This window comes from Psychrobacter sp. UBA2769 (genome assembly GCF_002352555.1).
Taxonomy (GTDB): domain Bacteria; phylum Pseudomonadota; class Gammaproteobacteria; order Pseudomonadales; family Moraxellaceae; genus Psychrobacter; species Psychrobacter maritimus.
Map to the genome: position 1 here is coordinate 1 of NZ_DEIR01000010.1, position 115343 is coordinate 115343.

The following is a 115343-nucleotide window of genomic DNA, read 5'->3' on the forward strand; positions in this document are numbered from 1 at the left end:
TATTAGAGCAATCTGATCACGTTAAGCAGTAAGAAAAAAACCACCCTTGTAAGAGGGTTGCTTTTTTTGTGGGTGTAGAATAAGTGATTAAATATGAATGGTTGAAGAGTAGGGCTGAATAAGAAGATATTCCCATTTTAACTGTATTTATAAAAATTCGTTTTTAAACCTGCTTGCTATCTATTGTAATTCTTGACTGAGCTTGCTATATTAACGCTGCAGCTTATCAGCACCTTTTATGCTAAATGTTTAAGATTATTATGCATATAAAGTGTGTAGATAATAAGGTTTCAGAATAGCAACATTAAGGCGATAGAAGAATTTTATTCCTAAATGCTTGCATTCTATGCCAAATATTGTATAATGCTGTCCTTTACACCCATAGGCGATTGGCTCAATTGGTAGAGCATCGGTCTCCAAAACCGAGGGTTGTAGGTTCGAGTCCTACATCGCCTGCCATCTTCTTATCACATCTTTGTCATACCCCACCATCTCCGAAGTGAGTTCTTTATGAGCAATAATCAAGATAACCTCGAGACTAAGTTATCTGATGCCAAGGCAGTTGCTGGTGGAATGCTGTCCAAAGATAAGCACGTTTCAGCTGGCAATCAATCGACTGCTGTTGAAGTTGCTAAAACTGGTTCAGTAAAAGATGTGATTTTGTGGCTATTAGCCGCAGCGATTTTAATTGGTGCAACGTTAGTTAATCAATACTTACCTGGCTATTGGCAACCTGCCAATGATGTTTGGGTGCGTATTGGTATTATCGCGGCGCTGGTTATCATTGCTTTCGTGTGCTTGGCATTAACAAATCAAGGTCGCGCTTTTAAAATATTATTAAAAGATGCGGCCGTTGAGCTGCGCCGAGTCACATGGCCAGGCAAAGATGAAACCTTCCAATACACATGGCAAGTGCTTGTCATGATTGCGATTGTTGGCTTCCTTGTTTGGTTATTAGATAACTTTTTTAATTGGTTCGTTGGTATCTTTATTGGTTAATGACGCGTATTAGTGTCCTTTAAGCCAAAATTTACTTATAACGACTTAACTGTAATGATCAGGAGCGTGATATGCGTTGGTATATTGTCCAAGCGTTTTCAGGATATGAAAAGCAAGTACAACGTTCATTAACTGATCGTATTAATCGTAGTGACTTTGCTGATTCGTTCGGTGATGTGTTGGTTCCTACTGAAGAAGTCGTCGAAATGAAAGACGGCAAAAAGCGTAAAAGCGAGCGTAAGTTCTTTCCGGGTTATGTATTAATCCAAATGGAGATGAACGACAACACTTGGCACATCGTTAAAGATTGCCCACGTATTATGGGCTTTATCGGTGGCACGCCAGAGACGCCTGCGCCTATTACGCAAGTAGAAGCAGATCGCATCTTGAACCGTCTGAACCAGACTGAAGCTGACCCGCGTCCTAAGACTCTATTTGAGCCGGGCGAAGAGTTGTTGGTTATCGATGGTCCATTTACTGACTTTAAAGGGTTGGTTGAAAAAGTGGATTATGAGAAGTCTAAGCTACATTTAACGGTAAACGTATTTAACCGACCGACTCAGGTCGAGCTTGAGTTTAGTAAAGTTGAAAAGCTAGACTAAACCTGCCACAAATTCATCAACCGGGGAGCTGTTAGTCAATAAGGGTTATACCACGTTGATTTGGCGCTATTACCCATAAAGGAGAGTATCTCATGGCTAAGAAGATTGATGGTTACATCAAACTACAAGTGCCTGCAGGCAAAGCAAATCCTTCACCACCGATTGGTCCAGCATTGGGTCAAAAAGGCGTGAACATCATGGCGTTCTGTAAAGAATTTAACGCTGCGACCTCAAACCAAGAGCCGGGTCTACCGATTCCTACTGAGATCACGGTATACAGCGATAAGTCTTTTACCTTCATCATGAAGTCGCCACCAGCTGCATACTTACTACGTAAGGCTGCTGGTATCGCTAAAGGTTCTGGTACACCAAACACCGCTAAAGTCGGTAAAGTGGACCGTGCTCAGTTAGAAGAGATCGTTAAGACTAAAGATGCAGATTTAACTGCTGCTGGTCTTGATGCTGCTGTCCGTACCATCGCTGGTACTGCACGTTCAATGGGTATTACCGTGGAGGGTGTGTAAATGAGCAAACTTACTAAGCGTCAAAAGTTAATCGCTGAGCGTGTAGAAAACGAAAAATTATACACTCTTGAAGAAGCGGTTCAAATCTTAAACGATTTGCCAGCTCTTAAATTCAAAGAGTCTATCGACATCGCAGTAAACTTGGGCGTTGACCCACGTAAATCTGACCAAGTCGTTCGTGGTGCTACTAACCTACCTGCTGGTACTGGTAAAACCAAACGCGTTGCTGTATTTGCTCAAGGCGCTGCTGCTGAAGCCGCCAAAGAAGCTGGTGCTGACATCGTTGGTTTTGAAGACCTAGCAGAACAAATCAAAGCCGGTAACATGGACTTTGACGTCGTTATTGCTGCTCCTGATGCGATGCGTGTTGTTGGTCAATTAGGTACTATCCTAGGTCCACGTGGCCTGATGCCTAACCCAAAAGTTGGTACAGTAACGCCTAACGTTGCTGAAGCTGTAACTAACGCTAAAGCGGGTCAAGCACAGTATCGTGTTGATAAAGCGGGTATTATCCATACCACTATCGGTCAAGTTGGTTTCACTGCTGAGCAAGTTATCCAAAACGCTCAAGCACTAATCACAGATCTAAAGCGTGCTAAACCTGCTACTTCTAAAGGTACTTTCATTAAGAAAATTACCTTGTCTAGCACTATGGGTCCAGGTATCACTATTGATCCTGTTCCATATCGCACAGCGAAATAATTAAACATCTGCCTTTATTTGACGATTTCAAATAAAGGCCGCAAAAATATTTTAAAGAATTAGGTCAGCGTAGCAAACGCTATGCTGTCTAAGACCGTAGGTAGAAAGCGGTTTTGCGTTATTATTAATGATTTTCGGATTGCTGATAATAACAACGAGCTGCTTTTGTTAATCGACGACAGATGAAAATCTTAGTTGTCCTACGCAGACGGTGACCCACCCAGTTGTTGATAAGAGCCGATAGGCTAGTACCTGTATTAAAAATTAATATAAGCGCTAGGCTATCACTTGATGTCATTCTGATAACGGTGCCGTAATCAGTCGTTATGAGTGAATTCTTCATGGAATTTATAAATAACGTATCGTATCAAGTCAGTCTTAGTATGAATTAGATTGATTAGATTAAAGGAGTCAACTTATGGCATTAACGCTAGAGCAAAAACAACAAGTTGTGGCTGAAGTGTCTGAAGTTGCTGCTAATGCTCACTCAGCAGTAGCTGCCGAATATCATGGTATTGGTGTTGCAAAGCTTACTAAGCTACGCGAACAAGCCCGTGAGAAAGGCGTCGTTTTGAAAGTGGTAAAAAACACCCTAGCAAAACGCGCGTTTGAAGGCACTAAGTTTGAGAGCATGTCAGACCGTATGACTGGTCCACTACTTTTGGCTTTCTCTATGGAAGATTTGGGATCTGCTGCTCGAGTTGTTTTCGAGTTCAGTAAAGATAACAAAGCTTTAGAGACCAAATTGGTATCAGTCGGTGGTGAAGTTTATGGTCCAGAAGAGCTAGAGCGCGTATCGAAGCTACCAACTCGCGACGAAGCAATCTCTATCCTAATGGCTACTATGAACGCACCAGTTACCAAGCTTGTTCAAACTATGAACGCTGTTCCTAGTAAGCTTGTTCGCACGGTAGCAGCAATCAAAGACGCAAAAGAAGCTGCTTAATTGCTTGTTTTAACGTAACTTTGACATCGCCGATTGCACTTTATTGCCAACACTATTTGAAAATTTGGCAAGCAATCCAAGCGATATTAAAACCAACTAAATTTTATCAGATAACGGAGAGTTCTCATGGCACTATCTAAAGATGATGTGTTAAACGCAATCGCTGAAATGTCAGTAATGGATATCGTTGAGTTAATCAGCGCTATGGAAGAAAAATTCGGCGTAACAGCTGCTGTTGCTGCTGCTGCACCTGCTGCTGCTGGTCCTGCTGCTGCTGCTGAAGAAAAAGACGAGTTTGACGTAGTTCTTGCCAGCTTTGGCGAGAAGAAAGTTGGCGTAATTAAAGCCGTACGTGAAGCTACTGGTCTTGGCTTGAAAGAAGCGAAAGATTTGGTTGAAAGCGCTCCAGCTCCAATCAAAGAAGGCGTAAACAAAGCTGAAGCTGAAGAGTTGAAAAAGAAACTTGAAGAAGCTGGTGCAACTGTTGAGCTAAAATAAGCTGAGCTTATCTTAGTGTTGTACAAAAAAAGCTGGTAATGCCTTGCATTGCCAGCTTTTTTTTATTATAATTCGTAGCTTGACCTTTTGTGTCTGCCAACATACGCATGCAACATCACGGTGGATACCCATCAAAAGGACAGACGATATACATGCAAGTACACTTAGTAGTTATTGAAATCAGTTAATATAAGCTAAACGTCGATCGATGTTTGGCATTTTTTTGTGTCTGCATGCTTTCCCATTAACGCTATAGTTTATACTGATTCTAAAAGTCATTGTTTCTAAAAGTTATAGTTACCCCAGTTACCATTAATTCCGAAAAGTTATAAATATTCGATTATCCATTTAGCATGGTTTTACTGTCAGTAAGTAGGCTCGTAGACGGTAGATATCAGCGACGATATTACTTATGATTGTAGCTGGTGAGTCGTTTGCTGTGTAGTATTAAAAAGCACCATTAAATAGCATGAAATTGAACTTAATACGCAACACCCTTGTTTTAGATATCGACAACGCTTTAAAGGTATCAATAACACTTTAAGTGAATTTATAAAGAGAATCAATAGTATTTAAAGACCAGTGCTTGGCCTTAAGTACTATAGAGTGTAGGGCATTGAAATTTGCAATGTCAGCACCCATGTAGGCATGTTTAGATGCCGATTTTACGCTTAAATAAGCTGGCTTAATCATGCACTATACGCGTGAATTAATCATCAGTCATTAAATGAGCATGAATAACCGTTTTATATTATCGTTTACGTCGCTAAGTTTGCATAGTATTAATATCAACTAATATAGATGCACGCTGGCCACGCTTTCAATTTGTTTCCACGTTTACTGTAAGGACTCTCGATGGCATATTCTTATACTGAAAAAAAGCGTATTCGCAAAAGTTTTGCTGAATTGCCTACTGTGATGGACATTCCCTATTTGTTGTCTATCCAAGTAGATTCTTATGAGCAATTTTTGCAAGAGCATAAAAAGCCAAAAGCTCGTGAGAATACTGGTTTGCAAGCTGCGTATTCCTCTATTTTCCCAATTGAGAGTCACTCTGGTAATGCTGAGTTACAATTCGTTGAATATTATTTAGGTACGCCTGAATTTGATGAGCGTGAGTGTATCTTACGCGGCTCGACCTTTGCTGCGCCGATGCGTGTCAAAATTCGCCTAATCATCAAAGACAAAGACAGCAAAGATAAAGACAGCAAAGCTGCAATCAAAGATATCCGTGAGCAAAGCGTCTATATGGGCGAGATGCCATTGATGACTGCTAACGGTACTTTTATTATCAATGGTACTGAACGTGTAATCGTATCACAGCTGCATCGTTCGCCGGGCGTATTCTTTGACCATGATAAAGGTAAGTCGCATTCAAGTGGTAAGGTGCTTTATAACGCCCGTATCATTCCTTACCGTGGTTCATGGTTAGACTTTGAATTTGATGCCAAAGATTTGGTTTTTGCTCGTATTGACCGTCGTCGTAAGCTGCTTGCTTCTATCATCCTACGCGCTTTAGGTTTAAGCACGTCTGAGATCTTAGATTTGTTCTTTGATAAAGTCGCGGTTTATAAAGGTGAAGAGCAGTTTGAGATTGATCTGGTAGCTGACCGCTTACGTGGCGAGATGGCGCAGTTTGATATCGTGACGCCTGAAGGCGAAGTGGTTGTCGAGCAGGGCAAACGTATTAATGCCCGCCGTATCCGTCAGCTTGAAGAAGCGGGTATGACTAAAATCTCTATCCCTGATGAATACTTATACGAGCGTATTTTAGCGGAAGACATCGTCGTTAATGACGAAGTTATCGCTAAAGCCAATACGCTGATTGACCATGAATTGTTGGTTAAATTAAGTGCGTTTGAAGCCAGTGAGTCTATCAAAGAATTCAGCATTCTGTTCACCAACGATATCGACCAAGGCAGTTATATTGCCGATACGCTACGTGCAGATAGCACCTCAAGCCGTGAAGAAGCCTTGATTGAGATTTATAAAGTCATGCGCCCAGGTGAGCCACCAACGGTTGAAACTGCTGAGAAGCTGTTTGAAAGCATGTTCTTTAACCCTGATCGTTATGACTTATCGAATGTCGGTCGTATGAAGTTTAACCGTCGTTTGGGTCTAGAATTTGAAGATACTGATGACGCTGATATTCAACGCGGTCGTAGCGTCTTGACCAATGATGATATCGTTAACGTCCTAAAAGAATTGATTGAGATTCGTAATGGTCGCGGCGAAGTCGATGATATTGACCATTTAGGTAACCGCCGTATTCGTTCGGTAGGCGAGATGGCTGAAAACCAATTCCGTGTTGGCCTAGTACGTGTTGAGCGTGCGGTTAAAGAGCGTTTAAGCTCAGCGGAATCTGATAACTTGTCACCACAAGATTTAATTAACTCAAAGCCAGTAGCGGCTGCGGTTAAAGAATTCTTTGGTTCAAGCCAGTTATCACAGTTTATGGATCAGAACAATCCATTGTCAGAAGTGACGCATAAACGCCGTGTATCAGCATTAGGACCCGGTGGTCTGACCCGTGAACGTGCAGGCTTTGAAGTACGTGACGTACATGATACCCATTATGGCCGTGTATGTCCGATTGAAACTCCTGAAGGTCCAAACATTGGTTTGATTAACTCACTAGCAACCTTTGCTAAAACCAACAGCTTTGGCTTCTTAGAAACGCCATATCGCCGTGTGGTTGACGGTAAAGTAACAGACGTTATTGAGTATCTATCAGCGATTGAAGAAGTTGGTACTGTTATTGCACAGGCTGATTCACCAGTAACCGCAGAAGGCGCGTTATCTGATGAGATGGTCAGTGTGCGTAGCTATGGTGAATTCGTGCGTATGCCGCCAGAAAAAGTGACGCATATGGATGTGTCACCAAGTCAGGTGGTATCGGTAGCTGCTGGTTTGATTCCATTCCTTGAGCATGATGATGCTAACCGTGCCTTGATGGGTTCGAACATGCAACGTCAGGCCGTTCCTACGCTACGTGCTGATAAGCCGTTAGTAGGTACAGGTATGGAGCGTCACGTTGCGCGTGACTCTGGTGTTTGTGTTATCGCTAAGCGTGGCGGTGTAATCGAAGACGTTGATGCCTCACGTGTTGTGGTCCGTGTTAATGAAGATGAGATGGTCGCTGGTGAAGCGGGTATTGATATCTATAACTTGGTTAAATATACGCGTTCTAACCAAAATACTTGTATCAACCAACGTATTATTGTTAACCAAGGCGACGAGATTGCTGTAGGTGATATCTTGGCTGATGGTCCTTCAACGGATCTTGGTGAGCTTGCACTGGGTCAGAATATTCGCATCGCATTTATGCCTTGGAATGGTTACAACTTCGAAGATTCGATTTTGCTATCTGAAAAAGTGGTGAAAGAAGATCGTTTCACAACTATTCATATTCAAGAATTGACGTGTGTGGCACGTGATACCAAGCTTGGAACAGAAGAAATTACTGCTGATATTCCAAACGTTGGTGAAGCGGCGCTATCAAGCCTTGATGAAGCAGGTATCGTTTATATCGGTGCTGAAGTAGATGCGGGCGATATCTTAGTTGGTAAAGTCACGCCAAAAGGTGAGACGCAACTAACGCCAGAAGAGAAACTACTACGGGCTATCTTTGGTGAAAAGGCTGCTGATGTTAAAGATACGTCGCTACGTGTTCCAACATCAAGCAAAGGTACGGTTATTGACGTGCAAGTCTTTACCCGTGACGGCGTTGAAAAAGATGCGCGTGCAAAAGCGATTGAAAAATCACAGCTTGATAGCTACCGTAAAGATTTAAAAGAAGAGCTACGCATCTTTGAAGAAGCAGCTCGTGGTCGTATCGCAAGCTTGCTCGATGGTCAAAAAGTCAGTGGCGGTTCTGGTCTAAAAGCCGGTACAGTGATGGCATTGGCTGATATGAAAGACATGAGCCTTGAGACCTTGCTTGATATCCAACCGGTTGAAGAAGAAATCTCTGAGCGTCTAACGCAAATCGCTGATTACTTGGTCGATAAGCAAAAAGACATCGATGTTAAATTTGCCGAGAAAAAACGCAAATTGACCGCTGGTGATGACTTACAACATGGCGTACAAAAAATCGTTAAGGTTTATCTAGCGGTTAAGCGTCGTATTCAGCCTGGTGATAAAATGGCTGGTCGTCATGGTAACAAAGGTGTGGTATCGCGCATTATGCCGGTTGAAGACATGCCTTATGACGAACATGGTAATACCGTTGATATCGTCTTGAACCCACTCGGTGTACCATCGCGTATGAACATCGGTCAGGTTCTAGAGACTCACTTAGGTATGGCAGCAAAAGGCTTGGGCGAAAAGATTGATGGTATGCTCAAAGCACAAGCAGCGATTAAAGATTTGCGTGATTTCTTAGACCAAATCTATAACAAAGTGGGCGGCGAGCAAGTGGATCTTGATAGCTTAAGTGATGATGACATCATGGCGCTAGCAGACAACTTACGCGGCGGTGTACCGATGGGCACAGCAGTATTTGATGGTGCTCATGAGCATCAAGTCAAAGACTTGCTAGAGCTTGCTGGTATGGCGCGTGATGGTCAGCAGACCTTGTATGACGGTCGTACTGGTCAGAAGTTTGACCGCCAAGTAACCGTTGGTTATATGTATATGCTAAAACTTAACCACTTGGTTGATGACAAAATGCATGCGCGTTCTACTGGTTCTTACTCACTAGTAACGCAGCAGCCGCTCGGTGGTAAAGCACAGTTTGGTGGTCAGCGCTTCGGTGAGATGGAAGTCTGGGCACTAGAAGCATATGGCGCGACTTATACCTTGCAAGAGATGCTGACGGTGAAGTCGGATGACGTTGAAGGCCGTACCCGTATGTACAAAAACATCGTCGATGGTGAGCAATATATGGATCCAGGTATGCCTGAATCGTTTAACGTGTTGACCAAAGAAATCAAATCACTGGGTATCAATATTGAGTTAAAGCAAACCCATTAAGCACGGCTGACTGAAGCTACCTTTAACATAGCTTTAGTTAATTATTATCCTTAGTGGTCAATCTAGAAGCAGTACGCGCATAGCTGCTGCTTTTAGTGATTTGTCTCAACCCTATTCATTGCCTTCATTCATCTTAGCCGCGCTCCTAGCACGCTGTCAGATGATTATAAAGATAACGGAGAAGCAACTTGAAAGATTTACTCGATATCATGCAAAGCCCTACCGGCAACGGTAACCAAGAGTTTGATAGTATTCAAATTACCTTAGCCTCACCTGACGTGATCAAATCATGGTCACATGGTGAAGTTAAAAAACCAGAAACGATTAACTATCGTACGTTTAAGCCTGAGCGTGATGGTCTGTTCTGTGCCAAAATCTTTGGTCCAGTAAAAGACTTTGAGTGTTTATGTGGTAAGTACAAGCGCCGTAAGTTCCAAGGCGTTATTTGTGAGAAATGTGGCGTTGAAGTCACAACTGCTAAAGTACGTCGCGATCGCATGGGTCATATTGATCTTGCGAGCCCTGTTGCGCATATTTGGTTCTTAAAATCATTACCAAGCCGCATCGGTCTATTGCTAGACATGACGCTTCGTGATATCGAACGCGTCCTATATTTTGAAAGCTATATCGTCACAGAACCTGGTCTGACTTCTTTAGAGAAGTATCAGCTGCTTGATGATGAAGATTATTATAAAGCGCTTGAAGAGTTTGGCGATGAGTTCACTGCCAAAATGGGTGCTGAAGCGGTTCAAGACCTATTAAAAGACATCGATTTAGATATCGAGATTGATGAGCTGCGTGAAGCAATTCCGCAAACCGGTTCTGAAACCAAGCTTAAAAAGATGTCTAAGCGTCTTAAGTTATTAGAAGCCTTCCGTGATTCTCATAACAAGCCTGAGTGGATGGTAATGAATATCTTACCAGTACTACCACCAGATTTGCGTCCGCTAGTACCACTAGAAGGCGGCCGTTTTGCGACCTCAGATCTAAACGATTTATATCGCCGCGTGATTAACCGTAACAACCGTCTAAAGCGTCTATTAGAGCTAAGCGCCCCTGATATCATCGTACGTAACGAAAAACGTATGTTGCAAGAATCAGTCGATGCCTTACTTGATAACGGTCGTCGCGGTCGTGCTATCACTGGTAGTAACAAGCGTCCATTGAAATCTTTGGCAGATATGATCAAAGGTAAGCAAGGTCGTTTCCGTCAAAACTTACTTGGTAAGCGTGTTGACTACTCTGGTCGTTCGGTGATTGTTGTTGGTCCTACGCTACGTCTACATCAGTGTGGTCTACCGAAGAAAATGGCACTTGAATTGTTCAAGCCATTTACTTATAACAAATTATTGTCTCATGGTTTAGCAACGACGATTAAAGCGGCCAAAAAGATGGTAGAGCGTGAAGAGCCACAAGTGTGGGATATGCTGGCCATGGTTATCCGTGAGCATCCAGTACTCTTGAACCGTGCGCCAACGCTTCACCGTTTGGGTCTACAAGCATTTGAGCCAGTATTGATTGAAGGTAAAGCTATCCAGCTGCATCCTCTAGTCTGTACCGCGTTCAACGCCGACTTTGATGGTGACCAAATGGCCGTTCACGTGCCATTGACCCTAGAAGCGCAGCTTGAATCACGTGCATTGATGATGTCGACCAACAATATCTTGTCGCCTGCTAACGGTGATCCAATCATCGTACCATCACAAGACGTTGTATTGGGTCTGTACTACATCAGCCGTTCGTCAATCAATTCTAAAGGCGAGGGCATGATTTTTGCCACCGTTAATGAAGCATTGCGTGCGATTGGTTCAAACGATTTGCATGTAAACGCCAAAATTAAAGTACGTGTGACTGAAACTCATGTCGACGAAGAAGGTAATGAGACTAAAGAAGTCAAGTTACAAGATACCGTCGCTGGTCGTCTACTTATCTGGAACATCATGCCTAAAGGTATGTCGTTCGATGAGTGTAATGAAGAGATGACGAAGAAAAATATCTCTAAATTGATCAACTCTTGCTACCGTAAAGTTGGCGTGAAAGAAAGTGTTATGTTTGCTGACCAATTGATGTACCTTGGTTTTGCTCAAGCAACACTGTCTGGCGTGTCTATCGGTATCGATGATATGGTCATTCCGCCAAGCAAAGTACAAATCATTGAAACCGCAGAAGCGGAAGTTCGCGAGATTGAAGACCAATTCGAGCAAGGTTTCGTGACTGCGGGTGAGCGTTATAACAAAGTTGTCGATATCTGGTCACGTACCAATGATAAAGTCGCCAAAGCGATGATGGACAACTTAGCGACTGATAAAATCATGAATGCTAAAGGTGAAGAAGAAGAGCAGAAATCCTTTAACTCTATCTTTATCATGTCAGATTCTGGTGCTCGTGGTAGTGCGGCACAGATTCGTCAGTTGGCAGGTATGCGTGGTTTGATGGCAAAACCGGATGGCTCAATCATTGAGACGCCGATTAAAGCCAACTTCCGTGAAGGTTTGACCGTACTTCAGTACTTTATCTCAACGCATGGTGCCCGTAAAGGTCTTGCGGATACCGCACTGAAAACCGCTAACTCGGGTTACTTAACGCGTCGTTTGGTTGACGTGGCACAAGATTTGGTTATTACCAGTGAAGATTGTGGTACTGAGCAAGGCTTGCTCATGAAGCCGCATATTCAAGGTGGTGAGATCATTGAGAAGCTCGGTGAGCTAGTACTTGGTCGTGTGACCGCTCGTGATGTAACGTATAACGATGATGCTGATAAAGTATTGATTCCAGCGGGTACCTTGATCGATGAGCATTGGGTAAATGTGCTTGATAATAACGCGATTGATGATATCTGGGTACGTTCGGTTATTACTTGTGATATCGAACATGGCGTTTGTTCACAGTGTTATGGTCGTGACCTTGCCCGTGGTCATAAAGTCAATATCGGCGAGTCAGTCGGTGTTATGGCAGCGCAGTCTATCGGTGAACCTGGTACTCAGTTAACGATGCGTACTTTCCACGTTGGTGGGGCAGCAAGTTCTGCTTCTGTGGACAACAGCATCTCAGCACGTAATGCTGGTCAAGTGCACTTTGAGAACATGAAAACAGTGCAACATACCGATGGTCATTTGGTTATCGTGTCGCGTTCAGCTGAACTGGCATTGACTGATGAGCTTGGCCGTGAGCGTGAGCGCTATAAAGTTCCTTATGGTTCAAGCGTGCTTGTGAAAAACGAAGAGCAGGTCGAAGGCGGTCAGACTATCGCTAAATGGGATCCGCACACGCACCCAATTATCACAGAATTTGCTGGTACTGCACGCTTCAGTGACATCACTGATGGTATGACAGCGACGGTAAAAGTTGATGATGCGACTGGTATGAGCTCGTTTGAGATTCTAGCGACTCGTGACCGTTCAAGCTCAGCCAAAGACTTACGTCCGGCGATTATCTTGAACACTGACGAAGGTAAAGAAGTGGTTTACTTCTTACCAGCTGAAACCATCATTCGCGTTAGCGACGGTGAAAAAGTAGCAGCCGGTTCGATCCTAGGTCGTGTACCACAAGCATCATCAGGTACTAAAGATATTACCGGTGGTCTACCACGTGTTGCTGATTTATTTGAAGCACGTCGTCCGAAAGATCATGCCATCATGGCAGAGATGTCGGGTGTGGTCAGCTTCGGTAAAGAAACCAAAGGTAAAAACCGCTTCATTATCACCAATGAAGATGGTGAGATTCATGAAGAGCTGATCCCGAAATGGCGTCAAATCAACGTCTTCGAAAACGAGACGGTTGCTCGTGGTGAGGTTATCGCTGATGGTCCACAAAACCCGCACGATATCCTACGTCTGAAAGGACAAACCGCGCTTGCTGACTATATCGTTAACGAAGTACAGGACGTATACCGCTTGCAGGGTGTAAAAATCAACGATAAGCACATCGAAGTTATCATTCGTCAGATGCTGCGTAAAGTTGAAGTAACGGATGGCGGCGATTCAAGCCACTTTAAAGGCGATCAGGTCGAATACGCTGATATCAAAGCCTTGAATGCTAAACTCGAAGCGGAAGATAAATTCCCAGTACAGTATGAGCGTCAATTACTTGGTATTACCAAAGCAAGTCTGGCAACAGAAAGCTTTATCTCAGCGGCGTCGTTCCAGGAAACCACTCGTGTTCTAACTGCGGCTGCCGTAACTGGTAAAGTGGATGAGCTACGTGGTCTGAAAGAAAACGTCGTTGTTGGTCGCTTGATTCCTGCCGGTACTGGTCTTGCTTATCATAAAGCCCGTAAAGAAAAAGCGGAGCAAAAACTGCAAGATAAAGACTTGAATGCAGCGTTTGATATGACAGCCAGCACTGATAGCAAAGACTTTGCAAGCTTTGATGAAGCGTTTGCCCAAGAGCTTAACCAAGGCAATCACTAATCTAAATAACGCTTAGTTATTTTCTCAATAAAAAAGCCAGCCTAAGTTGCTGGCTTTTTTGTGGCTTAAAGAAAATAAATCAGGTAAATTATTTGTTTAGAATGTGACTTCAGAAAATAGTACACTGCTATATAGATGGTTTTTTAAATATTTCTAAATAAATATTTAAAAATATATGTTTCTAAATATATGTCTTAATCACAAAACAAAGCTTATTAAGTAATTTTACTTATTCACGTAAAAGCTGTTTAAAAGACCTATTATTATAATCGTAATACCTATTAAACAAATCATTCACTAAATAACAAGGATAGGCGCATGGCAGGTAAGACTCGCGTTGCCAAATACCAAGCTGACCGTACCAATCAAAAGCTGTATTTTTGTCGTTTGGCTTGTCAGGCGGCAGCTACTACTAACGATAAACAGCTCTATCAAGCCCATTGTGAAACGGCCATTTTTCACCTATATGGGACATATCTTGCTTTTGTACAAGAACTTGGGCATTTTTATGGTTTAAGTATGACAGCGCCAACCTTGGCAGATATTGAAGAAGCACTAAGCGCCCGTACCCAAGTTTCGCCTGAAGTGCAGCGCTTACAACAATTACAGCAACAAGGTTTTTTAGCCAATATAGAGCATGCTTATCAGCGCTGTTTATATGCGGTATTGCCTGATAATGTTATCGATGAGAAGACGGGTAGTGAGATAAAAGAAGCACCTGATTTGATTGTAAATGTCGTGACGTTATCGAATCAGTGGTTGCCAGACGAAGCAACCATACGTGAATGGCGTCAGCAGTTTGCGGAGCTGATTGAGCAGCTACGCGCTGGTATGGTAGAGTTTTAATATCATCAGCCGCTTTTCAAATCAATTCCCTTTAAGCTTATAAATTCGCCTTAACTTCAAATACAGGCTCTAAAAGCGCAAAAAAAAGGTCTTGCGCAGGAGACTGAGCAAGACCTTTTTTATGAAACTATTAACCAGAATAGTGGTTTATTTATTCTGGCATCGGCGGCATACGCGCAACAGGCGTTGCTGATAAAGGTTTGTTTTGAGGATTGCTGTCATCAGTACGACTTGGCTTCGGTTTCTCAGGAGCTGGTCGATTTTGAATTTGCTCTTCAATTGGTTCAGGAGCAGGGGGCTTACGTTGCTGGGTGGTGGTCTTAACGGGTTTTGCTGATTTACCCTCATCGGCTGTATCGTCTTCAAGCTCGGCAGCACCTTCATCCATCATTTCTATAATGCTCTGCTTTTGCTTTTTTGATTTGGCACGGTTATTAATAGAAACCCATTGATGAGGGGTGTCTTTTAGTTGGGCTTTCATAAAGTCCATCCAAACCGGCAGCGCTGCTACGCCGCCATACTCGCGGCGACCTAGCGTTGATGGCTGATCAAAGCCCATCCATACAACCGTGGCATTGGTAGGATGAAACCCTGCAAACCAGGCATCTTTCGCTTCATTCGTCGTTCCGGTCTTACCGCCAATATCATCACGTCCTAACGCTCTTGCTTTCACAGCCGTACCGCGCTGGACAACATCGCGTAAGATATCGGCCATCTCAAAAGCAACTCTAGGTTTTAAAATACGCGGTGCTTGTTCAGCACGTACATACTGTACTACTGGTGCTTTTAGGCGATCTGAATATGGGCTTGCATCATAAATATCTAAATCAAGCACTTTATCATCTTTTGCTATCTTGTCGTTATTTTCTGCTTTTAGCTCAGCGTCTTTTTTATCTGTCGCATTGTCTTTAGCGCTAACGTTTTCATCTTTAGCAGCAGCTGCTTTATTCTCTGCTTCTATTTTTGCTTCATAATCTTTGATAAGCTTTTTATTGACAGCGTCAAGCTGCTCATTAAAGCATAAGGCGCAAGCTTGCTGCGGGTTGGCTTGAAACAGCAGCTTATTATCATAGTTATAAATTTGTTCGATAAAATAAGGCTGGATACGATGTCCGCCATTAGCAAAGGTGGCATAAGCCGTCGCCATTTGTAATGGCGTGGCCTGACCAGCGCCCAAAGCTAATGACAAAGTTGTAGGCAGCTTTTCTTTATCAAGGCCAAATTCGTCTAACAAATTGCGCGCATCAGAGATACCAATTGCTTGCAGCAAACGGATAGAGACTAAGTTACGAGATAGATAAAGCCCACGGCGTAAGGTGATATCGCCTAAAAAACGTTGGTCGGAATTCTTAGGTTTCCAGTCACCTACTTGAATAGGACGGTCCGAGACAATACTGTCTGGACGATAGCCTTTTTCTAAAGCAGTGGTATAAACCAGTGGCTTAATCGTCGAACCTGGTTGACGCCAGCCTTGTAGCGCGCGGTTGAATTTACTATGGTTAAAGTCAAATCCACCTACCAAGGCTCGAACGGCACCCGTTTCAGGATTTAGAGAAACCAAGCTGCCCTGTACTTCAGGTATTTGTCCCAATTGCCAATTGCCATTGGTCGTCGGTATCAGGCGCACGATATCATTTTTGCTGACAATCTGACTGGCATTACTCGGAAAGTAGCCGATGCGATCGGCAGAGATATATTTGCGCGCCCAGCTCATACCAGACCAGTTAACTGTTACATTCTCACCAGAGGGCATCGTTGCTTCAAAACTGCGAGAATTGACCTTGGTCACTTTGGCCGGAGACATATTGCTATAACGACGGAATTTTTCCAGCGGTTCGCCATTTGCTTCAGCGCCGCGCCAGCCATGACGGTGCTCATAAGCCACCAAACCTGTTAGTATCGCTGATTCTGCTGCTTTTTGTGCTTCGCTATCAACAGTCAAACGCACGCGCCAGCCACCATGCATCACTTGCTCACCATAGCGGTTGACCAAGGCAGAACGCGTCATCTCTGCCAAATACGGCATATTGACGTCAAGTTTTTCTTGATAAAGATTGATACCAATTGGGGCGTTAATGGCTTCGTCGTGCTGAGCCTTATTAATATAGCCAAGCTCATGCATGCGTCCAATAATCCAGTTGCGGCGGGTGAGGGCGCGACTTGGATTGGCAACTGGGTTATATTTAGAAGGAGCTTTTGGCAGGCCTGCCAACATGGCCATTTCGGCAACGGTGAGGTTTTCTAGAGATTTACTATAATATTTTTTGGCAGCGGCGCGAATACCATAAGCGCCTTCGCCTAAATAAATTTTATTGACATATAAGGTAAGAATGTCATTTTTGCTCAGCTCGTCTTCGATTTTACGGGCTAAAAACAGCTCTGTCAGCTTGCGATTTAGAGTGCGCTCTGAGCTTAAGAAATAGTTTTTGGCAACCTGCATCGTAATAGTAGAGCCACCCGTTTGACTCTCATCATCGGTGACCACTTCGGTCACAGCGCGACCAAGACCTTTAATACTAATCCCGCTATGCTGAAAAAATGACGCATCTTCCGCCGCTAAAAAAGCCTGCGTTAAGCCTTTAGGAATCTCTTCAAACGTAACCGGTAGCGATAAACGATTGCCATACTGACCAATCAGTTTGTCGTCACTACTATATATCTGTAACGGCATCTCTAGGTTGGCCGTTTTAATCTCTTGAATGCTTGGCAAGGTTGGCGATAAATACATTGCCATACCGTAAAAGCCAATAGGTACGGCAAGCGCTAAGATTAGCGCTAACGCTAAACAGGCAATGAAAAGCCCCACCAAAAAGTGAATGAGACGAGCGGTAGCATTTTTTTTGGTCATAAGAAGACTTATCAATTAAAGTTTCAATAGATAGGGCATTATACCTTGAACAAAATAGGCAAGTAATAATAAATGTGTAAGTGTTGCTTAATAAGTAATTTAAATGCTTGAATCTATCTGTTAAGTAAAGTATTGTACTAAATTATTACAAATAACTATCAGATTGTACACTTAACATAAGGTATAGAGTTTGTGAGGCTATTTACTTCTAAGAGTCGACATTTGATTGGCGTGGATATTTGCACCACCTCAGTGAAGTTGGTTGACATACAGCGTCAACAGGGCATATTTCACCTAAAATCTTACGGCATAGAAAGGTTGCCGGAAGGCGTAGTCGTCGACAAACTCATTGTAGACACTGAAGCGGTGGGTAACACAATAGCAAGCTTGGCGCGACGTTGCCAAGCTGCCGGTAGCAACGCCGCTACTTCAGTTTCAGGCTCAGCCGTGATTACCAAAATCATCGATATGGATATGGTGCTTAACGACGTTGAGCGTGAAGCGCAAATCCGCTTGGATGCTGATCAATACGTACCTTATCCATTAGAAGATGTTAATTTGGATTTTGAGGTATTGGGTCCCTCTTTGGTTAATGACAATATGGTGCAGGTACTATTGGCAGCCTCACGGTCGGAAAATGTCGACCAAAGAGTGGATGCGCTGACCTTTGGTGGCTTGCAAACCAAAGTGATGGATATCGAATCGCATGCGATTGAGCGTGCCTTTGGTTTGATGGCAGATAGCCTGCCAAACGTACCAGATTTGGTGGCTGTCGTCGATATTGGTCATAATCAAACCACATTATATATTGCTAAAAATGGCGAGTTTATATATAGTCGTGAACAATTATTTGGTGGTGTGCAGCTTACTGAAGCGATACAAAATCGATACGGATTGTCCGCTGAAGAAGCGACGATTAGTAAACGCGAACGTACTTTGCCGGACGATTACTATCCTGATGTGTTGACCCCATTTATAGAAAATACCATTCAACAGATTACTCGATCATTGCAATTCTATTTCTCATCCAGTCAATATACCAGTATTGATCATGTGGTGCTTGCAGGCGGCAGTAGTTCTATTGCAGGACTCGCCGGTATGGCACAGCAAAGATTGGGCGTACCTGTGAGTATGGCAAATCCGTTCATTAATATGACCATTGCTCCACATATCGATAATGAGCAATTGGCGCTTGATGCACCCAGCTTAATGGCCGCTTGCGGTCTTGCGTTAAGGAGCTTCGACTAATGGCTCGTATTAACTTATTGCCCTGGCGGCAAGAAGAGCGCGAACGCCGCAATAAAGAATTTATCACTTTGGTGGTGGCCGTTACTTTGCTAGCTCTATTGGCGGCATTCGCTTCATGGAGTTATTTTAACAATGAACTCGATGAGCAGTTAGATGCCAATGCACTGATTGAACAAGAAAATGCGCGCCTAGATAAAGCCTTGGTAGAGATTGATAGCTTAGAGCAGCGCCGTGATGACATCGTCTCACGCATGCAGGTTATCCAAGATTTGCAAGGTCGACGTCCGGTTCCTGTACGGTTATGGGATGATCTTGCCAAGGCGATGCCGCCAGCGCTTTATTTAAATAACTTAAAACGCGAAGGTGATGTGCTTACTTTAACCGGTCTTGCTGACAATCCAAATATCGTCTCTAGCTTGATTCGTAACCTTGATAATAGCAAATGGATGGGTAATTCAGCAGTGAGTAATATTCAGCAAAATATCACTGCTTATGAATCTGCTCCAGCGCTTAATAATACGGTCACTGCTGGTGAACAGCCGCGTCCTATTTATCCTGAAGACAGTTATGTTCAGTTTGTCGTAACGACCAAAGTACAGTCAGAAACGATTGAAGCTACTGATGCGGATGGTAATGCTGTGCTTGGAGGTGAGTTATGAAACTGAGCCGTAAAAAAAGCCTCATTAAAACCAAAAAGACGGCGGTTAGTACTAAAAAGCCGTTCGATTTGAATGAATTCCGCCGCAGCTTTGAGTCGTTGGATGCTGAGAACTATGGCAGTTGGCCGCTCCCTGTCAAAGTCACCGTGATTGGATTTATTATTGCTTTAATCGCTGCGCTGTCATGGGCATTGCCGATTAGCAGTAAAATTGATGAGATCACTGCTGCGGAAAGTCAACAGCAAACCTTACTGGATAGCTACCGTGAAAAAGAATCGCGGGCGCGCCATCTAAAGGCCTATCAAGCGCAAGTGATTCAAATGGAAGCGGAGTTCAATACCTTACTTGATCAGCTACCAAAAGATACCCGTGTATCAGAATTGGTCGAAGGTATCAATATGACGGGCGTTGGCAGTAATATCCGTTTCCAAGATATTTCAGTAGAGCCTGAGATTGAAAATGAGTTCTTTATTGAGCAGCCTATTCGTATTGCCGCTTTAGGTGAATACCATCAGTTTGGTAGCTTTATCAGCGGGCTTGCTGCTTTGCCGCGTATTATTACGATGCATGATTTTGAAGTCAGTAATCCGCAGCCAACTTTGGATGTTTTGCCTGAGCTCAATCTGGTGCTACAAACCAAAACGTATCGCTCAAAAGAAGCGGCTCCTGAAGGTGATGAAGCTGTCGCGCCTGATGCTGCTACCACTGATGCTGCAGGAGGCAACTAATGAATATCCAAAAACTGCCCATGCTGCTTATTTTAAGCGCCACTGTTTTGTCGATAACGGGTTGTACTGACCGTATCGGCATGGCAGAGCAGGCGATGGCTGATATTCGTAACCAGCCAGCGCAGCCGATTGAACCGCCGCCCAAGGCTGAGCTGGTAGAAGATTTTGTCTATAGTGCCAGTGCGCAGCGTAGTCCATTTTTGCCACCAAGCTTAGTGAACGTTCAAGGCCCTGCTACCTCTATCGATGGCGTGCGCCCTGATATCACCCGAGTAAAAGAACCGCTTGAGCAATATGAGCTATCGCAACTCGTCTTTCGCGGTGTCGTTATTTCCCCTGAAGGTCAGCAATATGCCTTAGTACAGCGCCCCGATGGTTCAGTTGCGAGCGTTAGAGTCGGTAATTATCTTGGATTAAATGACGGCCGTATTGTTGAAATCACGCCGACCCAGATTAACTTGATTGAAATTGTGCCAGACAGCCGCGCTGGGTTTGTAGAAAAACCCCAGTCGCTGGTCTCCCCTATAAGCTAAGTCGGCAGATTTTTTGAGGAATACATAATGACAGTACGCAATAACAAGGTAATGACGATGAACAACCGCGTATCTTCTACGTTTGCCATCTCTGCATTGGCAATGAGTATGGTAGCAGTTAGTAGCAGTGCTCATGCTGAGCAGCGCATCAATAACGTCTCTGTGGTACAGACCGCACCGGCCGTTACCCAAATGCGTTTGGGCTTTGCCGGCAAACCAGTATTACCTGCAGCCTACCAGCTTGATAATCCGAGCCGTTTGGTATTGGATTTTGAAAAGGTACAAAACGGACTTGCCAGTCGTTTTAATGAATATAACGTCGGTATGATCAATGATGTCACTACCCTAAATAGCGACAATACCACCCGTCTGATTGTTGGGCTCAAACAAGCGGGCAATTATACCACCGCTATTGAGGGCAATGATTTGTTGTTAACGATTAGCGACCCTAGTCGTCCAGTGGTTAATCAAGTAGTTACCAATGACCCTGTGCAAGACGTGCTTAATGGCAATGCGGGTATCACTACCACTGCTGTTGTTACACCGATAGTTGAGACCAGTAGCGTAGCAGCGGCGCCTATTCGTACCACAGCTACTAGCTCTACAGTAAACAAAACCCAAGTACCTGCTGATACCATGGTGGTGCGCGTCAATCCGTTGCTAAGCCCACAGCTTGCGGCCTCACAAGTGAGTAAGCAGTATAGTTATGACGGTTTAACGGCGGTTAATTTTACCGCAGGCAATGATGGTGGCGGTAACGTCAGTATTGCGCTTGCCAACGAAGCCATTCCAGTTGACGTCCAGCGTCAAGGTAATAAGTTGGTTGTACGTTTAACCGGCAGTACCGTGCCGAGAAATTTATTACGTCGCTTGAACGTGAATAGTGGTCTGGTTGATAGTATTGATACTAAAAACCAAGGTCAAAATGGTGTGATTACCATCAATGTTAAAGAAGATTATGAGTATCAAGCTTATCAATCGGGTAACCAGTTAAATATCAATATCCGCAAGCCTGAGCTACTTCGTGAGCCAACGCTTGAAGAGAAAGTATATAGCGGTGAAGCGCTATCTATGGAATTCCAAGACGTCGAAATCCGTAGTGTGTTAGATATCTTGGCACAGTTTACTGATATGAATATCGTGGCTAGTGATTCGGTCGCGGGTAATATTACCTTGCGCCTGATTAATGTACCTTGGGATCAAGCGCTAGATATTATTCTAAAGAGTAAAAATCTTGGTAAGCGTGAAAATGGCAACGTGATTTTGGTTGCGCCCTCGACTGAGCTTGCTGAACAAGAAGCTCGTGAGCTTGAAGCGCAGCAAGCGGTTGAGTCGTATGCGCCGCTACGCACGGAATACATTCGCTTAAGCTATGCTAAAGCGGCTGATGTCTTGACCCTTATCTCTCAGGGTAGTGGCTCATCAGGTGGCAGCGGTACTGGCAACACAAATTCTACTGATAACAATACCTTGTTGTCTAACCGTGGTACGGTAACGGTTGATGAGCGTACCAATACCTTGATTATCAAAGATGTCGCTGAAAGCATTGAAAATATTCATAAGCTGATTGGTAAAATTGATATTCCAGTCCGTCAAGTAATGATTGAAGCACGTATTGTTAGCGCTACTGATAGCTTTAGTAAAGAGATCGGCGTGCGTTGGGGTATCTTGTCAAACGGCGCTGCCAATAACCGTAACTTGTTGGTCGGTGGTAGTAATCAGACGCTATGGGATTTAAAAGATTTTGACGTAGAAACAACGACAGTGAATGGTCAAACGGTTTCTTATCCTAAATATGACATCAGCCGTCCTGATAACTTAAACGTTGACTTAGGTGTTGCTAATCCAGCGGGTAGTATCGCTTTTGGGCTACTTAGCATGTCAGATGTGATGCTTGATCTTGAGCTATCAGCCCTACAAGCCGATAACCGCGGTGAAGTGATTTCGACACCAAAGATTTTGACGGCTGATAAACAAACGGCAAAAGTATCTTCTGGTACACAAATTCCTTATCAAGAAGCCTCGGCCAGTGGCGCGACCACCACCAGCTTTAAAGAAGCGGCATTGAGTCTAGAAGCGACGCCAAACATTACGCCTGATGGTAAAATTGGTTTGCAACTTGTTATTACCAATGGCACGCCAACGATTATTAATAATCAGGTAGCGATTGCTGAAGATTCAATCTCGACCAACGTCATTGTTGAAGACGGTCAAACCATTGTTCTAGGCGGCGTCTTTAAAAATCGTAGCAGTAATGGTGTCGATAAAGTACCTTTCTTAGGTGACTTGCCTTATATCGGTCGTGCCTTCCGCCGTGATGTCCGTAATAACTCTAAAGAAGAGTTATTGATATTTGTCACGCCAAAATTGATTAATGATGGCATCAGCCGTTTAAATTAATCAGCGTTTAATGTCTTTATAACTAAAAAAAGCAAGCATCAGCGCTTGCTTTTTTTATGGCCAATTTTTGCGTGTGCTTGGATTTTACTCACAATAATCAACGCGCATTACTAGCCAGAATATCAATGACGTTGTATCATACCTAATTTAGCTGAGTGCGTATTATGGTTGAGGAATTACCGTCGGTATTTCTAGTGGGGCCGATGGGAGCGGGCAAGACCACCATTGGCAGGTTACTGGCTAAGCAGTTAGGGCGCTCGTTTGTAGACAGTGATTGGTATATTGAGTCACAAACCGGCGCAGATATTGCTTGGATATTCGCTAAAGAAGGCGAAGCGGGCTTTCGCGAACGGGAGACGCGTGCCATCGATGAGCTGACGCAGCAATCACAAATCGTCTTAGCGACCGGCGGCGGCGCAGTAATGGCGGCCGAAAACCGTGCCTTTCTTAAAGAGCGCGGCATCGTCGTCTATCTCAATGCTCCGGTAGACGTGCAAATGGCGCGTACTGCCAAAGATAAGTCGCGACCATTATTACAACAACCGAATCCTAGAAAAATATTGCAAGATTTATACAGCGCCCGCGACCCCTTATATCGGCAAGTGGCGCATATTATCATGCCGACCGGTCATACCTATCCTCGCCATATGGTCAATCAGTTATTGCAGCAACTAGACGCATTTTGTGCCTCAACTTCTATCAGCTCAGCACATCAAGAAGATGAATAAGAAAAAGTTTAATAAACAACGCCGCTCAATTTAATTCAATCCTCATATTTAAGGAGATTTTCATGGCAACGCCACTGTTTCATGCCACCCTAACAGTACAGACGCAAAGTCATGATTATCCTATCGTCATTACTGAAAACAGTAATGCAAGCAACCCTAAAAACATTGTTAGTAATACTGCTGAAAACACTACTAATAATAGCGCTGAAAATGGCGCTAAAAAAAGTAGCATGGCAAGCCAAATTGCTCCTTATATTACAGGTCGTCAAGTCCTTATTGTCACCAATGAGACGGTTGCGCCTTTATATTTAAAGGCTTTACAAGAGGAGCTTGAAGCGCAGTTTACCGTCAAGGTTTGTGTGCTCCCAGATGGTGAACAATATAAAAACCAGACCAGTATCAATCAGATTTATGATGCGCTGATGGCCGAGCACTTTAACCGTGATGTGACCCTAATCGCACTTGGTGGCGGTGTGGTCGGTGATATGACAGGCTTTGCCGCCGCAAGTTTTATGCGCGGGGTCAATTTTATTCAAATCCCAACGACTTTGCTATCACAAGTGGATTCAAGCGTTGGCGGCAAGACCGGCATCAACCACCCCCAAGGTAAAAACATGATTGGCGCATTTTGGCAGCCGCAAATGGTGCTTGCTGATATGAGCACGCTTAAAACCTTGCCTGCACGTGAGCTATCAGCAGGATTGGCAGAGGTCATTAAGTACGCGCTGATTATGGATGCAGAGTTTTTGACTTGGCTTGAGCACAATCTACCAGCGATGATGGCGTTGGATTTAGCCGTACTTGGCGAAGCGGTGAAGCGCTGCTGCCAGTACAAAGCTGATATCGTCGCACAAGACGAAAGAGAGTCCGGTGTGCGCGCCTTATTAAACTTTGGTCATACCTTTGGTCATGTGATTGAAACCCATGAAGGCTATGGTAATTGGCTACATGGTGAGGCGGTCGCGGCTGGTATGGTGCAAGCAGCTGAGCTGTCGCAAAAGCTTGGTTGGTTAACGAGTGCTGACGTTGCCCGTATTAAGCGCATATTGCTATTGGCAAATTTACCTATCACGCCACCCGCTATTGACGTACAAACAGCGTTAGGTTTGATGGGTCATGATAAAAAAGTCAAACACGGACAAATCCGCCTTATTTTGTTAAAATCATTAGGTGAGGCAGTATTGACCAATGAATTTGATGCTGGGCTGTTAACAGAAGTATTGTCACAACATCACTCATAAAGGTGGCTAAAGGTTAGTAAAAGCGTCAATACTGTTAATAAAGGCGTCAATACTGTTAATAATAGAGTCAATACTATTCATCATAGCGTTAAGATTTTAATTTATGGCCTTATCATTAAGTGACAATTTTTTAACTGCATCTTTATAAGTATTGCGTTATAAATGGCTTTTTATCAGACTATCTTTATAAGTACTTTTCCCCAAGGACATCTCCATGGCAGCATCACGCTCGACGACTCGCACAGCTGGGCAGAAATATCGCCGTCAAGCATTGATTTGGCTGATAGCGACACTGCTATTGGGCGTGTTTACCGCCTTAGTTTGGATGTTTAGTCAAACGCCAGCGATGGGCGCAAAAATCGAGAATGAGCCAATATCAGCGCCACAAGCCTCAACTGATGAGCTTGAGCAGCCGTTAAAGATAGAATCCTTGCATGAGCTTGATACCGATGTGCAGCCGATTAGTTTTGATGCCACCGTCCGTGATTTGCGCAGCTACCCCGATGAGTTTAAAGATAAGCGTTATCTGCTGGCTAATAAAGGCAAGTGGACGGTGCAGGTGATGAATGTCGCTGAAAATGATGTCATTGTCAGCTATCTAGAAAGCCGTGAAGATCGCGAGAAGTTTGCTTATTTTCGCTACCTAGATGAAAACAATCAAGTACGTTATATGCTGACTTATGGGCTGATGAGTAGTCCACAAGAAACGGTCGGCGCGGCTAAGCTGATAGACTTTAAGCTGCCTGCTAATGTGCGTGTGTTGCCAGAAGAGATCAATCGCTACGTCAGTATTATTGATAATTATGAGCGTCCTGACCCCGTCAAGGACTTAAGCACCAAACGCACGCGCGCTGTCAATTTGCGCCCAACCAAACGCGAAGTGCCGGTGCGTCAGAAAGCACCAGCTAACGATAGTGCCAACGAGCAAGCAGCAAGTAATGCCAATCGCGGCGCGCAGGAAGGGACGAATAATAGCACTGCTGAAAGTATTCGTCAGTCAGTCGATACCTCTGAGACCTTATCTGTCAATGAAGAGCGTACGGTCGGTATCGAAGAGCAGACAACGACTGCACCAACACCAAAAAATACGGATAATAGCCGAAAATCTGAAGCAAATAACAATAATGAACCGAAAAAACCACCCGTGGTTGAAGCGCCTAAACCGCCGAGTGCTAATCCCAATGCGGCTAATAAGAACGCCAATTCCAATGCGGCTAATAAAAATGCCAACGCTAATGCTGGTGCTAATAACAATGCCTCAAAAAATAACGCCTCAAAGAACAACAATGACAGCATAAAAGAGCTTATTGAAGAAAAAAGCAATTAATTTCAATGAGCGTTTATTAAGAAAGCCTACCAGATATCCTGTTTGGTAGGCTTTTTTGCGGCTGTGATTTTGATAAGTAAGATTGCATTTGAATGTATGCAGTGGTTATTAGGTTTTAATATTAAGGTTCATAGGCATGGAAAACTATCTAAAAACGCATATATAAACGGCTTAAACTGGGTCTCAGTCGAGAAAGTTAGTAATGGCATCATCATTGATAATATAATTTTTTACAAAATCGAGAACATAAAGACATAGAAAAGACTAGATTTTTTGTCAATCATTAACTAAGATAACTATGGGCGACGTTCTGTATAGTTATCGTAAATCGTTATTTAACATCGCAGCATTTAGTAAGTAGGCTTGCTATAAATACAAGCGCTTACGCTCATGTTGTTGTCTCAAGCGCTGCTACTTGCCATCTCTATTAAGCTTATTGCAAGTGGCACAATCTCTCGTTATTACCCTAATTGGGGTCATTAAGGCGCTTGAGTACAGAGCGTCTGATATTCAAATTTGACGGTTTAGGCTAGTGATAGTAGCTACTTTACCCATCATTTTCTTATCATTTACTTGGCGCATTATCTATCGAAGTGGTTAACGCATATCAGCATTTACCAAGGTTTATGCGACTCACATTGGGCGCCTTAACCGCTGAAAGAAAAGCGCAAGCCTGTAAAGACCGATAGTGAATGATGTATAAGGGCTTTAAGGATAAAAGGATAGATAGGGTGATGATCATTTATCTCATCTCCTGAATGCAGTCCTTTTAGTAGCCAACCCTAAAGTAAAGGTTGCAATTACTGTATAGTAATTAGAAGAGTAAAGAGAATCGTGGTAAGTATTTTTATCACCTTTAGAATCTTTACTCTATTTGCACTGCCTGCGTTTTATTAATCCGCTTATGTGAATATATACCCGTTCTGCCTGCGGAGTTTGGTTTGTACATCATCTGAGATGTATATGCTGTCTGCTTACTTAAAAGGACAAGCTATGTCAATGATTTCCTCCTCTACGCATTTGGCGACGCCAGATGACTTCTCTGATAATTGTGGCTTTGGTTTGATTGCTCATATTGAGGGCCAAGCCAGCCATGATTTGGTAAAAACAGCCATTTACAGCTTAAGTTGTATGACCCATCGCGGCGGTGTCGCTGCGGATGGTAAGACAGGTGATGGTTGCGGTTTATTATTGGCGACGCCAAGCGTGTTTTTTAGCAATATTGCGGCTGAGCAAGGGTTTACGCTGACGGCCAATTTTGCAGTAGGTATGGTCTTTGTTAATTTGGACGAGACAAAAGCGCAGTATAGCCGACAGGTGCTCAATGAAGAGCTTAGCGCCCAAGGCTTAGAAGTAGCTGGTTGGCGTGATGTGCCGCTTGATTTGAGTATCGTTGGTGAGATTGGTCGTGAGACCTTACCCGGTTTTCAGCAAGTATTTGTCAATGCAGCAGATGAGCTAGCCGCCGATGATTTTAATCGCAAGTTATTTGTCGCGCGTAAAAAAGCGGAACAGCGTTTGGTTGATGACGAGCTATTTTATGTATGTTCATTAAACTGTCAGACGATTATTTATAAAGGTTTGGTCATGCCATCAGACCTGCCAGCTTTCTTTTTAGACCTGCAAGATACGCGTTTGGCCTCGCATATTGTGGTCTTCCATCAGCGTTTTTCGACCAATACGCTGCCACGTTGGCCACTGGCACAGCCGTTTCGCTATTTGGCGCATAACGGTGAGCTGAATACCATCACCGGCAACCGTAGCTGGTCTGAAGCCCGTACGCCAAAATTAAAATCTGATAAATTGCCCAATTTAAACGAATTGACGCCACTGGTTAATAGCACCGGCTCAGACTCATCAAGCTTAGATAATATGTTAGAAGTACTGATGTCTGGCGGTATGAGTTTATTCCATTCGATGTCGATTCTGGTGCCACCCGCTTGGCAAAATGTCGACAGCATGGATATGGACTTGCGGGCGTTTTATGAATTTTACTCGCAGCATATGGAGGCGTGGGATGGCCCAGCAGGACTAGTGATTCAAGACGGTCGCTATGCGGTATGTATGCTCGACCGTAATGGTCTGCGTCCGTCGCGTTGGGTCACCACCAAAAATGGCTATATCACGGTGGCCTCAGAAGTCGGCGTTTGGGATTATGCGCCAAAAGATGTGCTTGCTAAAGGGCGCGTTGGGCCCGGTCAGATGTTAGTTATCGATACCATGACCGGTCAAATCATGGATACTAAAGCGATTGCGACGTTACTCAAAAAAGCGCATCCATATCGTAAATGGCTGCGCGAAGAAGCAACCCGCATCCGCGATGATGAGCGCTTAGAAGAAGAGTTAGCCGCACAAGCCTGCCGCGGCGAGCCGCTAAAAGCATTGCAAAAAATGTATCACATCACCAATGAAGAGCGCACCGAAATCATCCGCCCTAATGCCGAAAATGGTCAAGAGCCAGTCGGTTCGATGGGCGATGATACGCCTATGGCAGTGCTGTCGCAGCAAATTCGCCATGTCGGCGACTTTTTCCGCCAGCAGTTCGCACAGGTGACCAATCCACCGATTGATCCATTGCGCGAGTCAATCGTGATGTCGCTACAGACTTGCTTAGGGGCTGAGACCAATGTGTTTGCGCCATCAGCACGCGACGCCCATCGTATTATCTTATCGTCGCCAGTTTTATCAGCCAGTAAAATGCAGCAGCTCGAAACTTTGGCTGATCCAGCGTTCCAAATGGCGCGTATCGATTTAAACTACGATGCTAATCTTGAGTTATCAGCCGCCATCAAAGCTATCTGTGAGCAAGTGGCAAACAGCATCCGTGCGGGTTTTACTTTGATTGTCTTGTCTGATAAAAACATTACTGCCGATAAAGTACCGGCCAATGCCATTATGGTCACCGGTGCGGTACATCATTATCTGATAGCACAAGATATTCGTACCGATGCCAATTTAATTATCGAGACAGGCTTGGCGCGCGATTCGCATCAAGTAGCGGTATTGATTGGCTTTGGCGCGACCTGTATTTATCCATATTTAGCTTATGATGTCATCGATGATTTGGTAGCGACTGGCGAACTGCTTGGCGATCCGATTCAAGCGCGGGTAAATTTCCGTAAAGGCTTGGATAAAGGGTTGCTAAAAATCTTATCAAAAATGGGTATCTCAACCATTGTCTCTTATCGCGGCGCGCAATTATTTGAAGCGGTTGGGCTCTCTGAAGAAGTGGTAAGCTTATGCTTTAAAGGTGTGCAAAGCCGTATTAAGGGCGCAACTTTTGCCGATTTAGCTGCCGATCAAGCACAATTGGCTGCTAATGCCTTTAAACGTCGTGCGCCCCTCGATCAAGGTGGCCTGCTGAAGTTTGTCTTTAATAAAGAATACCATGCCTTTAATCCTGACGTCATTAATAGCCTACATACCGCTGTACGGACAGGCAATTATGATAATTATCGTCATTATGCCGATTTGGTTAATAGCCGTCCCGTTGCAACCTTGCGAGATTTGCTGCAATTAAGAACCGATAACTCTATCGATGTTAATGAGGTCGAAGATATCTCGGCAATCTTGACGCGCTTTGATTCAGCAGGGATGTCGCTAGGGGCGCTATCACCCGAAGCCCATGAAGCGATTGCCATGGCGATGAATACCATTGGCGGGCGCTCAAACTCTGGTGAGGGCGGGGAAGATCCAGTACGTTATGGCACGTTGCGTAATTCAAAAATCAAGCAAATCGCCTCTGGTCGATTTGGGGTGACACCGGCCTATCTGCGTTCAGCAGAAGTGATGCAGATTAAGGTCGCTCAAGGCGCAAAACCCGGTGAAGGTGGTCAGCTGCCGGGTGGTAAGGTCAATGCGTTAATCGCCCGTCTGCGTTATTCTGTACCCGGGGTAACCCTCATATCACCGCCGCCGCATCATGATATTTATTCGATTGAAGATTTGGCGCAGCTGATTTTTGATTTAAAACAAGTCAATCCAGATGCTTTAGTTTCGGTAAAATTGGTCTCGCGTCCCGGTGTTGGTACGATTGCAACGGGCGTGGCAAAAGCCTACGCCGATTTGATTACCATCTCAGGCTATGATGGCGGCACAGCAGCGTCGCCACTATCCTCTATCCATCATGCAGGCTCGCCATGGGAGCTAGGGCTTGCTGAAACCCATCAATCGCTACGTGTTAATGGCTTGCGTGATAAAGTCCGTATCCAAACCGATGGTGGTCTAAAAACCGGTCTTGATGTGGTCAAAGCCGCTATTCTCGGTGCTGAAAGCTTTGGCTTTGGTACCACGCCGATGATTGCGGTTGGTTGTAAATATTTGCGCATTTGCCATCTTAATAACTGTCCGACCGGCGTTGCCACCCAAAAAGCCCAGCTCCGCGATGAGCACTTCATTGGCGAAGCAGAAATGCTCATTAACTTCTTTAAATTTGTCGCGACTGAAACGCGTGAATGGCTTGCGGCATTAGGCGTACGCAGTATGGAAGAGCTGGTCGGACGTACTGACTTGCTTGAAGTATTAGAAGGTAATACCGATAAGCAGCGTCATTTGGATTTAACGCCGTTATTATTTAGCCATCCAGCCAGTAGCGGCAAAGCGCAAACCTGTCAGGTTGCGCGTAATGAGCCATTTGATAAAGGTTTGCTTGCTGAGCAAATGATTAATGATATGCTGCTGAGTATCCGTCAGGGTAGCGGCGGCGATTATAGCTACGCCGTCGGCAACTGTGATCGCTCTATCGGTGCGCGTATTTCAGGTGAGATTGCACAGGTATGGGGCAATATTGGCATGAGTGATATGCCCATTAAGCTGCATTTAAACGGAACCGCAGGGCAAAGTCTCGGTGTTTGGAATGCGGGCGGCTTGCATATTGAGCTTGAAGGTGATGCCAATGACTATGTCGGTAAAGGCATGGCGGGCGGTGAGATTGTGATTTATCCACCGAAAGACTCAAGCTTTCATGCGCAAGAAACTGCTATCATCGGTAATACCTGTTTGTATGGTGCAACAGGCGGTAAGCTATATGCTGCTGGCACGGCGGGCGAGCGTTTTGGCGTACGTAACTCTGGCGCGCATGCGGTCATCGAAGGTACAGGCGATCATTGCTGCGAGTATATGACCGGCGGTATCATTACCATCCTTGGTCGTACGGGTCTGAATTTTGGCGCCGGTATGACGGGCGGATTTGCGTATGTGCTCGATATGGATGGTGACTTTTTTGACCGCTGTAATCATGAGCTGATTGATTTAAACCGTATCTCGAGTGAGCAAATGGAAGGTCATCGTATTTACTTGCAACACGTTATTGAAACCCATGTCGATAAAACCGGTAGTGCGTGGGGGCAGACCATCTTAGCGGACTTTGAGCATTATGCGCGTAAGTTCTATTTGGTGAAGCCCAAAGCGGCAAACGTTGCGACCTTGCTTAAGACCACGACGGCTGATCCACAATAAATGGAATGAGTTAGCAAGAGGTTTACGAGCAGTTTTAACTCATAGCTTTAATGCACATTTTAAGCAGGTAAATGACAGCCCGTATCCGTAAATTTGCCTTATTGAGGCTGCAGATATTGGCTGTCGTTAGCCACTATAAAATACCTCTATATAAAAGAGACAATACCATGGCAAAACGCTTAGAGAATAGTTTTCAGTTTTTAGATGTACCACGCCTTGAGCCCACCAAAAAAGACATCGCCACCCGTTCAACCGAGTTCGTCGAAATTTATCATCCATTTGAAAGTGAATCAGTAGCGCAGCAATCGCATCGCTGCCTTGAATGCGGTAACCCGTACTGTGAGTGGAAATGTCCGGTACATAACTACATTCCCAATTGGCTTAAATTGGCGAGTGAAGGTCAGATATTTCAAGCGGCAGAATTGTGCCACCGTACCAATACTTTGCCTGAGGTTTGTGGACGTGTCTGCCCGCAAGACCGCTTATGTGAAGGCGCTTGTACCTTAAACGACGGCTTTGGCGCGGTGACTATTGGCAATGTTGAGAAGTATATCAACGACACCGCTTTTGCCCTTGGCTGGCGTCCTGATATGTCCGATGTGATTTGGACGGACAAAAAAGTCGCTATTATTGGGGCTGGACCCGCAGGTTTAGGCTGTGCAGATATCTTAGTCAGAAATGGCGTGACGCCTGTTATTTTTGATAAACGCCCAGAAATTGGTGGCTTATTAACCTTTGGTATTCCAGAGTTTAAAATGGAAAAAGACGTCATGCGCAACCGCCGTGTCATCTTTGAAGGCATGGGCATGGAGTTTCGTTTAGAGACCGAAATCGGTACCGATGTCAGTATTGATGAGCTGTTAGGCGAGTATGATGCGGTATTTATGGGCATGGGTACTTACACCTATATGCGCGGCGGCTTTGCAGGTGAAGAGCTAGAGGGCGTCTATGATGCGCTAGATTACCTGATTGCAAACGTCAATCGCTGTAACGACTGGGAGAAAAATCCAGAAGAATATATCGATTTAAAAGGTAAAAAAGTGGTGGTGCTAGGCGGCGGTGATACGGCGATGGACTGTAACCGTACCAGTATCCGTCAAGGGGCGCAGCAAGTGGTTTGTGCTTATCGCCGCGATGAAGAAAATATGCCCGGCTCCCGCCGCGAAGTGGTCAATGCGCGCGAAGAGGGTGTTGAGTTTTTATTCAATCGTCAACCGACAGAAATTATTGGTTTAAATGGTAAAGTGAACGCGGTCAAAGTGATTACCACTCATCTAGGCGCACCTGACAACCGTGGTCGCCAGCGCCCCGAGCCCATTCCCAATTCAGAAGAAATTATCCCCTGCGATGCGGTTATTTTGGCCTTTGGTTTCCGTCCTAGCCCTGCTGATTGGTTTGCAGGGCAGCAAATCACGATGGACAGCTCGGGTCGGGTCGTAGCCGCCGAAAAACAAACCTTTAAATTTCAAACCAGTAACCCCAAAATCTTTGCTGGTGGTGATATGGTACGCGGCTCTGATTTGGTCGTGACAGCGATTTGGGAAGGTCGTGAAGCGGCAGAAGGTATTCTAGATTTCTTAGAGGTGTAGCATTTGGCTCTAGCAATAGATAGTGCTTAGCCAGATATTCTCAGCTAAGCACTATCTTGGCGTGCTTTTTTGTTGTTATGTGCTAGCATGTTTTGACCTTTAACGTCTTTTATCTTTTAATAGATGAAAGGCGTTATTTTTTGACCATTGCTTTATTATCGCTTTATCAATAGTTAAGCTAGCAGTTATTATTTAACTGCATTTTTATTCATTTATTATAAGAGATACCCTGCGTGAAACCGACTTTTTGGCAACGATTTACCGCCCCATTTGTAGAGCCTTATGCCCGTTATCAGCATGCAGATGTTTTGCATGCCATACGTTTGGGTCTGGCTGTACTTATTGCGCTCTTGTTAAATGAGTTTACGCACTTGCCGCATGGTGAGTGGACGACCATTACCGTGTTCGTGATTTTGGGTTTGTTGCAATATCAAGGGGCGATTTATACCAAGGCTAAAGAGCGGATATTGGGTACTTTGCTTGGGGTAGTGGTTGGGCTTAGCTTCTTATGGCTGATTAAAGATATCGGTGGCTGGCTGTGGTTGTATTATGGGCTGATTGGCATTATCAGTGGCATCATCGGTTATGTGGCAGTCAAGCAATTGGGCTATATCGGTCTGCTGACAGGTATTACCATGCTGATGATTGTGTCGAGTCCTGACCATAGCAATATTACTCAAGATGGCTTATATCGCGCGTTCAATATTTTGCTTGGTGCAGGAGTAGCAGTGGCCGCGACGTTAATTTTACCGTTGAAGTCAACGTTGATGTGGCGGTTTTTATTGGCAAGCAATCTTGAAACCTGCAGTAATTTGTACGCTGGGGTTGGCAATCATATTGATGCGGAAGTTTTGGTACCTAAGCCATTTAAATATAGTAAGGCGACCAGTTCAGCCAGTATTATTTATCCAAAGAGCAGCTCTGTACCAGATACACCCGTTAATAAATCTTTGGTCAAAGCCCTACAAAAAATCAATAAGCGCTTGCTTGCCGTGCGTCCGCATATCGCCGCGACAGCCAGTGAATCAGGCATTGAAAAAGAAACGCTAGAGACCATTCAGCGTACCCATCGTAATATTATTGGTACGATTGATTTATTATTAAGTGCCGCGCCGCGCTTGGCGAATATTGAGATTGACGATGAAAACCATATTTTGCTTATCCATTATCAGCATGAATTAACGCAAGCGATGCAGCATATGGCGGCGGTATTACGTAGCCCAAACGATGAGGTATTTCGTCCTATTACGCGCATTGCGGTATCAGAATATCCAAGTGTAGAAAACTTAGGCTTTGAGTGGCAAGGTTATTTTTGGTTAACTCAAACCTTACAACTACAACTGCAGCGGCTCAGTGATTTGCTACAAACCACCAAGCCGCAATGGTTTGCCGCCTCGGGTCTGCGTTATCAGCGCCGCGAGCAGCGCCGTATTGAGCATAAAGGCAGCGAAACTGATTTGCATTTATAAATAGAAAAATAAATAAAAGACAAATAAAAAACGCTGACTCTATAAGGTCAGCGTTTTTTTATAGCCATATTTATTAAAAACAGCTAATAATCACCCACCATTAAGAATCATATTTTAACAAACAATGATTAACGACCGGTTTTTAGCTTATCCCAATACTGCTGATAGACTTGCAAGGCTTCATCACCGACATCTTCTTGGAATTCAGCTTTTGCTAGGACATCTTTGCTTGGATAAATGGTTGGATTGTTTCTAACCTCTTCTGGCATCATCTCACGTGCAGCGATGTTAGGCGAGGCATAACCAATCTCTTCGCTGACGATTTTAGAGTTCTCAGGACGCAGTAAGTAGTCAATAAACTTGTGTGCTGCATCGACCTGTTTGGCGTTTTTTGGAATCACAAAGTTATCCATCCATAAGATAGCGCCCTCAGTTGGGTATTTATACACCAAGCTGGTCAAGCCTTCGTTATTGGCGATGATAGCTTCGCCATTCCAACTCATACCAACCGTGGTTTCGCCTTCCATATACGGCATGCGCGAGGCGTCCGAGTTGAAGGTTTTTACATTTGGCATCAAGGTCGTCAGCTTCTCATAAGCAGCTTTGATTTCGTCAGGGTTTTTACTATTACCTGAATAGCCAAGGGTCAATAGCGCCATACCAAATACTTCGCGCATATCATTCATCAGCATCACTTGACCTTTATACTCAGGACGCCATAAGTCATTCCAGCTATTTACGGTCGCAGGATCAACCGCTTCGCCATTGATGGCAAGACCGGTGCTGCCCCACATGTAAGGAATCGAATATTTGTTTTCTGGGTCAACTTTGGTATTGGTGAATGAGGTGTCAAGGTTCTTAAAGTTGCTTAATTTGGATTTATCCAGCTCTTGTAGCAGCCCTTCTTTGGCCATTTTTTCGACATAATACGTCGATGGAATCGCTAAATCATATTGGCTAGAATCATCAAGCAATTTAAGCTTGGCGTACATGGCTTCGTTAGAGTCAAAGGTGGTGTAATTGACCCGAATGCCCGTCTCTTCGGTAAAGCCATCGAGAATTTCCTGCGGCATATACTCAGACCAGTTATACAAATTAAGCGTTTCTGTACTGGCAGTTGTGCCGTCAGTTGCCGCATTGTCAGAGTTGCTACAGCTGGCAAGTGCAAGTCCGACTGTCACCGCTAAAAGCGCTTTTGGCAGTATACGAGCGGCAGGGTGGGATGATGATAAATGGGTCAAAATATCTCTCCTAAATAAGAATGATGCAAATGAGTAAAAGTTAGATGGTAGATAGTTAATGCTAAGTGCTAAGTGCTAAGTGTTGAATACTAAATATAAGCTATCGAGCCAAATGTAAAACTATTATGGCTATGATTGTGAATAATTTAAAGGGTAAGGATGCAACCGATATTCATACCACTATTAACGCTCATGCTGATAACTGGTTAAAAATTATTTACAAGTAATAGTATGAGGTTTTCCGCTAAACTTTTGTAAGATAGTAAGCGCAAATAATCATGTTATGATGGGCGCTGGTTTATTTTTCAGCCATCACTTAACAACATAGTTTATATAAAACAAATAGATTAACCATAACACAATAATAAAGGATGCAACATCATGACTCAGAGTAACCCACTGATTCCAGCGCTGCTCACGGATAAAGTCGCTATTGTCACTGGCGCTAGTCGCGGACTTGGCGCTCAGATTGCTGAGCAAATGGCAGCAGCAGGCGCACGCGTTTGCGTCAATTACCTTAGTAGTAAAGGCGCTGCCGACCAAGTGGTTGCCGATATCATTGCCGCAGGTGGTCAAGCATTTGCTTATCAAGCTGATGTTAGCGATTTAGCACAAATGCAAGCGCTAGCAGCTGAAGTGGTTGCGCGTTATGGTCGCATTGATATATTGGTCAATAACGCCTTGCCAAGTTATCAGTTTAATCCCAGTGCCGACTATACCAGTATCGAAACCGTCAAATGGGCGCATTTTTCGCAGCAGCTTGACGGTATTGTCAAAGGTGCGGTCAATAGCGTGCAAGCGGTACTACCACAAATGAAAACGCAAAAAATGGGCAAGATTATCAATATCTCAACCAATCTTGTTTATAATCCGGTGGTCACTTATTACGACTATACCACTGCCAAATCCGCATTGATTGGGCTGACGCGTAACTTGGCTGCGGAGCTTGGACAATACGGCATCCGCGTTAACTTGCTGGCAGGTGGATTGCTACAAACCACGGATGCGAGCCGTTTAACGACTGAAGAAGTCTTTGATTATATCGCCACCACCACGCCATTACGACAAGCAACCTCGGTGGCTGACTTTGCCAATTCGGTGCTATTAATGGCGTCTGATTTGAGCTTGGCCATCACCGGACAGTCTATCGCTGTCGATGGTGGTTTGACGATGCCTTAAGGCTTTGAGGTCATGATGCTTTGATATCTAAACGTTGATAAAAATAGCAAGATAAAATAAAAAACAAGCGCAGTTCTAACCACATTGATTAACTAAGAGATAGAGGAATAAGATGAATAACCGTAAACGAGCTGGAATCATCGCGGCAATAATTGGGATGGTCGCTTTTATGATGATGTTCCATGCTGGCTCACCGACGCCTATCTTAAACTGGCCGGGGGAGACTTATATGGGCTTGGCATTTACCATTGGTTGGCTGAGTAGTGTGCCCAATTGGCTGGCCTATGTACTGGCAGCGCTGGTGCTTATCCTGATGGTCGTCGGCTTTTATAAAATTGGTGGCTGGGTTTATAGTCTGATGACAAGGAAGCGTTAAGTTCTTTTTTACTCTATATTTAATTATTCAGATAGTTATATGCGGCATTATTCTTGCGACCAGCTGTGAGTTATCAACCAAAAATTAGCAATGACTAGAAAAACAAAAACCCTTGTCAGCGATTGGCAAGGGGTTTTTTTTGGTTATAAAGATAAACGCTATGACTACTTTATCTTAAGATTCTTATACTTATGATGCTATCTTAAATTGTTCAAGCACTGCTTGTATTCCGTACTCTTCAATCGTGCCAGTGACGAAGTCTGCGCGCTCAATCAACGCGGGCTGAGCATCGCCCATCGCTACTGCATAGCCGACCAAATCAAACATCTCTAAATCATTCATGCCATCGCCGAACGCCATACATTCACGTGCATCTACGCCATAATACTGACAGACGTCTTTGATACCGCGTGCTTTAGAGGCGTTTGCTGGCAGAATATCTGCGCCAATATGATGCCAATGTACCAGCTTTAAATCGTCCTCTGCAAAGTCGATATCTTGCATCTTCTCTTCTGGATTGTTAAAAAATACTGAGCATTGATAAACCGTATTTGCCTTATGATAATCTGGGTCAAGAATAGAGTTTGGCGTTATGGCGTTGTATTCACGCAAGCGGGCGTTTTCACCTGACCATGCGATATGCGTCGCCGAGTCAAACTTATGAATCAGCTCGCTTGTTTCACATAACTGGACGATTTTGTCCGTCTGCTCAGCAGATAAAGGGTAATGACTGATGACACCCTTATTATCAAAGCTATATTGCCCATTCATACAAATAATCGCATCTAAGACATCAGCTTCAAACAAAGCTAAAATATCTGCTGGCAATATCGCTTTAGAGCGTCCCGTCGAAATCACCAATTTAATATCAGTTTTGGCAAGCGCTTCAAGGGTCGCTTGGTTGTGCGTAGCGATGATGCCATTACGGCTGAGCGTGTCATCAATGTCAAAAAATATCACTTTTGGCACAGGCAATGTATGCTTCATACTAGCTGGCGCCGCCTTATCTACAATAAACATGAGTATCCTTTATATTTGAAAAACGACTATTTAGGTAATTAGAGCAGGTATAAAAATTCGTTGAGATTTGCTTAATAATTTTAAGTATTATTGCTAATAATAATGTAGTTTGTATTTATCAATAAGTACTCAATTTTATATGACTAAAAATACAGCAATAGGGTGGTTATGACTCATTTATGTAGCGCTTTTATAACGATAAATACCTTTCATATTTAGAAGGCGCTGGCCAGTAAACGGTTGATTTTATACTTTTTGACTTTATATAAGCTCTAAATAAAAATAGCATTTCGTTTAGTATTCTTAATAAATATATAAAATGCAAACTTGCCCGATAAGGACAGCATAATGAGCTTATCTACCGAAAATAATATGAGTCAAAAAGCCTTAGACGATGATTTATTTACTTTGTCGCCGCGTCATCCTGACAGTCGGCTTGAGACGGATTGGTTGTTCTTATTCAACAAGCTACCGCCAGATCAATGGTTTAGCGCAGATTATGCTTACAAAACATCGGGCTGGCTAAAAGTACATACTAACATACGCAAGCGTCAGCGTATCTTGACACAGATAAGTGAGGTTTATCAATCTGGCGAGTACGACTGGGCAGCGTATCGCTCGCAGATGCTTAAGCGTATCAATATGCATATCCTTAAATTGCATCAACATCATGGCGTCGAGGATGAGGGGTTTTTCCCTGAGTTTATTCGGATGTATCCGCAGCTACAGGCAGGGTTTGAGATATTGGGTCGCGACCATGTGCGCTTGGATGCGCTACTCGATAAGCTGCAAGTGCAAAACGATACGTTGGCGAGAAGTGAGGTTGAGGATAAAATGCTGGCAGAGCAGTTGCATCAGACTTTGGTGGAGGCGACCGAACTACTCTCGCAGCATTTGACCGATGAAGAGGATTTAGTCATTCCGATTTTGGGGTTAAGGCAGGGTTAGGAGTTGAGTATTGGGCCTTAAATTGTTCTATTCATTAATGAAACAACGTTGCAGCTTGTAAAATACTAAAACTACTCCTAAAATTCTGGGAGGTGTCTTCAACGGAATTGATATTGTGATGAACGATAAAGAACAAGCTCGTACTGATGCGATCGTAGAAGTGCTACATCATGGAGCGGGTTTAAATGATAGCAGTATCAAGGGTACGTTCAGAATTATTGGCAAAAAAATTGCGGGTGAAATTCCACTAGGTGCAGAGTCTCCCACGTTCGCTACTCGAAAGCGTATGATATTGTTCAGCTTGCAGTTTAGTCGAATAAGAAATTTCTTACAGTTTTTTCTCGCGCTATTAATGTTATTCATAGTCATCCTGATGGTATGGGCGACATACCCCAGCGTGATATGGTGGCTGTTTCTTATGAGCGCAGTCTTAGCCTATTGGGCGTACTCGTCAATAAGTAGCTTTGTCAGGAAAGGAAGATTAATCTCTGTTATCAAAGCGCAGCAACAACTTTATCCAGACCCTGTCATTAAAGCACAGACGCAACGTGTATATGATGTACAAAAACATGCCAAGCAATTTGCTCAGTCTCGTTTAGCCAGTCGTTTTATTGCCCTATTTATTATGCTGATGAGTGCTTATACGATGAATTTGTATACTGCTGATATGCCAACACAACTAAAGCACTTTTGCTTTTTAGCACCGTTTACGTTTATGCTCGCTGTTGGGATCATGTTTTATCCCATTAGCAAAGCTGAAAGCCTGCATCTATACGGTGTTACCCAAATACCCTTTAAATATATGCCCTTTGGCATGAAGCTGTGTTTATTTATTGGTGCATTGTTGAGTGTGACCATGTTTGTTGTAGATGCTTTTGGCATCAATGTGTTTAGTTAGTTCCAACGTCAGAGTAAGGTATACAGTGAGCTGAAGTTGGAGCAGATTCTAATAAAGCTTTTCTCACCTTGTTTTGGAAATTTTTAGAAGAAAGGGTTTATCCGTCTAGTTGAAGTGGCGCGGATATTGATAGGATTATGACTAACTCTAATGATTCGAGTATTGGTTTTTTTAGCATGGTTTGCTGAGCTAAAAGCCCAGCCTACGCTAGTTAAATCCTTCAAGTATTAGTTTGAAATTTCAGCTCAAGCCAAGTAAATTTACAATAACTTAAATTTCTAACCATTTTTGGAGATATTTTTTTAAGGACTAGTATTAGAAGAGGAATAACAAAGCTTCTTTTTACATTAGGATTGCTACTACTAATACTACATGTGATACTTTATTTTATTATGCAGGTCTATGTTTTTAATCCATACTGGATTATGCTTATAGTATGTTTGGTTTACTTAATAATAATTTATAAAAACCCGAAGGATAAATTGCGTTTAAGGTTCTTTATTTATTTCATAGCACTTGCGAATATTTTTACTATTTATGGCTTTGGTGTATTTTGTCATGGAGATTATAATTTCAATATAATTGGTCAGTCCTTTTGCCTAAATTTAAGCCCAATCCTAAGCAAGGATCTTAATTCTAATCAGTTGGCTTTATATTTATCAGGTGTTGTCAGTTTACTGATTATAGAAATATCGTATTGGCTGAGGTAAACAGTAAGCCAGACTTTTAGCCCAGCTTACTCAAACTTAAAAACTTAAACTACCCAACCTCAACACTCGTCACATTCTGAAAGCCTCTTGGCAACTGCCCACCACGATTACCACGAGTGCCCGTATAATTGGCTAAATCATTAGGCTTTAGCGTCACATGACGTTTGCCAGCGGTAATGATTAGGCTGTCTTGCTGACTGAGTGGCGTGATGGCAAGCACCTCTTCACCGTCTTTTAATTTAATCAGCTTATTACCTTTACCACGAGCCTGTTCAGGCAAATCATCAAGAGCAAATATCAATAGATATCCCGCATTGGTCACGACAGCAACATGGTCAGGCATCGCGCTTGCGCTGCTATTTTCCCCTTCGGCATTTTCGTTATTAGCATTGGCAGTCATATCCGCTGGCGCATCGATACGCGCAACAGGAAGCAAGCGACTATCAGCTGCTAGGTTGATAATGTTTTTACCCGCTTTTTGATTGCTATCGAGATTGCCAATAGTATTAATAAAACCATAACCTGCTGAGCTGGCTAGGATGATACGCTGATCATCCGCACCCGTTAATAGCTGCTCAAAGCTAGCACCTGCTGGCGGTTTGAGTACGCTGGTCAGCGGATCGCCTTGACCACGGGCGGATGCGAGGCTATGCGCATCGATACTATAACTGCGTCCAGTGCTATCGAGCACGTAGACTCTCTCATTGGATTTAGCGCGCACGTGGGCTTGATAGCTATCACCTGAACGATAGGTCATGCCAGAAGCATCGACGTCATGCCCTTTAGCTGCGCGAATCCAGCCTGCTTTCGATAGAATGGCGGTGACAGGCTCACTCGGTACGAGGTCAGACTCTTTTAACGCTTGCGCTTCCTCGCGTTCCGCCAATTGTGATACGCGCTCGTTGCCGTGTTCTTTCATATCGGCGGTAAGCTCATCAATCATCAGATTGGTCAGGCTGTCTGGATTGTCCAAGTATTCTTGAATGATAGCGCGTTCAGCAGCTAGCTCATCTTGCTCGCGGCGCAGCTCAATCTCTTCTAGTTTAGCGAGCTGGCGCAGACGAATGTCCAAGATAGCATTGGCTTGTATCTCAGTCAGGTCATAGTCTTGCATCAATGATAATTTTGGATCGTCTTCTTCACGAATAATACGAATGACTTCATCGATATTCAGATAAGCAATCAGCAAACCTGCAAGGATATGCAAGCGCTTATCGATCTTATCGAGGCGATATTGCAAACGGCGCGTGACCACTGAGCGGCGACAGACGAGCCATTCTTCAAGGATTTCTTTGAGGTTTTTGACTTGTGGCTTACCATTTAGGCCAATCATATTCATATTGACGCGGTAATTGCTCTCTAAATCAGTACTGGCAAACAAATGACTCATGACGCGCTGCACATCGACGCGGGTAGATTTTAGCTCTAAGACGATACGGCAAGCGTTTTCATGGTCTGATTCATCGTGAATATCAGTAATCCAAGGCAGCTTTTTATCCGTCATGAGCTTAGCGATTTGCTCTTGAATCTTATTGCCTGACACTTGGTAAGGAAGCGCATCGATGATGACGAGATTTTTTTCTTTTGGGTCAATATGAAAGGTGGCGCGCATTTTATAGCTGCCGCGACCAGTCTCATACATCGCCTGCAAGTCTTTTTTACTGGTAATAATTTCAGCTGGCGTTGGCAAATCAGGTGCTGGTATTGATTGGGTTAATTGCTTAACCGATAGCTCAGGATTTTTTAGCAAACGAATAGCGGCGCGTACCACTTCATTAAGGTTATGCGGCGGGATATCGGTTGCCATACCGACGGCAATACCGGTCGTACCATTCAATAAAATATTTGGCAGGCGGGCAGGCAGGGTGGTTGGCTCTTGCATGGTGCCATCGAAGTTATCTTGCCAATCAACGGTGCCTTGTCCGAGTTCTGCAAGCAAGGTATTAGCATAAGCCGACATTTTGGCTTCGGTATAGCGCATCGCGGCAAAGGACTTAGGGTCATCGGGGCTACCCCAGTTACCTTGACCCGTGATCAGCGGATAGCGATAACTAAACGGCTGTGCCATCAGAACCATCGCCTCATAACAGGCGCTATCACCATGCGGATGATATTTACCCAGCACGTCACCGACGGTACGCGCAGACTTTTTCGCTTTCGCTGTCGATTTTAGCCCAAGCTCGCTCATCGCATAGACGATACGGCGCTGGACAGGTTTCAGGCCATCAGCGATATTGGGCAGCGCCCGATCCATGATGACGTACATGGCATAGTTGAGATAAGCTTGCTCGGTAAACTCCGCGACTGAGCGGGTATCCATTGGTTCATTTGGGATAATGGGTGTAATGGTATTATCAATAACATCGGACATAAAATAGGGTTCACTTATCAGTTTTAATAGGTATAAATAATTGGTGCAAGCATGCAAATAGGATAGTGCTATCGTAAAGGATATTGGCAAAATTAAAAAGGCATAAGTCAGAATAGACGACAGGTCGTGACGTGCTAGATAGACGTGCTGATTGCGTTTTGGCTGATAGCTTTTACAAAATAAGAGAAGTATAGTGAATCAGACGCATATGGTTTGTCTTTTTACTAAGCGCCTGTTTCATAAGGCACTATGCAATAGTGCTCAGCAATAATTATTATAAAGGCTGTAACACGGAACTGTTATCATCGAACTGTCTATCCAAGCCGTCTATCTATCCAAGCCGTCTATCATATGGAGTAGCTATTATGTCATCGTCATCTATATCACCTGCCTATTTATCACGAACGCGTGCTCAGCATCTAACCAAAAATGCGCTATTAGTCAGTGCTGTCGCCAGTATGATGGGATTGACGGCGTGTAGCTCATCGCCAGTGAGCCAGCCGATGGCTGAGCAAACCCGTAGCACTATCGGTCAAAATGCTATAAAGCAATCAGATAATAAAAAATCTATGCCGCCTATTGTAGCAGTCGCCGAGTCGGAGGTGGCGATGCCACGTGTTGTCTTAGCTGACAGTGCTATGAGCGCTACCAATAACACCATGAGCAATAGCATGGGCAGCATGACACGTTCCGCGCCGCAATGGAGTGTGCGGCCGTTATCTGGCATCAGCGTACAGCCACCAGTACGTGATAATTACCAAAAAAACGACGCCAATCCGGTACACCGCACCACTGAGATGGCGGTTGCCACTCTATCCATCGATACCGATACTGGTAGCTACGCCAATGTGCGCCGCTATCTTAATGAGGGGCAGCTGCCACCTGTCGATGCCGTGCGCGTAGAGGAGTTGATTAACTATTTTAATTATCAATTTGATGATGGCAAGCGCATTGCCAACGCACCTTTTGTGGTCGCAACAGAAGTGGTTGATTCGCCGTGGGACAAGGCCGATCAGGATAATAAAATCGTCAAAGTTGGGATTAAAGCGGTTGAGAATAGCTGGTCTAATAAAACTGCCAATCAAGTTATGCCGCCCGCCAACTTGGTATTTTTGGTCGATGTGTCAGGCTCCATGTCATCACGCGATAAGCTACCACTGGCGCAATCGTCATTGAAGTTACTCACCGAACAGATGCGTGCTCAAGACAGTATTAGCATTGTTACGTATTCGGGCACTACCAGTGTGGCACTGCCTGCGACCAGTGGTGACCAAAAAGCAAAAATACTCGCGGCGATAGAGAGCTTAACTGCCGCTGGCTCGACCAATGGTGAAGACGCCTTAAAGCTGGCTTATAGACAAGCAGCACAAGGCATGAAAAAGAACGGTATCAATCGCATTATGATGCTGACCGATGGCGATTTTAATGTCGGTATCAGTGATGTCGATGAGATGCTAGAGTTGGTCAAAGCCAATCGTGATCGCGGTATCTCCTTGTCGACCGTCGGTTTTGGTCGTGGCAATCTCAATGACCACATGATGGAGCAAATGGCAGACAACGGCAATGGTAACTATAGCTATATCGACAGTTTGACTGAGGCCAAAAAAGTCTTTAGCGATGAGTTGGCAGCGACCTTTAACACCGTCGCCAAAGACGTCAAGGTGCAAGTCGAATTTAATCCAAATGTGGTCAGCGAATGGCGTTTAATCGGTTATGAAAACCGCGTCCTTAATGAGGAAGATTTTAATAATGATAAAGTCGATGCCGGCGAGCTTGGAGCAGGTAAGGCAGTCATTGCACTGTTTGAGGTAACGCCAACGGGTGCAAAAGGATTGTTTAGCGAGCGCCGTTATAATGAGAATGAATCAAAGAAGACGGCTCGCGGCAAAAAAACAAACGAGCTTGGTTATCTAAATATTCGTTATAAAGCGCCAAAAGGTGGTAGCTCCAAACTTATAAACCAGCCGATTATTAATACCAGCCGCCCTTTAAATAAAGCCAATATCGATACCCAGTTTGCCATCGCCGTAGCAGGGTTTGGTCAACGCTTAAGCCAAAGCGATTATATCAATGACTGGCAATATAGCCATAGCACCAAACTTGCGACCAGTACTCTGGCTCAAAAACCAGATAGCGATAAGGATGGCACGCGGCGTAACTTTGTGACCCTAACCGAGCTTGCTGCTGCCCTTGATAGTAAACGTTAAGAAAAGCGTAAGGTACGGTTATTTCTATTAATAATAGAACAATGTTTGGCAATAAATAATTGGTAACAATCCGTGGTATGGCCGGTCATTTAATGGTTAAGTATTTGATAGTAATATAATTAACGGCCGTCAAGTACGTTTAAGAACTCAGGTAGCAATCTTTTATATTGAGTAGTTTGTATAAAGTGTGTATGTTAATCAACAAAGGGCTATTTATCGCTATATTGTTGACTCATTGCCAGACGCTTATATCGTCAGCCGCCCGCCATCATGGTTATATGGATGGTTAGCTTGAACGATGAGGTTTGGTATGTTTATCACTCTGTGATAGAGATGGGTTAATAGCAGCACACTATTACTAGGAGCAGTAAGATTATGGAAAATCAAGGTAACCTAATTCGTCGTAATGACAAAGCGTGGCTCAAAACTTACGAAAAGCTTGGCATACAGTACGAGATTAATATGCCGCCCGCCAATACCTCTTTAATCGATATTCTTGAGCAGAATTTTGTTACTCATGCTGGTCGTACCGCCTTTGTGTGCATGGATGTAAAGCTCTCGTATGAAGATTTAGACCGTTATAGCAAACAGATTGCCGCATATTTACAGTCGCTTGGCCTAAAAAAAGGCGATAAAGTCGGCGTTATGATGCCCAATATCTTGCAGTTACCGGTTGCCGTATTAGGTGTCCTACGTGCTGGCATGACCTTGGTTAACGTCAATCCACTTTATACCACTAAAGAGCTTCAGCATCAGTTAGAAGATTCTGAGACTAAAGTGCTGTTTATCCTAGAAAACTTTGCCAAGACTTATGAAGATATCGGTAAAGATTTGGTCGATCATGTGGTGGTGACGTCGATGGGCGATTTAATGAGCCCGTTAAAAGGTTTTATCGTCAATGCCGTCGTGCGTCATGTGAAAAAACTGGTGCCTCATTACACGCTTAAAAAGAGCGTAAACTTTAAAAAAGCACTCAATCAATTGTCTGCGAAAAAGTACAACCGCCCCACCAATATCGGGCTTGATGATGTCGCCGTATTGCAGTACACCGGTGGTACGACAGGTGTGGCAAAAGGCGCGATGCTAACGCACGGTAACTTGGTCGCCAACTTAATTCAGTGTGATACCTATCTTGGCGATGCGTTTGATAAGTTTGAAGCGCGTAATGAGCAGCCTGTTATTATGACAGCCTTGCCGTTATATCATATCTTCTCATTTACCGTTTGTGGTATGTACGGTCTATATCGTGGCTGTATCGGTCTGCTGGTACCGAATCCACGTGATGGCGCAAGTTTAATCAAAGCCTATAAAGATTATCCACCGGCGTTTTTCCCAGCGGTAAACACGCTATTTAATGCGCTCGCTAATAGTGACGCATTTAAAGCCTTAGACCATAGTAAGCTTGAGATGTCTATGGGCGGTGGTATGGCAGTATTAAAAGATACTGCGGCTAAATGGGAAAAAATAACCGGCAACATCATTGTGCAAGGTTATGGTCTGTCGGAAACCTCTCCTGTTGCTTCAGCAAACCCGCAAGGTACAGGCGAGTTCTCAGGTAATATCGGTCTACCGATGCCTGGAACAGACATGGCCATCTTGGATGAAGAAGGCAATGAAGTGCCACTTGGTGAGCGCGGTGAAATTTGCGTTCGTGGTCCGCAGGTCATGAAAGGCTACTGGAAACGTGATGATGCCACCGCTGAGGTCATGACGTCTGACGGTTATTTCCGTACCGGTGATATCGGCGTGATGGACGAAGAGGGTTACTTTAAGATTGTCGATCGCAAAAAGAATATGATTTTGGTATCAGGCTTTAACGTCTATCCAAACGAAGTGGAAGATGTGATGTCAGGTCATCCAAAGATTTTAGAATGCGGCGTTATCGGTGTCGATGATGAAAAGAGCGGCGAAGTACCGAAGATTTATGTCGTGCGCAGTGATGACAGCTTGACTAAAGAAGACGTGCTCGCTTATAGCAAAGAAAATCTAACCGGTTATAAGCGTCCTCGTTATGTTGAATTTATCGATGAGTTACCGAAATCAAACGTCGGTAAGATTTTACATAAAGACTTGCGCGCTTTAGAAGAGAAGAATCACGGTTAAGTAATTTAGCACCGAATATCATATTTTTTACCCACATTTATCACGCTTAATACATGATAAATAGGATCAAAAATAGCCGGATATTCGCTGGTGTCATACTGAAAGATGATAAGGTCGTTTGTATAAGACCTTATCATTTTTTTTATTTTTCTATGATGATTTGGCAGTACGCATAGAGAATGGCGAGCAAAACTGCTATAGTTCCTGCCGATTATATTTTTGTATTTCACGATAAAAGTGCATGCTTAAGTGCTTAATACCGTTATAAAAGCATCGACAATGCTGGCTATTTGAATAATAGCTTTTTGCGTTAATGCGTTTGCAACTGGTGATACAATAGCTTTTATGCATTTGCATCATAGTGAGAGTAAACTTAGGCATGCGGCTTATATGCCTAAAGATTTTTGATGTAAAAAGTTTGTGAATAACAATTGCGCTCAGAGCTTAGGTGTTGAGCAGTTATTTATTCACAAACTTTTGATTTTATCAATACGTGGTTGGCGACCACGGTAAGGGCAGCACATATACTCTATATTTTAACAGTAACATTTAGGGACGATTATGACGGACAGTATCAATAAAGAAACCACCAACCATAACGCTGCGGGCAACGCTCAATCAATGGTTGAAAATGCATTTCCTACCATGCCGACGATAGATAGCGACAGTCCGTGGCTGAGTGCTTATGAGCGCTATGGCATCGATGCGACCATCGATATGCCAGATGACAGTACGTCTTTACTTGAAGTGTTCGAGCGTAACTTTAGTCGTTATGGGCAAAAACCTGCGTATATTTGCATGGGTGCGTCCATTACTTTTAAGCAATTAGACTTATACAGTCGCCAAATTGCCAGCTATTTACAGTCGTTAGGATTGGTAAAGGGCGATAAAGTTGGGGTAATGATGCCCAATATTTTGCAGTATCCAGTGGTGGCTTTGGGTATTATCCGTGCAGGTATGGTACTGGTTAATGTCAATCCTTTGTATACCAGCCGTGAGCTATCGCATCAGTTGCATGATAGTGGCGCTAAAGCGTTGTTTATCGTTGAAAACTTTGCAAAAACCTATCAAGATGCCGAAGATAAAGGGCAAGTGAAGCATGTCATCGTCTGTAAGCTTGGTGATATGCTTGGCTTGGTCAAAGGGGCAGTGGTCAACCTGGTCGCGCGCCATGTTAAAAAAATGATTCCCGCTTATCGTCTGCCAGAGAGCACCAGCTTTAAGCATGCGTTAAATGCGGTCTCAGCCAGCAAGTATAAGCGTCCTGATTTGAACTTAAGCGATGTGGCCTTGTTGCAATATACCGGCGGTACGACGGGTGTTGCTAAAGGCGCGATGCTGTCGCACGGTAACTTGGTCGCTAATATGCTACAGATTAGTGTCCTGATGAACAGCGCCTTTGATGACGATGTCGATGCCAATGATGTGATTTTAACCGCGCTCCCGTTATACCATGTGTTCTCATTTATGGTTTGCGGCATGTATGGCATGTACCAAGGTTATGCCGGTCTATTAATTCCAAACCCGCGTGATTTGGATGGTTTGATTAAAGAGATGGGCAAATACAAGCCATCGTTTATCCCTGCCGTAAACACCTTGTTTAATGGCTTAGTACACAAAGAAGGCTTTGCAGATTTAGATTTCTCTAACTTAAAAGCCTCGATTGGCGGCGGTATGTCGGTATTGCCAAGTGTGGCAAAAGAGTGGCATAAAATCACTGGTCTGCCTATCGTTGAAGGTTATGGTTTGTCTGAAACCTCGCCAGTGGTCGCCTTTAACCCAATGACTATTTCTGAATTTACCGGAAAAATTGGTATTCCTGCTTCTAGCACTGATATTATTTTAATCGATGACGATGAAAATGAAGTGGCATTAGGTGATCGCGGTGAGATTTGTGTCAAAGGTCCACAGGTGATGATTGGCTATCAAAATCGTCCACAAGAAACGGCTGAAACCTTTACCGCTAGTGGATTCTTAAAAACGGGCGATATCGGCATCATGGACGAAAAAGGCTTTATCAAAATCGTTGACCGCAAAAAAGACATGATTTTGGTTTCGGGCTTTAACGTTTATCCAAATGAGATCGAAGAAGCCATGAGTGAGCATCCTGCTGTGGTAGAATGCGGCGCTATTGGTATTCCAAATGATGACCGCGGTGAAGATCCAAAGCTATTTGTGGTCAAAAAAGGCAATGTCACCGAGCAAGAGCTGCTTGATTTTGGTAAAAAGCAATTGACCGGCTACAAACGTCCGCGTCATATCCAATTCGTTGATGAATTACCAAAATCAAACGTCGGTAAAATCCTACGTAAAGAATTGCGTAAGATGGAAGGTTTAGAATAAAGTTAACGCTAAATCTTGCTAAAGCAGCGGCGTAATAGCTTGAGAGAATCTTGCTATTGCGCCGCTGCCACGTTAGGATATCGTCATATTTACGTCTGCGATCATATCCGTTGATGTAACGACGAACTTGTTATTGTATAACTTTATATAACCATCACTCTGCTTTTACAACATCGTACTAGGAAATTTTATGCGTATTGACAACCGTGAGCTTAACCAACTTCGCTCAATCAGCTTTGAGCGCCATTACACTAAGCATGCCGAAGGGTCAGTATTGGTCAGCTTTGGCGACACTAAAGTATTATGTACTGCGAGCGTTGAGTCGGGCGTACCGCGCTGGCTTAAAGGTAAAGGCAAAGGCTGGATTACCGCAGAATACGGTATGTTGCCACGTGCGACCAATACCCGTAATCAGCGCGAAGCAGCACGCGGTAAGCAATCAGGTCGTACGCAAGAAATCCAGCGTTTAATCGGTCGTAGTTTACGGGCGATGATTGATTTAAGTAAGCTTGGCGAAAATACCATTTATCTTGATTGCGATGTATTGCAAGCAGATGGCGGCACGCGTACCGCTAGTGTGACGGGTGCAGCTATTGCCCTTATCGATGCGCTAGAAAGCCTACAAAAAACCAAAAAGCTCAAAGCTGATCCATTGATTGGTTTGGTCGCTGCGGTGTCAGTTGGTATGAAAGATGGCGAAGCCTATCTTGATTTAAATTACGAAGAAGATGCTAGCTGCGATACAGATTTGAACGTGGTGATGACGCAAAAAGGTGAGTTTATCGAGCTGCAAGGGACGGCAGAAGAAAAGCCATTTACCCGCGCGCAAGCAGACGATATGCTGATTCTGGCGGAAAAAGGTATCGCAGAGCTGATTGCTATGCAAAAAACAGCACTAGGTTGGTAAATCTCTAAACGTTCTTTTATGACTTTTTATTTAAACTTTTAACCATTCACTGCTTTTGAACAGGTAATCGCGCATGCTAAAGCTGACTGATGACGGCGCCAAAATCACCTTACAAGGTCAGTCGCCAGCGGCTGACAATGGGCTATTTTGGTTTGGCTCCGCATTACTGGTTGGGGCAGTGGCGGTTGCTTTAGCCATGAGTCTGTTGCCTGAGCGCTTGGCTATTGGCGCTTTGGCCTTATTGATTATTGGTAGTTTTATTTTTAATCGGCAACGCCTGAAACATAAACAAGCCATGAGCGGTATTATTAGTAGCGGCGTATTGTGGGTACGTGATGGCGAGTTGGTGCATGATAATCAAGGCAAACGTGAGCATATTCACCTGACTGATGGCGATAAAATTACTCTGATTGGTGAACAGCTACAGATTGTCGATTGTGATGACATACGTAAATATCTGATTGGCGGTTTTGACAATATCCAAGAAGCTAACGCGGCCACAGCCATTTTACAAGGGCAGACGCTGAGCAAACGCCATGCCAATATTAAGATGAGCAACGATTAGATTATTGATTGGTTTTAATGTTCTAATCTGTTCATTCTGTGAGTTATATTTAACATAGCTTATAGCTGATTCAATTTAGAAAAAAAATTTAGTGCTGCTGGAAAATTTTCTGCGAAGCCTCTGGAGTGTAAAGCACACAGCAAGCGAGCAAAACTTGTTCCAGCAGAACGCTATGTTGAATATACCTTTTTGATATTGAACTGATGATGTTATCTTTCCTAAATCTCTGCCTTCATTTCTAAAACTCCTATCTCGTTTTACCGTTTATCCTCAATTTCATACCTTTTATCGCTTATCTCCTAGCAATAAGACTTGCAGATTCCTGTGCAAATGGTTTATAAATAGGATTGAAAAATCTTATCTTACTTATCGTTAATACGCTTATTGATACTGAGCATTGATAGCCGTTTATTAATATTAAATTGAGTCGGCTAATCAATAATATGTTGACAAGGAGTTAGTCATGTCGCGTTTGTCCCTTTGGTCAATCACAACGTCGTGCAGTGCCTTATTATTTACCTTTGCTGCGGCCGGTCAGGTTCATGCCGATAGTATGAGCGCCTTGATTGCGCAAAAATCTGTCCAACCTGATTATAGCGCCCGTTATACCCCAACGTATTCGGCGGTTCCTTCGGCCAAAATTAGCACACGCTCTACCATTCAACGTGCTGGCAATGCCACTAGCTATCGCTCGAATTCGAGCAACGGCCAACCAAGCTATTCTAGTAATAGCTCTTCTAATAACAGCTACTCTAATAACTCCTATTCTAACCAAAATGCTTACATCGGTAATGCCCAAAGCAATTACCGTTATCCTGAAGTACAACGTCAAGCACCATCTGTTCTGCCCGCATTTTTATCTGGCAATTATGATAACGTCGATAGCGAGTATTTGCCGCTGCTAAGCAATGCTGAAACCCAGAGTAGTCGGGCGGTGCGCGAAGTGATTAGCACTGCGCGCAAGATGGCATTAAATGAGCGGACGATTATTAAAGGTGGCTGCTGGGACTATCTCAATGCGGTGTTTAATCGAGCAGGGGTGAGCCGCGATACCATTCATAAAGGCACTTATGGTCAAGGCCCTTATGCCAATAGCAACGAGATAGAAGTCGGCGATTGGCTGTATTATATCAATCATGGTTACAATGGCGTCGAGCATAGCGGACTGTTTGTTGGCTGGGTCGATGAGCGCGCCAAGCAAGCCTTGATACTGAGCTATGCCGGTGAAAATCGCCGTGAACCTGCGCGCTACCGTGTCTATGATTTAAGCAATGTCTATCAAATCATGCGACCAAACGTTTAATTTTTAAGGGTGTTTATTCAGCTTACTTGAGACATAAAAAAAGCGTCCGTCACTTATTAGAGTAACGGACGCTTTTTTGTGGATTTTAGACTCAAGATAAAAATACTTTTAAGGTAAATAAGCTTTATTGTTAGCTGTTTTTAAAAGGGCTTTACCACCGCTAAAATTACGATAAAGATTAACGCAAATACTGGAATTTCATTAAACCAGCGCCAAAATTTATGCGATTTATAATGCGGATTATCAATGAGCTTTTTACGATAAAATCCGCAAGCCCCATGATAACCAGAAAGTAGCACCACCAATAATAATTTTACGTGTAGCCAGCCCTGAGTTTTATAAACATCCCAGCCCATGCCCAACATCCATAAACCAAACAACCAGGTGGCTATCATCGATGGTGTCATGATACCGCGATAGAGCTTGCGCTCCATAATGGCAAAGCGCTCGTGGCTGATGCTATCGTCGCTCATCGCATGATAAACGAATAGGCGCGGCAAATAAAATATCGCCGCAAACCAGCACACCATAGAGATAATGTGTGCCGCTTTAATCCAATTGAAATAATCTGCCATCATATTCTCTCTTAAGATTTGATATCTTATGCACAATTTCTTGATTCATAACGTCGGCAAGCTTAGCGCAGATTACGCGATAATGGTAGCGGCACGCAAGGCATTTACTCTGCTAAGACAACTTGCGACTGATGACCACTCATGGCGTCAAGCACCGGTACTTGCTTTGGTGCTCGTGGTGCGGCAAATTGCTTGATTAACCCAAGCTCGCGCATCAGTCTATCGTCACCCGACTGGCTGGCATTGCCCGTGGTCAGTAGCTTATCACCATAAAAGAATGAATTTGCCCCTGCCATAAATGCCAATGCTTGCTCAGAGTCAGATAAGCTTTCGCGTCCAGCAGATAAGCGTACGTAGCTGCTTGGACAGCAAATACGTGTCACGGCAATCGTCCGTATCCATTCAAGGACTGGCAGCTGACCTTCTGCTAAAACTTTATCGCCGATAGGCGTACCTTGAATAGGCACCAGCAGATTGACCGGAATAGATTCAGGAGCTTTGGGCATTTTTAGCAGCTCATGGACCCAATCGATGCGGTCATCACGGCTTTCACCCATACCAACGATATTACCGCTACAAACGTTAATACCTGAATTTCGTACGTTTGCAATGGTATCTAAGCGCTCATCATAGCTGCGGGTACTGACCACTTGCTCGTAGTAACTTCTTGAGGTATCGAGATTATGATTGTAATAATCAAGACCTGCATCTGCCAATTGCGCCGCTTGTTGGGTATCAAGCATGCCGAGGGTCATACAGGTCTCAAGTCCCAATGCTTTGACTTCTTTGACCAGCTCGACCACATAAGGCATGTCTTTGGCGCTTGGGTGTTTCCACGCTGCACCCATACAAAAACGCGATGAGCCTGTGGCTTTGGCGCGTTTGGCGGCGGCAATGACCTTATCGACCTCGATACGTTTTTCCGCTTGTAGCTTAGTGGTATCGCGGTGGTGACCAGACTGGGAGCAATAACCGCAATCTTCTGGACAGTTACCGGTCTTGATAGATAGCAAGGTGCTGATTTGTACTTCATTGGCGGTAAAGTGTTGGCGGTGTATCGTCTGTGCTTGCAGTAATAAATCCATCAAAGGCAAGTCAAACAATTGAGTAATCTGTTCACGGCTGTGCTTACTGGCTGCTTGTTGCTTGGTATTAGTTGCGTCTGTTGCCAATGTCGCTAAAAAATCATGGGACGCGTTTTTATTATTAAGTGTCGTATCAGTGTGGTTATGGTTATGATTATTGGCATTCGGTTCTGAGATATTAAGCAATCCTGCCATGAGATAAATCCTTTTATAACAGTATTTAGAAGTGTTAGATAACCTTTAATATTTTTTCCTTTGATAAAATTAAGACTATAAAATCTAGGCAATAAAAAAGGTTGCCGTATAGTATACCGCAACCTTTTTAGAAAATCAGAATAGTACTAAGTAGTGAATCGTATCTGGATTCTTTATACGCTAGATAGCTGCTATCTGCTTATTTTCATTCGTTACATTATTTATTCGATTGAGTTACTATTTACCCAATTTATGCTTAGCAACACCTAGCCAATGATTGGCAAACTTTTGCGCTTTATAGGCATAAGGTTTGGCTTGCTGGATATAAGGTTTGCATTGTTCTGGAACGGCTGGCACGATATGTTTGGCAAGCTTATTGAACCACATCATTAGGCTATAGTCGCCCTCGATGCTCAAGTTACCTTCTTGCACAGCGGTCATAAAGGCAGGAAGACTGCCTTTGGTCAATAGTTTAACGCCTGTCATTGAGTCTTTAAAATTAATCGTCAAATCCGCTTCTTTGGCATGACCACTATGTTGACTAAATTTACCGTTATCAAAGCTATAATAGCGCGTGATATCAGCTTCAGTGCTGGCAAGCTCGATGGTGACTTTACGATCAGCAAACAGCGCTTTAACGTCTTCATCTTCGCTATCCGCTAACATCGATAAACGATAACCAATCATTGCCAATAAAACATCTAATGGATCAGACTTAATATCTAATACAGGAACAGTGAACATAATCGAACTCCTAAAAAATAAGACGCAAAATAATGCGTACTTTATAACAATTGTGGCGACAAATATATAATTAGATTATAAACGATTGAACGAATGATAGGTTTCAATTCTTTAGGAGTTACGTAGAGCGTCTTAAGTATCTTGTAACATTCAATGACAGCAGTATGAATGGGGCAAACTTAGTGAATGACTGAATTACCGAATTACTGAAAGCGCGGTTGATAGTCATCATCATAGACAGGCGTATGTTCAATATAGCGGGCGGCTTGCAGCTCACGTTGCTCATGCACAGTGCGACTGACATCTTCGTAACGCAATGCTCTATAAAGTACCCAAGCAACCAAAGGTAGCCAGCTGATACCCATAGCAACCACATAATTGTGCCATTCTGACAAGACTAACCAATAGCTTAATAAACTGTGAATGGCTTCAACCGCCAACCAATAGGCCATGCCACCGAACAGATACCATAGCAACCAACGCTGCGACGATAAGGCAAGCGCCAGTAGCAGGCCTAGCAGCAGACCAGTACCCAGTATGGCACCAGCGCCCCATGTTTCACTGGCAAAAGTAGAAAATATTGTTAATAACATTGTTCATCTCGCTCTTCATCAGGTGAATTCCAACACGGTCATTATGGAAGTTTGTGACCTAAAGCTAAAGAGGCTAGCGACGACTTTGCGACAACAGCTGACGTTTGATTTTTTAAATGATATTAAGGAAATACTGTGCAAATTATGCCATTATTGCCAAGAAAATTACCAACAAAAAAGCGCCACAATCATGGGCGCTTTTTTGGAATCAAAGTGTTTTTTGAGGTCTATTTAACTTTAAGGACGAACGCCGCGGCGCCCCCACCATGATAGAGCGGTTACCAACACGGCTCCTAACAGCATCAAGCCTAACGTAGTTAGCCAATGCGCACCCGTAGGATACTGCCATGGCATGACATTATTAATGGCATCGCTATTTAATGTACCGAGCGCATCGGTTTTCCATGGCCATACTTTCACCAGCGAACCGGCGATAAAACCTGTTAGCAAGGCAAGGGTTGCTTGATAGTAGCGTGATAGCAGCCATTTGAGCATACGGGTAAATAATAATAACCCCGTTGCCATACCGGCAATGACAGTAAAAATAATACTAAAGTTTAGCGTATGCACCGCTTCGAGTACCGAATCATAGGCGCCCATTAACAATAGGATAAAGGACCCTGAGATACCGGGTAATATCATCGCACAAATGGCAATCGCGCCCGCAAGGAATAAATAAGGTAAGCTTGGTGCCGTGGTCAATAACGGCAAGCTACTGATGACGACCGCGCTACCAGCCCCCAGCAAAAATAATGCGAGCCGTCCTATATTCCAGCGCGTAATTTCAGTTAATAAGATAAAGACAGTGGCGACTACTAAGCCAAAAAAGAACGACCAAATCAGTAAAGGCTGATTGTCCAATAAATGCTTAATGAGTCCGGCTAAGGTGGCAAAACTGGTGGCGATACCAAGTAATAAGCACACTAAAAAAGTAGCATCGACCTGTCGCCATACTGCAATGAAACCTTTAAGCCCGCCTTGTTGGCGAAATATCTGCCATAGATTGGGACCTACGCTACTTAAGGCATTAATTAAGCGCTCATAAATCCCCGCAATCAAGGCAATGGTACCGCCAGAAACACCGGGTACAATGTCCGCTGCACCCATCGCAATACCTTTGACGTAGACACCTAATAGCTGTTTTGGAGTGTCGTGATAAATAGGCGAGCTTTCTTTAATTAAATGCTCATTATCTAGATTATGGGAAGATGACGGCGCATCTGGCCGCGGTGATTGTGATGCCGTCATGGACATTCCTTTCTTATTTAACAAGATAAAAGTGAGATAAATAGGGTAAAAGAGATATAGGTATATAAAGGCTTCAACATAAAGTCTTCAATCATAAAAGCTAGGTCAAAGACAAATCCTTAACCTAGCTTATTTTTTAGAATAGCGAAGCGTTATTTTGTACGTACAAAGGCTGGATAGCCAAGCGCATAAAGCACGCCTTCAAGCCCTGTGACATTTACCGCAGCGTCTGCACGCGCTTGGACGATGGGCTTGGCATTAAACGCCACACCCAAATCAGCCAGTGCCATCATTGGTAAATCATTGGCCCCATCACCGACGCAGACCACTTGCGACATATCAATGCCTAAGCGCTCAGCGGTATGCTCAGCAATCGCCGCTTTTTTCGCGCCATTAATAATCGGCAGTTGCACATGACCGGTGACTTCGCCATCTTCGATATCCAGCGCATTGGCATGTACTTCATCGATGCCCAGCTGCTCAGCGATATAACGGGCAAAATAGGTAAAGCCGCCTGACACTAAGACCGTATGATACCCCAAGGCTTTAAGCGCACTGATAGTCGTGCGCGCGCCTGTCGACAAGGTTAAACGGCTGCAAATATCATCGAGCACGCTGGTTGGAATACCTTTTAATAAGGCCACGCGCTGAGCAAAAGATTCATCAAAATCCATCTCACCACGCATCGCCGCTTCGGTAATGGTTTCGACTTGCTCACCGATACCAGCGGTTTTTGCCAGCTCAACGATGACTTCTTGCTCAATCAACGTAGAGTCCATATCGAAACAGGCAAGCTTATGGGTACGTAACATATGACCGAGCGATAAGATATGACAGTCGACAACATCTAAATGCTCGCTACTCATTGCGCTTTGCGAGTTTTTATAGTCTTCGGCTAAGTCATGACGTAGACGCGTGGTCAATTGGTCATCGATAATGTGCGCTGCTGCTGTCTTTTTAGCAGGGTGCATCAGCGTATCGGTGACTGGCACCAGCAAATAGCGGAACACTTGCACATCAATAAACGAGTGCTTGGCAAATGGCTGCGTAGTGTCTATATCAGCAATCTCAACATCGACAAAATTGGCATCGGCATCTTCTGCTACGGTCACCAAATGCCAGTTTGGCTGCTCATCTACCCATGATTGCACATATTGATGGATATCGAGCGAAGATACATGCGTAGGCAATACCACAATCAACGCAAAAATAGGCAAGGATTGCAGCGCATCAAAATCATGCAGATTAGTACCCGCAGGCAATAATGACGCTACAGAATCGACGGCTTGTTGCCATGCTTTGCTGTCTTTTGGTAACGAGTAAGATGTATTTTTTTGCATCGCTCAATTGTCCCTTGTATGCTGATATAAGATTAGGAATAATAACAGTTTTACCGGGCAGCGCCTATAGATGAGGTATAAAGTCTCACAGTCCGATAAAAATGCTTGGTATGAGCAAAAATCGCCATTGAATAAAAGAAAATTCTTACAATAAATTTATGATATTAGCTGACGCCATCACCATTAGTATGGTGATATAGTAGAGAAAATAAACGGGGATTTGTTGATGTGTGCGTGCGCCAAACATACTTGCACAACAAATCTCATGTACGATAGTCAGGTCTCGTAAATGACATTTGATTAAATATTATTTAGCGAGTAGCTGCGGTAGTAAATTGAGCCAAAGTAAATATAAAAAAGATAGCTGCATACTCTTCCAGAAAATGAGCCATAGCCTCGTTTTTTAATTCCATTTATCCAAAAAAGTTTAACATATCATGACGTATTTAGCGCCGCGGCAAGGGTTGTTTGCCATTATTCTTCTGGTTAGTTTTTGTTTGCAGACCCTATTATTGGTCATCAGTACCGATCAGCAGCTGAGCAATAGCCGTGCCCAAAAGGGCGAGCAAATGGTCGCCCAGCTTATTGATGAGGCGCGCTTGTCTTTAGAAAATAAAGACCGCGTCAGCCTCAGCGTCATAGCCAATCGCTATACCAGTGAGCAGGACGTGACCCGCATACTGATTAAAGACAATAATGGTGATGTCTTGGTGCCGGTCGGTAATGCGCCGATGCAGCAGGGTGATACCATTAGCCAAATCGCCACCAAAGGCGATGCGGTCATCGGTAGTGTTGCCTTGACGCTAAAAGATATTAGCAAGGGTGAGATTATCGCCATGCAATGGCCGTTTGTCATTGGCTCGATGTTGCTGCATTTATTGCTATGGCTGATTTATGGTTATATTGCGCGCCCAAGTAGAGAGCAAATCAATGCGCTAAGCCGTGATATCCAAGACTTGCATCGCGAGCAGTATCGACAACTCGATCAGCGTGAATTTGAGCGCGGTTATGAGCGCAACCTTAATCGCGAAAGCGAATCAGACAGTGAGCTTAACCTTGGATCTGCCTCTAACCCAGCTGGTTTCGATAGCGCGATTAAAGAAACCGCTCACGATACCAGTAGCAAAAAACCGCATACTCGAAAATTAAACATTCATAGTGCGGTAAATCAGTATGTCAGATGGCAACAAGGTCAGGACACCGCGCTGAACACTGATGGCAATAATAATGGTAATGAGGGCAATAATGGCAATGACGCTGAAAACTATACGGTAAATAGTGCGGGCAATAATAATACGGACAGCCCGCAAGACGAAATAGCGGCTAGGCATGAGAATGGCAGTAGCCATAAATCTGCTAGTGCTGCGCGCTTGTCGGCTACGCGCCCATTCGATAGTGTTAGCGTTCAGATTGTCTTTCACGATGAGTTCAACATGCTTGAGCGCCTAGCGCCATCGCAGCGCCTGCCTTATTTGGCGTTATGTACCCAATTATTGAACCAAGCAGTGACTGAGTTACTGAAGCAGCCTTTGCTACTTGGGGTGAGCGCGCTCAATGAGCCACACTTTGATGAAAGCGGCGCTTATGTGATGCTAAAAGCAGACAACAGCCACGCCAAAGTCGCGTTGGCAGGTGTGATGCTTGGCAAACTGTATTTGATGCTGAATAAAATCATTCATGATAAGCATGTCGAGCTATCAAGATTTGCCTTACCAGCAAAAGCGGGGGTGAGCGATAATGCGCAAGTCGAGGCAATGAGCCATCTGTTAGATAGCGTGGGCAAAAAGGAGCAAATGCTTATCTTGCTGCCCAATGCTGGTCTTAAACAAATCAGCCATCATGTACAAGTACAAAGCATCATGCGTCCCACCACTGTTTATGAGCGCGAATGCGCGATATTTGATGGCGGCAATGATGCCATGATTCAGCGTTTGGCCGATGTGCGCAATGCAGTATTAATGATTGAAGAGACAGAAGAGCAAGAGTAAATCGTAGCGTTAGATACAGGTGAGCCTCTACAATTGCCTGTGCGATAAGCGTTTGCGCAGGCTTTAACTTTGTACGTGATGCTATGATAGTGATAAAAAGGATTGACAACACTCAATAGAGACTTTATAAGGCATATATATATTCATGTATTTTTAATACCCTTGCCGAAAAATGATAGGAGTTTGTCATGAGTGACGCTGATATTGATGACGATTTTGATGATGATTTTGTAGATGATGATGATGCAAAGATGGTGGAAGAGGCCGAAACAAGTGTGCGTACACGCTTAAGCAGCCTAGAGAAACGCCGTTTGATCGATAATTTGCTAGAAGAAAAACGTTTGGCCAAAGAGCTAAAAGACGATCTTGATGATATCGATAATTTTGATGAAGATGGTGATGACTGGGATGATGACGATCTCTAAATCGTCATGCCCATTATCGGGTTGCAGCTGCCGTTTAACGGATAAGGAAAATGGCTTGGTTCCGTGATTTTTAGCCGAAAGTTGTTAACTGATTAAACCGATTGACAAGCTTAAAATCCTGCTGTCGAATGCATTGTGCTAAGCTGGTTGTTAGGTGTTTTTAATAATATTGCTCAATACTGTTTTTAAGATGAGGGTTCTTAGTATTATTATTCTAAATACTATTCTTCTTGATGCTATTCTTCTTAATGCTATTGGTTTATTAAAAATAACGCGGCAATCAGCGCTCTTCAATAGACATATTTTATAAAAGTGCTTTGGACAGGTTTTATGCGTTCAGACAGTTTTTGTTGTTGTCTACCTTGATTTTTAGCTTTCCCGCCTTTTATATTTCTTGTATTTCATAACTTATTTATTGCGCCTGACGTAATCTATCCTCCAAGGACTATCACACTATGAATAACCCACTCAGTTTCGATGAATTATTAGACTATTTGGACAATGAAGAAAGCGCGTTTGTGCTCGATAGTGTTGCCACCCATGGTTTTTTGACCGCGACTGTCATTGGCCGTCCGTTGCCAAATTGGATAGAAGCATTGTTTGAAGGTCATGTTAGTGAAATTCCAGAAAATGTTATTGACGGTATCCAGCGCTGGCGCGAATCGATTATGGCGGAACTAAAAAACGAGACGCCGATTGAGCTACCATTTGGTGAAGATGCCGGTAACGAAGAAGTGGCGGTCGATTTTTCAGACGAGTCAGATATCGTTGCTTGGTCAATTGGCTTTGTTGATGCGATGTATGGCGATGAAGCCAGTGATTGGTTTGAAGATGAAGAAACTGCAGAAGATGTGGCGGTCTTAACCTTGCCGATGATTGTACTCAGTGGCATCGATGACGAAGATCCTGAGCTTGCGCAAATGCGTGCCGATGAAGATAAAATGGCGCAAATGGCCAATAGCATTGAAGGCAATTTGACTGAGCTGTTTTTATTGTTCCATACAAACGACTAGAGCTGTTTGTATATAAACAGACGGACGAACAGATAGCTAAATAGACAGTGTTTATTCAGTATCATTATCAAAATAAATGCTGTCTATAAATTAATACTATCGATAAGCATTCTTCCTTACTATTTACTGAATCCTTAAATATTCTTTGAACTCCCTATAAGTCACCGATAAGGCTGTACTATGACTGTGCAACTCTCCAATCTTGAGCACTTACCCAACTATCAGATTACCGAGCGCTTAGACGTCGTATATGGCAGTACCGTGCGTTCAAAGCATGTCGGTAAAGACTTGTTTGCTGGGCTTAAAAATATCGTCGGCGGTGAGTTGACGGCTTATACCGAGCTGTTAGAAGAATCACGTCAAGAAGCGATCGATCGTATGGTGGTTAAGGCAGAAGCTTTGGGCGCTGATGCGGTCGTGGGCCTGCGTTTTTCGACCTCGAGCATTGCCCAAGGTGCATCAGAGTTGTTTGTCTATGGTACAGCGGTCAAAGCCGTCCCGATGTCTCAGCAACCACCGAGCAATCACTCTGGTCATACGGATTTCAATAATCACAATAACGATCAGAGTCACAGCCAAGCAGCGCCTCAATCGCCAAGCACCGCTACTGATGATTTGCCACGTTTCAACCCTTTTGGTTAATGAACCATAAAAAGCGGCAACGCTTTTTGATGATACGAGACGTCCGATGAATAACTCTCTTACCCAAATGCTGATGAACTATGCGCCGCTTATCGTTCTGTTTGTGCTGGGCTGGTTTTTTGGGGCGCGGCATGAGCGGCAGCATTTGGCACAACTAAGAGTCGCAGAGCAAGAACTCAGTCATATTATCGTCTCAAGTGAGCGCTTTTATGTGCCAAAACTTTCTGCGGATACTGAGTGCCAGTTGGTCATGGGCAGCGTGGTGATTGCACAAGATTATTTTAAAATGGTCATAGCGCGCATCTTAAGTATCTTTGGCAAAAATCTGACCACTTATGAAACCTTGCTTGACCGCGCTCGCCGTGAAGCATTGGTGCGTATGCGCACACAAGCGCAGGCGCAAGGTTATAACCATATCTATGGTTTACGTCTTGAAGTGAGTAATATCAATCAGTTGGGCAGCATGGTCGAAGCCATTGCTTACGGTACGGCAGTGCTTAGTACTGAAAATTCTACTAAAGCGCCTACTGACGCCTCCATCACTATGCCGACCAAAACCTCCATCAATATTTCCAAAATATAACTTCTTATACCGTCATAGCTATTTAACTAAAAGTATTTAGCGCTAATTATCAGAATCCAAATTATCTGAAAGCTCACGGTAAACCCTCTCATTTAATCTCGTCAAAATCCCTTTTATTTTTACTTAGTCACGATATGCCGTATTTGACTGGTGAGTCGTTGAATAAAACAGCTAAACCTAACTTTTGCCCTATATACTCCCTTTATTAATTCTTAATTATTGTTGATAATTAGCAATAACATTACTATGAAAGATGCTATAAAAAACCGTTCAAAATAAGTATTGTTTAAAACGGGTGATGTCCGTTATCTATAAGCATTAGCAAGGATTGCTAATCAGGCATCATTTAATCATTATAAATTGACCTAGCAATAGGTCATATCTACAGGGATGTAGTTATGGAAAGTCTGGCTCTAGTCACCTTAGTAAATACCGTTGTTATTCCTGTTTGCTTGTTTTTAATCATGATGGGTATGGGTTTGACCCTGATTACCAATGATTTTAAACGGGTATTAAAATACCCAAAAGCTGTCGGTATTGGCTTGACCAATCAGCTGATACTGTTGCCAATCATTGGCTTTGCCCTAGCTAATATCATGCCATTACGCCCAGAATACGCCGTTGGGGTTATGCTCCTCGTTCTGTGTCCGGGCGGCACTACCTCAAACTTATTTACCTATTTGGCTAAAGGCGATGTGGCACTGTCGGTGACGATGACAGCGATTGCCAGCGTTATTACCGTATTTACCATTCCCATTGTGCTGAGTTTTTCATTGATTTATTTTATGGGCAGCGGTAGTGAGTTTGAATTACCGGTAGTAAAAACCGTGCTTACCTTGGTGGTGCTGACGATTGTGCCTATTAGTATCGGGATGTTAATTAAACGCTACGCCCCAAAAGTTGCCGATCGCTCACAAGTCTATGTGTCTCGATTTGGGGTGATATTTTTAACGTTTTTAGTGCTGTTTTTGGGTTATGTGCAACGCGATATCATTGTCGATGCCTTTATCGCGACCGGCCCTGTATCGGTATTATTAAACGTCTCAACCATGGCGCTCGGTTATTATAGTAGCAAATGGTTCGGCCTTAACTTAGCGCAAAGAACGTCGGTGACGCTAGAAGTCGGTCTACAAAACAGTACTTTATCGATATTTATGGCATTAACGCTATTATCTAACTACGATATGTCGATGATGCCCGCCATTTATACCTTGGTAATGTTCCTAACGGCAGGCATTTTGGTGCGTATATTTAGCGCTCGGCACAATAAGTTAAGAAAGTCTGAGATAGAAAGTAGTGTGTTGGCAGCGCGTATGCTGTAAGTGGAAATGTATGGTTTATCATAATTAAGCACTCACAATTGCTCGATTATAGTTTTTTAGTGATAAAGCTGCATAACCGCTTTCAATATAGTCAGTGCTAGATAAAATAAGTACAAAGGTTATAACGGGCTACTGTGGTAAATTTTCCATGCTTGCTGTGTGCTTTGCACTCTCGAGGCGGCGTAAAATTTATCCCAGCAGCCCTGTACTATTTTTAAATGGAATTTATTATAGTTAACGTCGGTTATCGAGCTTTAGCGTGAGATTTAAAAATACGGTGCTGATTATCTCTAGTAAGGTCCACGGATATTGTTTTTTGCCTCTAACTTATCCTTAGCTGTTTCTTCCTTTACTTTGGCTAATTCAAATAGGAAGGTACGGTTTTTAAGTATCGCGACAAATACCACGCCGCCGACGGTATTGCCTATCAACACCACGGCTAAAAACAGCAAATAACGCCCTAAGCTGACGGTGTTGCCATAGAGCAAGGCTGAAAAGATTTCGATATTGCCGACGATACTATGATGCAAACCCAAAAAGCCGATACTGCCAGTAATCAGCGTCACCAAGACGATGCGGCTAAGGGTATCGCGCGCTGAGGTCACAAGCCACGCGGTGACGCCCATCATCCAGCCTGCCAAGATGGCGCTGCCGAATATCACCCACCATCTAAACCCTAAGATATGCTCGGCATAAGTATCAATGTCGCTGACGCTAAACAGCTGCATATTTAAACCCAAACCTATCATCAATGCCGCAAATAAACAGCCACCAACGACGTTACCGGCGATGACGATGCCCCACAGGCGTAGCAGCTTACTGAGCGGTTCGATTTTATTGAGGACGGGTAGGCTTAAGAGTGAGGTTTGTTCGGTAAATAATAGCGACTGACCAATGACGACGATAATAAAGCCAATCGGGTAAAGTAGGGAGGCGAGTACCACAGCATAATGGCTCGGTAGCACGCCACTCAATAGCGCAAAAGCCGCTAAAATCATAAAGAAACTGATGCCAATTTCAAGGCCAGCGGTAAAAGCACTGGTAAATAGTGAGCCAAGTGAGCGCTCAAAAGTTTCTCTGGCATCCATCACTTGCTCAACTAAGATACTGGCATAGCTTTTTGCTTGACTTAAATTGTCATCGTTGGCGAATTTTTTGATGGTTTCTTGGTCTTCTTTGCTAATATCCTCAGAAAAATCCTCATATTCTAAATTTTCTGTTGCATCGGTGTCGTCTGGCACATCAGCGTTGCTAACGTCCTTGTTGTTAGCACTAGATAGATGGTTAGCGCTCTCATCAATCAAGTGCTTATCATCTATGTTATCAGCTTTAGAATGGCTGTTATTGCTATAGGTGTGCTCAGTCTCTTGGGACACGGTCGGCTCGCTGTTTATCAGATTATTATTTTAGGATAAAGACGCCATTTATTATGCTATACGATAACTATATAAGTTCTCGCATGACCCATATTTTATAACACGACTAGGATTTATTTTGTGGGAAGTTCAGCTGATTGCGGTTGTTTATTGGTATTTGCTGCTATTTGCTGCTATTTGCTGGTGTTAGTGGCGCAATGACGCGCTGTAAGGCTGATAAATTACCTTAGCATCTAACAAAATCTGCCCATCTGCGTTAAAATCACTCTATTAATTATTTTCCCTATTTTTCGATAACTTTGTTTGACCACATTCATTTTTAATAAAAGACCATTCTATTATGAGTACTCCTAATACCCCTGAAAATACCAAGAGCAACCTGACCGAATCTATTCAAGCCGCCTTAAGTCAATTAGAGAACGCCTACAATCCAAGCGATGTCGAAGCGGGCATGTATCAAGGCTGGGAAGACAGTGGTTATTTTAAGCCAAGCTTTGATAAAGACGAGTCATTCTCTATCGCCTTGCCGCCACCGAACGTCACCGGTTCACTGCATATGGGTCATGGCTTTAATAATGCCATTATGGATGCGCTGACCCGTTATCATCGTATGGATGGTGACAACACACTCTGGCAACCGGGCACCGACCATGCAGGTATTGCCACCCAAATGGTCGTTGAGCGTCGCCTAGAAGCGCAAGGTATTAAGCGCCGTGATATGACGCGTGAAGACTTTATCGATAAAGTGTGGGAATGGAAAGAAGAGTCGGGCGATAATATCACCCGTCAGATTCGTCGGCTTGGCAGCTCGGTCGATTGGTCGCGTGAGCGCTTTACCATGGATGATGGCTTATCCAATGCGGTTAAAGAAGTATTTGTGCGCCTGTTTGACGATGGTTTGATTTATCGTGGTAAGCGTCTGGTCAACTGGGATCCTAAGTTCCAAACGGCGTTATCGGATTTAGAAGTAGAAAACGTCGATGAAAAAGGCAGCTTATGGCATTTCCGCTATCATTTCACTGATAAAGAGTTGCAAACCCAAGAGGGTAAAAACTATCTGGTCGTCGCCACCACGCGCCCTGAAACCTTACTGGGTGATACCGCCGTTGCGGTCAATCCAAAGGATGAGCGTTACGCGCATTTGATTGGCAAAACCATTACCTTGCCAATCACTGGTCGCATTGTGCCTATTGTTGCCGATGATTATGTTGATATCGAATTTGGTACCGGCTGCGTAAAAATCACCCCAGCCCATGACTTTAATGATTATGAACTTGGTCGTCGTCATAACTTGCCATTGATCAATATCCTTGATGAGCGCGCTAACATTTTGCCAGCGATGGAAGTTTATCCTGATCTGCAAACACGTGAGCCAACATTAGAGACCACGCCGAGTGAGTATGCTGGACTTGAGCGTTTTGCGGCGCGTAAATTCCTTGTTGAGCAAGCAGGTGAGCAAGGCTGGCTAGAAGATATCGAAGACTACGCGCTCAAAGCCCCGCGTGCTGAGCGTGGCGGCACCATCGTTGAGCCGTGGTTGACTGATCAGTGGTATGTAGCAGTAAGTAAGCTTGCCAAGCCTGCGATTGATGCCGTAGAAGATGGTCGTATTGAATTCGTCCCTGCGCAATATAAAAACATGTATATGTCGTGGATGACCGACTTGCAGGACTGGTGTATCAGCCGTCAGCTATGGTGGGGACATCGTATCCCTGCATGGTATGACGATGCCACAGGTGAGATTTATGTTGCCCGTGATGAAGCGGAAGTACGCACTAAGTACAATTTAAGCGACGACGTAAAATTGCGCCAAGATGATGACGTGCTTGATACCTGGTTTAGCTCGGGTTTATGGACGTTTAGTACGCTTGATTGGGCAGACCCTAACGCCGATCCACGCGTCCTTAAAACCTTTCACCCGACCAGCGTGTTGGTCACCGGTTTTGACATTATCTTCTTTTGGGTTGCGCGCATGATCATGATGACCATGCATTTTGTCAAAAACGAAGATGGCACGCCGCAAGTACCGTTTAAGACCGTTTATGTGCATGGTCTGGTACGTGATGGCAATGGTCAAAAGATGTCAAAATCTAAAGGTAACGTCTTAGATCCTATCGATTTGATTGATGGTATCGATTTGGAAACGCTGGTTGAAAAACGCACCAGCAATATGATGAACCCAAAAGATGCGGCCAAAATTGAAAAGCAAACGCGTAAAGAGTTCCCAGAAGGTATCCCAGCCTACGGTACCGATGCGCTGCGCTTCACCTTTACCTCCCTTGCTAGTACTGGTCGCGATATCAACTTTGATCTAAAGCGTGTCGAGGGCTATCGTAACTTCTGTAATAAAATCTGGAACGCCAGCCGCTTTGTACTGATGAATTGTGTCGATAAAGAAGGCAATGCCCAAGCGATTGACCAAGTGGCCAACATGGATGTTTGGGAATTGCCAGAAAAATGGATCATGAGTCGTCTAAACTCGACGATTAGTAATATCCATCAGCATTTTGCCCAGTATCGCCTTGATATGGTCAGTCATGATATTTATGAGTTTATCTGGAATGAATACTGTGATTGGTATGTTGAGCTTGCCAAAGCCAGCCTCAATGATGACTCGGTATCGAGCGAGCGTAAAGCACAAATCCGCTATGTATTGCTGCATGTGTTAGAGACCGCGCTACGCTTTAGCCATCCAATCATGCCGTATCTGACCGAGCAAATCTGGCAGACGGTTGCGCCGCTATTGGGTCGTAAAAATACCGACAGTATCGTCGTTGCTGACTATCCACAAACCGATACTGCCCAAATCAGTGAGCAAACTGAGGCAGATATGGAGTGGCTACAAGAGCTTATCGCGAGCGTGCGTAATATCCGCGGCGAGATGAAACTGGGAAATGCAGTACGTCTGCCAGTGCTACTACAAAATATCTCTAGCGACGAAGATGCGCGCCTGTCACGTATCAAAAACCAGTTTAAAGCGCTTGCCAAAGTCGAGAGCCTAGAGATCGTCAAAGAAGGCGATGAAGTGCCACTATCGTCATCAAGTATGGTCGGTCAGTTACGTGTACTTGTACCGATGAAAGGGCTAATCGATCCAACGGCTGAGCTAGCTCGTTTAGGTAAGTCATATGATAAGTTGAAAGGTCAAGCCGAAGGTATCGCCCGCAAGCTTGGTAATGAAGGCTTTGTCAGTAAAGCGCCTGCGGAAGTGGTCTATGCTGAAAAGGCTAAACTGGCTGAGCTAGAAGGGCAGTTGACGGCGATGACAGCGCAGATGGAAGAATTAAAGGCGTTGTAAAATAAAATAAGTACATTCATACCTGTAGTTTTATCCTAAAAATACCATCATAAATCTATGATGGTATTTTTTATCGTTTATACGATTAGCAATGAACTTTATGTCTCAGGCTGTCCTTTGTATCCAGAATTTAATCAATTAAAGATGCTGTATAAAATAGTAGATCATGGGCGTTACTAATTAGAATCAATATGTGTATATTGCATGTTGTTTTAATGTTTTTTAAGTCTTGTCTACAAAATTGAATAATTTGAAATGTTATTTTAAGGAGCATTATGTTATCTGCTTATCGTGAGGATTATTTTTTTCTTAGCCGCGCATTGCCTGTTCTAGGCATATTGGCAGCTATTTATGGCTTGTTATGGGTATTGGCCGTTCCGATTAATGCAGTAGTATTAGCTATTGTATTAATGGTGGTATTTTGTCTGATCAAAATTCCCGTTGCAGTTTCTTTACTTTCTGCTGCTTTGCTTGGTGGCCTCCATGCAAGAATAGAATTTCCTGATATCTTACAGGTATTAAATGACAATCTACTCAGTGGCGCACAGGTAGGTATGACCTATATCATGGTCGGAGCGTTTGCAGTTGCACTTGCGAGAAGTGGTATTCTCGATTGGGTCGCGCAAAAAATGGCCAGTAGCTTAAATCGTGATGGGGTTAATGTACGTAAACAAGTTAAATGGATGCTGTTTAGTTTGTTTATTGTTGCCTCACTGCTCTCGCAAAATCTAATCCCAGTACATATTGCCTTTATTCCAGTACTTATTCCGCCGTTGCTTGGGCTGATGAATCGTTTGCAAATTGATCGACGTGCTGTTGCCTGTATTCTGGCCTGTGGAATTAGTGCTTCTTATCTTTTACTACCGTTTGGTTTTGGTGCTATTTATCTGAATGAGATTTTACTAGAAAATTTTAATAGTGTTGGCGCAGCGTCAGGATATGCTGCTACTGCCAGTATGGCTCCTAAAGCGATGTTTTTTCCAGTGATGGGAATCCTTGCTGGAATGCTATTTGCAGTTTTGATTACGTATCGTAAACCACGTAATTATACGCAGCTAGAAAAACTAGAGGCGTATGTCGCACCTGTTGAAGAAAAAATTGAGATTGGTTTGCAGCCATTACTATTTACCGCATTAGCGGTTGTGGTGGTGCTATTGTTCCAAATTTATTTTGATTCACTATTTATTGGAGCAATGATTGGATTTATGATTCTTGGTTTTTCTGGTATTTATCGCTGGCAGGCTCAAGATGATGTTTTTACTCAAGGTGTGCGTTTAATGGCTGAAATTGCCGTGATTATTACTATTGCTTCTAGTTTTGGTGCCCTATTAACGGCCACTGGTGACATAGATCCGCTAGTAAAATCGGCTACCCAGTTTTTTGGTGATAATAAACTCTTTGGTGCGGCAGTAATGTTAATCGTCGGTTTGTTTATTACAATTGGTTTTGGCGACTCGTTTGCTTCTGTGCCAATCTTAGCACCAATTTATATTCCGTTAGCTTTTGCCCTTGGTTTTTCACCATTGGCGGCGCTAGCGATGCTTGGCGCTTCTGCTGCATTAGGCGACGCTGGCTCTCCAGCTTCTACGCTTACACTTGGCGCCACCGCTGGTCTAAATGCCGATGGACAGCACGACCATATTAAAGACAGTGTGATTCCAACTTTTTTCCATGCCAATATTGGTATGTTGCTCTTTACTTGGGTAGCGGTAGTTTGGCTATTGGGTTAATTTAAAGACTAAGACGCTAGGTTTTAATATCATTCATTTTAAACAAGGATGTTTACCATGAAAAAAACATCAACCGCCAAAGCCCTTAACCTAAGCGCCTTGTTGTTAAGTCTAAGCGCTTGCGTCCTTGTCTCACCACCGACTAATGAAGACACCTTAACAGACGCCGATCTTATTCGAGCTGCTGAGCAAAAAGAATCCGCACCAACCGAAGGCGCGCAGCAGTGGGTCATTGGCTATCATCATGGTATTGCAGTGGTCAAATCATTCCAGTGCTCAGACCTCTGTCCGCAAAACACCTTGCGCGTGATTTATTATGACGTGCCTGCCGATGCTACTTGTAAGGGTGTCGGCGGGGTGACCAAATCCATATTAGTACCCATCGCCATTACCGTGATGCCAAAAGAATACTGCTTTCCAAAGGCAATCGCAGATTACTGGGAAAGCTATCCTGCCAAATCGTAGTGAATAACGATCTACACTTACCTAACTGCTAAACAAACTACGTATCCGTAGCAAAACCGTGCAAAATCAGTCTTGAACCTAGGTTTGAACTTCTTTATCTTTGATAGCTTATATAGGTAGTCCAAACCTAACGACCTAATGTCTAACACTGACTGATAAAACTCCCATGACTCAACCAAAAAAAGCTTTTTACTATCGACCTAAGACCAATCAACATAACAGCCCAACCGTACGTTGGACGTTTTTGATACTGGGTTGGGTGTTTTTTGTCTTGGGTATTATTGGCATCTTGTTACCAGTGATGCCAACCGCGCCTTTTATACTATTGGCAGCGGGTTGCTGGGCGCGTAGCTCACGACGCTTTCACTTTTGGCTGATTAATCACAAATATTTTGGTAAATATGTCCGTGATTGGGAAGATCGCCGCGCCGTACCGCTATATGCGAAGTGGTTGGCAACCATAATGATGACCATATCAACAATAATGTTATTTTTTAACATTCCTGCCGACATGGTATGGGTCGCATGGCTGCTAGCCGTTGTCTGTACTAGCGTAGCGGTGTTTTTATTTCGTTTGCCCAATGCTTAAAAATAGGCTAAATAGGGCCAAAAAACAGTCAATCTTTGCACTTAGTTACACGAAAGGTGAGATAAGGCTTGCGATACTGAACTAACCTCCCTATAATACGACCAAGCTTAAGAGCAGTTCTGCACCAAATCATTACCTCGTAGTATTAGTTATAATCCTTCGTTTTAATATTTATCGTTCAGTAGCTATTTGCAAGCGTTACCGGTCACTAGACCATTAATAAATTAAAAAGTAGGATTATCAATATGTCAGATACTCAAAAAGGTACAGTTAAGTGGTTCAACGAAGCTAAAGGCTTTGGTTTTATCGCTCCAGAAACTGGCGCAGACGTTTTTGCTCATTACAGCGAAATCACTGGTTCAGGCTTCAAAACTTTAGCTGAAGGCCAAGAAGTTGAGTTCACTGTAACTCAAGGTCAAAAAGGTCCACAAGCTCATAACATCGTTGCTATCTAATTTGTCTTTATAGACAACTAGAGCAAGATGAATAAAAAACGAACCTTCGGGTTCGTTTTTTTTCGTCTATTGTTTATGTTTATCGCTTATGATAAATGCCTTAATAATAAGGCGCTAAGCAAAGCTTTTAAAGTAAAAATGCCTACGACTATGGTGATAGTCGTAGGCATTTTTGGTTTGGTGTTAAGAGTTTGGTGTGTAGTCAGTAACTGTTTTAGAGTGAAGTGATTAGAGTGAAGCAATCACTATATTAATCAGTCCGCCGCCAATGATAAGCCAAGCAAACATCATTGCGCCTAAGATAAGCGGTTTAACCCCCGCTTGTTTAATGGCGCTTAGGTGTGTGGTTAAGCCCAACGCAAACATTGCCATGGTAAGCAACACATCATCGAGCATGACCATGCTACGCTCAAAGCCTGCCGTCATTGGCACCCAAGTATGTAGTAACACTACTAATATAAAAATAAAGGCAAACCATGGCACTTTGACTTGTTGTACACGCTTCATCAACGACAGTTTTTCGCCATTTTTGCTACTGGTTGCGGTTAAGGCAAACGATAAAATCAGCAAAAAGGGCGCAAGCATCATTACCCGTATCATTTTAGTGACGACCGCTGTATTTCCAACTTCGGTACTAACGGCATTACCAGCGACCACCACTTGCGCGACTTCATGAATGGTTGAACCGGTATAAATGCCGTATTGCTGGGCGTTTAGCCACGGTTGCAACCAGCCAAGCTGATATAAAAACGGATAGAGCAACATGGCAATCGTGCCAAAGACCACCACGGTGGCGACGGCGATAGTGACTTTATGGGCTTCCGCTTTGACCACCGGCTCTGCGGCAATCACCGCTGCCGCACCGCAAATACTGGCACCAGCACCAATCAATAACGTCGTCTGCTTATCGACTTTGAGCCATCTGGTGCCCAGCCAATAGGTGAGTAAAAACGTTGAGGTTAATACCAGCGCATCCGTCATTACCGCTGGCATACCAACACTAGCAACTTGGGTTAAAGTCAGCTTAAAGCCATAAAAAATAATAGCAAGGCGTAATATTTGACCTTTGGCAAAGTTAACCCCATCGCTAAGTTGTTCAGAAAAATTTGGATATAGCGTATTACCCAATACCATCCCAAGCAAGATTGCTAGGGTTAATGAGGACAGCCCAATAATACGCCCGTCCGACCACGTATCTAAGCTCATATTCAGCCACAAGCAAAACAAGCTACCAATCAGCACGAAAATCAGCCCCAAAATATGGCGGTTATGCGGAAAGTAGTTATGCATGTTTTGTGCTAAAGCGTTCATGTCGTACGCACCTATTATTTATCATCTATAATCGAAATAAGCATAAGCTTATGAATAGACAGTATAAGTCATGTCGATTTATAATAAAAACAGATTAATAAGATATAAACTATCGATTTTTTAGGTTAAGAATCGATTCTTGGAGTTTAGGCTTTTGGAATTTATAGGCAGCATAGGATGTCAGAGCCATTATGAAAAAACCCATACAGATGCTGCCGAAGATTACCCTTAAGCAGCTATCGGTGTTTGTCAGTATTTATCAAACTGGCAGCACCAGCCGTGCCAGTGAGGAGTTGCATTTGTCGCAGTCGGCAGTTAGTAGCGCGCTCACTGAGCTGGAGTCAAGGTTGCAGATGCCGCTATTTGAGCGCGTCGGGCGCAGGCTAAATCAGCATCCAAACGCCCATCCTATTTATATACAGGCACAGGCTATATTAGGACAGGCCTTAACGCTAGAGCATTATCATAAGCATCAAGCGGGGCAGATTCATATCGGTGCCAGTACCACTATCGGCAATTATGTGCTGCCGCCGTTGCTTGCCAAGCTATATGCAGCGCTACCGGATGCCCATATCGATATGTATATTGCCAATACCCAAGAGGTAGTCGGCGAGGTTGAGCAGTTAAATATCGATATTGCTTTGGTCGAAGGCATGCCACGTCCGACAGATATGAAAGTGATTGAACAGCGCGCTTGGCGGACCGATACCTTGATGGTCTTTGCTAAGCGTCATAGTAAGTGGCTGACAGGCATGAAGTATAACGAGAAAGAAAAATGTTATGAGTTGAGCGCGGAACAGCTGGCAAGGCTGCCGCTATTGGTACGAGAGGCTGGCTCGGGTACGCGGCAAATTATCGATGAGCAATTATTGCAATATCTGCCGCATGCTGAGATTGTGATGGCGATTCAGCAATCAGAAGCCATTAAACATATGGTAAGCGCCGATATCGGGCTTGGTTGTTTATCGCAGCATGTCATTGAGGCGGAGCTGGCAGCAGGAAAATTGGTGCAGGTAAAAGTAGCGGGTATAGACTTATCACGTACGTGGTGGCTAGTTTGGCACAAAGCCCGCCATCAAAGCCCTATTTGGCAAAGCTTTATTGATATTTTGATAGAAGATTGATTTTAATGGTAAATGTAGAGATTCTAGTGAGAATATTTACTGTTTTAATGAATAATAAAAAAGCGCAATGTCATACAATGCGCTTTTTTTAATGAGCTATTTTAATAGTTTCAAATAACTTGGGAACGACGTTAAGTCTGCTCTTAGAGTTATTTATTAACCGGTTTATCCAGTCTCACCACTAAGCTGTCGCAAGGGACATTGGGCAAGATATTATCTGCTGTCGCGCCGCTGAGCCAAGCAGCGATACCATGACGTTCATGACGACCGATGACCAATAAATCAACATCATGCTTATGGCAATAGTTGACGATACCTTCACTGTTAGAGATGGCGGTGGTCACTTCAGAATTTACCGCATGTAAATCGTTACGGTCCAAAAACTGTGCCAATTTGGCGCGCGCTTCTTGGCAGCGCTCATCATCAATTTCATCATATAAGCTTGAGGCAGGCACCAGCTCATAGCCGAAGCCAACCATAGTATCTTTAACGATATGAAGCACCGATAGCTTGGCGTTAGGACGATTCTCAACGATGCGTTTGGCCTTTTGGGCGACCACATCAGCATCGGACATTAGGTCGGTGACCAATAAAATATGTTCGTAACTCATAGCGTCTTCCTCGTGTCAGATAGTATTTACTATAGCACTCCTACCGAGCGCTGTTAAGTGCTGCTAAGCTATCTTTGTCTATATCTTATAGGGATATTTGTTACGCTTAACAGTAGCTTTTTAGCGCCTTGCTTGCTTATCTCGTTATTTTGGTACAGGCTGATCGAGTTTTACCACGAGACTGTCGCAAGGTACGTTTGGCAAGATACTGTCGGCGGTTGCCTTGACTAACCAAGCGGCGATACCGCGGCGCTCATGGCGACCGATAATCAGTAAATCGACTTCTTTTTCGCGGCAATAATTGACGATGCCTTTACTGTTAGAGATAGCGGCAGTGACCTCGGAGTTGACCGCGTTTAGCTCATTGCGTTCTAAGAATTGCGCCAATTTAGTGCGTGCTTCTTGCCAGTGTTCGCCATCGAAATCGCCTGACAAACTAGACGCAGGCACCAGCTCAAAGCCGAAGCGCACCATATCATCTTCAACGATATGCAAAACGGATAGTCTAGCCTCAGGCGAGCCTGCAAGGATACGTTTGGCTTTTAGGGCAACCTCGTCAGCATCGGACAATAAGTCGGTGACCAGTAAAATATGTTGGTAGCTCATCAGGGGCTCCTAAAATAGTAGTTAACTTTATAGTAGCAGTGCTGGCTACCTTTGTTAAGGGTTAAAACCATTATTTGATTATGGATATTGCCTTAATACTACTTTTAAAATATTCATTGATAAATCTTACCCAGTGAGCCGTTATTACCATATGGCTAGCTTGACTTATCCATAGGTAAGCCCCATCTATTAGCGCTATAGACACCATTTTATGAGCCCCGAAAATCAGGGCACGATATACATTATCATTGATAAGGATAACTATGACTGACACGCCATTTACTGCGGATTTAACGCTACATCCAGCGTTTGAGCTGATTGAGCATCGCCACATTGAGGCGCTATCGATGGATGTGCTGATCAGTCAGCATGTTAAGACTGGGGCCATGCATTACCATTTGGCGCATCCGAGTGATGAAAATGCCTTTTTGGTCGGCTTTCGCACTCAGCCAATGGATTCAAAAGGTGAGGCGCATATTCTAGAGCACGTGGCTTTGTGTGGCTCTGAGAAATTCCCTGTACGTGACCCGTTTTTCTCAATGATTAAACGCTCATTAAATACTTTTATGAATGCGATGACTGCTGCCGATTGGACCGCCTATCCGTATGCGACGCAAAATAAAAACGACTACTTTAACTTACTTGCCGTTTATCTTGATGCGTCATTTTTCCCTAATATACATCCGCTTGATTTTGCCCAAGAAGGTATTCGCGTCGAGTTAGACGAAAATGATAAGCCGCAGTTTAAAGGTATCGTTTTTAATGAGATGAAAGGCGCGATGAGCGGCGAGATTGACCAGTTATATCATACGGTCGCCCATCATTTGTTCCCAACGACGACCTATCATTACAATTCAGGCGGCGATCCTGCTGATATTCCTGACTTGACCCATCATGAGCTGGTTGAATTTCATCAAAGCCATTATCACCCATCAAACAGCGTGATTATGAGCTTTGGTAATATTCCTGTTGCTGAAACCCAAGCGAAAATCCATGAGGATGCTTTGATTCAGTTTGAAGCCGGTAAAAAACACGTGTCGCGTCCAGAAAAGCGTCTATCTGCGCCGATTAGCGCTGTCGATACTTACACCGCTGATGAAGCCGGCCCTGACCAAACCCATCATGTGGTTGCGTGGTTATTACCGTCAATTACTGATCCAAAGCAGCGTTTGGCGTTACGTCTGTTAGAAGGGGTATTGGTTGAGCATGCTGGTTCGCCGCTGCGTGCGTATTTGGACAGCCACCCACTTGGTAAAGCGCCAAGTCCGCTATTGGGACTCGATGACAGTCATTATGAAATGGTCTTTTATACCGGTCTGCGCGGTTCAAGCCCTGAGCATGCCGAAGCGGTAGAGCAGGGCATTATTGATTTGCTTAAAGAGGTCGCGAGCAAACCGATTGATGATGAAACCATTGAAACCATTTTGCATCAAATTGAGATTGATCAGCGCCATATCGGCGGTGATAGCATGCCGTATGGTTTGAATCTCATGCTAGAAGGCTTTAGTACGGCGATTCATGATGGCAACCCTATCGATGTCTGGGAAGTTGATGAGCATTTGCAGTGGCTGCGTGAACAAGTAAAAGATGCGCAGTGGTTACTGAATTTAATCAAAACTCATTTACTTGATAATCAGCATCGTGTCCGTATCACACTGACACCTGATAGCGAAAAAACTGCCCGTTTGGCAGCAGCCGAGCAAACCCGTCTTGATACGATTGCGATGGATTTGACCGCTGATGATAAAGCTATCTTAAAACAACAGGCATTAGATTTGGCAGCGCGCCAAGCAGCACCTGATGATTTAAGCTTGTTGCCAAAGGTTGGCTTAGAAGATGTCCCGACCGATATCAGTTTTAAGCAAGGTACGCAAAAACAAGTGAATTTAAGTGGGCAAGAGAGCACCTTATTTGAATATGAAGCGGGTACCAATGGCTTGTATTACTATCAAGTGATTGTGCCGTTGACCGATGCCATTGGTAATCAGGATACCAGCGAGCTACCCGTTAATGAAGTGATTAATCATCCATTGTTGCCGATTTACTTAAGCTTATTGTCTGAGCTTGGTACCGACTCGCTAAGCGCTCATGAGATGCAAGCTAAGCAAGCGGCGCATTCATCAGGGGTGACGGCGCGTATCAGTCAGCGTACCAATATCGATGACAGCCAAGCGATTAGCAGCTACTTTGTTGTGGCAACGCGCGCGCTAAATCGTAAACCTGAAGCGATTGATTTGCTAAAAGAAGTCATGGAGCACAGTGTCTTTAGTGAGCACGATCGTATCAAAGAAATCTTGCAGCAGCGCCAAGCAGGTTGGCAATCAAACCTTGCCGGTTCTGGACATTCTTATGCGATGCAAACCGCCAGTCGCGGCATGAGCCGCCAAGCGCAGTTAGAATATGTGCGCAGCGGTCTGCCAGCACTGAACGCGCTAAAAGACTTCTTAACCCATGCCAGTACTGATGATGCGCAGTGGGATAAATTGGCAACCAGCTTGATGGATTTACATCAACGGTTAATCAGCTTGCCTAAGCACGCCGTTATTATCTGTGAAGCTGAGCAAACCGAACGCTTAAGTAACTTAATCGTTGATAGCTGGAAAGACAGCCAAGCGCCAAAAATTGCTGAAAAAATCACAAACTCTGATACAGGTATTGAAGACAATATCCCAAGCGAGTTTGCCGAGTTGCAACTTGATGCGGCGCTAAATGGCGAGAAAGACGCGGTCAAAGCACTAGAAAGTGGTGTGGCGCTCGATGTTGAAGATTTGGCGTGGCTAGTTCCGACCAACGTCTATCATAATGCTAGCGCATATACCGTGCCAGCAGCCGACCATCCTGATACCGCTGCCTTGATGGTATTAGCGCCTTATCTGCGTAATGGCTATCTGCATAGTGCCATCCGTGAGCGCGGCGGTGCTTATGGTGGCGGTGCAGGCTACGATGCCAATGCTTGCGCCTTTAAGTTCTTTAGCTACCGCGATCCGCAGTGTGCTGAGACCTTTGCACATTTTGATGCCAGTATCGAATGGTTATTAAATGAGCCGCAAACCGATGAGCAGTTGGAAGAAGCCATCTTAGGTATTATCTCAGGTATGGATAAACCAGGCTCTCCAGCAGGTGAAGCGGTCAAAGCCTGCTTTGCCAATCTGCATCATCGCGGTGTCGAGTGGCAGCGTAAAATGCGTGCAGCCATATTGGCCGTGACGGTTGCTGACTTGCAGCGTGTTGCTAAGCAATACCTGCAAGGGCAACAGCATGTACGTGCGGTACTTGCGCCTTATGATAAAGAAGCAGCGGTACAAGAGCTTGGCTTTAAAGTGTGTAAAATTAAAAGCTAATCTTCTTAAAGTCTGCTGACTTAATTGCTATAAAAACCGCCGCTTTCATTTTTAGTGAAAGCGGCGGTTTTATTTTGGGTGAGTCTTTTAAAGCGCTATTTCTTAAAGGTTTACTTTTTAATTAAATAATTTGCCAGCGCTTTATAAGCGGGTAGTGAGGTTGGGTCAATTTTGCTATTACTGGCGTCTGGATATGACGCAAAGCGCACGATAACCATATCGGCTGCGGGATCGACATAAATGGTTTGACCATGGACGCCGCGTGCCGCATAGATAGGCGTGGGATTATTAAATAACCACCACATGCTTTTGTAGCTGCCATTAGTCAGATGCTGATAACCTGCTTTTGCAAAAGCGTTTTTATCACCGCCGGCTTCGATATTATCAACGACCGCCGCTGGGAATAAACGTTCGCCACTAATCTTGCCTTTATTGAGCATTAAGCTACCAATACGTGCCATGTCATGCAAGCCTGCGCTGATACCGCCGCCAGCAAATGGCGTACCTTTAGCATCGACCGTCATATAGGCGCTTTGTTCAGCACCGATTTTTTGCCAGATGCGTTCCGAGAGTAATTCATTCACCGCTTTGCCAGTGGTACGCGAGATAATCCAACCAAGCGCATCACTATTAATGGTGCGATAGTTAAATTCTGCCCCATGTTGACCCTTTTTTTTCACCGTTTGCAGATACTCAAAATAACCATTAGGTCCGCTATAACTTTTTGGTTTCGGTAGTGGGCTTGCTGCTTCTGAATACTGCCAGATATCGGCATTAGGGTCAGCATAGTCTTCGCTATAATCGAGGGCGGTGGTCATATCCATCACTTGACGGACCGTTGCATCCCCAAAGCCACTGTTTTTGAGTTCTGGAATGATAGATGCGACTAACGCCTTATCGTCAAGCTTACCTTCGGTGACAAGGATTTCTGCTAGCAGCCCAGTCATGGATTTGGTCATCGACATCGCCGCATGATTGCCAAGCTCATTGAGGCAGCCATTTTGGCGCTCGTACACTACCTTGCCATGGTGCATGACCATAATACCGTCAGTGTAATTGGCATCCAATGACTGCTTCCACGTCATCGGGCGCTTACTATTAGTGGGCGTAAAGGTGAGGGCATCGATATTCTTATCTAACTCGTAGTTGAGCTTGGAGGGTGCGCCGATACCGCGACTGACGTCAGTGGTGGGCATCAACTCGCGGATATGACAGACCGTCCAACGCAGTTTTGGGAAACTAAAGAAATCAGAGGAGGGCTGCGCAATAAGCTTATCTTGGGGCGGCGGGAAACCTTGCATCCAACCAAGGGTTTGCGGGTCTGATTGTTTGGCCGTTAAGCGTGCATCGTCGGCATGGCTTGGTATGCTGATAAGAGTCATGGCAATGGTTAAGGGGAGCAGGGGCAAAGCACGTTGCAATAAAGTCAGCATGGTATCCTCGCAAATAAGCTTAAACGATTAATTTTAGGCAATAAAAAACCATTGATAAGTCGCTATATTCAAAACTTAGCATAATTCTTATCAATGGTCTTTACCAAGCATTTTTGTAAAGCCGCTTTGCTACTATTTAGTCTGCAGGTTGTTATTCAAGCGCTTTATTAAAGTGCGCTTTTATAAGATTGTGATTAATAGCGCTTAATCGCTTGGTCTTTGCCAATCATATCTTGATGAATGGGGAAATCTTCATGGTTATCGTATTGCTGACGGTCGGCAAAATAGCTTTTTAAAGTACGGCGTACGGCTTCAAAGGCAAGTTTATCCCATGGAATGTCTTCTTCGGTGAACAAAGCGCAGTCGAGACTTTCAGAGCCAATACCGTAAGCGCCGTCTTTTAACTCGGTGATATAAATACTATAGATTTGCCCGATATCGGGAATATCGTATAAGCAATATAGATGCGGATTGGTGACCACCGCTTCTGCCTCTTCAAAGCTTTCCCTTGCCGCACCTTCTGCCATGGTTTCGCCATTTTCCATAAAACCTGCGGGCAGCGTCCATAAGCCATATTGTGGCTCAATCGCGCGGCGACATAGCAGTACACGGTGTTTATGTACGACCAATGAGCCACAAATGACTTTTGGGTTTTCATAATGAATATAATTGCAATTTGGGCATACCAAGCGCGGGATATTATCGGTGGCTGGTATTTTGCGTTCTGCTTCATGACCGCATTGTAGACAATAGCGCATATCAACTGCCTTATATAATGAAAAGGAGAAATGAGAAAAAGGTGTTCGGTATTTTAAGAATTATAATTCTTGTTTTATAAAATAGTATGACTTTAGCTTATCGAGTTTTATTTGATAATAGTCATTAAGCCTAAGATAACACAAATTCTCATCGCACTGGCAGTGATAATAAAAACCCTACAGGTTTGCGCAACTGCTTGCCGTTAAAGCTGCCCTGATTAATAAATGCATTGTTAAGCGTAACAGACAACGCCGCCTAATCCAGTCCAGTCACATAAAGTATATGCAGCTTTAGTCAGATTGCGCTAGGCTAGACTGACGTTAACTATTAAAAGATAGCTTTATCTTGAAGGATAGCTTTACCAATAACGTGGGTAATGGCGGCCGCGACCGATATTGTTATAAATGAGGGCAACCACCACCAAGGCGAGCGCACCGACCAGAGTAGGGGTAAGTAAAAAATGCCATTTGACGCCGCCAAGCATAACGATTAATGGATTGGAGCCAGCGGGTGGATGCGGTACGCGCAGCAATAGCATCAGCGCAATCGCCGTACCAACTGCCAGCGACAGACTCCACCATTCGATGCCAAACAAGGTCAAAAATGATAAGCCTGTGAAAGTGGTGATAAGATGACCGCCAACGATGTTTCTAGGCTGTGCAAAAGGGCTCTCGGGATAAGCGAAAATAAGCAAACAGCTGGCACCAAATGAGCCCAAAATCATGGCGATATTTTGCCAATTGCCCAGTAGCGCCAGTATGGCAGTGGCAAACGTACCGCCAACCCAAGCTATGGCGATGATGATTAATGGCAATCTTTGCGGGCAATCATCAGTCTTGCCCTGCATTTTATTTAATGAAAAAATCTTATCCACGAGCATATCCTAAAAACATTTGGTTTTTGACATTGATACTTGAGTAGTCAATATTGATATTTAATTGCTATCTATAGTTAATTACATTGATGCTTCATACTGATAAAAATATAGGGCAATAATAATGTTACTCCCCCCGCAGTCGCTACGTTTTGATGAGTTTTCAGTCGCTGTGCCAGACTTTATTCGCTATCCGACCATTCGAAAGTTGGCGGAACGCGTGCAGCATGAAACCTTAAATGCGGTCACCAGTCCGGCGCTGTACGACGGCTCTAACACTTCTCGTAGTGCTCGCATTTTAGATAGCTTATATCAGACACCTATTGCCGATGCCTCGGTATTGGTTGCCATCACCCATGAACGCCATCCCAAACTACTACTGACGCGCCGCGCCGCGCATATGAACAGTCATGCCGGCGAAGTCTCTTGTGTAGGCGGAAAACATGACGCCGGCGATGGTAATAATGTCGTCACCGCTTTGCGTGAAGCCTGTGAAGAGACCGCCTTACCGCCCAATAAGGTGCAGCTACTTGGTCAATTACCGATTCAAACCTCTAAAAGCGGTATGAGTGTCCGTCCTATTGTGGCGCTGATTGCACCAGATTTATTGCTAGTGCCTGAGCTTGGTGAAATCTCACGTATTTTTTGGGCAGATTTTGAGACCTTGCTGACTCAGCCTACCGTAGAATATGCGGTAGAGTATACGATGCAAGATCAGACCGCGACCATTCTCACGCCCAGCTGGCAGGTTGATGGTGAAACGGTTTGGGGTCTGACAGGACGCGTCATTGCCAGCTTGTTAGAGACGGGCTTTGATCGGCAGCTTGAGTGGTATTACCGCATCCAAAATACGCGTAATTAACCCGTAAAGTGGCTGAGGTTATGGACTGAATGATCTACAGCAGCACCATTCTCTGATGAAACCAAGCGCGTCTTTTGCGGATTTATTATAGTTATTGTAGACGCTGTTGATAATGGCTTAACATATTCTATTTACTACTAATAATATTCGACATATGCTTTGTAGTTATGGTTTTTAAATTTAATGAATATCATTTGTTATTGGTTTTATTTAATATCGAGCGCTTTTCTCCTTAAATTGCTCTGCATTTATCATGCTTTATTTATAATAATCGTCATTTTTCTTCAGCCACCAATTCATATTGTCTTGGCGTTTGGCGCGGAAGGCTTCTAATTTTTCAGCCATCCTTTGATTGTGCTGACGTGCTGTATCGAGCGCAAAAAGAATCGGCACGGAGGACAAGACACCAAAGCGGATTTTTGATTTTGGTAAATCCAGGCCATCGCCGATATCATCGCCGACCAAGGTACGGGTGACACTGGCATTGACCATCTCAACGAAACGCCCACGGCGATTGTCCTCGCCCATCAGCTGCCGCGGCAAATCATGCAGGGCTTTTGCTAGCGGCTGGCCCATTTTAAAATCAAGCTGCTGAATCGATAAATAGGTATAGAGCCATTCCCAACAAGCAGCTTCATCTTTAGGCAAGCGCTGCAAGTCAACGCCCATCCAATAGCTGGCAAGATTCCATAAATGCAGGATACCTTCGGCTTCCTCAGTGCTGATACGGGCACCAAGCAATCGTAACCCGCGCATAATCAATAATGAAAACTGCAAATGGGTAGCAATCATATCGGTTTGATTGATAGGAATACCCCAATAGGCGCTATTCCAACTGCCATCTGGGTTATGGTGTTGGTCGGCATTGGGTATGACGCCCTTAGCCGCATTGCCTTTACCTTTAAGCAGGTTTTGCCGTACTAGGGTATGAATCTGCCGCACCTTGATAGACTGCCGCCAACCTTCTGAGCCAATCGCCAATACCTGCTCGATAGGCTGACGCTGATTGCCTGCGCTTATATTTGACTTGTGTAATGGAGGATGCTCAGAGACAGCTAGGATATAAGCATAGGTACGCATCAAACGCGGTAGAGCATCGTGCATCAATGCGCCTGTTTGAATGAGCGGCAGGGAGAGGGCAGGAATACTATATCCTGCCATTAGCGCCACGTTACGTAATAACCAAATCAGCATAAGCGGATAACGGCGATAGGCAACCGCACCGATTTGTGCAAGCTTGGGGTCAAACCACGTAGGATGGCTGCTAAACTGCTCGGTTAAGGCGTTAAATGCAGGGTTATTTGTAAGGTTAGCGTCGAAGTTGCTGCCACTGTTACTGCCGCTGATAATAAATTGCTGTAAGGGCTTTGCAAAACGAATACCATCAGCCGCTAATGCATCTGCCACTGGATCACCGATATCGTAACCCGCAACCATTTCCTCTAATAAACCTTGCGAGATAACAAAGTCTTTTGGCAATAAATAGCGCTTGATGCGCTTTAAGACTTGCAGGTCACTATGGTCGTCAATCGCCGTCGTGCGCCCATGACGCTGATAAGAGTCAGCATGTGCGTGGTGAGGATTAGCATCTCCCCGACCACTGGCAGCATTTGTTTTAGCGATTTTTTTAGTAATATCGATGGAATCCATTTTTATAAGCCATTCTTTAGCAACTGCTTTTTATTAACCAAGATTAAACGCTTTGAGCGACGCTGCTTTAAGCAACTGAGTTATTTTGAGCAACTTCATTATAAAGTTACTCAATCAGTCATTATGAATGATGGGTTAAATCTACCGAAGTATTATTAACATCGTCTTTTAAAGTGGCTTTTAGCATCAGATAACCGGCAATACCAGAAACGATTGAACCCATAATAATACCTAAGCGCTCATCAAATAATGGTGTCGCGCCGCCGAAAGCAAGGCCGCCGATAAATAAACTCATGGTAAAGCCAACGCCGCAAAGTAACGCTGCACCGTAGATTTGCTTAAAGTTCATGCCTTTTGGCATAGTAGAAATACCCAGTTTAAAAATTAACCAGCACATAAGCATCACGCCCACTTGCTTACCGATAAACAGTCCGGCGGCAATACCCAATGGCACGGAATGAAATAGCTCTGCAAAGCCTGCGCCCTTGAGCGATATACCTGAGTTGGCAAAGGCAAATAATGGCAGAATCCCGTAAGATACGGTGTTTTGTAAGTCGTGCTCAAGCTCTTCAAGCGGGGAATGTTCAGGGTCAGTACGGTCAAATAACGGAATGAATAACGCGAGCACCACCCCAGCTAAGGTCGCGTGAATGCCGGATTTGAGCACGGCAATCCACATAATCACCCCAATTAGTATATAAGGGGTAATGCTGGTGACGTTACGGCGATTAAGTAGATATAAGAACGGTAAACACAAAGCGGCGATAGCCAATGAACCAAGTGATAAGTCGCTGGTGTAAAATAAAGCGATGATTAAAATAGCACCAATATCATCAAAAATAGCGATGGATACCAAAAAGACTTTGAGGGAGTTTGGCACCCGATTGCCAAGTAGGCTTAAAATACCAAGGGCAAACGCAATGTCAGTCGCCGCTGGAATCGCCCAACCTTTCCAAAACTCAGGCTCATTATAGTTAAAGAGCAAGTAGACGATAGCAGGCATAATCATGCCGCCCAATGCCGCGCCAGCTGGTAAGATAATTTGTTTGACGTTCGAGAGCTCGCCGATGAGTACTTCACGTTTGAGCTCAAGACCGACCAAGAAAAAGAACACTGCCATCAGACCATCGTTGATCCAATGATGGGCGTCTTTTGCAATCGCAAAGCTGCCGATTTGAATGACAACGGGGGCATGAATAAAGGATTCATACCAAGTATTCAGAGGGGTATTGGCAATAATCATTGCCGCGATAGCTGCCAGCGCTAAGACAATGCCGCCTGACGCCTCGAGGTTGAAAAATGCTTTGATTCTTTGTATTGCCATATTATCCTCATTAACTAAATAAAACGTGCTAAATCATTCAAGAACTTCAAGTACCTATTGTTATTTGGTTTGCTTAGCTTAGCTTCAGTGAACTCAGGGCTACTCAGCATAGTTAAACGATAGACCACCATTAATAATGACATAGATAATAGTGATATAGATTGATATAACAAATAGGTGTCTCTAGTTTCTCACAATTTTATTCATATAAACAATTAAATACGTTAACGGTTTTATGCTTCTTCCTTGAAGACTCAACGATTATCAAAGGATATATCGATAAGACAGTCGATATGACAAATCTAGCAGACTTTGTTAGGTTTTTGGCTTTTTTTACATTTTTATCTTTATAATGAGCGCCGTTAAGCAAATCCTCATATCCAGTTTGGTACTGATGAAAGAGTGGTATCGATTAAAAAAATAGCCGCTATTTTATCAACCAACGTATTCTGAGCCTGATTTTTTCAGGCTTACTTTTTTTATGTCATAAATTTTCAAGGTCGGTGTCATGGACATATCGCTCTCTATCGAGATTATTTTAATGCTGACGGTCGTGGCCGCGATGGCTGGCTTTATCGACGCTATCGCTGGCGGCGGTGGTTTATTGACCATTCCAGCCATGCTGCTTGCCAATATTCCACCCGTACTAACCTTGGGGACGAATAAGTTACAAGCAGCATCAGGCGCGCTCGCGGCGTCCATTACGATGATTAGAAAAGGTGTCGTCAAACCGAAGAATATAAAAACGGCGATTATCGCGGCTTTTATCGGTTCTGTTCTTGGTACGATTGCCGTCCAATTATCGCCGCCTGATTTATTAGAAAAGCTGATTCCGTTTTTGATTGCGGCGATTGGTATTTATACCTTATTTGCCCCAAGGCTGGGTGAAGTAGAGGCCGCACCGCGCATCTCAGAAAGCAAGTGGCAAAAAGTAGTGGCACCCTTGATAGGTTTTTATGATGGTTATATCGGACCGGGTACGGGAATGTTTTTTGCCTTAGGAAATGTGGCGCTGCGTGGTCGTCAAATTATTGAAGCAACAGGGGCGGCAAAGGTGCTGAATTTGTCCACCAATATTGGCTCGCTTATTTTCTTTATTATAGGCGGTAATGTGTTGTGGAAAGTGGGACTGGCAATGATGGTAGGGCAGACGATAGGTGCTTATTTTGGCTCGCATATGGTCGTCAAAGGCGGTAGTAAACTGATTCGTCCGATGATTGTTTTGGTTTGTATGGCGATGCTGACGAAATATGTGTTTGGTTAAAAAGTGTTGGTATGAATTTTAAAAACCTTATTTAATTTACGATATAAATAAAAAACCTCAGCCGCTTGTGAACTGAGGTTTTTTATTTCTAAACTTTTATCATTGGCTATTTTGTATTAAAGCTAGCCACGTTTCATTTAATCACGCTTAACATCGTCGTATTCACTGCCCATAATGCCATCGCTAAAGACTTCAGAGAATTCGCGCTCGCTGTTTTCATCGATATGACCATCGAATACGTCTTTTGCACCGGCATCAGGGTCGTTATAAATTGCCAAATCCATCTTGCCTTCTGACTTAGCTACGATAGCGGTTACAGCGGCATCGCCACTGACGTTGACGGCAGTACGCAACATATCAAGGATACGGTCAACCCCTAGGATAAGACCAATCCCTTCGATTGGTAAACCCACTTGCGCAAATACCATCGAGAGCATGATGAGACCAACACCAGGAACGCCCGCCGTACCAACAGAGGCAAGCACCGACATTAAAATAACGGTCAGATATTCGGTTATGCCCAAATCTATACCATAGATATTGGCAATAAAAATGGTCGCCGTCCCTTGCATGATAGCCGTACCATCCATATTGATGGTAGCACCAAATGGCACGGTAAACGAGGCGACAGAGTTGTTGACGCCCATACGTTTGGTCACGGTACGCAAGGTAATTGGAATCGTCGCGTTTGAGCTTGAGGTACTAAACGCAAAAATCTGTACTTCGCGCATTTTTGTTAAAAAGGTTCTAACCGATAAGCCTGAAGCCAGCTTCAGGACAATCATCATGGTCACAAAGAAATGGAAGGCAAGCGAGCCAACCAATACTGCGACATAACCAAGCAGCGACCAGATAAGGTCTAAGCCAAGCTCAGACATGGCTTTTGCTAACAGCGCAAAAACACCATAGGGGGCAAGGTTCATAATGATGGTCACCATCTTTAAGATGACCTCATTGATAAGCTCCAAGCTTTGCACCAAGCCTTTAGCAGGCTTACCAACCATCAAGATACTGATACCGATTAAGATAGCAAAGAAAATAATCGATAGCATATCGCCATTCGCCATCGCGCTGATGGGGTTGGATGGGATAATATTGGAGAACACATCAAGCAATGGCGGTGCGGATTGCGCTTCAAACGCCGCATCCGTTTTGATATCCATGCCTTTACCGATACCAAAGAGTACGCCAAGTCCAATGGCAGTCGCAATCGCCAGTGCCGTTGTCATCATATAGATGAAAAAGGTTTTGGTGCCAATACGACCAAGCAAGCGGATGTCACCGATGCCACAAACTCCGCAAATAAGCGAGATTAGTACCAAGGGCACAACCAGCATTTTTAGCGAGTTAACAAATAACTTGCCGATAATGGCAAAAAACCCATTGGTGATATAGGTATTAACAAAGCTACCTTCGGCATTCAATCCCGAATAGTTTATAAATAAACCCAGTATGATACCCAGCACCATGGCAACAATAATTTTGCCAGTCAGCCCCATATTTTTCCACATAACTACTGTCCTTGGTTGCCGTAATGCACAGCAATAAACACAATATATCAGGCCGTATAAGCGGCAAAATCGTGTCTATTACTGTATTTATTACGTCTATAAGTGTGTTATCTGTCATTTAAGTCAGATTTTGGAGACAATATAAAAGAATTGTTGGGGATACTGCAAGAAATTTTTATGACTTTAATAACGTGACATTGTCGCCTTGCTGTGGTCAGGGTTTATTCAGCGGCAATAATTTTTAGATTAAATAGAATAACATAAGGGTTTCTGGCGTAGATTTGGGTGTAATAGCTATGGTGTAGTCGAAAAAAACGAGACTATCCATATTGGATAATCTCGCTTAAGTTGAAAAACAAGTTTTAGAAAGGTGCTGGTTTTTAGCTATTTAGACCTTATCGTTTTCGTCACGACGTAAGCCATCTTGCCATTTGTTATCAGCGTTAGACGATTTGTCTAAGCTATCTGCATTATCAGCATGAGTATCAGCCGCTCGATTCAAACGGTGATTATGACCCATGCGCTCGCTTAGGTGCGTTTCTGCATCACGGTGACGCGGGTCGAGCGCTTGTGCTTCAGGGTTTGACTCTGCAAAATCGGTTTGTGCCTGAACTTCTTTTATAGTGTCTTGCTCACTGACCATTTTAACATCGCCATCGCTTTCATAACCATGGTCAGGATTGGCATCACCGGTTGCTTCTTGTTTATTATCCGCTGCAGGCTCAAGGTTATCAGTCATTGGCTCAGCTGTTTGCGCAGTATTCTCAGTCGCGATGCCGTTTCTTATTTGGGCATCGTTTTTCAATTGCGCATAATCCGTTAGCTTATAAACTGCATTCTCTAAACTGTGCGGATTGGTGCGTTCTTGCGCTTTAGATAAATGCTTATCGAACACATCGGTCAATAACGAATCATAGCGGATGGCGTTATATTGAATAAGGACTTCAGCCTCTTCTTCGGTAATATCGCCGTTTTGGCTGGCATAGACCACATGATCTTCAAAGGTAAGACCTTCAAAGCTGTCTTTATGCTCCGCCTTTTTAAATTTCTGCCATAAAGGTTCAACGTCAAGCAGCGTTTGATAAGCGTGCTCCATGCGTCCGGTGACATCATCAGGCTCAGTATTGTAATACACCATGGTTTTAAGATAATCGCGGAATGGATTGGCTTCAAAATCATCCATAAAGGTATCGCCCAACTGGCGTTTTAGCTCATCGCTGACCGGCGCAAAGATACGCCCACTTGGGAAAGTGACAAAGCTGACTAAGCTTGCCGCCATACGATTTGGGAAGTTGGCAAATAAAGACAAGAAAGCTTCTTGAATGGTATAAAGGCTGTTTTTTAGTGCCACTTCTGCATGTAAACGTTCGGCTTTAGATTTAGAGCCATATTCATAAAATTGTAAAATCGCTGTACAGATAAATAGATGCGAATGGATATCGGCTAAGCGCCCAGACAGCATCTCTTTACGTTTTAAATCGCCGGCTAATAAGCCTAAAGACATATCGGCGGTTAGGGCAAAGCCTGCGCTTAAACGGTTGATGTCTTTATAATAAGGACGGGTAAAGCCATCGGCAAAGCTTGGTGCATGACTGCTGCCACCGACATAGCCTGCGACAAAGGCTTTGGCACCGCGATTAAAGGTATAGCCTAAATGTTTAAAGAATAAATTATCAAATTGCTTGAGCGCACCTTCTTTATCATCACTTTGCAATAATTGCAGCTCATCAAATAGATAAGGATGACAACGCATCGCCCCTTGACCAAAAATCATCAATGAGCGCGTTAAGATGTTGGCACCTTCAACAGTGATAGAGACGGGAATGGCTTGATAAGGAATCGCTAAAAAGTTGCGCGGCCCCATCTGCACCGCGCGACCACCGACCACATCCATGCCATCATTGACTACCGCACGCATGGTTTCGGTGGCATAGTATTTTGCCATTGCTGTCATCACCGATGGCGTACCACCTTGGTTCAAGCCACAGGTGACCAAGTGACGAAAGGCCTCGAGCATATAAGTGTTACTGGCCATGCGACTGGTGGCATCTTGCACGCCTTCAAATTTACCGACAGATATTTTAAACTGCTCGCGAACCTTTGCAAAGGCACCGACGGTCAAATAGGTGACTTCACTGGCAGAGGTCGATAGCGCTGGCAAGGAGATACCGCGTCCAACGCCCAAGCATTCCATCAGCATACGCCAACCGCGACCGGCATTTTCAACGCCGCCGATAATATAATCTAGCGGGATAAAGACGTCTTTACCATCAACCGTACCATTCATAAATGGCGAGCCGATTGGATTATGACGCGGACCGGTAACAACCCCTTCATGGCTGGCAGGAACGAGCGCACAGGTAATACCGTAATCGGTCTTTTCAGGGTCGCCAAGCAAACCTTCTGGGTCATGCATCTTAAAGGCCAAACCAACGACGGTGGCAATAGGCGCTAGAGTAATCCAGCGCTTAGAGAAGTTCATACGCAGGCCGAGCACTTGCTCGCCTTCATGCATGCCATAGCAAACCACACCCGTATCAGGAATCGCGCCTGCATCGGAGCCCGCTTCAGGACCAGTTAAACCAAAGCAAGGAACTTCTTCACCTTTGGCTAAACCTGGTAGCCAGCGTTGTTTTTGTTCATCGGTACCGTAATGCATCAGCAGCTCACCGGGGCCGAGCGAGTTCGGCACCATGCAAGTTACTGCGGCGGTTGGTGAGCGCGAAGCAATTTTACTCATCACCCGACTTTGAGCATACGAGCTAAATTCTAAACCGCCATATTCTTTCGGAATGATTAAACCCAAAAAGCCATTGGCTTTAATAAAGCGCCACGCCTCTGGTGACAGCTCTTTATCTTCATGATGGATTTGCCATTCATCAAGCATGGCACACAGCACTTCTACTTCATTATCAATAAAGCTTTGCTCTTCTTCTGATAACTCAGGATAAGGATATTTAGCAAAGGTATCCCAATCTGGCGCGCCCATAAACAGCTCTTTTTCCCACCAGCTGGTACCGGCATCGAGGGCTTCACGTTCGGTATCGCTCATGCTTGGCATCGCACCGCCCAAGGCTTTATAAACAGGCTTGGTAATCAATGATTGGCGCAGCGGGGCGATTAGCAATACTAAGCATAGTAGCGCTAGCGGTATGCCTAAGATGAGCGACCATGGGCTGATAAAAGCGGTGACAAGGACGGTCACGAGGGCGACGATACTACCGGTGACACGGGATAAAGATAATAAAAAGATGGCCAAGACCATGGCTAACTGAATGATTACTGCCAAAATAAATAAGCCGATGGCCATGACTGTCTCCTTTATAACGCTGAATGCACAAGCGTAAAATTTAAATGAATAAAAACTGATGGAATAATTCTAATTGTTATTTTATTTTTCCATCAGATTTTTTATGCGATAAGTTAATGTATATGACAAAATAAATGCCTGTTTTGTACTTCTTTTCTAGCAGTTTTTAAAATTAATAAGAGTAAACCCACGACTAAATAAATCTATCAGTAGTAGGCTTACCGATAACTGCCACAGCAAAAATAAAGTTAACTACCAATATGAAACAGTTGTTTATAACTATCAAGAGCCAAAATGCTACGCTGTGTCGATAATATGTATCAAGCTTTGTTTATATAACCAGCTGTTATCGATCTTTAGCCAAAAGGGTGCAAGCAGCTCTCAGCATAAGATAAGGTGTCATTGCGTCCGACAATGATATGGTCAACCAATGACAAATCTATTAAGTCACAAGCCTTTTTTAGCTCGTAGGTTAATAAGTTGTCGGCCGTTGAAGGGGTTGCATTGGTATGCGGGTGATTATGAGCGACGATAAGCTGACTGGCAGCGTGGCTCAACGCATGACGTAAAACGTGTTTGATACAGACCGAACAAGAAGAGATACCGCCGGTAAACAGTATCTCAAAATTGATTAGATTCAGCGCATTATCCAGACATAGTACGGCAAAGACTTCACGATGCTCACCGCGCAGCTGGGTGCTGATATAGTCTTTGACCATTTGCGAGCGTCCAAGGGCGTGACCTGTCTTAAGCTGACTGTCTAAATAGCGCGTGCCCATCTCAAGCGATGCCAGTATCTGGGCGTATTTTGCAGGACCAATACCATGACAAGCAAGTACCGTCTCTTGCGGCGCGGCCAACAGCTCAGCTAAGCTACCAAACTGGTCTATCAAATGACGGGCAAGCTCAATGGCAGATTGCGACTGGGTGCCTGTGCGCAAAAATATCGCTAATATCTCAGCATCAGATAAATGAGCGGCGCCAAATTTCAGCAGTTTTTCACGCGGTCTATCATCTTCATGCCAGTCTTTAATTGCCATTGTCACTCCTTCATAATGGGGATAAGTGTCAGATAACTGAGATAAATCTACAAAACTTCCCCTAACTTATCGCATAATTGTTACTATAAGCGCAATTTTTATCTTTCATTTTTTTATTGATGCCATGCTTATGTCAAATATTGTGCTTGCTATCACCGGCGGTATCGCCGCTTATAAATCTGCTATGTTTGCCCGTCTACTTATCAAGGCGGGCTTTGATGTGCGCGTCATTATGACCTCGGGCGCACAAGCGTTTATCATGCCTCTTACCTTGCAGGCTTTGACGGGCAATGAGGTACATATCTCATTACTTGATGAGCAAGCAGAAGCGGGGATGGGTCATATCGAGCTTGCTAAATGGGCCGATTTAATTATCATTGCACCTGCCTCAGCCAATACTTTGGCACGGCTTGCGATGGGTATGGCAGATGATTTATTGACCACTGTCTGCCTTGCAACGACAGCGCCGGTCATTATTGCGCCAGCGATGAACCAGCAAATGTGGGCGCATCCAGCAGTGAATCTAAATGTGCAGACTCTGCGCGATATGAATTATCAAATTATCCAACCAGCCAGCGGCGAGCAGGCATGCGGTGATGTCGGAGCAGGGCGCTTGCCTGAGCCTGAAGAGTTATTAGCCGAAGTGCTACTGTTTAATGCCATGCAAACCACGCCGCAGTTATTGGCAGGTAAACGCGTGGTGATTACTGCAGGTCCGACGGTAGAAGCCATCGATCCGGTGCGTTATTTGTCCAATCATTCTTCAGGGAAAATGGGCTTTGCCTTAGCGCGTGCTTGTGTGGCCGCTGGTGCAGAGGTTATTTTGATTGCTGGTGGCAAAGTTGCGCTGCCAACACCGCTCAATGTCACGCGCATTGATGTCCTGTCAGCTAAAGACATGCTTGTAGCAGCGCAGCAATGTGTCGATGGTACGCATATTGCGCTACAGTATCTGCCTGAAGAAGATCATGACCATTCTCACAATCATTCTCATGAACACAGCCACGACCATGCTCATCAGCATGGCGATTGTGATTGCGGTGAAGCGCATCAACATGAACATGCTGAGATTATCACCGATGACAGCGTAAAAGTTGCTGATATCTTTATTGCTACCGCCGCAGTTGCTGATTATCGTACTGAAGAAGCGGCGCCGCAAAAAATCAAAAAAACGCAAGATGCCATGACGCTAAGTTTGGTTAAAAATCCTGATATCCTAGCGACGATTTCGCTTGCCCATCCTGAGCTGTTTGTCGTTGGTTTTGCGGCAGAAACACAAGATGTCGAGCACTATGCGCGTGGCAAGCTAGTATCTAAAGATTTAGATTTAATCGCTTGTAATGACGTCTCACGTGCAGATATTGGTTTTGCCAGTGATGATAATGCCATGCAAGTATTTTTCTCAGAGCGTTATGAGCACGATAGCGTGATACTTGAGAAAGCGAGCAAAGATGAGATAGCCAAGCAGTTGGCTACTATTATTGGCGAAACAATTTGGCAACGTCATCAATCATAAGAAACCGCCTCGTTATGCTGTTTCTACTGTCATCGATATCTGTCGTCAATATCGCTATTAGGTCGTAAGTTTCTATGACGAATATGATGGATAACGATAGCACCCAGACGTTATTACTGATAGCAATCTTTGCGCTGGCATCATTGCTGCACGGTATTAGCGGACTGGGTGTGACGTTAGTAACCACCACCGCGCTTGCCAGTATCTATCCGTTACCCCATGCTATTGTTCTAGTGATTTTTCCCTCATTATTACTTAATGCCATGACTTGGCTAGCGGGTGGCGGGCGTACTATTTGGCAAAATTTCATCTATTACGGCAGGCGCTATTGGCTATTAGCACTCACCAGCCTGCTCGGTAGTATGCTCGGTGCAAAATTGTTGCTGTGGGTCGATAGCGCTTATATCTTATTGGTATTGGCAGCGGTTATTGGCTTTTATGTCGTCAGTAGCTTGCTCGGTAAGCAAATTCGTCTGCCCAATACCAAGCCTGTGCTGATTATCGTTGGTCTGAGTGCAGGCATTATTGGCGGTGCGACCAATGCCATGTCGACCATATTAATGATGTATTTACTGTCCGCAAGTGACGATAAGCATACCATCGCCAAAGTTGGCAACATGTGCTATTTCTTGGGTAAAATTGCCCAGATTATTGTCTTGCGTGAGCCTATCATGGCGCTCAGTCACGGTGAGTGGCAGCTGATTACTCTACTAAGTGTTCTATCTATCGCCGCGCTGCTAGTTGGTATTCGCTTGCGCCGCTACTTGCCACAAGCACGCTTTCGCCAGCTTATTTTACTGATTCTCATCGTGCTAGGTATTCGCGTGGGTTGGCAGGGGATAACGGCGTTGCTATAAGTTTAGCGATTGAATAAATTTACCGATTAAAAAAATTTAACAGTATGGTGGCAACGATACTGATGATAATCATGGTGACGACTGGAAAATATATTCTGGTATTGCCTGAAGTGTGTTTGATATCTCCTGGCATATTGCCTATCCATGAAAACGCATTTGGAAACAGCAGCCAAATAACGCCGATAATAACCAGAAAAATGCCTATACCTATCAATATTTTTGCCATCTAAACTCTCGCTAATCTCTCTAGTTTTCTTACGTTATTTTGTCGCGCCTGTTTCTCAGTTGCACATTACTCAATCAATTCTGCAAAAAACAGCTGTTGTGCTAAGCGGAATGTATTGCAGTGCGCTTCGACCACATCTTCGATATCTTCTGAATAGCCGCCGCCCATGACGATAGCCACGGGAATATTGGCCGCTTTAGCTTGTTGTAGGACAAACTCATCACGCGCTTTACAACCTTCTATCGTCAGACTAAGTTTGCCCAATTTATCGGTTGCTAATACATCGACTGCAGATTGGTAAAAGATCATATCCGGCGCAAATTCATTGATTAAGCGCGGCAGCGTATCCTCTAATATCTGTAAGTATTCTGCATCACCCGTATCATTATCCAGCTCAATATCTAAGTCTGAGACTTGTTTACGAAACGGGTAGTTTTTCGCGCCATGCATACTAAAGACAAAAACGCGCGGCTCATCCGCCATGATACTGGCATTGCCGTTACCTTGATGAACGTCTAAATCAACTATTAAAATTCGTTGCGCCTGTCCACGATTTAATAATAAATTGCTGGCGATACACACGTCATTAAAAACGCAAAATCCCTCACCATGATTGGCAAAGGCATGATGGGTGCCACCAGCGACATTCATCGCCACGCCATATTGCTGGGCGAATAACGCGCATTCATAAGTGGCATGGGCAATATAACGCCCGCGCTCTACCAATTCTGGCGTCATCTCAAAGCCAATGGCGCGCGCTTCTTTACGTGGTAAGGTTTGGGTTTTAAGCTGCTGCCAATAGTCCGCTGTATGGGTGGTTAAAATCTCCTCTTCTGTCAGACGCTTTGGAGCAAAAAAATTCTCATTATTGATAGTTCCTTCAGCCAATAAGCGCTCAGGAATCATGGTGTATTTTTGCATGGGAAAGCGGTGCTTTTCGGGTACGGAATAACGAAAAATGTCAGAGTAAGCAATTTTTAGCATAATATTAAATAGTTTCTATTTGAGAGAGTTTTTTAAGACTAAAGGGTTTTCATGGCTTTGAAAGTCAGATTTTGAAAATGGGCTTTTGAGAACAAGATACTAATGAGAAGTTATAAAAGCACAGATATCCAGTTTGATTATTGAACAAATTGCGTGGGTAAGAAAAAGGTTCGCGCATCCTCTTGCTGATGTAGCGTCATCAGTAAGTCTTGCAATTCTGTAGCAGGATTTTGATTGTTGACCAAGTCGCTAAATATCTCATAAGTAACCGTGGTCATCGCGATGACACTTTGTAGTAAATGCTCAATGGTATTTTCATCCATACCGACCGCCTCGACATCGATAGCGTTTTTGTAGCGTATCTCGCCATCATTGATATCCATCTCAAGATTGCCAATCAGCATGTCGTAATTGATTTGGGTAATCAGTAACATGGCGGCGCTTTGATGGCTTTCGGGTATCAAAAACGGCAAAATACCGTAGACTGCCAGTAAGTTGCTTTTTTCTTGCACACGAAAAAGATAGCCGCAATCGAGCTTTTTATTACGCATCCTCAAAGACAAGTGGTGTGATTGCTGGCTGTCAATATTTTTATTGCCACTCGTTCTAGGTCGATAATGGTTATAGTGCCATTGTTGCTCGTCAAAATACTGCTTAAGATAATTGACAATCGGGGTGTCATCATCACTATTTTGCTTTGTCATACCTTCGATATCATTATCAAAATAAGCGTCAGTATCAGTATCAGTATCAGTATCAGTGCTGCTATCTAACCTACTATCAATGTTGCTACTAAGGCTGTTATAAATGACGTCATCGGAACGGTCATCAAAGCTGTGGTTTATGTTGCGATTTGAATTACGGTTTAAATCAGAATTAGAGCCGCTGACATCCGTATCATCATTGTCATTGTGATCACTGTCATTATTGTTCCTGTCTTTAGGACGAGTTTGAATACTATCTTTCTCATTTTTTGAAGGATGAGAGTTATTATTATCCTGTTCTGTTATGTCTAAATCTGAACCCAAATCTAATTCTAAGTCTTTAGCCGCCTTGATATCATCAATAATAGCCTGCACAGCCGATATGTTGAGCAGCTGTTTAATTCTTTGCCATAAGCTGAGTTTAGGAGATTGGCTCATAGGATAGTAGGCTAACTAATAAAAGGTGAAATTTAAAAACTAAATGATAAACCGTACGCTACAACAGCAGATTAATCGCTGCCAAATACCAATCCTGCTTTGATACTAGGCTGGGCGTAAAACGCCTGCAGCATATCTGTTATATGCGCCGTAACCCATGAGCTTTCAAGGGCGTCAGTGACGACAGGGAGCAGGGCAGTACTCAATTGCGTTATTGCCTGCTCATCGATATGTAGGCTTGCCGCGATATTGGCCATGCTATCGGCCTGATGGTTGCTATACCAAGTATCGACGCCCGCTGCTACAAGGCTGTGCAAATAAGGCGATAGGCGCAAACGGTTATAGCTTTGTTGGATGCTGTTTTCAATATGCTCAATACTGCTATCGTTAGGCTCATCACGTAAATAAGTTTGGATTTCGCTAATCGGCTTTTCTTTGATGCGCCCCCAACCCGTCACCAATAAACGCGCAACCTCTTCATTGGATAAATGCGCTTGGGCATTGGCTTCTGCTTTATGCGCTAAATCTTTAATATTACGATGTAGGTACGTCTGCAGTTTTTCATCAAGATTGCGATTGGTTGCTTTTTCAAACGAGCTACGTCCAAACTTCATCAGCTTACCGGCAGCACCGGCTTTATCTAGCGTGGATTCCATAAAATCATTGATAGCGTGATACAGCGTTTGCGTTAATAAGTCTGCAAAGGTTTCATTACCGACCAGTGTATGCACCAAGATATTACGCTGCTCTTCATGACTACCGACGTAGCTGGCTAGAATCTCAACTTGCGTGTCATCGACCAATTCTGATAAAGGCACATTATCATTAACGGGATGATAAATAATAGTATGCAAAATATCACGAATGTCGCGACGTACCACCTCGCTGAGCGGCTGTTTAAGAAACCAGTCATTAATAAGATGCTGTAAATCATCGCTACTGATATATTTACTCAGAGGCTGCTCGCCAAACCACTGCCAAGCCTGCATTGATAGCGGCTGCGCTTGTGTACATAGCCATTGCTGCATAAAGGCAACTTGTGCCTCGATTAAGCTGTCTAGGGTTAGCATCGGCGTGTCTGATTTTTGCGCTGGGTTTTGAATATCTTTTGAAGTCTGCATAGGTTTTGAGGTCATAGTAATCGACAATTTGTTATACTGTGTGGTTGTGGTAAGCATAAAGTATTATGCCATGAACCTCATCTGTGTTTGTGATGAATATTGCCTGCTGCTTAATAAATAATGAGAGGTTTGGATGACGGCTCTGAATACAGCTTTACTTGCGCTTGATGAGCTGACGGTTCAGCGCGGTGAAACTCCTTTATGTGAAGGGGTGACGCTCAATCTGGCTGCCGGTAGCATCTGTCACTTGGTTGGTGCTAATGGTACGGGCAAAACGACGCTACTGATGCAATTAGCTGGATTATTGCCAGTGCTAAGCGGTGAAGTTGTTTATCAAGGAGCAGTAAGCTTACCTGTGCAGCCTTTATATGTATCGCATCAATTGGGTATTCATCCAAACCTGACCGTCGCCCAAAATCTTACCTTTTTGCTCAATTTATATGGCATTAGCCCAAGTACGGCTGATATTGATGACGCCCTTACGTGGGTAGGATTACAAGGCTTTGAGACCATCAGCTCAAGCCATTTATCTGCAGGGCAGACGCGGCGCATTACCCTTGCACGCTTGTATTTATTAACGCCGGACGTCACCCCTTTATGGTTGCTTGATGAGCCCTTTACCGCGCTTGATGTCGATATGGTGGCGCGCATGGAAGACAGATTGCGCGAATTTGCCACTGCTGGCGGTGCGATATTAATGACCAGTCATCAAGCCGTTGGTGTTGCCAATCAAGTACTCGATTTGTCCGATTATATGGTGTAAATGCTATCAATATAACTGCCATAAGCATCAATCTAACTGCGACAAGCATTAGTGGAAGAGCGAATAAATGATAGACACAGACAGTGTAGTAAAAACCGTGAATACAAGCTCGGATGCTAATACTTCAAATGCTAGTGCAGCTGCTGCGCGCGCTATCAGCTTTATGCAGCTTTGGCGGCGCGAATGGCAGGTCAAGCAGCAAGGGGCAGTACAGTGGTTATATCCTCTGGTATTGTTTTTAGTGATTATTACCTTATTTCCGCTAGCCGTTGGTAGCGAGCCTGCTTTATTGCAGCGCCTTGGGGTGTCCGCAGTTTGGATTGCCGCTCTATTGTCATTGGTAATGGGCGTTGATGGTTTATTTAAGCCTGCCCTTGATAATGGCACCTTGGCACAATTAGTCGTCGCTAAAGCGTCACTGCCGTTATGGGTGCTGATTCGTTTGGTTATCCATTGGATTTTTAGTAGCGGCATTGTGGCGGCATTAAGTTTGCTTGCTGTGCCATTATTTCAGCTGAGCTGGTTCGAGGCGTGGATATTGATGGCGTCTATTATCACTGGCAGTCCGATGCTGCTTATGTTGTCAGCGGTCGCCAGTAGTCTGACACTATCATTGAAGAATGGCGCGGTGCTGGTGCCTTTGATTGCCTTACCGATGCAATTACCGGTATTGATCTTTGCGACGGGTGCGGTTGATTTATTTGCCACAGGTCTCAATGGCTTGCCGATTTTGGCTTTATTATTGGCAGGTAGTATTATTTCGGTACTGGTGATGCCATGGGTGATTGCAATGACATTAAAAATGGCATGGCTTAATTAAAAACCCATGCTGGTATGTCATTCTTTTTCTCATTAAAACCCTTTATATTAACAGCATGGTGAAAACTGGCAACTTTGCTATAATAGTCTATTAAACAAACAGTCACGTGTAGATTCTATCCAGCGTTCAACGCCAGCAAGTTAGCGGGTAGTCGTATGAATCATGCGTTTTACTCGATAATCACTAGCTGCGTAATAGGTTTATTCCCATGCCCAACCTGAATAATGTCTCATCTCCTAGCCTGTGGCAACGCATCTGGCAAGTTTTCTTGACCACGGTGGGTACCAAGGAGTTCTTTCGTATCTTTGCGCCTTGGGTTAAGTGGCTGGCGATACTAGCCGGTCTCTGCTTGCTCATCGGTAGCGTTTGGGGCTTGGCATTTGCGCCGCCTGATTATCTGCAAGGCAATAGCTATCGCATTATCTTTATCCATGTACCAGCCGCCAGTTTGGCTATCTCCATTTATTTTGCTTTAGCCGTACTGGGCGTCATTTATCTGGTATGGAAAATTAAGACCGCGAGCCTTGTGGCGCAAGCGTTAGCTCCGATGGGTTTTTTGCTTTGTGTGATTAGCTTGCTGACCGGTTCTATTTGGGCAAAACCGACGTGGGGCACGTATTGGGTTTGGGATGCACGCTTGACATCTATGCTTATTTTGGCGTTTTTGTATGCGGGGGTAATGGCATTGTTTGCTGCCTTTGAACATACCGCCAATCGCGGTAAAGCAGCTGCTATTTTGTCTATCGTTGGCGCTGTCAACTTGCCCATTATCAAGTACTCAGTACAGTGGTGGAATACTTTGCACCAAGGTTCAACCTTTACGCTGACTTCAGCACCAAAAATGTCGGCGGATATGTGGCTGCCATTATTACTGATGATTATTGGCAGTTATTTATTGGTTGCAACGTTGGCCATTTACCGTACCAATACCCTGATTTTATATCGCGATCAAGGTAAAGCGTGGGTAAAAGAATACGTTCGTGGACAAAATAAATAGTCCCATAAAATATAACAATATAGCTATGAACAAACCAAATAACGGCTAGGGAAATATGATGCAGCCTTACTTTTATAGCGTCTCTGAGTTTATCGCCATGGGTGAGCATGGGGTGTTTGTCTGGTCATGCTGGGCAATTACAGTCGGCATGATGCTGATTTTTATCATCTATAGCCGTCGTCAACGGCAAGCGCTTATCAAGCAGCTAACGATTCAGCAAGCGCGTCAAGCACAGCGCGCTGCTAAGACTCCTAATCCTGCGACCAAACAATCCTCTTAACAATACTCCTTAAACAGTCCTTTTTAATATCAAATTTTTAGCTTATAAAATTGTTATTATCCAATGGTAAATATATGATCTCATCAGTTGCGAGGGGGCTTATTGATTTGGGCAAAAAATGCTACCATATAGGTATTAGAAAAGTACGGTTAGACGGGCTTGTTATCAAGTCAGTCTAATAGGAATTTCTTTAATATTTTCTGTTTTGCAGACGAGCAGTTTGTAAAACAGCGACTCATCAATGAGGTAGTGGTATGAACGCAGTTCGTCGCAAAAAACTGATGTGGGTTATGTTTACGCTTGCAGGGGCGGCGATTGCCGTGGTGTTGGTGATTTATGCCATTGGGCAACAGACCGATTACTACTTTGACGCCACTGCCATTGCGCAAGGTGAAGCGCCGCAGGATAAGCGTATCCGTGCTGGCGGTATGGTAGTTGCTGGTAGTGTCCAACGTGCGCCAGACGACCCGTTAAGCATTGAATTTGCTATCACCGACTTTGAGTCGACCGTGCCCGTGACTTATCAAGGTATCTTGCCAGATTTATTCGCTGAAAACTCAGGCGTGGTTGCAACCGGTAAAATGCAAGGCGATACCTTTGTCGCAGGCGAAGTATTGGCCAAGCATGATGAAAATTATATGCCGCCAGAAGTGGCCAAATCGATGAAAGAAAACAATCGTAATGGCGCAGTCCCTGCTTCTGAGCAATATAATCCTGCTGAAAAAGTGCATGAAACCAAGACTTTACAGCAGTAATTGCGCTGACAATAATAATTATCAATAGTTATCGTAAAAAGCGTTAAATATAAAAAAGCCAGTGATCTTTATCACTGGCTTTTTTTTGCCTAATATTTCAATAAATATTATTTATTAATCATCCCATTCTGGTGAATAATCCGGATGTTTAATTTTACGCCCGTCGCTACGCGCTAAGCTGCCGATTTTCTCAAGTTCATCTGCACTGAGCGTTACCTTGACAGCATCTAAGTTGCCTTGTAAGTGCTCAGGGTTAGACGTTTTTGGAATCGCAATACGCTGTTTATCGGATAAAATCCACGCCAGCGATACTTGCGCTGGAGTGATACCGTGTCTATCAGCGATGTCTTTAATGATTTTATTATCAAAAACATCTCCGCGGGCAAGCGGCGAATACGCTTCTAATAAAATATGGTGATTGTTTAAAAAGGTCTGCAACGTTTTTTGCTTAATAAAGGGGTGAAACTCCACCTGATTGACCGCAATAGGCACATCAGCATAGCGCTTGGCTTCGATGATATTGGCGATATTAAAGTTAGACACGCCGATATTGCGCGTTAGCCCTTGTTTTTGGAGCTCACACAGTGCAGGAATGGTTTCAGATAAAGGCACACGATCATCAGGCCAATGTAGCAGCAGTAAATCAACGTAATCGGTATCTAAGTTTTCTAACGAACGCTTGGCCGCAGCAATAAGCTTTTCTGGCTCAAACTTCATGTCATCAGGAAATATTTTCGTCGTTAAAAAGAACTTATCGCGAGCAACACCTGATTGCTTAATGCCTTTTCCCACTTCTTTTTCATTATCATAAGCTTGGGCGGTATCAATGTGCTCGTAGCCCATTTTTAGGCCTTGGCTGACGACATCGATACAGTCTTGTCCCGTTGATTGCCACGTACCCAGTCCGAGTACCGGAATGCTCGCTTGTCCAGCGGTGCGAATATTATAAGTTTTAGCACGCATATTATTGTCCTTGTTGTTTTTGTGATTTATTAATAGCTTTTATATTTATTAATATAGGATTTAATCAGAAATATAATGTTCTCAATTTCTATTAGCCTCAGCTTCTATTAAGCTTAACCTAACCACTATAGAAAAAAGTAGCGGTAAGTGAAAGGGCGGGTGACGCTTTCCTACAAACGACAAACAGGCTGTAACGTCACTTTATAACTCCTAAGGTTATTAATAATTTGTTTACAGGAGCTATTTAAGATAGAAAAATACTGAAATTACAAAACCTTACTATGGTAAGGGGTATCCATAAAATGGACGTAATGCTAGAGTATAACCAAACAAATGACAAATTTATTTATCCATAAAAAATTATATATAGAGAGGTATATAGGTTTTTATTGATACAGCTATCAATAAAGTAATGGTTAACAAGGTAGCGATTAACAAAATAACGATGAACAAAGCCAAGTTCCACAATCTTCTAGCAACTTCATTCAATTAGGAGAGGATGTGTCCAATCTTTCAAAGGCAAGTACTGTACAAGACAGTCATTTAAAAAATGGTGCAGACAGTCAGCATCAAAACCCTATTTCGTGGTTTATTTTTGGTTTGATGGCAAGCGTGACTTTTATTGGTATTCTCTCAGAGCTGATGCCGTCGGGTATTTTGCCGCAAATGACCGCCGGCTTAGGTATTGAGCAGACTCAGGTAGGGTTTTTGGTTGGTATATACGCGCTGGCATCAGCGATTTTCGCTATTCCGCTTATTAGTATGACGTTGTGGGTCAATCGAAAAATTCTTTTGATGGTTTTATTGGCGGGCTTTGCCATTTCTAATATCGTCGTCGGTCTTACCTCATCTTATGCGCTTATCGTCACCATGCGTATTATTGGCGGTATTTGTGCAGGGATTATGTGGCCGATGATTGCCGCCTATGGGACGGCATTGGTGCCAGAAAACCTGCATGGTAAGGCTATCACTATTATTATGGCGGGCAATACCTTTGGTGTCAGTCTGGGTCTACCGATTATGACCTATATTGGCACTCAAGTTGGCTGGCGTACCTCATTTATCGTACTGGGTGTATTGGGTGCGGTGATTGCACTGCTGGCTATGAAGTTTTTGCCATCGGTGCAAGGTGAAAAACTGACCCAAAGTAACTCGCCAATAGCGGTGCTCAAAATACCTAGCGTCTGGATTGTTTTAGCACTGACTTTTTTAGCAGTCGTCGCCCATTACAGCACCTACACCTATATCACGCTATTGGTCGAAACCATTAAGTTCGTTGGCGGTATCAGTTTAGCGCTATTTATCTTTGGGATAGGTTCGGTCATCTCTGTCATCTTATCGGCCAAGATTATTGATACCCATTTACGGGGTTTAATCGTTGGGATGTTAGTTTGTGGCGTAGTTGCCATGCTGTTGTTTGTCTTCTTTAGAGGGACAAATGGTTTTGCACATTTTGCTTTTTTACTTTGGGGACTGGCATTCGGACCTCTGGTAACGATGTTTCAAACGGCTGTTAGCCATCAGGTGACGGAAGCAAAAGCTGTCGCGACCTCGGTACAATCGAGCGTATTTAACTTTTCAATTATGATTGCCACTTGGCTTGCCGGTTTGATTTTGGTGCATATGCCAGAAACCGGTGTCTTGGGTATCGTCTATCTGTCTATTTTGTGTTTCGTTCCTGCCATTATTATTACGGTAATCTCTAAGAAAACCTTGGCGGCGCCTGTTGTCTAATAATCTAATAACAATTAATAACTAGGTTTTGATAAGCAATTTTAAATAACGCATTTTTAATAACTAACTTTTAGCAATAATAGGAGTTTGTCATGATTAAATTTACCAATGCTACTATCTATCGCAATAGCGATGCTAATGAAATTCTCGTCAAAGACGGTGTTATTCAGCAAATAGGTAAGGGTTTACCGGCTGCTACAGAAGAGATTGACCTGAAAGGTCGGTTGGTTGTGCCACCTTATGTAGACTCGCATCTGCATTTAGATTATGTCTATACCGGCGGCGGTGATGAGGCGAAAAATGCTTCAGGTACGCTATTTGAAGGGATTGCGCGCTGGCATGATGTCAAAAAAACGCAATCTTTTGAAGATGCCAAAGCGCGGATGCTAAGAGGCATTCAGGAAGAGGTTTCTAAAGGCGTGCAGTACATTCGTACCCATATCGACGTTTGCGACCCTGATTTAACAGGGCTCAAAGCGATGCTCGAGCTGCGCGAAGAGTTAAAAGACAACGTTACCATTCAGATTGTGGCGTTCCCGCAAGAAGGCATGTACGCCTATAAAGGCGCTGTCGAGTTGATGGAGGAAGCGTTAAAAATGGGCGCGGACTGTGTTGGCGGTATTCCGCATTTTGAATGGGCGTATGAATTCGGTCAAGATTCTGTGCGTAAAACGGTGGAGCTTGCGCTTAAATATGACAAGCTCATCGACGTCCACTGTGACGAAACTGATGACCCGATGAGCCGTCACGTGCAACTATTAAATGCTTTGGTTATGATTGAAGGTATCGGCGCGCGCTCGACGGCGAGTCATACTTGCTCATTTGGCTCAGCAGATGATGCTTATGCATTTCGGATGATGGGGCTATTTGAGCAGTCAGGCATGAACTTTATCGCATTACCAACCGAAAATGCTTACTTGCAAGGTCGTCAGGACACTTATCCAAAACGCCGTGGTTTGACGCGGGTCAAAGAGTTTTGGGAAAATGGTATTAACGTCAGCTTTGGTCAAGACTCTATTAACGATCCGTGGTATCCAACTGGTAACGGCAATATGATGAATATCTTGGATAACGGTATTCATTTGGCGCAAACTATGTCGCTGCCGCAGCTTGACGTCTGTCTCGACTTTATTACCATAAATGGCGCAAAGACCTTAAATATCGAAGATGAATACGGTTTGGATGTTGGTAAGCCAGCTAACTTTTTGGTATTGGACGCCGATAGTCCGTTTGAGGCGGTGCGTCAACGCGCTGACGTGCTTGCTTCTGTTCGTCATGGTAAATATTTATTTAAAAAGTCTGCACCAAGCTATGATATCGAATTGGATGTTTTTAGAAAAACCAAGTAGTCTTATTTACCAAAAATAGAGAAAGAATAAATAGCAACCAGCTAAAATATTAACGAAAAAGCCCATTATTTAATAATGGGCTTTTTCTATTTAATTTTTAAGATACTTTATTGGCATAAACTATCTTAAATCATGAGGCAAGCAATTACTGAGCAGCAGCTTCTGTAACAGGAGCAGTAGCTGTTGTAGAAGCAGTATCAGTACCCCAGATTTTTGGGTATTTGTAACCTGGGAAGCTATCATGCGCATACTTTTTAAAGGCTTCTGAGTTATAAGCGTTGGTCACGTCTTTTACCCATTTCTTGTCTTTATCAGCAGTTTTGATCGCTGACCAGTTGACATAAGCAAAGCTTGGCTCTTGGAATAGCGCTTCAGTCAGCTTGATACCGGCATCAGTCGCATAGTTACCATTGATGATTGCAAAGTCAACTTCATCACGCGCACGTGGTAGCTGGGCGGCTTCTAGCTCGACGATTTTGATGTCATATTTGCTGTTATCAGCGATATCGGTTTTTGAGGCGGTCAATGGGTCGATATTGTCTTTTAACGTAATCCAACCTAGCTCATTCATCATCACTAACGCACGGGCAAAGTTACTTGGGTCATTAGGCGCAGAAACGCTCATGCCTTTGTAGACTTCATCGATTTTCGTCTTTTTGCCTGAATAAATGCCAAGTGGGGCTGTTGGTACTTGGAAGGCTTCAACCAAATCAAGGTTATTTTCTTTTTTGAAGGTATCAAGATAAGGCTTATGCTGGAAGATGTTGATGTCTAAATCACCATCAGCCAAGGCGATGTTTGGACGCACATAATCGGTAAATGTGACGAGCTCAACTTCATAACCTTGTGCTTCTAACGAGCCTTTTACTTGGTTACGTACCATATCGGCAAAGTCACCTTCGGTGGTGCCGATGACAATTTTGCTATGCTCAGGATCGATATCGCTGGTCGCGGCTGTTTCTGTGGTCGTTGTTTCCGTTGCGCCTTCAGTGACTGGCTCTTTGTTGGCTTCTGGCGCTGATGAGTTGTTGCAACCGACCAATACAAGACCTGATACGCCAACCGCAGCAAATGCTGTGGCTACTTGACGGCTGATATCTGTTAATTTCATGAAACTTCCTTAATAAGGGATGGGAATAGGGGATTGAGTATCAACGTTTAAAACCCGCATTAAAAAAGCAACATTATGAATAGTAATGCTGCTAAGTTAACGGTTGTTAAGATAGTATCAAAATTAAAGGGAATCAGTTACAAAGTCAAGCATTTGCTTAGGATGAATCGGCATTAAAGCTTGCGCATTATTCATATCAAACGTTTAATATGCGTGCTTTAAGAGCCAATGACTAATACTGTTTATAGTCAATTTATAAGTGAAATTTAGCGCTTATCCAAACGCATGGCTATCCAATTACCTGAGGCCTGAATCCCGATAACCATAATCGACAGCATGACGACAATAAATACCATCACTTCAGTTTGATAACGATAATAGCCATAACGAATCGCCAAATCACCCAGACCGCCACCGCCAATCATACCGGCAGCTGCCGAAAACGACAGTAAGCTGATACATAAAATGGTGACCGACAATACCAAGCCAGAACGCGCTTCGTTAAGCAGCACTTTGATAATGGTAAAAGGACGGGCGCCCATCGATTCAGTTGCTTCGATAATACCACGTGGCACTTCACGCAGGTTTTGTTCAACCAAGCGCGCAAAGTAAAAGGAACCCGCAATCGCCAGTACCAAAGAGGCGGCAATCGGTCCAATACCGGTGCCAACAATGGCTTTGGTAAAAGGGCTCATGGCAATCATCAAAATCACAAATGGGAAGGCGCGCATAAAGTTGGTAATCGCCCCAAGCACACCGTATAGCGTCTTGTTTTGCAAAAACTGCCGATCACTAGATAAAAATAAGAAAACCCCAAACAAACCGCCGATCACGATGGCGACCGTCGTTGAGATACCAAGCATAATAAAGGTATCTACAAACGCCTGCCAAATCTCTTTGCGCAGCGCGAGCAGTTTGTCTATCGAGGCGGATAATTCAGCACCAGTTAACATGTCTATTCTCCTACCTCTTAGTCTTCGTGAACCAAGCCTTTGCCAATCGTTGTGGTGGCCTGAATCAGACCGTCGCGAATATCGGCAACTTCAAGCAATTGCCCTTGATGTAACAACGCTGCGCGGTCGCATAACCTGCGAATCACGCTCATTTCATGCGTGACAATGACGATGGTGACGCCAAGCTGTTCATTAATATCGCGTAGACAAGTCAATAAGCTGCGCGTGGTCGCAGGGTCAAGCGCACTGGTCGGCTCATCCGCCAATAATACTTTTGGGCTTGGCGCAATGGCGCGCGCGATACCGACACGCTGCTTTTGTCCCCCTGATAACTGCGCAGGATAATGCCCGGCACGGTCGATCAAGTCGACTATTTCTAAGCAGTCCATCACGCGCTTATGGATATCGGCGCTCGGATAACCTGCCACCGTTAAGTTAAAGGCGACATTATCAAAGACAGTACGATTGGACATCAGGTTAAACTGCTGAAAAATCATACCGATATTATGGCGAGCGATACGTAAATCACTAGCGGATAAGGTAGTCAAATCCGTACCATCGACGATGACTTGACCGGAATCTGGACGCTCAAGCAAATTAATCAGGCGTAAGAGGGTAGATTTACCCGCACCCGAATAGCCCATCAAGCCAAATATCTCGCCTTGCTGCACAGTTAAAGACGTCGGCTCGACAGCAGTAAACCAATGTGGCTTGCCGTCTTTATCTTTTATAGACCGGTCGCTTAGAAAACTTTTGGTCACATCGTTTAAGACAATCATGTCACTCATGGAGGGCTCAAAATTCAATAAATATTTTAATAGTCATGAAGCGGTTGTAGGGTCTCTTACATCGTAAAGAGCACGGTTAAAAACAACATTCAATAACCCCATAATAAGGGGCGCTAATATAGCATATTATGCAGTGTTTTGGATATGGACATCCATGACTTAAGGATAATCTTGGCTTGCTCGCTATTAAGAAACGAAGCAATCAAAACTGGTAGCGCGTAAATTCATCGTCATTTCGAATAAATGGTTATGAAATAAAGAAGCAGTATGACATCATCAGGCATGTTTGTAGCACTGATTTCTTAGCAGTAAATTTTTTGCCGCTGAGTTTTTTAAGACTGAGCTGTAGGATTAATCACGGCTTTCATGATGATAATGAGGGTCGTGTTTCACAGGTAGCACCACTAAAAATCGCGTATGACCATTAATAGTGTCGGTCAGGATACGCCCTTGGTGCGCGGTGACAATTTGGGCAACCAAGGATAAGCCAAGTCCCGAGCCTTTATTCTTTTGCTGTAAGCGTACAAAGGGACTAAAAACTTCTTCGCGTTTGTTTTCAGGGATGCCGTCGCCTTCATCAATCACTGCCAACACGGCATATTTTGGTAGCGGGCGGGTTGGTTCGGTTTTTGCTTTTTTTAGATGCTTACTAAACAAACCCTCTTTACGTGGTGTATTTGCTGTCTCGCCATTATCTTTAGCGTTCTCTTTATTATTGCTCTTAGAGTTATCTTTAGCGTCATTTTTCTCAGTACTATTGTTTTTATCGGTGTTTTCTGCGTTTTGATTGATAGCATTGTCTTCAATACTGAGAAGTGATATCTCCTGATTTTCAGGAACCGCGCGCCAAATGACTTTTTTAATTTTATCGGTTAAATCGCTCGTGAAGCGTTGATAATTGGATCTAAGCGAAGGCTCATTAATAGTTTTAGACTCATCATTGCTGTTTGTGTCAGTGTTTATGGCACTGCTTATGTCAGTGTTTACGTTACTGTTTACCTTACTAGGTACGTCAATAAGTTCTGAAGGCTGTGATTTATCCGTGACTAAGCTCGTATCATTATCGCTATCACCATCAACCTCAATAGTTTCATTCTGAACATCAGTAAGCGCCGTGACGCTTTCACCATTTTTATAAATAGCGGGAGCAGGTAATAATGCTATTTCTGTTGCTTCTGCTGAAGTTGGCTTAGATTTTGTGTCACTAACGTCAATAGAGTCATTATCGCCATGTTGATTGTTTTGCGCGTTTTCAAGCTGATTAACGCTATGAGTGACTTCTTCATAAGAATCAAAGTCGGAGCTGTTATAGTCGACAAAGCTGCTGCACAGTATGGTTTGCAGTAGGAAGTCAGGGATATCATTGGCTTCCTCTAAGGTTTGCACGCCATAAAGCAATACAGTAACAGGCGGCTTGCCATGCAGCATGGCATTGGTCAGTAGGTTACGAATTAAATGGGTAAGCATGGATGATTGACCATCAATGACGATGTGTTCACCAATCAACGTTGCTTCAGGATAATGCTGGCGTTCCTGATTGACCAAGTCATATAAGTCTAAATGTTCAACTTGCTGTAGCGCATGACCGGCGTCTAATCGGCTGACGAGCAAGATACTTTCAACCAAATCATTCAGTCCTGACAGATCACGATTGATCGCATGGGCACGTTTATCAAATTTTTCTTTGGTATCGCTCGGCAAGGCTGCTGCCAGCATATCCATCATCTCAATCTGTAAACGGATACGGGTGATAGGCGTGCGCAGCTCGTGCGAGGCGTGTGCCAACAATAGATTATTGGCATTAATAAGGTGTTCAATCTTTTGTGCTGCTTGGTTAAAGCCGCGGGCGAGTGAGGCAATCTCATCATTACCGCGTGCATTGACACGCACGCTAAAGTCACCATCACCGAGTTCAGCCATCTGCTGACTCATCTGATTGATACGCCAAGTAATGGTACGAGCAATCCACCAAAGCACACCTGCCATAATAATCAGCAGCAATAAGGTACCGGTAAATAAGTTTAGCGCCGCCGAAAGTACAGGTTTTTTAGGTGCTAAGCGTGACTCATAGAGTAGCGTATAGCCCGTACTACTATAGACTTGGGCTTGCTTGGTTGGGGAGGTTTCAGCAAATGAGGGAAAAACGCGTGCTAATAAAGAGGGCAGCGCCGGCAATTCTAACGGCAAATCGCTATTGTCGGTTTGCATAAGCAAATGACCTTCGCTGTCATACAAACCCATCTTTGCCTGCAAAGACTCATCAAAAATATCAAAACTTTTTTTGACCACCGCCAGCATAAAGCGCGACTGTAAGCGATTATCCTTGCTGACCGCGATGTTTAGCTCATGCAAAAAAGGGTCTATTTGACCCAAGATTTGCGTGGCTAAGATTTCTGAGCGAATGCCAGCGTCTTTGTCATGGACCAACTGCGTCAATAACACCATCGCTACCGCAAATAAGATAAGTGCCAGCATGACACTGGCAAATAGCTTGGCAAATACGGAACGAAAACCCAGTTGTTGCATTAAATCATCTCTATTATCAAACGCTCATAACCGCTTTATCGGTTTTATTGGCACTATCGCTTAACCTAACGTCGTTTAATTACATTCGCCATTTATACTTGATCGGTTGCGAATTGATAACCCACACCGCGTACGGTAATAATACGTTTTGGCTGACGTGGATTGTCTTCAATAAGCGCACGCAAACGCGAAATATGCACGTCGATAGCGCGATCAATATTGTCTGAGCTGTCATCGTTTGGCATTGCTTGCCATAATTGCTCGCGGTTTAGTACTTTACCAGAATGGGTGGCAAAATAATGCAGCAATTGAAACTGATGCGTCGTTAGACGTACCGGTTGGTCATCGATAGTGACCTCATGACTGTCAGGAAAGACGCTCAAGCGACCGAAAGTCAGGCTGTCTGATTGGCTGTCGGCTTGGTTTGGCTGCTCATGACGACGAATAACGGCACGAATACGCGCCAATAGCTCACGTGGCTCAAATGGTTTGGCGATATAATCATCGGCACCCATCTCTAAACCCAATACGCGGTCAGTGGTATCGCCTTTTGCCGTCAGCATAATAATCGGCACTTTATTGGTCATGTTGTTTTTGTTGCCACGTATTTTTTGGCAAACTTGCATCCCATCCATATCAGGAAGCATCAAGTCCAGTACGACTAAGTCAATATCACGCTCTTTGGTGTCTAATAAATCTAAACCTTCTTGACCCAATCCTGCATGGTGTACATCGTAGTAATTCATGGTCAGATAATCACTGATTAACTCGGCTAAATCTGGATCATCTTCAATTAGTAAAATCTGCTTACTCATAATTTTTCCTCTAGTTGTTGTTATAGTTTGTTTAATCTGCATTTTAAAAAGTACTGTTTTAAACCTGCACTTTAAAAGTGCTGCTTTAAAAGTACTGCGCCCTTAATTTTCAATCACTGCTATTTAGCATACGCTATATTGCCTAAACAGGATGTTATTAAACAAGACATGCTTTGTTAATGTTTCTACACAATGTAACTACTTGCTTCAATGTTTATGAAACTACGGCCTTTTTACCTTCAGACTCAACCGGTAAATTTGCCAAACAAATCAAACTGTCATTGGTAATGCCCGCGATTAAATATTGTTTGGTCAGCGGGTCATACTCAATGACCTCGACAGGCTGGCGCGTCAAACGCTGGTCTTGTTTAATAATCCATACATTGGCGATTAAAGGCCGCAGCGGCTTATAAGGCGGCTTGTGCAGCACAGTGAGATCCACATTATGCAGGGCACGCTTAGGGACAGTGGTACCGACCTGTATTTGTCCGTAGTCAACACGTCCAGTCACCTTCATATCAGGTCTTATCTGGTTGCGACTGACTTCATTATCAACCACGTTGACAGCAACCAACAGCTGTTTTGGTTGCTGAGTGGTGGTCAGCTTACTCACTTGGCCGGTAAACTCATCTATTAAACCTTCAGCGGTAAAATTCACCGTTTGCCCGACAGAGATTTGCGATTCAGCGTCAATGGGAAGGGTGGCAATAAAATGCAGTTCCGTCTCGTCACTGAGCTTTAATAAAGGCTGACGCGGCTCTACCTTCTGTTCGTTTTTAATGTAGAGCTTTTCTATCCGACCAGAAAAACTCGCCCGCACCGTGATTAGGTTGTATGATTTTTCTGATGGTGCAGCCTCTTGAGTGTTATTAAGCTCGTCATTACTGCCACTGCTAGTAGCGTTGTCTGTAGTTGGCTTTTTACTGTTAGCGGCAGTCATTTTCGCATCGCTTTCTGTATCATTTTTTACCGCTTGTTTTGTCTGCTTATCACTATTAATAACGGTATCATTTGCCGTATTTTGATTATTGGCAGCCGATTGCTCAGGCTTAATATCAGCCTTTTTATTAACTTCTACGGTTTCTGCTGAGTTTGTAGCCGCTACTGCTACATCAGCTGGCTGTTGAATTTGAGACGTTTGACGACGAACAATAAATAAGGGCGCGCCTTTTTCTACCCATTGATTTTTCTTCACCAATACCTTTTCTACCGTCAGCGCTTGTCCGGCAATCAGATTGACCTTTTTAATAGGTTCAATTTCACCTTCTAAGCCAAGACTTGGCTGATAACGGGTTGGCTTGACGCTCAGGATATGGTCAGGGGTCATCGTGATGCTATCAGCGCGAATCAAAAGCGGCGTATTAACCGTCTCGCTATTTTCGGCAGTGACCGGCTCTGATGTCGGAGGGGAGGGTTGACAGGCGATAATGAGCAAAGCACTTAAGAGGTACACGCTCTTTTTTAAAGGGCTAGAAGCTAGAAATAGCGCACTTGAAAATATCGTGCTTAAACGCCTTGAGCACATAGAATCTGTCATACCAGTCACCATTATCAACGAATTTTCATTATATAGTGAATTTTGCTGCGGTGAAATGATTAGCCTGTCTTTTCTGATGGGCATTGATTGAGTTGAATATTGCGTTGATAGGCAACGCTGATAATACAGGCCGAAAATAAAGGGCTTGCGCTAGAGCGATGAATTTACACTGATTTATTTGAACATAAATTCACTAAATGACTGGAAAAGGCATTGCAACTGTGCTAAAACAAACATAATAAAATATATTGATACATTTTTATGACAAAATAAAATTATTCGGTAAGGTGCACGCTATTTCTATATAATGCCAAAATATCGCAACACCAAATATCGTATCTGGCTTTATTGTCATCTAAATCAAATCCTGTTAAGTAACAGCAACTACTTTTAGTAAGAATGAACTACTTTTAATAATTAAGCTTTAATGAAAGATTGCTTAAAAGGCTTGAAGTTCGGTTAGCTGGGATTTGTATCGATGACTGAATAGTATGATTGCGCAACGCTGATATAGGTATTATC

General features: G+C 43.9%; 88 protein-coding genes and 1 tRNA gene. 55 read left to right on the top strand and 34 right to left on the bottom strand.

The window, feature by feature from the left end; genetic code table 11:
- Positions 1 to 383 precede the first annotated feature (383 nt).
- The 10 genes from B3Q63_RS03375 (at position 384) to B3Q63_RS03420 (ending at position 14500) form a co-directional block, all read left to right on the top strand.
- A tRNA-Trp gene (locus B3Q63_RS03375) sits at positions 384 to 459 on the top strand.
- A 51-nt stretch (positions 460 to 510) separates the two neighbouring features.
- Positions 511 to 999: a preprotein translocase subunit SecE gene (gene secE / locus B3Q63_RS03380; RefSeq protein WP_201628325.1), complete on the top strand. Its 489-nt coding sequence runs from the start codon at positions 511 to 513 to the stop codon at positions 997 to 999.
- A 71-nt stretch (positions 1000 to 1070) separates the two neighbouring features.
- Positions 1071 to 1601 carry a transcription termination/antitermination protein NusG gene (gene nusG, locus B3Q63_RS03385; protein WP_201565495.1) on the top strand — a complete coding sequence of 177 codons (531 nt, stop codon included), beginning with the start codon at positions 1071 to 1073 and terminating at the stop codon, positions 1599 to 1601.
- Between the two features lie 92 nt (positions 1602 to 1693).
- Positions 1694 to 2125 carry a 50S ribosomal protein L11 gene (gene rplK / locus B3Q63_RS03390; protein ID WP_068405081.1) on the top strand — a complete coding sequence of 144 codons (432 nt, stop codon included), beginning with the start codon at positions 1694 to 1696 and terminating at the stop codon, positions 2123 to 2125.
- Entirely contained in the window at positions 2126 to 2827 is a 702-nt protein-coding gene (rplA, locus tag B3Q63_RS03395; RefSeq protein WP_201565497.1) for a 50S ribosomal protein L1, read from the top strand.
- Between the two features lie 418 nt (positions 2828 to 3245).
- Positions 3246 to 3773 carry a 50S ribosomal protein L10 gene (rplJ, locus tag B3Q63_RS03400; RefSeq protein ID WP_201619266.1) on the top strand — a complete coding sequence of 176 codons (528 nt, stop codon included), beginning with the start codon at positions 3246 to 3248 and terminating at the stop codon, positions 3771 to 3773.
- 126 nt (positions 3774 to 3899) lie between these two features.
- Positions 3900 to 4271, top strand: a complete 372-nt coding sequence (rplL, locus tag B3Q63_RS03405; protein ID WP_201565501.1) for a 50S ribosomal protein L7/L12 — start codon at positions 3900 to 3902, stop codon at positions 4269 to 4271.
- Between the two features lie 855 nt (positions 4272 to 5126).
- Positions 5127 to 9245, top strand: a complete 4119-nt coding sequence (gene rpoB, locus B3Q63_RS03410; RefSeq protein WP_201565503.1) for a DNA-directed RNA polymerase subunit beta — start codon at positions 5127 to 5129, stop codon at positions 9243 to 9245.
- A 188-nt stretch (positions 9246 to 9433) separates the two neighbouring features.
- A complete protein-coding gene (gene rpoC / locus B3Q63_RS03415; RefSeq protein ID WP_296173806.1) occupies positions 9434 to 13654 on the top strand; it encodes a DNA-directed RNA polymerase subunit beta' in 4221 nt (1406 codons plus the stop codon).
- A gap of 318 nt (positions 13655 to 13972) precedes the next feature.
- Entirely contained in the window at positions 13973 to 14500 is a 528-nt protein-coding gene (locus B3Q63_RS03420; protein ID WP_296173809.1) for a DUF6586 family protein, read from the top strand.
- A gap of 151 nt (positions 14501 to 14651) precedes the next feature.
- On the opposite strand, the gene B3Q63_RS03425 is transcribed toward B3Q63_RS03420, so the two are convergent.
- Positions 14652 to 17348: a penicillin-binding protein 1A gene (locus tag B3Q63_RS03425; RefSeq protein ID WP_296173811.1), complete on the bottom strand. Its 2697-nt coding sequence runs from the start codon at positions 17346 to 17348 to the stop codon at positions 14652 to 14654.
- Positions 17349 to 17540: 192 nt separating this feature from the next.
- Between B3Q63_RS03425 and B3Q63_RS03430 the strand changes: the two genes are divergently transcribed.
- The 11 genes from B3Q63_RS03430 (at position 17541) to B3Q63_RS03480 (ending at position 34727) form a co-directional block, all read left to right on the top strand.
- The gene (locus tag B3Q63_RS03430) at positions 17541 to 18596 is read left to right on the top strand and encodes a pilus assembly protein PilM (RefSeq protein ID WP_296173815.1); all 1056 of its coding nucleotides are present in this window, start codon (positions 17541 to 17543) and stop codon (positions 18594 to 18596) included.
- Complete coding sequence (locus tag B3Q63_RS03435) at positions 18596 to 19255, top strand: PilN domain-containing protein (RefSeq protein ID WP_296173818.1); 660 nt, start codon at positions 18596 to 18598, stop codon at positions 19253 to 19255. Before B3Q63_RS03430 ends, B3Q63_RS03435 begins: the two co-directional genes overlap by 1 nt.
- Complete coding sequence (locus B3Q63_RS03440; RefSeq protein ID WP_201625856.1) at positions 19252 to 19983, top strand: type 4a pilus biogenesis protein PilO; 732 nt, start codon at positions 19252 to 19254, stop codon at positions 19981 to 19983. The genes B3Q63_RS03435 and B3Q63_RS03440 overlap by 4 nt, the downstream gene beginning before the upstream one ends.
- Positions 19983 to 20516: a pilus assembly protein PilP gene (locus tag B3Q63_RS03445; RefSeq protein WP_201565523.1), complete on the top strand. Its 534-nt coding sequence runs from the start codon at positions 19983 to 19985 to the stop codon at positions 20514 to 20516. The genes B3Q63_RS03440 and B3Q63_RS03445 overlap by 1 nt, the downstream gene beginning before the upstream one ends.
- A gap of 27 nt (positions 20517 to 20543) precedes the next feature.
- On the top strand, positions 20544 to 22916 hold the full coding sequence (gene pilQ, locus B3Q63_RS03450) for a type IV pilus secretin PilQ (protein WP_296173821.1): 2373 nt from the start codon (positions 20544 to 20546) through the stop codon (positions 22914 to 22916).
- A gap of 164 nt (positions 22917 to 23080) precedes the next feature.
- Entirely contained in the window at positions 23081 to 23644 is a 564-nt protein-coding gene (gene aroK / locus B3Q63_RS03455) for a shikimate kinase AroK (protein ID WP_201565531.1), read from the top strand.
- Positions 23645 to 23706: 62 nt separating this feature from the next.
- Positions 23707 to 24885 carry a 3-dehydroquinate synthase gene (gene aroB, locus B3Q63_RS03460; protein WP_296173827.1) on the top strand — a complete coding sequence of 393 codons (1179 nt, stop codon included), beginning with the start codon at positions 23707 to 23709 and terminating at the stop codon, positions 24883 to 24885.
- A gap of 214 nt (positions 24886 to 25099) precedes the next feature.
- Positions 25100 to 26212: a hypothetical protein gene (locus B3Q63_RS03465; RefSeq protein WP_296173829.1), complete on the top strand. Its 1113-nt coding sequence runs from the start codon at positions 25100 to 25102 to the stop codon at positions 26210 to 26212.
- A gap of 993 nt (positions 26213 to 27205) precedes the next feature.
- Positions 27206 to 31669, top strand: a complete 4464-nt coding sequence (gltB, locus tag B3Q63_RS03470) for a glutamate synthase large subunit (protein WP_296173831.1) — start codon at positions 27206 to 27208, stop codon at positions 31667 to 31669.
- A 167-nt stretch (positions 31670 to 31836) separates the two neighbouring features.
- Positions 31837 to 33258 (top strand): FAD-dependent oxidoreductase, encoded by a 1422-nt coding sequence (locus B3Q63_RS03475; protein ID WP_296173832.1) that lies wholly within the window; start codon positions 31837 to 31839, stop codon positions 33256 to 33258.
- Positions 33259 to 33491: 233 nt separating this feature from the next.
- Positions 33492 to 34727, top strand: coding sequence for an FUSC family protein (locus B3Q63_RS03480; protein ID WP_296173835.1), 1236 nt, complete (start codon positions 33492 to 33494; stop codon positions 34725 to 34727).
- Positions 34728 to 34855: 128 nt separating this feature from the next.
- Here B3Q63_RS03480 and B3Q63_RS03485 read toward each other — a convergent pair whose 3' ends face one another.
- On the bottom strand, positions 34856 to 35968 hold the full coding sequence (locus B3Q63_RS03485; protein WP_201624685.1) for an ABC transporter substrate-binding protein: 1113 nt from the start codon (positions 35966 to 35968) through the stop codon (positions 34856 to 34858).
- Positions 35969 to 36349: 381 nt separating this feature from the next.
- On the opposite strand from B3Q63_RS03485, the gene B3Q63_RS03490 reads away from it, so the two are divergent.
- Positions 36350 to 37147 carry a 3-oxoacyl-ACP reductase gene (locus B3Q63_RS03490; RefSeq protein WP_296173837.1) on the top strand — a complete coding sequence of 266 codons (798 nt, stop codon included), beginning with the start codon at positions 36350 to 36352 and terminating at the stop codon, positions 37145 to 37147.
- A 112-nt stretch (positions 37148 to 37259) separates the two neighbouring features.
- Complete coding sequence (locus B3Q63_RS03495; RefSeq protein ID WP_296173839.1) at positions 37260 to 37523, top strand: hypothetical protein; 264 nt, start codon at positions 37260 to 37262, stop codon at positions 37521 to 37523.
- A 189-nt stretch (positions 37524 to 37712) separates the two neighbouring features.
- Here the strand turns inward: B3Q63_RS03495 and B3Q63_RS03500 are convergent, their stop codons facing one another.
- Positions 37713 to 38543 (bottom strand): HAD family hydrolase, encoded by an 831-nt coding sequence (locus tag B3Q63_RS03500; RefSeq protein ID WP_296173842.1) that lies wholly within the window; start codon positions 38541 to 38543, stop codon positions 37713 to 37715.
- Positions 38544 to 38891: 348 nt separating this feature from the next.
- Between B3Q63_RS03500 and B3Q63_RS03505 the strand changes: the two genes are divergently transcribed.
- On the top strand, positions 38892 to 39491 hold the full coding sequence (locus tag B3Q63_RS03505) for a hemerythrin domain-containing protein (RefSeq protein ID WP_296173845.1): 600 nt from the start codon (positions 38892 to 38894) through the stop codon (positions 39489 to 39491).
- 118 nt (positions 39492 to 39609) lie between these two features.
- Positions 39610 to 40389, top strand: a complete 780-nt coding sequence (locus tag B3Q63_RS03510) for a hypothetical protein (protein ID WP_296173847.1) — start codon at positions 39610 to 39612, stop codon at positions 40387 to 40389.
- Between the two features lie 759 nt (positions 40390 to 41148).
- Here the strand turns inward: B3Q63_RS03510 and parC are convergent.
- Entirely contained in the window at positions 41149 to 43470 is a 2322-nt protein-coding gene (parC, locus tag B3Q63_RS03515; protein ID WP_296173849.1) for a DNA topoisomerase IV subunit A, read from the bottom strand.
- Between the two features lie 365 nt (positions 43471 to 43835).
- On the opposite strand from parC, the gene B3Q63_RS03520 reads away from it, so the two are divergent.
- From B3Q63_RS03520 to B3Q63_RS03545, 6 genes are all read left to right on the top strand, one after another.
- Positions 43836 to 45677 (top strand): vWA domain-containing protein, encoded by a 1842-nt coding sequence (locus B3Q63_RS03520; protein ID WP_296173851.1) that lies wholly within the window; start codon positions 43836 to 43838, stop codon positions 45675 to 45677.
- A 375-nt stretch (positions 45678 to 46052) separates the two neighbouring features.
- Positions 46053 to 47780 (top strand): AMP-binding protein, encoded by a 1728-nt coding sequence (locus tag B3Q63_RS03525; protein ID WP_201624677.1) that lies wholly within the window; start codon positions 46053 to 46055, stop codon positions 47778 to 47780.
- 621 nt (positions 47781 to 48401) lie between these two features.
- Entirely contained in the window at positions 48402 to 50123 is a 1722-nt protein-coding gene (locus B3Q63_RS03530) for an AMP-binding protein (RefSeq protein ID WP_201624695.1), read from the top strand.
- Positions 50124 to 50313: 190 nt separating this feature from the next.
- Positions 50314 to 51030 (top strand): ribonuclease PH, encoded by a 717-nt coding sequence (rph, locus tag B3Q63_RS03535; RefSeq protein WP_183620154.1) that lies wholly within the window; start codon positions 50314 to 50316, stop codon positions 51028 to 51030.
- A 73-nt stretch (positions 51031 to 51103) separates the two neighbouring features.
- A complete protein-coding gene (locus B3Q63_RS03540) occupies positions 51104 to 51595 on the top strand; it encodes a hypothetical protein (RefSeq protein ID WP_296173856.1) in 492 nt (163 codons plus the stop codon).
- A 463-nt stretch (positions 51596 to 52058) separates the two neighbouring features.
- Positions 52059 to 52898 (top strand): hypothetical protein, encoded by an 840-nt coding sequence (locus tag B3Q63_RS03545; RefSeq protein ID WP_296173859.1) that lies wholly within the window; start codon positions 52059 to 52061, stop codon positions 52896 to 52898.
- A 140-nt stretch (positions 52899 to 53038) separates the two neighbouring features.
- Here B3Q63_RS03545 and hemJ read toward each other — a convergent pair whose 3' ends face one another.
- The 7 genes from hemJ to serB form a co-directional block, all read right to left on the bottom strand.
- A complete protein-coding gene (gene hemJ / locus B3Q63_RS03550; RefSeq protein WP_296174335.1) occupies positions 53039 to 53473 on the bottom strand; it encodes a protoporphyrinogen oxidase HemJ in 435 nt (144 codons plus the stop codon).
- Between the two features lie 104 nt (positions 53474 to 53577).
- A complete protein-coding gene (bioB, locus tag B3Q63_RS03555; protein ID WP_296173862.1) occupies positions 53578 to 54753 on the bottom strand; it encodes a biotin synthase BioB in 1176 nt (391 codons plus the stop codon).
- 237 nt (positions 54754 to 54990) lie between these two features.
- Positions 54991 to 55497, bottom strand: coding sequence for an SCP2 sterol-binding domain-containing protein (locus B3Q63_RS03560; protein WP_296173863.1), 507 nt, complete (start codon positions 55495 to 55497; stop codon positions 54991 to 54993).
- Between the two features lie 203 nt (positions 55498 to 55700).
- Complete coding sequence (gene aciT / locus B3Q63_RS03565; protein WP_227673586.1) at positions 55701 to 56078, bottom strand: AciT family ciprofloxacin tolerance protein; 378 nt, start codon at positions 56076 to 56078, stop codon at positions 55701 to 55703.
- Positions 56056 to 56109, bottom strand: coding sequence for a hypothetical protein (locus tag B3Q63_RS13080; protein WP_372829526.1), 54 nt, complete (start codon positions 56107 to 56109; stop codon positions 56056 to 56058). The genes aciT and B3Q63_RS13080 overlap by 23 nt, the downstream gene beginning before the upstream one ends.
- Before the next feature lie 218 nt (positions 56110 to 56327).
- Positions 56328 to 57338, bottom strand: a complete 1011-nt coding sequence (locus B3Q63_RS03570) for a DUF368 domain-containing protein (RefSeq protein ID WP_296173870.1) — start codon at positions 57336 to 57338, stop codon at positions 56328 to 56330.
- A gap of 152 nt (positions 57339 to 57490) precedes the next feature.
- Positions 57491 to 58678: a phosphoserine phosphatase SerB gene (gene serB, locus B3Q63_RS03575; RefSeq protein WP_296173873.1), complete on the bottom strand. Its 1188-nt coding sequence runs from the start codon at positions 58676 to 58678 to the stop codon at positions 57491 to 57493.
- Between the two features lie 437 nt (positions 58679 to 59115).
- Between serB and B3Q63_RS03580 the strand changes: the two genes are divergently transcribed.
- From B3Q63_RS03580 to B3Q63_RS03605, 6 genes are all read left to right on the top strand, one after another.
- Positions 59116 to 60666 (top strand): hypothetical protein, encoded by a 1551-nt coding sequence (locus tag B3Q63_RS03580; RefSeq protein ID WP_296173877.1) that lies wholly within the window; start codon positions 59116 to 59118, stop codon positions 60664 to 60666.
- A gap of 188 nt (positions 60667 to 60854) precedes the next feature.
- Positions 60855 to 61091, top strand: a complete 237-nt coding sequence (locus B3Q63_RS03585) for a PA3496 family putative envelope integrity protein (protein WP_045443968.1) — start codon at positions 60855 to 60857, stop codon at positions 61089 to 61091.
- A gap of 455 nt (positions 61092 to 61546) precedes the next feature.
- Positions 61547 to 62104 carry a UPF0149 family protein gene (locus B3Q63_RS03590; RefSeq protein WP_201565040.1) on the top strand — a complete coding sequence of 186 codons (558 nt, stop codon included), beginning with the start codon at positions 61547 to 61549 and terminating at the stop codon, positions 62102 to 62104.
- A 180-nt stretch (positions 62105 to 62284) separates the two neighbouring features.
- Positions 62285 to 62746: a YbjQ family protein gene (locus B3Q63_RS03595; RefSeq protein ID WP_296173883.1), complete on the top strand. Its 462-nt coding sequence runs from the start codon at positions 62285 to 62287 to the stop codon at positions 62744 to 62746.
- Between the two features lie 46 nt (positions 62747 to 62792).
- The gene (locus B3Q63_RS03600; RefSeq protein WP_296173886.1) at positions 62793 to 63329 is read left to right on the top strand and encodes a YbjQ family protein; all 537 of its coding nucleotides are present in this window, start codon (positions 62793 to 62795) and stop codon (positions 63327 to 63329) included.
- Positions 63330 to 63727: 398 nt separating this feature from the next.
- Positions 63728 to 64651 carry a bile acid:sodium symporter family protein gene (locus tag B3Q63_RS03605; RefSeq protein WP_201565043.1) on the top strand — a complete coding sequence of 308 codons (924 nt, stop codon included), beginning with the start codon at positions 63728 to 63730 and terminating at the stop codon, positions 64649 to 64651.
- A 290-nt stretch (positions 64652 to 64941) separates the two neighbouring features.
- On the opposite strand, the gene B3Q63_RS03610 is transcribed toward B3Q63_RS03605, so the two are convergent.
- On the bottom strand, positions 64942 to 66027 hold the full coding sequence (locus B3Q63_RS03610; protein ID WP_296173893.1) for a formate/nitrite transporter family protein: 1086 nt from the start codon (positions 66025 to 66027) through the stop codon (positions 64942 to 64944).
- Positions 66028 to 66367: 340 nt separating this feature from the next.
- Between B3Q63_RS03610 and B3Q63_RS03615 the strand changes: the two genes are divergently transcribed.
- The 5 genes from B3Q63_RS03615 to B3Q63_RS03635 all read left to right on the top strand — a co-directional run bounded on the left by B3Q63_RS03615 (position 66368) and on the right by B3Q63_RS03635 (position 72564).
- Complete coding sequence (locus tag B3Q63_RS03615; RefSeq protein ID WP_296173896.1) at positions 66368 to 69325, top strand: valine--tRNA ligase; 2958 nt, start codon at positions 66368 to 66370, stop codon at positions 69323 to 69325.
- A 320-nt stretch (positions 69326 to 69645) separates the two neighbouring features.
- Positions 69646 to 71055 (top strand): Na+/H+ antiporter NhaC family protein, encoded by a 1410-nt coding sequence (locus B3Q63_RS03620; RefSeq protein ID WP_414706306.1) that lies wholly within the window; start codon positions 69646 to 69648, stop codon positions 71053 to 71055.
- A gap of 57 nt (positions 71056 to 71112) precedes the next feature.
- Positions 71113 to 71520, top strand: coding sequence for a hypothetical protein (locus B3Q63_RS03625; RefSeq protein WP_296173901.1), 408 nt, complete (start codon positions 71113 to 71115; stop codon positions 71518 to 71520).
- 166 nt (positions 71521 to 71686) lie between these two features.
- Positions 71687 to 72109 carry a YbaN family protein gene (locus B3Q63_RS03630; RefSeq protein ID WP_296173903.1) on the top strand — a complete coding sequence of 141 codons (423 nt, stop codon included), beginning with the start codon at positions 71687 to 71689 and terminating at the stop codon, positions 72107 to 72109.
- 245 nt (positions 72110 to 72354) lie between these two features.
- Positions 72355 to 72564, top strand: a complete 210-nt coding sequence (locus tag B3Q63_RS03635; protein ID WP_010201661.1) for a cold-shock protein — start codon at positions 72355 to 72357, stop codon at positions 72562 to 72564.
- Between the two features lie 228 nt (positions 72565 to 72792).
- Here B3Q63_RS03635 and B3Q63_RS03640 read toward each other — a convergent pair whose 3' ends face one another.
- The gene (locus B3Q63_RS03640; protein ID WP_296173926.1) at positions 72793 to 73875 is read right to left on the bottom strand and encodes a YeiH family protein; all 1083 of its coding nucleotides are present in this window, start codon (positions 73873 to 73875) and stop codon (positions 72793 to 72795) included.
- Between the two features lie 191 nt (positions 73876 to 74066).
- Here B3Q63_RS03640 and B3Q63_RS03645 point away from each other — a divergent pair, with 191 nt between their 5' ends.
- Positions 74067 to 74999 carry a LysR substrate-binding domain-containing protein gene (locus B3Q63_RS03645; RefSeq protein WP_296173928.1) on the top strand — a complete coding sequence of 311 codons (933 nt, stop codon included), beginning with the start codon at positions 74067 to 74069 and terminating at the stop codon, positions 74997 to 74999.
- Positions 75000 to 75148: 149 nt separating this feature from the next.
- Here B3Q63_RS03645 and B3Q63_RS03650 read toward each other — a convergent pair whose 3' ends face one another.
- Both B3Q63_RS03650 and B3Q63_RS03655 read right to left on the bottom strand, forming a co-directional pair.
- A complete protein-coding gene (locus B3Q63_RS03650) occupies positions 75149 to 75610 on the bottom strand; it encodes a universal stress protein (protein WP_087813544.1) in 462 nt (153 codons plus the stop codon).
- A gap of 144 nt (positions 75611 to 75754) precedes the next feature.
- Entirely contained in the window at positions 75755 to 76216 is a 462-nt protein-coding gene (locus B3Q63_RS03655; RefSeq protein ID WP_296173936.1) for a universal stress protein, read from the bottom strand.
- 263 nt (positions 76217 to 76479) lie between these two features.
- On the opposite strand from B3Q63_RS03655, the gene B3Q63_RS03660 reads away from it, so the two are divergent.
- On the top strand, positions 76480 to 79557 hold the full coding sequence (locus tag B3Q63_RS03660; protein WP_296173938.1) for an insulinase family protein: 3078 nt from the start codon (positions 76480 to 76482) through the stop codon (positions 79555 to 79557).
- 110 nt (positions 79558 to 79667) lie between these two features.
- Here the strand turns inward: B3Q63_RS03660 and B3Q63_RS03665 are convergent, their stop codons facing one another.
- The 3 genes from B3Q63_RS03665 to B3Q63_RS03675 form a co-directional block, all read right to left on the bottom strand.
- Positions 79668 to 80990: a serine hydrolase domain-containing protein gene (locus B3Q63_RS03665; RefSeq protein ID WP_296173941.1), complete on the bottom strand. Its 1323-nt coding sequence runs from the start codon at positions 80988 to 80990 to the stop codon at positions 79668 to 79670.
- Between the two features lie 194 nt (positions 80991 to 81184).
- Positions 81185 to 81748, bottom strand: coding sequence for an NUDIX hydrolase (locus B3Q63_RS03670; RefSeq protein ID WP_201565056.1), 564 nt, complete (start codon positions 81746 to 81748; stop codon positions 81185 to 81187).
- Between the two features lie 359 nt (positions 81749 to 82107).
- Complete coding sequence (locus B3Q63_RS03675; RefSeq protein WP_296173947.1) at positions 82108 to 82629, bottom strand: HPP family protein; 522 nt, start codon at positions 82627 to 82629, stop codon at positions 82108 to 82110.
- A gap of 118 nt (positions 82630 to 82747) precedes the next feature.
- Between B3Q63_RS03675 and B3Q63_RS03680 the strand changes: the two genes are divergently transcribed.
- Positions 82748 to 83485 carry an NUDIX hydrolase gene (locus B3Q63_RS03680; protein ID WP_201565058.1) on the top strand — a complete coding sequence of 246 codons (738 nt, stop codon included), beginning with the start codon at positions 82748 to 82750 and terminating at the stop codon, positions 83483 to 83485.
- A 258-nt stretch (positions 83486 to 83743) separates the two neighbouring features.
- Here the strand turns inward: B3Q63_RS03680 and B3Q63_RS03685 are convergent, their stop codons facing one another.
- Positions 83744 to 85135: an oxygenase MpaB family protein gene (locus tag B3Q63_RS03685; protein WP_296173951.1), complete on the bottom strand. Its 1392-nt coding sequence runs from the start codon at positions 85133 to 85135 to the stop codon at positions 83744 to 83746.
- Between the two features lie 121 nt (positions 85136 to 85256).
- Positions 85257 to 86459: a Na+/H+ antiporter NhaA gene (nhaA, locus tag B3Q63_RS03690; protein WP_201619224.1), complete on the bottom strand. Its 1203-nt coding sequence runs from the start codon at positions 86457 to 86459 to the stop codon at positions 85257 to 85259.
- Between the two features lie 508 nt (positions 86460 to 86967).
- On the opposite strand from nhaA, the gene B3Q63_RS03695 reads away from it, so the two are divergent.
- The gene (locus tag B3Q63_RS03695) at positions 86968 to 87723 is read left to right on the top strand and encodes a TSUP family transporter (protein ID WP_296173953.1); all 756 of its coding nucleotides are present in this window, start codon (positions 86968 to 86970) and stop codon (positions 87721 to 87723) included.
- Between the two features lie 137 nt (positions 87724 to 87860).
- Here B3Q63_RS03695 and B3Q63_RS03700 read toward each other — a convergent pair whose 3' ends face one another.
- The 3 genes from B3Q63_RS03700 to radC all read right to left on the bottom strand — a co-directional run bounded on the left by B3Q63_RS03700 (position 87861) and on the right by radC (position 93584).
- Positions 87861 to 89234 carry a dicarboxylate/amino acid:cation symporter gene (locus B3Q63_RS03700; protein WP_201628284.1) on the bottom strand — a complete coding sequence of 458 codons (1374 nt, stop codon included), beginning with the start codon at positions 89232 to 89234 and terminating at the stop codon, positions 87861 to 87863.
- Positions 89235 to 89622: 388 nt separating this feature from the next.
- The gene (locus B3Q63_RS03705; protein WP_296173956.1) at positions 89623 to 92544 is read right to left on the bottom strand and encodes an acyl-CoA dehydrogenase; all 2922 of its coding nucleotides are present in this window, start codon (positions 92542 to 92544) and stop codon (positions 89623 to 89625) included.
- A gap of 356 nt (positions 92545 to 92900) precedes the next feature.
- Positions 92901 to 93584 carry a RadC family protein gene (gene radC, locus B3Q63_RS03710; protein WP_296173959.1) on the bottom strand — a complete coding sequence of 228 codons (684 nt, stop codon included), beginning with the start codon at positions 93582 to 93584 and terminating at the stop codon, positions 92901 to 92903.
- A 130-nt stretch (positions 93585 to 93714) separates the two neighbouring features.
- On the opposite strand from radC, the gene coaBC reads away from it, so the two are divergent.
- Together coaBC and B3Q63_RS03720 are read left to right on the top strand one after the other, a co-directional pair.
- Positions 93715 to 95100 (top strand): bifunctional phosphopantothenoylcysteine decarboxylase/phosphopantothenate--cysteine ligase CoaBC, encoded by a 1386-nt coding sequence (coaBC, locus tag B3Q63_RS03715; RefSeq protein ID WP_296173962.1) that lies wholly within the window; start codon positions 93715 to 93717, stop codon positions 95098 to 95100.
- Between the two features lie 74 nt (positions 95101 to 95174).
- Positions 95175 to 95957 carry a sulfite exporter TauE/SafE family protein gene (locus B3Q63_RS03720; RefSeq protein WP_201619219.1) on the top strand — a complete coding sequence of 261 codons (783 nt, stop codon included), beginning with the start codon at positions 95175 to 95177 and terminating at the stop codon, positions 95955 to 95957.
- A gap of 19 nt (positions 95958 to 95976) precedes the next feature.
- Here the strand turns inward: B3Q63_RS03720 and B3Q63_RS03725 are convergent, their stop codons facing one another.
- The 4 genes from B3Q63_RS03725 to B3Q63_RS03740 form a co-directional block, all read right to left on the bottom strand.
- Positions 95977 to 96183: a DUF2905 domain-containing protein gene (locus B3Q63_RS03725; protein ID WP_296173969.1), complete on the bottom strand. Its 207-nt coding sequence runs from the start codon at positions 96181 to 96183 to the stop codon at positions 95977 to 95979.
- Positions 96184 to 96249: 66 nt separating this feature from the next.
- On the bottom strand, positions 96250 to 97167 hold the full coding sequence (locus B3Q63_RS03730; protein WP_296173970.1) for a histone deacetylase family protein: 918 nt from the start codon (positions 97165 to 97167) through the stop codon (positions 96250 to 96252).
- Between the two features lie 137 nt (positions 97168 to 97304).
- On the bottom strand, positions 97305 to 98309 hold the full coding sequence (locus B3Q63_RS03735; RefSeq protein WP_296173971.1) for a YbjN domain-containing protein: 1005 nt from the start codon (positions 98307 to 98309) through the stop codon (positions 97305 to 97307).
- Positions 98310 to 98380: 71 nt separating this feature from the next.
- On the bottom strand, positions 98381 to 99487 hold the full coding sequence (locus B3Q63_RS03740; protein WP_296173973.1) for a hypothetical protein: 1107 nt from the start codon (positions 99485 to 99487) through the stop codon (positions 98381 to 98383).
- A 76-nt stretch (positions 99488 to 99563) separates the two neighbouring features.
- Here B3Q63_RS03740 and ccmA point away from each other — a divergent pair, with 76 nt between their 5' ends.
- The 5 genes from ccmA to ccmE all read left to right on the top strand — a co-directional run bounded on the left by ccmA (position 99564) and on the right by ccmE (position 103045).
- Positions 99564 to 100193: a heme ABC exporter ATP-binding protein CcmA gene (gene ccmA, locus B3Q63_RS03745; RefSeq protein ID WP_296173975.1), complete on the top strand. Its 630-nt coding sequence runs from the start codon at positions 99564 to 99566 to the stop codon at positions 100191 to 100193.
- A 163-nt stretch (positions 100194 to 100356) separates the two neighbouring features.
- On the top strand, positions 100357 to 101013 hold the full coding sequence (locus B3Q63_RS03750) for a heme exporter protein CcmB (RefSeq protein ID WP_201565084.1): 657 nt from the start codon (positions 100357 to 100359) through the stop codon (positions 101011 to 101013).
- 208 nt (positions 101014 to 101221) lie between these two features.
- The gene (gene ccmC / locus B3Q63_RS03755) at positions 101222 to 102010 is read left to right on the top strand and encodes a heme ABC transporter permease CcmC (RefSeq protein ID WP_296173977.1); all 789 of its coding nucleotides are present in this window, start codon (positions 101222 to 101224) and stop codon (positions 102008 to 102010) included.
- Positions 102011 to 102065: 55 nt separating this feature from the next.
- Positions 102066 to 102290, top strand: a complete 225-nt coding sequence (gene ccmD, locus B3Q63_RS03760; protein WP_372830399.1) for a heme exporter protein CcmD — start codon at positions 102066 to 102068, stop codon at positions 102288 to 102290.
- A 254-nt stretch (positions 102291 to 102544) separates the two neighbouring features.
- Positions 102545 to 103045 (top strand): cytochrome c maturation protein CcmE, encoded by a 501-nt coding sequence (gene ccmE / locus B3Q63_RS03765; RefSeq protein ID WP_296173978.1) that lies wholly within the window; start codon positions 102545 to 102547, stop codon positions 103043 to 103045.
- Between the two features lie 114 nt (positions 103046 to 103159).
- Here ccmE and B3Q63_RS03770 read toward each other — a convergent pair whose 3' ends face one another.
- The gene (locus B3Q63_RS03770; protein WP_296173980.1) at positions 103160 to 104008 is read right to left on the bottom strand and encodes an aldo/keto reductase; all 849 of its coding nucleotides are present in this window, start codon (positions 104006 to 104008) and stop codon (positions 103160 to 103162) included.
- A gap of 501 nt (positions 104009 to 104509) precedes the next feature.
- Here B3Q63_RS03770 and B3Q63_RS03775 point away from each other — a divergent pair.
- Positions 104510 to 105742, top strand: coding sequence for an MFS transporter (locus B3Q63_RS03775; RefSeq protein ID WP_296173981.1), 1233 nt, complete (start codon positions 104510 to 104512; stop codon positions 105740 to 105742).
- A 92-nt stretch (positions 105743 to 105834) separates the two neighbouring features.
- Positions 105835 to 107091, top strand: a complete 1257-nt coding sequence (locus B3Q63_RS03780) for an amidohydrolase family protein (RefSeq protein ID WP_296173983.1) — start codon at positions 105835 to 105837, stop codon at positions 107089 to 107091.
- Positions 107092 to 107236: 145 nt separating this feature from the next.
- On the opposite strand, the gene B3Q63_RS03785 is transcribed toward B3Q63_RS03780, so the two are convergent.
- From B3Q63_RS03785 to B3Q63_RS03810, 6 genes are all read right to left on the bottom strand, one after another.
- On the bottom strand, positions 107237 to 108202 hold the full coding sequence (locus B3Q63_RS03785) for a MetQ/NlpA family ABC transporter substrate-binding protein (RefSeq protein ID WP_201565074.1): 966 nt from the start codon (positions 108200 to 108202) through the stop codon (positions 107237 to 107239).
- 266 nt (positions 108203 to 108468) lie between these two features.
- The gene (locus tag B3Q63_RS03790; RefSeq protein WP_149488683.1) at positions 108469 to 109155 is read right to left on the bottom strand and encodes a methionine ABC transporter permease; all 687 of its coding nucleotides are present in this window, start codon (positions 109153 to 109155) and stop codon (positions 108469 to 108471) included.
- A gap of 17 nt (positions 109156 to 109172) precedes the next feature.
- On the bottom strand, positions 109173 to 109943 hold the full coding sequence (locus tag B3Q63_RS03795) for a methionine ABC transporter ATP-binding protein (RefSeq protein WP_201565075.1): 771 nt from the start codon (positions 109941 to 109943) through the stop codon (positions 109173 to 109175).
- A gap of 351 nt (positions 109944 to 110294) precedes the next feature.
- A complete protein-coding gene (locus B3Q63_RS03800) occupies positions 110295 to 112469 on the bottom strand; it encodes an ATP-binding protein (protein WP_296173986.1) in 2175 nt (724 codons plus the stop codon).
- 92 nt (positions 112470 to 112561) lie between these two features.
- Positions 112562 to 113284 (bottom strand): response regulator transcription factor, encoded by a 723-nt coding sequence (locus B3Q63_RS03805; protein ID WP_057761578.1) that lies wholly within the window; start codon positions 113282 to 113284, stop codon positions 112562 to 112564.
- 214 nt (positions 113285 to 113498) lie between these two features.
- Positions 113499 to 114821 (bottom strand): efflux RND transporter periplasmic adaptor subunit, encoded by a 1323-nt coding sequence (locus B3Q63_RS03810; RefSeq protein WP_296173988.1) that lies wholly within the window; start codon positions 114819 to 114821, stop codon positions 113499 to 113501.
- Positions 114822 to 115343: the final 522 nt, after the last annotated feature.

Bases quoted from the DNA above. Each gene is read 5' to 3' on its own strand.
- B3Q63_RS03630 (WP_296173903.1), top strand. From the start codon at position 71,687: ATGACTCAACCAAAAAAAGCTTTTTACTATCGACCTAAGACCAATCAA.
- rpoB (WP_201565503.1), top strand. From the start codon at position 5,127: ATGGCATATTCTTATACTGAAAAAAAGCGTATTCGCAAAAGTTTTGCT.
- B3Q63_RS03585 (WP_045443968.1), top strand. From the start codon at position 60,855: ATGAGTGACGCTGATATTGATGACGATTTTGATGATGATTTTGTAGAT.
- B3Q63_RS03520 (WP_296173851.1), top strand. From the start codon at position 43,836: ATGTCATCGTCATCTATATCACCTGCCTATTTATCACGAACGCGTGCT.
- B3Q63_RS03695 (WP_296173953.1), top strand. From the start codon at position 86,968: ATGGACATATCGCTCTCTATCGAGATTATTTTAATGCTGACGGTCGTG.
- B3Q63_RS03590 (WP_201565040.1), top strand. From the start codon at position 61,547: ATGAATAACCCACTCAGTTTCGATGAATTATTAGACTATTTGGACAAT.
- B3Q63_RS03795 (WP_201565075.1), bottom strand. From the start codon at position 109,943: ATGAGTGACATGATTGTCTTAAACGATGTGACCAAAAGTTTTCTAAGC.
- B3Q63_RS03800 (WP_296173986.1), bottom strand. From the start codon at position 112,469: ATGCAACAACTGGGTTTTCGTTCCGTATTTGCCAAGCTATTTGCCAGT.
- radC (WP_296173959.1), bottom strand. From the start codon at position 93,584: ATGGCAATTAAAGACTGGCATGAAGATGATAGACCGCGTGAAAAACTG.
- B3Q63_RS03595 (WP_296173883.1), top strand. From the start codon at position 62,285: ATGACTGTGCAACTCTCCAATCTTGAGCACTTACCCAACTATCAGATT.
- nhaA (WP_201619224.1), bottom strand. From the start codon at position 86,459: ATGGCAATACAAAGAATCAAAGCATTTTTCAACCTCGAGGCGTCAGGC.
- aroK (WP_201565531.1), top strand. From the start codon at position 23,081: ATGGTTGAGGAATTACCGTCGGTATTTCTAGTGGGGCCGATGGGAGCG.
- ccmE (WP_296173978.1), top strand. From the start codon at position 102,545: ATGAACGCAGTTCGTCGCAAAAAACTGATGTGGGTTATGTTTACGCTT.
- B3Q63_RS03785 (WP_201565074.1), bottom strand. From the start codon at position 108,202: ATGAAATTAACAGATATCAGCCGTCAAGTAGCCACAGCATTTGCTGCG.
- B3Q63_RS03645 (WP_296173928.1), top strand. From the start codon at position 74,067: ATGAAAAAACCCATACAGATGCTGCCGAAGATTACCCTTAAGCAGCTA.
- rph (WP_183620154.1), top strand. From the start codon at position 50,314: ATGCGTATTGACAACCGTGAGCTTAACCAACTTCGCTCAATCAGCTTT.
- nusG (WP_201565495.1), top strand. From the start codon at position 1,071: ATGCGTTGGTATATTGTCCAAGCGTTTTCAGGATATGAAAAGCAAGTA.
- B3Q63_RS03735 (WP_296173971.1), bottom strand. From the start codon at position 98,309: ATGAGCCAATCTCCTAAACTCAGCTTATGGCAAAGAATTAAACAGCTG.
- B3Q63_RS03750 (WP_201565084.1), top strand. From the start codon at position 100,357: ATGCAGCTTTGGCGGCGCGAATGGCAGGTCAAGCAGCAAGGGGCAGTA.
- B3Q63_RS03445 (WP_201565523.1), top strand. From the start codon at position 19,983: ATGAATATCCAAAAACTGCCCATGCTGCTTATTTTAAGCGCCACTGTT.
- B3Q63_RS03580 (WP_296173877.1), top strand. From the start codon at position 59,116: ATGACGTATTTAGCGCCGCGGCAAGGGTTGTTTGCCATTATTCTTCTG.
- ccmA (WP_296173975.1), top strand. From the start codon at position 99,564: ATGACGGCTCTGAATACAGCTTTACTTGCGCTTGATGAGCTGACGGTT.
- B3Q63_RS03475 (WP_296173832.1), top strand. From the start codon at position 31,837: ATGGCAAAACGCTTAGAGAATAGTTTTCAGTTTTTAGATGTACCACGC.
- B3Q63_RS03625 (WP_296173901.1), top strand. From the start codon at position 71,113: ATGAAAAAAACATCAACCGCCAAAGCCCTTAACCTAAGCGCCTTGTTG.
- B3Q63_RS03605 (WP_201565043.1), top strand. From the start codon at position 63,728: ATGGAAAGTCTGGCTCTAGTCACCTTAGTAAATACCGTTGTTATTCCT.
- aroB (WP_296173827.1), top strand. From the start codon at position 23,707: ATGGCAACGCCACTGTTTCATGCCACCCTAACAGTACAGACGCAAAGT.
- B3Q63_RS03635 (WP_010201661.1), top strand. From the start codon at position 72,355: ATGTCAGATACTCAAAAAGGTACAGTTAAGTGGTTCAACGAAGCTAAA.
- B3Q63_RS03640 (WP_296173926.1), bottom strand. From the start codon at position 73,875: ATGAACGCTTTAGCACAAAACATGCATAACTACTTTCCGCATAACCGC.
- pilQ (WP_296173821.1), top strand. From the start codon at position 20,544: ATGACAGTACGCAATAACAAGGTAATGACGATGAACAACCGCGTATCT.
- B3Q63_RS03615 (WP_296173896.1), top strand. From the start codon at position 66,368: ATGAGTACTCCTAATACCCCTGAAAATACCAAGAGCAACCTGACCGAA.
- coaBC (WP_296173962.1), top strand. From the start codon at position 93,715: ATGTCAAATATTGTGCTTGCTATCACCGGCGGTATCGCCGCTTATAAA.
- B3Q63_RS03500 (WP_296173842.1), bottom strand. From the start codon at position 38,543: ATGTTTATTGTAGATAAGGCGGCGCCAGCTAGTATGAAGCATACATTG.
- B3Q63_RS03790 (WP_149488683.1), bottom strand. From the start codon at position 109,155: ATGTTAACTGGTGCTGAATTATCCGCCTCGATAGACAAACTGCTCGCG.
- rplJ (WP_201619266.1), top strand. From the start codon at position 3,246: ATGGCATTAACGCTAGAGCAAAAACAACAAGTTGTGGCTGAAGTGTCT.
- B3Q63_RS03665 (WP_296173941.1), bottom strand. From the start codon at position 80,990: ATGCTGACTTTATTGCAACGTGCTTTGCCCCTGCTCCCCTTAACCATT.
- B3Q63_RS03720 (WP_201619219.1), top strand. From the start codon at position 95,175: ATGACGAATATGATGGATAACGATAGCACCCAGACGTTATTACTGATA.
- rplL (WP_201565501.1), top strand. From the start codon at position 3,900: ATGGCACTATCTAAAGATGATGTGTTAAACGCAATCGCTGAAATGTCA.
- B3Q63_RS03530 (WP_201624695.1), top strand. From the start codon at position 48,402: ATGGTTGAAAATGCATTTCCTACCATGCCGACGATAGATAGCGACAGT.
- parC (WP_296173849.1), bottom strand. From the start codon at position 43,470: ATGTCCGATGTTATTGATAATACCATTACACCCATTATCCCAAATGAA.
- secE (WP_201628325.1), top strand. From the start codon at position 511: ATGAGCAATAATCAAGATAACCTCGAGACTAAGTTATCTGATGCCAAG.
- ccmD (WP_372830399.1), top strand. From the start codon at position 102,066: ATGATGCAGCCTTACTTTTATAGCGTCTCTGAGTTTATCGCCATGGGT.
- B3Q63_RS03650 (WP_087813544.1), bottom strand. From the start codon at position 75,610: ATGAGTTACGAACATATTTTATTGGTCACCGACCTAATGTCCGATGCT.
- B3Q63_RS03435 (WP_296173818.1), top strand. From the start codon at position 18,596: ATGGCTCGTATTAACTTATTGCCCTGGCGGCAAGAAGAGCGCGAACGC.
- B3Q63_RS03805 (WP_057761578.1), bottom strand. From the start codon at position 113,284: ATGAGTAAGCAGATTTTACTAATTGAAGATGATCCAGATTTAGCCGAG.
- B3Q63_RS03685 (WP_296173951.1), bottom strand. From the start codon at position 85,135: ATGGATTCCATCGATATTACTAAAAAAATCGCTAAAACAAATGCTGCC.
- B3Q63_RS03540 (WP_296173856.1), top strand. From the start codon at position 51,104: ATGCTAAAGCTGACTGATGACGGCGCCAAAATCACCTTACAAGGTCAG.
- B3Q63_RS03810 (WP_296173988.1), bottom strand. From the start codon at position 114,821: ATGACAGATTCTATGTGCTCAAGGCGTTTAAGCACGATATTTTCAAGT.
- B3Q63_RS03660 (WP_296173938.1), top strand. From the start codon at position 76,480: ATGACTGACACGCCATTTACTGCGGATTTAACGCTACATCCAGCGTTT.
- B3Q63_RS03670 (WP_201565056.1), bottom strand. From the start codon at position 81,748: ATGCGCTATTGTCTACAATGCGGTCATGAAGCAGAACGCAAAATACCA.
- B3Q63_RS03730 (WP_296173970.1), bottom strand. From the start codon at position 97,167: ATGCTAAAAATTGCTTACTCTGACATTTTTCGTTATTCCGTACCCGAA.
- B3Q63_RS03600 (WP_296173886.1), top strand. From the start codon at position 62,793: ATGAATAACTCTCTTACCCAAATGCTGATGAACTATGCGCCGCTTATC.
- hemJ (WP_296174335.1), bottom strand. From the start codon at position 53,473: ATGGCAGATTATTTCAATTGGATTAAAGCGGCACACATTATCTCTATG.
- B3Q63_RS03770 (WP_296173980.1), bottom strand. From the start codon at position 104,008: ATGCGTGCTAAAACTTATAATATTCGCACCGCTGGACAAGCGAGCATT.
- B3Q63_RS03525 (WP_201624677.1), top strand. From the start codon at position 46,053: ATGGAAAATCAAGGTAACCTAATTCGTCGTAATGACAAAGCGTGGCTC.
- gltB (WP_296173831.1), top strand. From the start codon at position 27,206: ATGTCAATGATTTCCTCCTCTACGCATTTGGCGACGCCAGATGACTTC.
- bioB (WP_296173862.1), bottom strand. From the start codon at position 54,753: ATGGCAGGATTGCTTAATATCTCAGAACCGAATGCCAATAATCATAAC.
- B3Q63_RS03440 (WP_201625856.1), top strand. From the start codon at position 19,252: ATGAAACTGAGCCGTAAAAAAAGCCTCATTAAAACCAAAAAGACGGCG.
- B3Q63_RS03700 (WP_201628284.1), bottom strand. From the start codon at position 89,234: ATGTGGAAAAATATGGGGCTGACTGGCAAAATTATTGTTGCCATGGTG.
- B3Q63_RS03465 (WP_296173829.1), top strand. From the start codon at position 25,100: ATGGCAGCATCACGCTCGACGACTCGCACAGCTGGGCAGAAATATCGC.
- B3Q63_RS03725 (WP_296173969.1), bottom strand. From the start codon at position 96,183: ATGGCAAAAATATTGATAGGTATAGGCATTTTTCTGGTTATTATCGGC.
- B3Q63_RS03570 (WP_296173870.1), bottom strand. From the start codon at position 57,338: ATGACGGCATCACAATCACCGCGGCCAGATGCGCCGTCATCTTCCCAT.
- B3Q63_RS03740 (WP_296173973.1), bottom strand. From the start codon at position 99,487: ATGCTTACCACAACCACACAGTATAACAAATTGTCGATTACTATGACC.
- B3Q63_RS03655 (WP_296173936.1), bottom strand. From the start codon at position 76,216: ATGAGCTACCAACATATTTTACTGGTCACCGACTTATTGTCCGATGCT.
- B3Q63_RS03425 (WP_296173811.1), bottom strand. From the start codon at position 17,348: ATGACCAAAAAAAATGCTACCGCTCGTCTCATTCACTTTTTGGTGGGG.
- rplA (WP_201565497.1), top strand. From the start codon at position 2,126: ATGAGCAAACTTACTAAGCGTCAAAAGTTAATCGCTGAGCGTGTAGAA.
- B3Q63_RS03780 (WP_296173983.1), top strand. From the start codon at position 105,835: ATGATTAAATTTACCAATGCTACTATCTATCGCAATAGCGATGCTAAT.
- B3Q63_RS03420 (WP_296173809.1), top strand. From the start codon at position 13,973: ATGGCAGGTAAGACTCGCGTTGCCAAATACCAAGCTGACCGTACCAAT.
- B3Q63_RS03495 (WP_296173839.1), top strand. From the start codon at position 37,260: ATGAATAACCGTAAACGAGCTGGAATCATCGCGGCAATAATTGGGATG.
- serB (WP_296173873.1), bottom strand. From the start codon at position 58,678: ATGCAAAAAAATACATCTTACTCGTTACCAAAAGACAGCAAAGCATGG.
- B3Q63_RS03675 (WP_296173947.1), bottom strand. From the start codon at position 82,629: ATGCTCGTGGATAAGATTTTTTCATTAAATAAAATGCAGGGCAAGACT.
- B3Q63_RS03705 (WP_296173956.1), bottom strand. From the start codon at position 92,544: ATGGCCATCGGCTTATTTATTTTGGCAGTAATCATTCAGTTAGCCATG.
- B3Q63_RS03505 (WP_296173845.1), top strand. From the start codon at position 38,892: ATGAGCTTATCTACCGAAAATAATATGAGTCAAAAAGCCTTAGACGAT.
- B3Q63_RS03490 (WP_296173837.1), top strand. From the start codon at position 36,350: ATGACTCAGAGTAACCCACTGATTCCAGCGCTGCTCACGGATAAAGTC.
- B3Q63_RS03680 (WP_201565058.1), top strand. From the start codon at position 82,748: ATGTTACTCCCCCCGCAGTCGCTACGTTTTGATGAGTTTTCAGTCGCT.
- ccmC (WP_296173977.1), top strand. From the start codon at position 101,222: ATGCCCAACCTGAATAATGTCTCATCTCCTAGCCTGTGGCAACGCATC.
- B3Q63_RS03560 (WP_296173863.1), bottom strand. From the start codon at position 55,497: ATGTTCACTGTTCCTGTATTAGATATTAAGTCTGATCCATTAGATGTT.
- B3Q63_RS03545 (WP_296173859.1), top strand. From the start codon at position 52,059: ATGTCGCGTTTGTCCCTTTGGTCAATCACAACGTCGTGCAGTGCCTTA.
- rplK (WP_068405081.1), top strand. From the start codon at position 1,694: ATGGCTAAGAAGATTGATGGTTACATCAAACTACAAGTGCCTGCAGGC.
- B3Q63_RS03510 (WP_296173847.1), top strand. From the start codon at position 39,610: ATGAACGATAAAGAACAAGCTCGTACTGATGCGATCGTAGAAGTGCTA.